General features: G+C 37.9%; 105 protein-coding genes, 1 tRNA gene and 1 other RNA gene (1 of these 107 running past the window's edge). 35 read left to right on the top strand and 72 right to left on the bottom strand.

Translation table 11 applies throughout. From position 1 onward, the window contains the following. Positions 1 to 787, top strand: the 3' portion of a protein-coding gene (locus FJR04_RS05930; RefSeq protein WP_168492910.1) for a tetratricopeptide repeat protein. 14 nt of this gene lie to the left of the window's left edge; only the last 787 of its 801 coding nucleotides appear in the window; its start codon lies off the left edge, out of view; its stop codon occupies positions 785 to 787. Positions 788 to 806: 19 nt separating this feature from the next. Here the strand turns inward: FJR04_RS05930 and FJR04_RS05925 are convergent, their stop codons facing one another. Beyond that, positions 807 to 1,340 carry a dihydrofolate reductase gene (locus FJR04_RS05925; protein ID WP_168492658.1) on the bottom strand — a complete coding sequence of 178 codons (534 nt, stop codon included), beginning with the start codon at positions 1,338 to 1,340 and terminating at the stop codon, positions 807 to 809. Between the two features lie 165 nt (positions 1,341 to 1,505). On the opposite strand from FJR04_RS05925, the gene FJR04_RS05920 reads away from it, so the two are divergent. Further along, positions 1,506 to 2,780, top strand: coding sequence for a glycosyltransferase (locus FJR04_RS05920; RefSeq protein ID WP_168492656.1), 1,275 nt, complete (start codon positions 1,506 to 1,508; stop codon positions 2,778 to 2,780). Positions 2,781 to 2,893: 113 nt separating this feature from the next. Then, entirely contained in the window at positions 2,894 to 3,640 is a 747-nt protein-coding gene (locus FJR04_RS05915) for an FkbM family methyltransferase (protein WP_168492654.1), read from the top strand. Positions 3,641 to 3,742: 102 nt separating this feature from the next. On the opposite strand, the gene FJR04_RS05910 is transcribed toward FJR04_RS05915, so the two are convergent. The 3 genes from FJR04_RS05910 to pyk form a co-directional block, all read right to left on the bottom strand. Beyond that, positions 3,743 to 5,146, bottom strand: coding sequence for a cytochrome P450 (locus FJR04_RS05910; protein WP_168492652.1), 1,404 nt, complete (start codon positions 5,144 to 5,146; stop codon positions 3,743 to 3,745). Positions 5,147 to 5,222: 76 nt separating this feature from the next. Next, positions 5,223 to 6,014: a TIGR01548 family HAD-type hydrolase gene (locus FJR04_RS05905; protein WP_168492650.1), complete on the bottom strand. Its 792-nt coding sequence runs from the start codon at positions 6,012 to 6,014 to the stop codon at positions 5,223 to 5,225. A 249-nt stretch (positions 6,015 to 6,263) separates the two neighbouring features. After that, a complete protein-coding gene (gene pyk / locus FJR04_RS05900) occupies positions 6,264 to 8,033 on the bottom strand; it encodes a pyruvate kinase (protein WP_168492648.1) in 1,770 nt (589 codons plus the stop codon). 425 nt (positions 8,034 to 8,458) lie between these two features. Here pyk and crtR point away from each other — a divergent pair, with 425 nt between their 5' ends. Then, entirely contained in the window at positions 8,459 to 9,349 is an 891-nt protein-coding gene (gene crtR / locus FJR04_RS05895) for a beta-carotene hydroxylase (protein ID WP_168492646.1), read from the top strand. Between the two features lie 301 nt (positions 9,350 to 9,650). On the opposite strand, the gene plsY is transcribed toward crtR, so the two are convergent. The 5 genes from plsY to FJR04_RS05870 form a co-directional block, all read right to left on the bottom strand. Continuing rightward, positions 9,651 to 10,331: a glycerol-3-phosphate 1-O-acyltransferase PlsY gene (gene plsY / locus FJR04_RS05890; RefSeq protein ID WP_168492644.1), complete on the bottom strand. Its 681-nt coding sequence runs from the start codon at positions 10,329 to 10,331 to the stop codon at positions 9,651 to 9,653. A 103-nt stretch (positions 10,332 to 10,434) separates the two neighbouring features. Next, positions 10,435 to 11,634 carry a DUF3086 domain-containing protein gene (locus FJR04_RS05885; RefSeq protein ID WP_168492642.1) on the bottom strand — a complete coding sequence of 400 codons (1,200 nt, stop codon included), beginning with the start codon at positions 11,632 to 11,634 and terminating at the stop codon, positions 10,435 to 10,437. A gap of 72 nt (positions 11,635 to 11,706) precedes the next feature. Next, positions 11,707 to 12,096 (bottom strand): DUF3119 family protein, encoded by a 390-nt coding sequence (locus FJR04_RS05880; RefSeq protein WP_168492641.1) that lies wholly within the window; start codon positions 12,094 to 12,096, stop codon positions 11,707 to 11,709. A 130-nt stretch (positions 12,097 to 12,226) separates the two neighbouring features. Further along, on the bottom strand, positions 12,227 to 13,006 hold the full coding sequence (locus tag FJR04_RS05875; RefSeq protein ID WP_168492639.1) for an MlaE family lipid ABC transporter permease subunit: 780 nt from the start codon (positions 13,004 to 13,006) through the stop codon (positions 12,227 to 12,229). A 227-nt stretch (positions 13,007 to 13,233) separates the two neighbouring features. Further along, on the bottom strand, positions 13,234 to 14,496 hold the full coding sequence (locus FJR04_RS05870; protein ID WP_254445209.1) for a glycosyltransferase family 4 protein: 1,263 nt from the start codon (positions 14,494 to 14,496) through the stop codon (positions 13,234 to 13,236). A gap of 340 nt (positions 14,497 to 14,836) precedes the next feature. Between FJR04_RS05870 and FJR04_RS05865 the strand changes: the two genes are divergently transcribed. The 4 genes from FJR04_RS05865 to FJR04_RS05850 all read left to right on the top strand — a co-directional run bounded on the left by FJR04_RS05865 (position 14,837) and on the right by FJR04_RS05850 (position 17,317). Further along, positions 14,837 to 15,133, top strand: coding sequence for a hypothetical protein (locus FJR04_RS05865; protein WP_168492637.1), 297 nt, complete (start codon positions 14,837 to 14,839; stop codon positions 15,131 to 15,133). Positions 15,134 to 15,693: 560 nt separating this feature from the next. Beyond that, positions 15,694 to 16,515, top strand: a complete 822-nt coding sequence (gene sppA / locus FJR04_RS05860) for a signal peptide peptidase SppA (RefSeq protein ID WP_168492635.1) — start codon at positions 15,694 to 15,696, stop codon at positions 16,513 to 16,515. Between the two features lie 60 nt (positions 16,516 to 16,575). Next, positions 16,576 to 16,989, top strand: a complete 414-nt coding sequence (gene aroH / locus FJR04_RS05855; protein ID WP_168492633.1) for a chorismate mutase — start codon at positions 16,576 to 16,578, stop codon at positions 16,987 to 16,989. A 40-nt stretch (positions 16,990 to 17,029) separates the two neighbouring features. Further along, positions 17,030 to 17,317 (top strand): hypothetical protein, encoded by a 288-nt coding sequence (locus tag FJR04_RS05850; protein WP_168492631.1) that lies wholly within the window; start codon positions 17,030 to 17,032, stop codon positions 17,315 to 17,317. A 131-nt stretch (positions 17,318 to 17,448) separates the two neighbouring features. Here the strand turns inward: FJR04_RS05850 and FJR04_RS05845 are convergent, their stop codons facing one another. Then, a complete protein-coding gene (locus FJR04_RS05845; RefSeq protein WP_168492629.1) occupies positions 17,449 to 18,204 on the bottom strand; it encodes a TspO/MBR family protein in 756 nt (251 codons plus the stop codon). A 160-nt stretch (positions 18,205 to 18,364) separates the two neighbouring features. Between FJR04_RS05845 and FJR04_RS05840 the strand changes: the two genes are divergently transcribed. The 3 genes from FJR04_RS05840 to FJR04_RS05830 all read left to right on the top strand — a co-directional run bounded on the left by FJR04_RS05840 (position 18,365) and on the right by FJR04_RS05830 (position 21,227). After that, positions 18,365 to 18,580 (top strand): hypothetical protein, encoded by a 216-nt coding sequence (locus FJR04_RS05840; RefSeq protein ID WP_371717246.1) that lies wholly within the window; start codon positions 18,365 to 18,367, stop codon positions 18,578 to 18,580. Between the two features lie 119 nt (positions 18,581 to 18,699). After that, positions 18,700 to 19,941 (top strand): pitrilysin family protein, encoded by a 1,242-nt coding sequence (locus FJR04_RS05835; RefSeq protein ID WP_168492906.1) that lies wholly within the window; start codon positions 18,700 to 18,702, stop codon positions 19,939 to 19,941. Between the two features lie 14 nt (positions 19,942 to 19,955). Beyond that, positions 19,956 to 21,227: a pitrilysin family protein gene (locus FJR04_RS05830; protein ID WP_168492628.1), complete on the top strand. Its 1,272-nt coding sequence runs from the start codon at positions 19,956 to 19,958 to the stop codon at positions 21,225 to 21,227. A gap of 350 nt (positions 21,228 to 21,577) precedes the next feature. Here FJR04_RS05830 and FJR04_RS05825 read toward each other — a convergent pair whose 3' ends face one another. From FJR04_RS05825 to FJR04_RS05815, 3 genes are all read right to left on the bottom strand, one after another. Beyond that, positions 21,578 to 21,982 carry a type II toxin-antitoxin system VapC family toxin gene (locus FJR04_RS05825; protein ID WP_168492627.1) on the bottom strand — a complete coding sequence of 135 codons (405 nt, stop codon included), beginning with the start codon at positions 21,980 to 21,982 and terminating at the stop codon, positions 21,578 to 21,580. Next, positions 21,972 to 22,187: a hypothetical protein gene (locus FJR04_RS05820; RefSeq protein ID WP_168492626.1), complete on the bottom strand. Its 216-nt coding sequence runs from the start codon at positions 22,185 to 22,187 to the stop codon at positions 21,972 to 21,974. The genes FJR04_RS05825 and FJR04_RS05820 overlap by 11 nt, the downstream gene beginning before the upstream one ends. Before the next feature lie 219 nt (positions 22,188 to 22,406). After that, entirely contained in the window at positions 22,407 to 24,200 is a 1,794-nt protein-coding gene (locus FJR04_RS05815; RefSeq protein WP_168492625.1) for a DUF262 domain-containing protein, read from the bottom strand. A gap of 125 nt (positions 24,201 to 24,325) precedes the next feature. Here FJR04_RS05815 and topA point away from each other — a divergent pair, with 125 nt between their 5' ends. Continuing rightward, a complete protein-coding gene (gene topA, locus FJR04_RS05810; RefSeq protein ID WP_168492624.1) occupies positions 24,326 to 26,500 on the top strand; it encodes a type I DNA topoisomerase in 2,175 nt (724 codons plus the stop codon). On the opposite strand, the gene FJR04_RS05805 is transcribed toward topA, so the two are convergent. The 7 genes from FJR04_RS05805 to FJR04_RS05775 all read right to left on the bottom strand — a co-directional run bounded on the left by FJR04_RS05805 (position 26,497) and on the right by FJR04_RS05775 (position 34,293). Continuing rightward, positions 26,497 to 26,874 carry a hypothetical protein gene (locus FJR04_RS05805; protein WP_168492623.1) on the bottom strand — a complete coding sequence of 126 codons (378 nt, stop codon included), beginning with the start codon at positions 26,872 to 26,874 and terminating at the stop codon, positions 26,497 to 26,499. The genes topA and FJR04_RS05805 overlap by 4 nt on opposite strands. Continuing rightward, entirely contained in the window at positions 26,867 to 27,370 is a 504-nt protein-coding gene (locus tag FJR04_RS05800; RefSeq protein WP_168492622.1) for a response regulator, read from the bottom strand. The genes FJR04_RS05805 and FJR04_RS05800 overlap by 8 nt, the downstream gene beginning before the upstream one ends. 153 nt (positions 27,371 to 27,523) lie before the next feature. Then, complete coding sequence (locus FJR04_RS05795; RefSeq protein WP_168492621.1) at positions 27,524 to 27,898, bottom strand: response regulator; 375 nt, start codon at positions 27,896 to 27,898, stop codon at positions 27,524 to 27,526. Further along, complete coding sequence (locus tag FJR04_RS05790) at positions 27,888 to 31,259, bottom strand: PAS domain-containing protein (RefSeq protein ID WP_168492619.1); 3,372 nt, start codon at positions 31,257 to 31,259, stop codon at positions 27,888 to 27,890. The genes FJR04_RS05795 and FJR04_RS05790 overlap by 11 nt, the downstream gene beginning before the upstream one ends. Before the next feature lie 12 nt (positions 31,260 to 31,271). Continuing rightward, the gene (locus tag FJR04_RS05785) at positions 31,272 to 33,653 is read right to left on the bottom strand and encodes a response regulator (protein ID WP_168492610.1); all 2,382 of its coding nucleotides are present in this window, start codon (positions 33,651 to 33,653) and stop codon (positions 31,272 to 31,274) included. A gap of 43 nt (positions 33,654 to 33,696) precedes the next feature. After that, on the bottom strand, positions 33,697 to 34,089 hold the full coding sequence (locus tag FJR04_RS05780; RefSeq protein ID WP_168492608.1) for a hypothetical protein: 393 nt from the start codon (positions 34,087 to 34,089) through the stop codon (positions 33,697 to 33,699). Positions 34,090 to 34,128: 39 nt separating this feature from the next. Next, positions 34,129 to 34,293 (bottom strand): hypothetical protein, encoded by a 165-nt coding sequence (locus FJR04_RS05775; protein ID WP_168492606.1) that lies wholly within the window; start codon positions 34,291 to 34,293, stop codon positions 34,129 to 34,131. 209 nt (positions 34,294 to 34,502) lie between these two features. Here FJR04_RS05775 and FJR04_RS05770 point away from each other — a divergent pair, with 209 nt between their 5' ends. Both FJR04_RS05770 and FJR04_RS05765 read left to right on the top strand, forming a co-directional pair. After that, positions 34,503 to 35,297, top strand: a complete 795-nt coding sequence (locus FJR04_RS05770) for a peptidoglycan-binding protein (RefSeq protein ID WP_168492604.1) — start codon at positions 34,503 to 34,505, stop codon at positions 35,295 to 35,297. A gap of 22 nt (positions 35,298 to 35,319) precedes the next feature. Continuing rightward, positions 35,320 to 35,673, top strand: a complete 354-nt coding sequence (locus FJR04_RS05765) for a phage holin family protein (protein ID WP_168492602.1) — start codon at positions 35,320 to 35,322, stop codon at positions 35,671 to 35,673. Here FJR04_RS05765 and FJR04_RS05760 read toward each other — a convergent pair. Both FJR04_RS05760 and FJR04_RS05755 read right to left on the bottom strand, forming a co-directional pair. Beyond that, positions 35,670 to 36,143, bottom strand: coding sequence for a cobalamin biosynthesis protein (locus tag FJR04_RS05760; protein ID WP_168492600.1), 474 nt, complete (start codon positions 36,141 to 36,143; stop codon positions 35,670 to 35,672). The genes FJR04_RS05765 and FJR04_RS05760 overlap by 4 nt on opposite strands. Before the next feature lie 305 nt (positions 36,144 to 36,448). Then, positions 36,449 to 37,732: an ankyrin repeat domain-containing protein gene (locus FJR04_RS05755; protein ID WP_168492598.1), complete on the bottom strand. Its 1,284-nt coding sequence runs from the start codon at positions 37,730 to 37,732 to the stop codon at positions 36,449 to 36,451. Between the two features lie 153 nt (positions 37,733 to 37,885). Here FJR04_RS05755 and FJR04_RS05750 point away from each other — a divergent pair, with 153 nt between their 5' ends. After that, the gene (locus FJR04_RS05750; RefSeq protein WP_168492596.1) at positions 37,886 to 38,356 is read left to right on the top strand and encodes a DUF4079 domain-containing protein; all 471 of its coding nucleotides are present in this window, start codon (positions 37,886 to 37,888) and stop codon (positions 38,354 to 38,356) included. Positions 38,357 to 38,444: 88 nt separating this feature from the next. On the opposite strand, the gene FJR04_RS05745 is transcribed toward FJR04_RS05750, so the two are convergent. After that, on the bottom strand, positions 38,445 to 39,080 hold the full coding sequence (locus FJR04_RS05745) for a DUF1997 domain-containing protein (RefSeq protein ID WP_168492594.1): 636 nt from the start codon (positions 39,078 to 39,080) through the stop codon (positions 38,445 to 38,447). Between the two features lie 275 nt (positions 39,081 to 39,355). On the opposite strand from FJR04_RS05745, the gene FJR04_RS05740 reads away from it, so the two are divergent. Next, the gene (locus tag FJR04_RS05740) at positions 39,356 to 40,033 is read left to right on the top strand and encodes a glycoside hydrolase family protein (protein ID WP_168492904.1); all 678 of its coding nucleotides are present in this window, start codon (positions 39,356 to 39,358) and stop codon (positions 40,031 to 40,033) included. A 9-nt stretch (positions 40,034 to 40,042) separates the two neighbouring features. Here the strand turns inward: FJR04_RS05740 and FJR04_RS05735 are convergent, their stop codons facing one another. Both FJR04_RS05735 and FJR04_RS05730 read right to left on the bottom strand, forming a co-directional pair. Then, positions 40,043 to 40,798, bottom strand: coding sequence for an armadillo-type fold-containing protein (locus tag FJR04_RS05735; RefSeq protein ID WP_168492592.1), 756 nt, complete (start codon positions 40,796 to 40,798; stop codon positions 40,043 to 40,045). A gap of 77 nt (positions 40,799 to 40,875) precedes the next feature. Then, complete coding sequence (locus FJR04_RS05730; RefSeq protein WP_168492590.1) at positions 40,876 to 41,409, bottom strand: DUF4330 domain-containing protein; 534 nt, start codon at positions 41,407 to 41,409, stop codon at positions 40,876 to 40,878. A 371-nt stretch (positions 41,410 to 41,780) separates the two neighbouring features. On the opposite strand from FJR04_RS05730, the gene FJR04_RS05725 reads away from it, so the two are divergent. Beyond that, positions 41,781 to 42,635: a M48 family metallopeptidase gene (locus FJR04_RS05725; protein ID WP_168492587.1), complete on the top strand. Its 855-nt coding sequence runs from the start codon at positions 41,781 to 41,783 to the stop codon at positions 42,633 to 42,635. Positions 42,636 to 42,653: 18 nt separating this feature from the next. Here FJR04_RS05725 and FJR04_RS05720 read toward each other — a convergent pair whose 3' ends face one another. After that, a complete protein-coding gene (locus FJR04_RS05720; protein WP_168492585.1) occupies positions 42,654 to 43,415 on the bottom strand; it encodes a metallophosphoesterase family protein in 762 nt (253 codons plus the stop codon). A gap of 255 nt (positions 43,416 to 43,670) precedes the next feature. On the opposite strand from FJR04_RS05720, the gene FJR04_RS05715 reads away from it, so the two are divergent. Then, positions 43,671 to 43,820 carry a hypothetical protein gene (locus FJR04_RS05715; protein WP_168492583.1) on the top strand — a complete coding sequence of 50 codons (150 nt, stop codon included), beginning with the start codon at positions 43,671 to 43,673 and terminating at the stop codon, positions 43,818 to 43,820. 50 nt (positions 43,821 to 43,870) lie between these two features. Here FJR04_RS05715 and FJR04_RS05710 read toward each other — a convergent pair whose 3' ends face one another. Then, positions 43,871 to 44,560: an alternative oxidase gene (locus tag FJR04_RS05710; RefSeq protein WP_168492581.1), complete on the bottom strand. Its 690-nt coding sequence runs from the start codon at positions 44,558 to 44,560 to the stop codon at positions 43,871 to 43,873. Between the two features lie 371 nt (positions 44,561 to 44,931). Between FJR04_RS05710 and hemJ the strand changes: the two genes are divergently transcribed. After that, on the top strand, positions 44,932 to 45,519 hold the full coding sequence (gene hemJ / locus FJR04_RS05705; protein WP_168492579.1) for a protoporphyrinogen oxidase HemJ: 588 nt from the start codon (positions 44,932 to 44,934) through the stop codon (positions 45,517 to 45,519). Positions 45,520 to 45,553: 34 nt separating this feature from the next. On the opposite strand, the gene FJR04_RS05700 is transcribed toward hemJ, so the two are convergent. The 3 genes from FJR04_RS05700 to tyrS all read right to left on the bottom strand — a co-directional run bounded on the left by FJR04_RS05700 (position 45,554) and on the right by tyrS (position 48,232). After that, positions 45,554 to 46,105 (bottom strand): hypothetical protein, encoded by a 552-nt coding sequence (locus FJR04_RS05700; protein ID WP_371418268.1) that lies wholly within the window; start codon positions 46,103 to 46,105, stop codon positions 45,554 to 45,556. 137 nt (positions 46,106 to 46,242) lie between these two features. Further along, positions 46,243 to 46,959, bottom strand: coding sequence for an orotidine-5'-phosphate decarboxylase (gene pyrF / locus FJR04_RS05695; protein WP_168492577.1), 717 nt, complete (start codon positions 46,957 to 46,959; stop codon positions 46,243 to 46,245). A 73-nt stretch (positions 46,960 to 47,032) separates the two neighbouring features. Next, a complete protein-coding gene (tyrS, locus tag FJR04_RS05690) occupies positions 47,033 to 48,232 on the bottom strand; it encodes a tyrosine--tRNA ligase (RefSeq protein WP_168492900.1) in 1,200 nt (399 codons plus the stop codon). Between the two features lie 174 nt (positions 48,233 to 48,406). Between tyrS and FJR04_RS05685 the strand changes: the two genes are divergently transcribed. Further along, positions 48,407 to 50,329 (top strand): transglycosylase domain-containing protein, encoded by a 1,923-nt coding sequence (locus tag FJR04_RS05685; RefSeq protein ID WP_168492576.1) that lies wholly within the window; start codon positions 48,407 to 48,409, stop codon positions 50,327 to 50,329. Between the two features lie 52 nt (positions 50,330 to 50,381). Here the strand turns inward: FJR04_RS05685 and FJR04_RS05680 are convergent, their stop codons facing one another. Continuing rightward, positions 50,382 to 50,705, bottom strand: coding sequence for a DUF1825 family protein (locus FJR04_RS05680; RefSeq protein ID WP_168492574.1), 324 nt, complete (start codon positions 50,703 to 50,705; stop codon positions 50,382 to 50,384). Between the two features lie 290 nt (positions 50,706 to 50,995). Beyond that, positions 50,996 to 51,910: a DnaJ domain-containing protein gene (locus tag FJR04_RS05675; RefSeq protein WP_168492572.1), complete on the bottom strand. Its 915-nt coding sequence runs from the start codon at positions 51,908 to 51,910 to the stop codon at positions 50,996 to 50,998. A 389-nt stretch (positions 51,911 to 52,299) separates the two neighbouring features. Here FJR04_RS05675 and FJR04_RS05670 point away from each other — a divergent pair, with 389 nt between their 5' ends. Further along, positions 52,300 to 52,671 carry an NINE protein gene (locus FJR04_RS05670; RefSeq protein ID WP_168492570.1) on the top strand — a complete coding sequence of 124 codons (372 nt, stop codon included), beginning with the start codon at positions 52,300 to 52,302 and terminating at the stop codon, positions 52,669 to 52,671. 153 nt (positions 52,672 to 52,824) lie between these two features. Then, positions 52,825 to 53,358 (top strand): ComEA family DNA-binding protein, encoded by a 534-nt coding sequence (locus tag FJR04_RS05665; protein WP_168492568.1) that lies wholly within the window; start codon positions 52,825 to 52,827, stop codon positions 53,356 to 53,358. 45 nt (positions 53,359 to 53,403) lie between these two features. Here the strand turns inward: FJR04_RS05665 and lepB are convergent, their stop codons facing one another. The 9 genes from lepB to FJR04_RS05620 form a co-directional block, all read right to left on the bottom strand. Then, on the bottom strand, positions 53,404 to 53,976 hold the full coding sequence (gene lepB / locus FJR04_RS05660; protein ID WP_168492566.1) for a signal peptidase I: 573 nt from the start codon (positions 53,974 to 53,976) through the stop codon (positions 53,404 to 53,406). A 187-nt stretch (positions 53,977 to 54,163) separates the two neighbouring features. Next, positions 54,164 to 54,655, bottom strand: a complete 492-nt coding sequence (locus tag FJR04_RS05655) for a nucleotide exchange factor GrpE (RefSeq protein ID WP_168492564.1) — start codon at positions 54,653 to 54,655, stop codon at positions 54,164 to 54,166. Beyond that, on the bottom strand, positions 54,648 to 55,265 hold the full coding sequence (locus FJR04_RS05650; RefSeq protein ID WP_254445207.1) for a molecular chaperone DnaJ: 618 nt from the start codon (positions 55,263 to 55,265) through the stop codon (positions 54,648 to 54,650). The genes FJR04_RS05655 and FJR04_RS05650 overlap by 8 nt, the downstream gene beginning before the upstream one ends. A 172-nt stretch (positions 55,266 to 55,437) precedes the next feature. After that, complete coding sequence (locus tag FJR04_RS05645; RefSeq protein ID WP_168492562.1) at positions 55,438 to 57,873, bottom strand: peptidase M, neutral zinc metallopeptidase site; 2,436 nt, start codon at positions 57,871 to 57,873, stop codon at positions 55,438 to 55,440. After that, positions 57,870 to 58,364 carry a LysM peptidoglycan-binding domain-containing protein gene (locus tag FJR04_RS05640; protein ID WP_168492559.1) on the bottom strand — a complete coding sequence of 165 codons (495 nt, stop codon included), beginning with the start codon at positions 58,362 to 58,364 and terminating at the stop codon, positions 57,870 to 57,872. The genes FJR04_RS05645 and FJR04_RS05640 overlap by 4 nt, the downstream gene beginning before the upstream one ends. Then, the gene (locus FJR04_RS05635) at positions 58,361 to 60,571 is read right to left on the bottom strand and encodes an Hsp70 family protein (RefSeq protein ID WP_168492557.1); all 2,211 of its coding nucleotides are present in this window, start codon (positions 60,569 to 60,571) and stop codon (positions 58,361 to 58,363) included. The genes FJR04_RS05640 and FJR04_RS05635 overlap by 4 nt, the downstream gene beginning before the upstream one ends. A gap of 405 nt (positions 60,572 to 60,976) precedes the next feature. Next, positions 60,977 to 61,687 (bottom strand): zinc-dependent metalloprotease family protein, encoded by a 711-nt coding sequence (locus FJR04_RS05630; protein WP_168492555.1) that lies wholly within the window; start codon positions 61,685 to 61,687, stop codon positions 60,977 to 60,979. A 3-nt stretch (positions 61,688 to 61,690) separates the two neighbouring features. After that, positions 61,691 to 62,296 (bottom strand): TerD family protein, encoded by a 606-nt coding sequence (locus FJR04_RS05625; protein WP_168492553.1) that lies wholly within the window; start codon positions 62,294 to 62,296, stop codon positions 61,691 to 61,693. A gap of 12 nt (positions 62,297 to 62,308) precedes the next feature. Then, on the bottom strand, positions 62,309 to 62,884 hold the full coding sequence (locus FJR04_RS05620; protein WP_168492551.1) for a TerD family protein: 576 nt from the start codon (positions 62,882 to 62,884) through the stop codon (positions 62,309 to 62,311). A gap of 771 nt (positions 62,885 to 63,655) precedes the next feature. Here FJR04_RS05620 and psbB point away from each other — a divergent pair. From psbB to FJR04_RS05600, 4 genes are all read left to right on the top strand, one after another. Continuing rightward, positions 63,656 to 65,182 carry a photosystem II chlorophyll-binding protein CP47 gene (psbB, locus tag FJR04_RS05615; protein ID WP_168492549.1) on the top strand — a complete coding sequence of 509 codons (1,527 nt, stop codon included), beginning with the start codon at positions 63,656 to 63,658 and terminating at the stop codon, positions 65,180 to 65,182. Positions 65,183 to 65,280: 98 nt separating this feature from the next. Continuing rightward, positions 65,281 to 65,394, top strand: a complete 114-nt coding sequence (locus FJR04_RS05610) for a photosystem II reaction center protein T (RefSeq protein WP_168492547.1) — start codon at positions 65,281 to 65,283, stop codon at positions 65,392 to 65,394. 441 nt (positions 65,395 to 65,835) lie between these two features. Then, positions 65,836 to 66,936, top strand: coding sequence for a 30S ribosomal protein S1 (locus FJR04_RS05605; protein WP_168492545.1), 1,101 nt, complete (start codon positions 65,836 to 65,838; stop codon positions 66,934 to 66,936). A gap of 128 nt (positions 66,937 to 67,064) precedes the next feature. After that, positions 67,065 to 67,799: an HAD family hydrolase gene (locus FJR04_RS05600; protein ID WP_168492543.1), complete on the top strand. Its 735-nt coding sequence runs from the start codon at positions 67,065 to 67,067 to the stop codon at positions 67,797 to 67,799. Positions 67,800 to 67,883: 84 nt separating this feature from the next. On the opposite strand, the gene FJR04_RS05595 is transcribed toward FJR04_RS05600, so the two are convergent. The 5 genes from FJR04_RS05595 to FJR04_RS05575 form a co-directional block, all read right to left on the bottom strand. Next, a complete protein-coding gene (locus FJR04_RS05595; protein WP_371717222.1) occupies positions 67,884 to 69,530 on the bottom strand; it encodes an ArnT family glycosyltransferase in 1,647 nt (548 codons plus the stop codon). Between the two features lie 217 nt (positions 69,531 to 69,747). Continuing rightward, the gene (locus tag FJR04_RS05590) at positions 69,748 to 70,902 is read right to left on the bottom strand and encodes an iron-containing alcohol dehydrogenase (RefSeq protein ID WP_168492541.1); all 1,155 of its coding nucleotides are present in this window, start codon (positions 70,900 to 70,902) and stop codon (positions 69,748 to 69,750) included. 219 nt (positions 70,903 to 71,121) lie between these two features. Then, a non-coding RNA gene (ssrS, locus tag FJR04_RS05585) (6S RNA) lies at positions 71,122 to 71,306 on the bottom strand. 39 nt (positions 71,307 to 71,345) lie between these two features. Then, positions 71,346 to 72,506, bottom strand: coding sequence for a 5-(carboxyamino)imidazole ribonucleotide synthase (locus FJR04_RS05580; protein WP_168492539.1), 1,161 nt, complete (start codon positions 72,504 to 72,506; stop codon positions 71,346 to 71,348). After that, positions 72,497 to 72,985: a pentapeptide repeat-containing protein gene (locus tag FJR04_RS05575; protein WP_168492538.1), complete on the bottom strand. Its 489-nt coding sequence runs from the start codon at positions 72,983 to 72,985 to the stop codon at positions 72,497 to 72,499. The genes FJR04_RS05580 and FJR04_RS05575 overlap by 10 nt, the downstream gene beginning before the upstream one ends. A 483-nt stretch (positions 72,986 to 73,468) precedes the next feature. On the opposite strand from FJR04_RS05575, the gene FJR04_RS05570 reads away from it, so the two are divergent. Further along, a complete protein-coding gene (locus FJR04_RS05570; RefSeq protein WP_168492537.1) occupies positions 73,469 to 73,792 on the top strand; it encodes a hypothetical protein in 324 nt (107 codons plus the stop codon). Positions 73,793 to 74,362: 570 nt separating this feature from the next. Then, the gene (locus FJR04_RS05565) at positions 74,363 to 76,024 is read left to right on the top strand and encodes a diguanylate cyclase domain-containing protein (RefSeq protein WP_371717218.1); all 1,662 of its coding nucleotides are present in this window, start codon (positions 74,363 to 74,365) and stop codon (positions 76,022 to 76,024) included. 92 nt (positions 76,025 to 76,116) lie between these two features. On the opposite strand, the gene mutS is transcribed toward FJR04_RS05565, so the two are convergent. Continuing rightward, entirely contained in the window at positions 76,117 to 78,708 is a 2,592-nt protein-coding gene (gene mutS / locus FJR04_RS05560; protein WP_168492535.1) for a DNA mismatch repair protein MutS, read from the bottom strand. A 77-nt stretch (positions 78,709 to 78,785) separates the two neighbouring features. Continuing rightward, on the bottom strand, positions 78,786 to 80,093 hold the full coding sequence (locus FJR04_RS05555; protein ID WP_168492534.1) for an aminopeptidase P N-terminal domain-containing protein: 1,308 nt from the start codon (positions 80,091 to 80,093) through the stop codon (positions 78,786 to 78,788). A gap of 386 nt (positions 80,094 to 80,479) precedes the next feature. Between FJR04_RS05555 and FJR04_RS05550 the strand changes: the two genes are divergently transcribed. Continuing rightward, positions 80,480 to 81,718 carry a VCBS repeat-containing protein gene (locus FJR04_RS05550; RefSeq protein ID WP_168492533.1) on the top strand — a complete coding sequence of 413 codons (1,239 nt, stop codon included), beginning with the start codon at positions 80,480 to 80,482 and terminating at the stop codon, positions 81,716 to 81,718. Between the two features lie 315 nt (positions 81,719 to 82,033). Here the strand turns inward: FJR04_RS05550 and FJR04_RS05545 are convergent, their stop codons facing one another. From FJR04_RS05545 to FJR04_RS05515, 7 genes are all read right to left on the bottom strand, one after another. Beyond that, complete coding sequence (locus FJR04_RS05545; protein ID WP_168492531.1) at positions 82,034 to 82,801, bottom strand: MBL fold metallo-hydrolase; 768 nt, start codon at positions 82,799 to 82,801, stop codon at positions 82,034 to 82,036. 13 nt (positions 82,802 to 82,814) lie between these two features. Beyond that, positions 82,815 to 83,402 (bottom strand): aminodeoxychorismate/anthranilate synthase component II, encoded by a 588-nt coding sequence (locus FJR04_RS05540; RefSeq protein ID WP_168492530.1) that lies wholly within the window; start codon positions 83,400 to 83,402, stop codon positions 82,815 to 82,817. A 130-nt stretch (positions 83,403 to 83,532) separates the two neighbouring features. Beyond that, entirely contained in the window at positions 83,533 to 83,988 is a 456-nt protein-coding gene (locus FJR04_RS05535) for a diacylglycerol kinase family protein (RefSeq protein WP_168492529.1), read from the bottom strand. Positions 83,989 to 84,131: 143 nt separating this feature from the next. Then, a complete protein-coding gene (gene ybeY, locus FJR04_RS05530; RefSeq protein WP_168492527.1) occupies positions 84,132 to 84,659 on the bottom strand; it encodes an rRNA maturation RNase YbeY in 528 nt (175 codons plus the stop codon). Positions 84,660 to 84,672: 13 nt separating this feature from the next. Next, complete coding sequence (locus FJR04_RS05525; RefSeq protein WP_168492525.1) at positions 84,673 to 84,828, bottom strand: DUF3285 domain-containing protein; 156 nt, start codon at positions 84,826 to 84,828, stop codon at positions 84,673 to 84,675. A 108-nt stretch (positions 84,829 to 84,936) separates the two neighbouring features. Further along, positions 84,937 to 86,050 (bottom strand): peptide chain release factor 2 gene (gene prfB / locus FJR04_RS05520; protein ID WP_168492524.1). Its coding sequence is split into 2 segments (ribosomal slippage): positions 84,937 to 85,977 and positions 85,979 to 86,050, totalling 1,113 coding nucleotides; the frame shifts between segments, so codons are not numbered across the junction. 66 nt (positions 86,051 to 86,116) lie between these two features. Further along, on the bottom strand, positions 86,117 to 88,213 hold the full coding sequence (locus tag FJR04_RS05515) for a serine/threonine-protein kinase (RefSeq protein ID WP_168492522.1): 2,097 nt from the start codon (positions 88,211 to 88,213) through the stop codon (positions 86,117 to 86,119). Positions 88,214 to 88,332: 119 nt separating this feature from the next. On the opposite strand from FJR04_RS05515, the gene FJR04_RS05510 reads away from it, so the two are divergent. Continuing rightward, on the top strand, positions 88,333 to 89,034 hold the full coding sequence (locus tag FJR04_RS05510; RefSeq protein ID WP_168492520.1) for a rhomboid family intramembrane serine protease: 702 nt from the start codon (positions 88,333 to 88,335) through the stop codon (positions 89,032 to 89,034). Positions 89,035 to 89,146: 112 nt separating this feature from the next. After that, entirely contained in the window at positions 89,147 to 90,115 is a 969-nt protein-coding gene (locus FJR04_RS05505; RefSeq protein WP_168492519.1) for a diguanylate cyclase, read from the top strand. Here the strand turns inward: FJR04_RS05505 and FJR04_RS05500 are convergent. The 12 genes from FJR04_RS05500 to FJR04_RS05445 all read right to left on the bottom strand — a co-directional run bounded on the left by FJR04_RS05500 (position 90,097) and on the right by FJR04_RS05445 (position 102,761). Further along, the gene (locus FJR04_RS05500) at positions 90,097 to 93,456 is read right to left on the bottom strand and encodes a PAS domain S-box protein (protein WP_168492514.1); all 3,360 of its coding nucleotides are present in this window, start codon (positions 93,454 to 93,456) and stop codon (positions 90,097 to 90,099) included. The genes FJR04_RS05505 and FJR04_RS05500 overlap by 19 nt on opposite strands. A gap of 184 nt (positions 93,457 to 93,640) precedes the next feature. Further along, positions 93,641 to 94,402 (bottom strand): phycobilisome rod-core linker polypeptide, encoded by a 762-nt coding sequence (locus FJR04_RS05495; RefSeq protein WP_168492512.1) that lies wholly within the window; start codon positions 94,400 to 94,402, stop codon positions 93,641 to 93,643. A 118-nt stretch (positions 94,403 to 94,520) separates the two neighbouring features. Beyond that, on the bottom strand, positions 94,521 to 95,249 hold the full coding sequence (locus FJR04_RS05490; protein WP_168492885.1) for a phycobilisome rod-core linker polypeptide: 729 nt from the start codon (positions 95,247 to 95,249) through the stop codon (positions 94,521 to 94,523). A 140-nt stretch (positions 95,250 to 95,389) separates the two neighbouring features. Beyond that, on the bottom strand, positions 95,390 to 96,130 hold the full coding sequence (locus FJR04_RS05485; protein WP_168492510.1) for a phycobilisome rod-core linker polypeptide: 741 nt from the start codon (positions 96,128 to 96,130) through the stop codon (positions 95,390 to 95,392). A 128-nt stretch (positions 96,131 to 96,258) separates the two neighbouring features. After that, entirely contained in the window at positions 96,259 to 97,095 is an 837-nt protein-coding gene (locus FJR04_RS05480) for a phycobilisome rod-core linker polypeptide (protein WP_168492508.1), read from the bottom strand. Between the two features lie 37 nt (positions 97,096 to 97,132). Continuing rightward, positions 97,133 to 97,732 (bottom strand): HEAT repeat domain-containing protein, encoded by a 600-nt coding sequence (locus FJR04_RS05475; RefSeq protein ID WP_168492506.1) that lies wholly within the window; start codon positions 97,730 to 97,732, stop codon positions 97,133 to 97,135. Between the two features lie 78 nt (positions 97,733 to 97,810). Then, positions 97,811 to 98,665 (bottom strand): HEAT repeat domain-containing protein, encoded by an 855-nt coding sequence (locus FJR04_RS05470; protein ID WP_168492504.1) that lies wholly within the window; start codon positions 98,663 to 98,665, stop codon positions 97,811 to 97,813. 16 nt (positions 98,666 to 98,681) lie between these two features. Next, the gene (locus tag FJR04_RS05465) at positions 98,682 to 98,921 is read right to left on the bottom strand and encodes a phycobilisome linker polypeptide (protein ID WP_168492502.1); all 240 of its coding nucleotides are present in this window, start codon (positions 98,919 to 98,921) and stop codon (positions 98,682 to 98,684) included. Positions 98,922 to 98,966: 45 nt separating this feature from the next. Then, positions 98,967 to 99,827 (bottom strand): phycobilisome linker polypeptide, encoded by an 861-nt coding sequence (locus FJR04_RS05460; protein WP_168492500.1) that lies wholly within the window; start codon positions 99,825 to 99,827, stop codon positions 98,967 to 98,969. 277 nt (positions 99,828 to 100,104) lie between these two features. Continuing rightward, positions 100,105 to 100,593, bottom strand: coding sequence for a phycocyanin subunit alpha (gene cpcA, locus FJR04_RS05455; protein ID WP_168492498.1), 489 nt, complete (start codon positions 100,591 to 100,593; stop codon positions 100,105 to 100,107). Between the two features lie 87 nt (positions 100,594 to 100,680). Next, positions 100,681 to 101,202 carry a phycocyanin subunit beta gene (locus tag FJR04_RS05450; RefSeq protein WP_168492497.1) on the bottom strand — a complete coding sequence of 174 codons (522 nt, stop codon included), beginning with the start codon at positions 101,200 to 101,202 and terminating at the stop codon, positions 100,681 to 100,683. Between the two features lie 626 nt (positions 101,203 to 101,828). Next, positions 101,829 to 102,761 carry an RluA family pseudouridine synthase gene (locus tag FJR04_RS05445; RefSeq protein ID WP_168492496.1) on the bottom strand — a complete coding sequence of 311 codons (933 nt, stop codon included), beginning with the start codon at positions 102,759 to 102,761 and terminating at the stop codon, positions 101,829 to 101,831. Positions 102,762 to 102,986: 225 nt separating this feature from the next. Between FJR04_RS05445 and FJR04_RS05440 the strand changes: the two genes are divergently transcribed. Then, complete coding sequence (locus FJR04_RS05440) at positions 102,987 to 104,027, top strand: response regulator (RefSeq protein ID WP_168492495.1); 1,041 nt, start codon at positions 102,987 to 102,989, stop codon at positions 104,025 to 104,027. A gap of 159 nt (positions 104,028 to 104,186) precedes the next feature. Here FJR04_RS05440 and FJR04_RS05435 read toward each other — a convergent pair whose 3' ends face one another. The 5 genes from FJR04_RS05435 to FJR04_RS05415 form a co-directional block, all read right to left on the bottom strand. After that, positions 104,187 to 108,380: an NACHT domain-containing NTPase gene (locus tag FJR04_RS05435; protein WP_168492494.1), complete on the bottom strand. Its 4,194-nt coding sequence runs from the start codon at positions 108,378 to 108,380 to the stop codon at positions 104,187 to 104,189. Positions 108,381 to 108,428: 48 nt separating this feature from the next. Further along, entirely contained in the window at positions 108,429 to 109,181 is a 753-nt protein-coding gene (gene cobA, locus FJR04_RS05430; RefSeq protein WP_174763505.1) for a uroporphyrinogen-III C-methyltransferase, read from the bottom strand. Further along, positions 109,174 to 109,911, bottom strand: a complete 738-nt coding sequence (locus tag FJR04_RS05425) for a sirohydrochlorin chelatase (RefSeq protein WP_168492493.1) — start codon at positions 109,909 to 109,911, stop codon at positions 109,174 to 109,176. Before FJR04_RS05425 ends, cobA begins: the two co-directional genes overlap by 8 nt. A gap of 119 nt (positions 109,912 to 110,030) precedes the next feature. Next, the gene (locus FJR04_RS05420) at positions 110,031 to 111,389 is read right to left on the bottom strand and encodes a serine/threonine-protein kinase (protein ID WP_168492492.1); all 1,359 of its coding nucleotides are present in this window, start codon (positions 111,387 to 111,389) and stop codon (positions 110,031 to 110,033) included. A 60-nt stretch (positions 111,390 to 111,449) separates the two neighbouring features. Then, positions 111,450 to 111,830 carry a DUF4359 domain-containing protein gene (locus FJR04_RS05415; RefSeq protein WP_168492491.1) on the bottom strand — a complete coding sequence of 127 codons (381 nt, stop codon included), beginning with the start codon at positions 111,828 to 111,830 and terminating at the stop codon, positions 111,450 to 111,452. Between the two features lie 120 nt (positions 111,831 to 111,950). On the opposite strand from FJR04_RS05415, the gene FJR04_RS05410 reads away from it, so the two are divergent. The 3 genes from FJR04_RS05410 (at position 111,951) to FJR04_RS05400 (ending at position 115,097) form a co-directional block, all read left to right on the top strand. After that, positions 111,951 to 112,023, top strand: a tRNA-His gene (locus tag FJR04_RS05410). A 799-nt stretch (positions 112,024 to 112,822) separates the two neighbouring features. Beyond that, on the top strand, positions 112,823 to 113,398 hold the full coding sequence (locus FJR04_RS05405; protein ID WP_168492489.1) for a DUF924 family protein: 576 nt from the start codon (positions 112,823 to 112,825) through the stop codon (positions 113,396 to 113,398). Positions 113,399 to 113,861: 463 nt separating this feature from the next. Continuing rightward, positions 113,862 to 115,097, top strand: a complete 1,236-nt coding sequence (locus FJR04_RS05400) for a nucleotidyltransferase family protein (RefSeq protein ID WP_168492488.1) — start codon at positions 113,862 to 113,864, stop codon at positions 115,095 to 115,097. The last annotated feature ends 246 nt before the right edge of the window (positions 115,098 to 115,343 follow it).

Raw genomic sequence — 115,343 nt, 5'->3', positions numbered from 1 at the left:
TAGTATTTTCCTGAGTCTGTTACTGGTTTTTGGCTGGACTACACCAGTTATGGCACAAACCCAAACTATTACTCCAGAAGAGTTACAAGCAGGGGATGAATTAGCTACTAAAGCCTTTGCAGCCACAAATCAAGGAGATTTTGTTACAGCGGAAGCGTATTGGACAGAAATTATTGAAAAATTTCCCACCAATGCAGGAGCATGGAGTAATAGAGGAAATTCTCGTGTCAGTCAAAATAAATTAGCAGCAGCATTAACCGATTATAACAAAGCTGTAGAGTTAGCGCCTAATGTGACAGATCCTTATTTGAATCGGGGGACAGCATTAGAAGGTTTAGGAAGATGGGAAGAAGCGATCGCTGATTATGATCATGTATTAGAATTAGATCCTAAAGATGCCATGGCCTATAATAATCGCGGTAATGCTAAATCAGGTTTAGGACAATGGCAAGAAGCGATTTTAGATTATCAAAAAGCCACAGAAATCGCCCCCAATTTTTCTTTTGCTAGAGCTAATTATGCTCTGGCTTTATATGAAACTAATCAAATAGACAAAGCCATCCGGGAAATGCGAAATATAGTCCGTAAATATCCCCGATTTGCTGATATGCGAGCCGCTTTAACAGCCGCTTATTGGGTAACAGGAAATAAAGGAGAAGCGGAAAGCAATTGGGTAGCAGCCTATGGATTAGATATCCGTTACAAAGATATGAACTGGGTAAAAAATATCCGCCGTTGGCCACCTAGTATGGTAGCAGCTTTGGATAAATTTTTGAATTTACAATAAGGGAATTTTCCAAAATAAATTATCCAATAATTGGAGGTGACGTTATCTCTTTAACGCACCTTTCAATCTCCACAAACTTAAATTTAAAACCATTTTCCTGGAACTTCTCTTCTTTGGTAATTTCTCCAAAATCTGCAAATTCAGGAAAGTATACATCTCCAACAAAATTACCTTCAACAATAGTTAAATAAAGCTTATTAGCAAATTTGATGGATTCAGCATAAATTTGTCCGCCACCAGCTATAAATATTTCTTCTGTTTCACTCATTTTCGTCCATTCAATTGCTTTTTGAAGTGAATTAAAAACAAGACAACCAAAAGCTTGAAAATTAGTGTCTCTAGTAACAATAATATTTGTACAATTGGGAATTGGTGTATTAAAAGTAGTATAAGTTTTGCGCCCCATAATTATAGGATGTCGCCGAGTAATGTCTTGAAACCGACGTTCATCACTGGGAATATTCCAAGGAATACCCACATGAATATGTTCTTTTGTAGAATCTGCTAAAATCCGATTTTCAGAAATGGCGGCTACCAGGCTAATTAGAGTCATAATTGATACTATTCTGATTCTTGAAGAAGAGAAATTTGAGATTTTTGGAGTTAAACATAAGTTTTTAAAATTAGAGTAAGCACTTTTAAACGGAAATACCTATGCTTTAAGTCTATGGGACGGTTTTCTGGTATACATCATTGTAATTAACCAGAAAATACGATTATGACTCATTATGGCTTAATGTGTCCTGAATCTACCGGACATTGGAATACAATCCTACCATTGGGGAAAGAATTACAACAGCGTGGACATCGTGTTACCTTAATTGGTGTTCTTGATGCTCAACCCAAAGCACAAGCAGCAGGTTTGGAATTTCGAGTTATTGGTGAATCAGAATTTCCCTTGGGTTCAGCAAAAGCATCTTTTGATAAATTAGGAGAATTAAGCGGACAGGAAGCACTAAAATATACCATCTCTATTTTTAGAGATATGACTAATGTTACCTTCAGAGATGCCCCAACAGTTATCAAAGACGCAGGTATAGAAGCACTATTAATAGATCAAACTATGTCATATGGAGGGACTATTGCAGATGTTTCTGGTCTTCCCTTAATTACTATTTGCAGTGCTGTTGTCTTAAATCGAGAACCCAGTATTCCCCCTTTCATGACAAATTGGTCTTATAGCCCAGCTTGGTGGGCAAAATTGCGTAACAAATTAGGTTATAAATTATTAAATAGGGCTACTCAACCTATCACAGAATTAATAGACAACTATCGTCGAGAGAAAAATTTACCTGCATACTCTAACCCAAATCAACGTTATTCTCAATTAGCTCAAATCAGTCAACAACCTGCGGAATTAGAATTTCCTCGGCAAAATTTACCTGATTGGTTTCATTTTACAGGACCATATCATAGTCCAATTGGTAGGGAAGTTCCCGATTTTCCTTTTGATAAATTAACAGGACAACCTTTAATTTATGCTTCAATGGGAACTTTGCAAAATCGGTTATTACCAGTTTTTCAACAAATTGCCGCAGCTTGTCAAGATTTGGATGCACAATTAGTAATTTCTTTGGGTGGTTCGGCTAATCCTGAAGTTCTCCAAGGAATAGTAGGAAATCCTTTAGTAGTTCGTTATGCACCACAATTACAATTATTAGAAAAATCAGATTTAACTATTACTCATGCAGGACTCAATACTACATTGGAATGTTTAACAAATGGTATCCCAATGGTAGCAATTCCTATTGCCAATGATCAACCAGGAGTAGCATCCCGAATAGTTTGGTCAGGATGTGGGGAAGCTGTACCTGTGAAGAAAGTTAATGTTGATAATTTGCGAACTGCTATTAACAAGGTGTTAACAGAAGATTCTTATAAAAAGAATGCTCTCAGATTGCAAGCAGCAATTCAGAAAGCAGGAGGAGTAAAGCGAGCGATTGATATTGTCGAACAGGCTGTATCTACTGGTAAACCTGTTTTAAATCAATAAACAGATCCTACTCTACTCACAAAATAAAATATTGTGAGCTATTACTCCAGATAAAAACGCGATTTGCAAGTGAAAATTTGAGATTTTGTGACAAAATACAGGAAAAAAAGATTATGAAAAAGATGATTTTACCCAACAATCTAGAGTTATTCTATCTGGGTCAAGAAGAAACAGAATTCATATATAAGGAGATTTTTATTGACAAAGAATATTTAAAACATGGCATAACTATAAATGATGAAGACTGCATTTTGGATGTTGGTGCTAACATTGGGTTATTTTCTATATTTTTGAATACATTGCAAAAGCAATTTAAAATATTTGCTTTTGAACCAGTAAAGCCAATATTTGAAGTTTTAACCGCTAATGTTAACCTTCATTCTGTCTCTAATATATCTTTATATAATCATGGCTTAGGCTCTGAAAATATTTCTGAAAAGACATTTACTTTTTATCCAAATATGGCTGGTAATTCAACAAGTAAACCTTGGGAAAAAGTCAATCAAAGAGCAGTTATGAATACGGTTCTACATCAAGATATGGTTGATTATTTTTTCCAGAGTCAGGAAGTAAAATGCGAAATAAAAACATTATCTTCTGTAATTAATTCATTAGATATTAAAACAATACATTTATTAAAAATAGATGTAGAAGGAGAAGAATATGAAGTTTTAAGTGGCATTAATCAAACTGATTGGCACAAAATTCAACAAATTGTTCTGGAAGTGCAAGATACAGAAGGAAGAATAAATAAAATACAAACTCTTCTTGAAAATCAAGGTTTTAGGATTATACTAGATCCCAATAATATGATCCCGTCTGCATTCAAGATGTTCAATATTTATGCTATTCGGGCTTGAGGAAGGATTCATAAGTACAAAAATAAAATTATGCCATACAATCTTATTCTGTACATTTAATTAAGGTGCATTAGCGTAGCTAACGCACCTTAAATTATTTAACTAACGCGCTTTTTCCAAAACAGGCTGATTTTGTAGACGTTTGCCCTTCACAATCATATTGACACCACCATCTGGACCCAACAATAAACCTTTGCGAATAGGCTTAACTGGTTCAGTTTCAGCTAATTCCAGATGCCAATTAGATAGCACATTTGCCAAGACAAGTTTCATTTCAAATAAAGCAAAAGCCATCCCAATACAGCGACGATTCCCACCACCAAAAGGTAAAAACTCATAAGGAGTAAATTGCCGTTCTAAAAAACGCTCTGGTTTAAACTGTTGAGGATCAGGATATAAATCTTCTCGATGATGAGTTAAATAAATACAGGGAATAACAATAGTTCCCGTCTCAAATTTGTACCCCGAAATTTCTAAAGGTGATTTAACTAAGCGATTTAATCCTACCATTGCTACTGGATAAAAACGCAGTGTTTCCGAACAAACGGCATTCAAATAAGGTAACTTAAAAATGGCATTTGGATCAGGATTTTCACCCAAGCTATCTAATTCTGCTAATAGCTTTTCATATATCCCTGGCTGAGAATGAATCCAATACAAAGCAAATGCTAAAGAACTTGCTGTAGTTTCATGACCTGCTACTAACAAAGTCATCAACTCATCACGCAATTCTATATCTGTCATTGGCTCACCAGCTTCATCACGAATAGCCATCATTAAAGACAGAATATCAGTTCGAGACGGATCTGGTTGCGATAGCTCCGCTCGCCGAAGGCATCGCCTTTCTTGAATCTCTGCATAGATAAGTTCATCTAATTGCTGACGTAATTGCAGATACCTTCCCCAAGGACTCCATGTGCCTAAATCTTTTCGCAAAAAGGGAAACATAATCATTGCTACCCTGAGCAAAGGTCTTTTAGGATTAAGGATACCAATCAAATTTTCTTTGAGTTTTTCGCAACGTTCCCCATCTTTAAGACCAAATACAGCCTTTAAAATTACCTGAAAAGAGATTTCTTGCATTGAGGATAAAACTGGAAAAACTTCCCCAATCTGCCATTGACTGGTTACTTCCTTCGTAATATCGTTAATTAACTCACCATAAGTTAACATCCGTTCCCCATGAAATTGAGGAGTTAATAATTTTCGTTGCCGTTGGTGGGTTTTGCCTTCTAAAGATAACAGCGAATTTGGTCCTAAAAGCGGCGCTCCTGCACCTGCTGGCGCACCAGAATCTAAATGTTTAGGGTCTGTGGTGAAAATCTGTTGAATCCCTTGGGGATGGCTAATTAACACTTGTGGTTTAAAAAGTGGACCCACCCTTAAAGTGAAAGTATCACCATATTTTTTAGCGCATTCTTCCATATATCCCAAAGGATTTTTCACCCATTGGTATGTCTGTATCCAAGGATGAGTTTGTGGTCCAGCAGGTAGTTTATTAGACATTTTGACTTATCTCCCCATAAATGGGCGCAAAATTGGTGACAATCTTGAACCTGTTGCTTGATTAATATTAGAACATTTATTCTCTTAATAATTCTTTGATTTGCTTGGCAGTCAATTCTTGTACATTACTAAATACTATATTTGCTCCTGCTTTCATTAACGTCTCAGTATAAGCATCTCGATGTGTTACCATTTCCTGGACATGGGGCGGTAAAACTCCCACACCTAACCAATTGCGCGAATTATCTAAACTTCTTGCTTTCTCTACGGTGTACATATCTGCCACTGTATCACCCACATATATTACTGTTTGTTTTTTATCAGTGCCATTTTCGAGTAACCGAATCGTCGCAAATAATCCCGTGGGATCAGGTTTACCCGGTGCGTCTTCCATTGCAATTAAGACAGGAGACTGTAAACCTAAACGTTTTTCTAAAACATAAGTAGCAGAACCGCGAGTAGCACCACTGAAAAATCCCCAAGCGATATCCGCTTGGGTTAGTTCTTGAAAATAACTAGGTTGTGCTAATAAAGGTTCATTACAAATATATCCATTCCAATTTTCAGGATCTGTACCCCGGTAACGAGTTTGAAAATAGGTAACAATATCTTGATAATTTAATTGCTGTTGTTCGCGGGTGATTCCTTGACTAACAAAATGACGGTAAATAAATTCTTGAGATGCTTCCCAATCATTATTCCAAATTCCCTCTGATTTGAGGTTGTCAATGTCTATAGGTGTGGGACGATAAGCTTTGGCGGTAAAATATTCTACAGTATCAGCTAAAGCGCGGCGATAAGAACCACCAACATCACGGATCACACCATCTATATCAAATACAGCGATCGCTTTTGTATTTTCAGTCATAAAAGAAATTAGGGTTTTTTCAAAAATCCAGTTCCCCTCCTTGACGGTAGGGAGGGGCTAGGAGTGGGTGTTATAGCTATGGAAAAACGGTAAAACCTAGATTTTTCAACGACTTCCAACTTGTGTATACACAGTAGTTTACTTACGAATACATACCGCTATATTTGATCACGAGAAAATTCAAAAAACAATTAAAAATTCCTAAAAAGCTGGTGTAATTTGCTTTTTTAATTGTTAATTTTTAATTGTTTAAGTTCCCACCGCACCAGAATAAATTAAACCTCGCTGCATATCCAAAGTCAAAATCGCACCATCTTTAATTACTTGTGTTGCATCCTTCACACCCACAATCACAGGTACACCAAGACGTAAACCAATCACAGCAGCGTGACTGGTGAGGCTTTCCTCTTCAGTAATAATCCCCCCGGCTTTGCGAATTGCTTCCACAAAATCAACACCAGTGCGGGATGCAACTAAAATATCTCCAGAGTTAAAATTACTGGCATCCATAGCATTATGAATTACCCTAGCACGACCACTCACAGAACCTTGGCCTAGTCCAATTCCCTGACCAAGTATAGCAGTGACTACTTCTACCTTAATCAAGTCTGTTGACCCAGAAACCCCCTGAAGTGTACCAGCAGTCATGACGACCAAATCACCTTCAGTGAGGAGATTTTTTTCTTGAGCAACGTTGATAGCGGCTTGGAATGTTTGACCAGTGGATGGTAGTTCTAGCACCAAGAGCGGTCTAACTCCCCATACCATCTGTAATTGTCGCGCCACGTTCACATGGGGTGTAATGGCTAAAATTGGCGTTTTGGGACGGAACTTAGAAACGTTACGGGCTGTAGCCCCAGTTTGTGTCAAAGTCATAATTGCCGCTGCGCCTAAATTTTCAGCAATTTGACCAACAGCTTGGCTAATAGCATTGGGAATAGAACGCCTGTTATCTCTTGACTGACGGGAATTGGTATTGAGGGTTTCTTCCTGTTCAATGCGTTCGGCTATTCTGGCCATTGTGGCTACAGCTTCCACCGGAAAACTACCAACGGCGGTTTCATTGGAAAGCATCACCGCGTCTGTACCGTCTAAAATCGCGTTGGCAACATCAGATACTTCCGCACGGGTGGGACGGGGGTTACTGACCATGCTATCTAGCATTTGTGTAGCTGTAATGATGGGAATACCCAAGCGGTTGGCTGTAGCAATTAGCCGTTTTTGTAGTATGGGTACGTCTTCCGCTGGTAGTTCCACCCCTAAGTCACCTCTAGCCACCATTACGCCGTCACACAAAGACAGAACTGCTTCCATTTGTTCAATTGCTTCGTGCTTTTCGATTTTGGCAACTACAGGAACATTTTTACCGGTACTGGAAATTAGCTCTTTAATTTCGATCATATCCTGGGGATTGCGAACAAAGGAAAGTGCTACCCAATCCACACCTTGATCTAAACCGAACATTAGATCCTCTCGGTCTTTGTCGGTCATGGCTTTGATAGATAAGTAAACTCCCGGAAAGTTAACACCTTTGTTGTTAGAAAGTTTACCAGGAACTGTAACCCGACAATGTAAATCTCCTTTTTCGTGGTTAATTTCCTCCACTACCATTTCGACTTTGCCATCATCGAGGAGAATTTTTGAACCAACGGGGACTTCATCTGCTAAATAATCGTAGGTAACGCAGCTTATATCCTGAGTTCCTTCTATGGGGCGATTTGTCAATGTGAAGCGATCGCCTTTCGCCAATATTATAGAACCATTTTCAAACCGTCCCAAGCGAATTTTTGGCCCCTGTAAGTCTTGCAGAATTGCTACTGGTCTATTGAGTTCAAAAGCAGTTTGCCGGATTAACCGAATACTTCGCTGATGGTCAGCATGAGTTCCGTGGGAGAAGTTTAGCCGTAGGGTTGTTGCACCTGCTTCAATAATCGCTTTTAGCATTTCTGGGCTGCTGGTGGCAGGTCCAATAGTAGCAACAATTTTAGTTCGGCGCTGAGAATCTCTTAATTGCGTCATGGGCTGGGTTCAAGATTTTTTGGATCTACCTGGGAATTAATCGTAAATGTTTTGTCATCCCATTTGAGATTTTAGATTTTGGATCATGAAGGACTGACTAGATCAGCAAATCATTTTTCCGCTTATCGCCATCATTTTACAAATAGGTATGAATTAAACGAACTCTCTTTTTTAGTTACTACTATATCAATGTTATAAGCAGTTAGAGAGGTGATTATTGTATAGATTTGATATCGTACACTAATCTGATTCGCAACCTTCCTCAAGGAAAAGTTTTTTTGTCTAAGCACCCGTTAAGCCAAAAATCATAGCCTCATTTATTGATTCTTCAGCAGGACTAGAGATAAATCTTGCTTCACATAACTTTACTCTTAACTCAGATTAATAGTATGATTTGTAAAGATTGATTATTAAAGGAGTTAATAATGCTCACGTCGGAGGCACAAAAGCCGCTGACAATTCCCCCCAAGGAACTTTTATCACCTCCTGGTGATTTTAACCCCACACTACTGATGTTTTTAGTAGTGGTAATAATGTTGGTTTTGTCTAACTTTGGGTATTGGCTTTGGGAATGGCCGCATTGGTTGTGTTTTAGTGTCAATACTCTGGCATTACATTGTTCAGGAACAGTGATTCATGATGCTTCTCACCAGTCTGCCCATCGTAATCGAATTGTTAACGCTATTTTAGGCCATTGTAGCGCCTTATTTTTGGCATTTGCTTTTCCAGTATTTACACGTGTACATTTACAGCATCATGGCAATGTTAATCACCCTCAAGATGACCCCGATCATTATGTTTCTACAGGTGGTCCTCTGTGGCTGATTGCGGTGAGGTTTTTGTACCATGAAGTATTTTTCTTTCAACGGCGGTTATGGCGCAACTATGAACTACTAGAATGGTTTATTAGTCGCTTAATTGTCATTAGTATTTTTTATATCTCTATCCAGTACCATTTTTTGGGCTATATTCTGAACTTTTGGTTTATTCCCGCTTTTTTGGTGGGAATCACCTTGGGGTTATTTTTTGATTATTTACCCCACCGTCCTTTTGTGGAACGCAATCGCTGGAAAAATGCTCGCGTCTATCCTGGTAAGGTTCTCAATATCCTGATTTTGGGGCAGAATTACCATTTAATTCATCATCTATGGCCTTCGATTCCTTGGTATAATTACCAACCTGCTTATTATTTAATGAAGCCATTATTAGATGAAAAGGGTAGTCCCCAAACTTCCGGGTTATTGCAGAAAAAGGACTTTTTTGAGTTTGTCTATGATATTTTCATCGGCATTCACTTTCATCACCACAAAGAATAGCGGTTTTTCGTAGGGGTGTATCCCTAACGGGGGCTGGAAGCATCAGCATTCGCTGTAAGGGCGTTCGCGAAGCGTGCTGGAAGCATCAGCATTCGGAAAATAAACTTGGGAAAAAACCGATAATTAATCGTCCGAATGCTTCGCCCCTACGTGGAAAAAACCGATAATTAATCGCCCGAATGCTTCGCCCTTACGGGAATCAGGAGGTAGGGGCGCGGGGACTGCGCCCAGTCCGGAAGGAAAAATTAGAAGGAGATTCAGAAAATAGTTGATACACCATGAGGGACTTTTAAAACATCCTCTAAGCGGTTTCTTCTATTTGCACTTCTACCTTCTGCCCAATTTTCGGTTCTATACCCGCAATTAATCGCTCGATATTAGTGCGGTGACGGATAATTACATATAAACCTCCAGCAATACCAAGAAGAATGTAAGCTAAAGGTTGCTGGAAAATTACCATTAAAATAGAAACAGCCACAGCCCCAGCAATAGAACTTAAAGATACAATTCGGGAAATAGCAATTACTACAGCAAAAACCCCTATTGTTGATAAGCCAACTTGCCAACTTAGTGCTAATAAAAGTCCTACACCAGTAGCAACAGATTTACCACCAGTGAAACCGAGAAAGATTGATTTACTATGTCCTAAAAGGGCGGCTAAACCCGTTAGAGTTGCTAAATAAGGTTGCCAAATTTCGATGTTTACAGTTGGTGGAATTAAATTCTGAGTAGCAGCAATATTAAATAAGGCATAAACTAGATTTATTGCTAATGCTCCTTTCAAAGCATCAATTAATAATACAAATGCCCCTGGGACTTTTCCTAAAGTTCTTAGAACATTTGTTGCACCGGTTGAACCAGAACCAACTTCTCGAATATCAATTCCTTTTAATAGCTTACCTGCCAGATATCCAGTAGGGAAAGAACCAAAGAGGTAAGCTAATAAAACAACTACTCCACACAAAGTTAACCAAATAAACATAAATTTGTCAGTTGTCAGTTGTCAGTTGTTCGTTGTCCGTTGTTTTGCCAATCACCAACCCTTCGGCTACGCTCAGGGCAAGTCACCAATTAAAAATTACCAATTAAAAATCATCGTCAAAATCCCGATCTTTCATGGTTTTTGGATCAGGGGCAAAAGCTAACCAGAGAGGGAATTGTAGTAAACCTAAACTGATTTTTTCTTCAGAATCATCAATGATAATTAAAGGCATTTCATTAGCTTTCACTAATCTCTCTGCTTTTTGGGCTAAAGCTGTCGGTGCTTCAAATAATATCACTCCTCTGTCGGGTCCAAAATCAGGACGGCCGATACCTAAGCAATCTTGTAAACCCCGTCGCCATTCACCTAAACGTTCTGGTGTATTTGCTAAAATCAGAGTTCGCACGCGATCGCCATATAGTTGATGTAAAATCGAAATTGCTGATGAAGCAATTAAAATATTCTGTAAGCGGCTACCCATTGTCCGCAAAGCACCTCTTCCACCTAAAGTAAATAACCAATTTGAGACTCTTTCCGCGTGAATTGGTTCAAAGGTACGGCGTAACTGCCAAGGTGGTCCATAATAATCTGGTTGGTTGCGGTATTGGTCAAGTAAGCGGCGGATTTTTTTAGTAGTATCCTGAAACTGCTGTTGGCCAAGTTGGGGCATTTCTGATAGCGTGGAATTAGCCATTTGCTCTTTAGCAGATTTTGCTTCTCTTGGTGCTGGCTTTTCCCGTTCTTTTGCAGGTTGGATAAGTTGCAGTTGTTCTGCTGCTGATGCCAAATCCTGTAAACTACCTGTAAGATAGTCTTTGAAACCCTGCACCCGAATTGCTAAATCCTGAGATGTCCCAGCAAAGGTAGTCCGCATTTCGTTGCGAACCCTTTCTTGACGACGTTCTAACTGTTCTACAGAGATTTGTAACGCTTGTTTACGTTGTTCTAACTGCGATAATGACTCTTGAACAACTTGCGAGAGTGCGGTTTGAGTTACAGTGACTTGTCTCTGAAGAGTTTTATATGTAATTTCCAATTGAGCAATTTCTGCTTTTATGTCAGCTTCCATCTGCTGCAACTGAGTGATTCGTTGCGCGGCTTGTATATCTAGTGAGTCTTCAGATTCTGGTGTTGTTGTGTCAATAATGGGTGAATTCAAAGAGGATTCCTGTGTTGATACTTCGTCCTCTAATTTTAAATCAGCAGATGGGGTTGCGGGTATTTCATCTGTAGGGGGTTGTACTTCTATTTGTTCCAACCATTCATCTATTGATTCTGGAGTTTGAGATTCCTCTGGGTTCATAAACAATAATCTAAATTTCCCATGATACAAAAATATCTTTCACAAAATATACAATCGAATAGCTCCAAAACTCTAATCAATTCGTGGACAACGTTCTTCTAAACATGATTTTAAGGTTTTAGGGTCAAATAAAATTGGCAAAAAGTGAATACTGTTAATTTCTTTAAAATAGAACAAAATGGGAACCCGATTCCAGAATATCCGCCAATTTTGCCATTCTTGGTAAGGAAAACGTTTAATTAACTTTTCTCCTCGGTAAAGATCAAAATCGGTAGGGGTAAACTGAAACCGCAATGTTACAGCTTGCAACATCAAAAATAAACCAAGTAGGGCGAATATTCCTCCTACCCAAGGTTGTATCAAAAATATGGGAATAGCCACAAGCACTAATACAACAGGAATATTGTAACTTGGCTTTAGTTCTACTGTTGAGGTGGTGTTAGGTGTCAATGAACTAGTCATAATTTTTTCTCCTACTGAGGATAATTCTTAATTACTCTGTATTGCTTCTGGACTGATTACTTCTAAATCATCGTTAAGTCTAAGTGAACTGGCTGAACCAAGAATTTCCGTGGCTTCCGTCTGGAGTGTATTAATTTGCTAATCCACTACCAGTTCCCTGAAACATCAACCAAGATAAAAAGAAGTTGCTAACAAATATAACTAATAAAGCAGTGACAACAGCAGTTGTAGTAGATTGTCCCACACCTTTAGCACCTCCAGTAGTGGTTAAGCCCCAACTACAACCAATAATGGCGATTAATACACCAAAACAACAGGCTTTAATCATGGCGCTGCAAATATCCCATATATCGAGAAAGTTACGCGCTGAGTCTAGAAATACTGTATCTGAAAGGTTGTAAATATTGGTAGCTATGAGCAATCCTCCAGACATTCCTGTTATTAAAGATAGCAAAGTTAAGATAGGCAGCATGATGAAGCAAGCCAACAGACGAGGAATGACTAGATAATCAATAGGATCTGTTTTGAGAATTAATAGAGCATCTATTTGTTCTGTAACTTTCATTGTGCCAATTTCCGCTGCAAAAGCCGAGCCTACCCGTCCTGCTAAAATTACTGCTGTTAATACAGGTGTCAGTTCTCTAGTTAATGCTACTGCTAAAACTCCACCAACGAGGTTTCCTGCTCCAAAGTTTATAAATTCCCGTGCTACCTGAATTGTAAATACTGCACCCACGAATATAGCTGTTAATAAAGCAATAAAGAGGGAGTCTGGTCCTACCATGACTAGTTGTTCTATGGTATTGCGGCGATGAATTTTACCTTTGAGAAGGTGAACTAAGGCTTGTCCACCTAAAAAAATTGCGGCCAGCAATCGCTGACTCCATGTTCCGAAACTGGATTTGCTCATTGGTTACTTACTGGTAGTTGGGAATAGAATCAACATTGACAAAAATAAATATTTAAACCTGCTAAGGGCATAGCATTGCTATTCCCCTACAATGATTTATTTTTAACACTAAGGGTATTGATTTATAAAATGGGTTATGGTGCATACCTAAATTCTACCAAGAAGCGATCGCTTCGGTCAGTATAGCTAATAGGTTTAATTTTCTTTGACTGCGCTGGTCAATTAAATTACTTTGAAAATCCATGAGATATAACGGCAGTTTTATTACCCAATAACCAATTTAAATGTTGTGGTAAAAGGATTTCTAAATTATAATTCTGAATAATTGTTTTTCTCGCTTTTATCCGAATAGAGAGCATATCTTTGGCATTATCTAAGGCTTCATCTACTCTTTGGGCAATTTCCTGGGGAGAAAAGAAATCTACTAGCAGTCCATTTTTCCCATCTTTAATTACCTCTAAGACAGGGGGAGTATTAGACGCTACTAACAAACATCCAGCGGCCATTGCTTCTAACATTGACCAGGATAAAACAAAGGGACGGGTTAAATAAATATGGGCTGAGGAAGCTTGTAATACTTGCAGATATTCATCGTAAGGCAATCTACCAGTAAAGTGCAATCTAGATAAATCCAAATCTAATTTTTCTAACATTAACTGTTTATAACTTTTGCCATCGGGGAGAGTTTTCCCATAAGCTACTCTATCTTCTCCCACAACTACAACATGAGCGTGAGGTCTTCGTTGTTGAATTAATGCTACTGCTTCCATAAACTGGGGAAAACCCCGATAAGGTTCCATCCCCCTGCCTACATAAGTTACTAATTCTTCTATGTGGGAAAGGTCAAGATGAATACGGGGTAAAACTAATTTAGCTCCTGGATTGGGTTTAAAAAAATTAGTATCAATACCATCATGACATACAGTAATTTTACTATGATATTCTAGAGGAAATTGTTGACGCTGCCAGTGAGTAGGAGCAAGTCCGCTATCACAACTGGATAGATCTAACAAAATTGGCGCATTTTTTACACGAATCCGACATTGATCATCTGCACTGAGGGGTTCGCTGGGGTCAAAATCGGCATCAGATCCACGAGCATGATAAAACCATTCAAAGAAACACAATAATTCGGCTTTGGGGAAAATTTCTTTGATAAATAATGTTGGACCCCAACCGGAATGACCATAAACTATGTCTGGGACAAAACCCTGTGCTTTCAGTTGTTCTGCCATCCTATATATAGCTTGTCCTGTGAGAACTGCATTTTCTAAATTGCGGACATAATGATGAGTTGGTGCAGTAGCTTGACGGGAAGGTTCATAAATAGCCTTAAATACACCGGGGATTGTTCCTTCCTGACGATTAGTACCAAATACAACTTGATAATTACTATTTTGGGCTAAAGCTGTAGCTAAATGCCGGAATTGAGCGGGAAAGTTAGGGTGTAAAAATAAAACCCGTTTAGGGTCCATAGAAGCAGTTTCCATACCTTTTGTATTAATAGCTTATATGCTCATAGCATATTTTTCTTTTGCTTTAAACATTAACTTAGTTTACGACTAGTCTCATAAAATTAAGCTAGGTTTTACAGTGCTGCTACTTATAGCTAAACTACACACTGAGGTGTAAATCCTAATTATCTCAGGGTTTTCTGGATATTGAACATAAAAAAAATCCCATTGTCTGGGGATAACTATTACCAGTGTAATTTAATGAAAACTTAAGATTCTTGACGAAATGGATGTTTAAGAGCGATCGCCAGTATTGTAGAAAGTAGCAGATAAATTTTTGGCTATTACTTGAGTTACCCATTAACCAGGTCTAACAATGACTATTTTTAGTAATTTTTTGCGATCTCTAGTCCTTACCACCATTTTTAGTTTTATTGCCCCTGTCTTCCTTGTTGGTGGGATTTTGTTGGTTTTATCCCTTTTTGGCTACATTCCAGGGCTACAAGGGATAATTTCGGATCTCTCTATGCCGATTCTACATTTTCTGGCCACTTTTGGTAGTGGAAGTTCCCTTAATGGTCTATTGATCATTAGTCTAACTTGTGGATTTGTCGGGGCGCTATTTGATGTCTATGCTCATTACCGCCATCAAATTCTGCGGACTGATTCTTGAAAGTCACCACTGCTCTCAAGTTGCTCTGATGAACTACGCAATGACAAAATAAATAATTGATATCTTTGCTAAAAGCTAGGCTCTGTGCTGGAGATTTCTATTTTGTTATTTCTGTTAATATTTTATTCTTCTGTGTTGTAGCAATATAATACAATGCTATTGTATGGATATTTGTTTCGTATAAGCTAATATTTTTCAATACTTGCTTCTTGTTCCTTAAAAATACCAAATAAAACTACATATAAAATCTAAAAATTTCCTTAAGCTTTTTTTTGGGACTTATAAAAACCGCCAATGTAGTGAGGACATCAATGAAAACTCCTTCCCTCACAGGGTTTTACTCCTGACTTTTGTACGGGCGTTCGCGGAGCGTGCTGGAAGCATCAGCATTCAGGCGATAAATTATCGGTTTTTTCCCAAGATTATTTTCCGAATGCTTCGCCCCTACGACTTCTGACTACAGTTTCTGGGAAACGAGAATTGATGATCACCGCTGACGCTGTGGCAAGAGAGTGTCAAATTAAATATATTCAGAATATTCAAAAGTTATTTAACTGCTCATGATTTGGCCCTTTAAGCCCAACTTTCGTAAACAAATTGCGCGGATTGAAGTTAGCGGTGCGATCGCTGGTGCAACCCGTAAGCACGTCCTAGAAGCCCTAAAAACCGTAGAAGAAAGTAAATTTCCCGCTTTACTGCTACGCATTGATAGTCCTGGGGGTACTGTGGGAGATTCCCAAGAAATATATAGCGCCCTGAAGAGATTGGGCAAGAAAACCAAGATTGTCGCCAGCTTCGGCAATATTTCCGCCTCTGGTGGCGTTTATATTGGTATGGGTGCAGAGCATATTATGGCGAACCCAGGCACGATTACAGGTAGTATTGGTGTGATTTTGCGGGGAAACAACATAGAAGTGCTACTGGAAAAAATTGGTGTTTCCTTTAAAGTGATTAAATCTGGACCCTACAAAGATATATTAGCTTTTGATAGGGAACTAACAGAACAAGAACAAATCATTCTGCAAGAATTGATTGATTGTAGTTATCAACAATTTGTGGAAACGGTAGCACAAGCGCGTTCACTCACGGTAGATAAGGTAAAAAGCTTCGCTGACGGCCGGATTTTTACCGGACAACAAGCCTTAGAATTGGGTGTTGTAGACCGCTTAGGGACAGAAGAAGACGCACGACGTTGGACAGCCGAATTGGTAGGACTTGATCCAGAGAAAACTCCTTGTTATACGCTAGAAGAACGGAAACCATTGTTGAGCCGTATTCTACCAGGAAGTCGTCTAGCCAAATCAGGTATTAGTGCTGGAATTGATTGGTTAGAGTTTGAAATGTCCACAAGTGGTTTACCCATGTGGTTATATCGCCCATAGAAATAACAATTGACAACGGACAACGGACAACTAACAACTAACAAAAGGAGGATTTTAGTAGTGGAATGGCAAATGCGAGCAATTCGTGGTGCAACAACCGTTGCAGAAAACAGCATCGAAGCAATTCGAGACTCAGTGACAGAATTATTGGATGAGTTGGAGCAAAGAAATCAACTTCAGCCAGACAATATGATTAGTGTGACTTTTTCAGTGACAAAAGATTTAGATGCTATTTTCCCAGCCGCGATCGCTCGCAGTCGTCCTCTATGGGATAGTGTAGCTATGTTAGATGTCCAACAAATGTACGTTGAAGGCAGTTTACCGCGCTGTATTCGCTTTTTAATTCACGCTAATTTACCAACTTCTACCCCAATTCACCACATTTATTTACGCCAAGCAGCTAAACTTCGTCCAGATTGGAGTTTACCCCAAACGTTACAAACTTCACAGCACGTAATGGAGACGAAAGTTTAAAATCAGCAGAGTCAATAACATAAGTAAAAATTAGCGCCAAATGAGCTATTACAGTGGTGACGCGGCTGCTCAACCTGCTGCTATTGGTGGGAGTATTTTCACTCATAGAGGAACTGGTATCTGTGTGAAGTTAGATAATTTTTTAAATATTCTCTCCAAAGGTGAAGAGCCGCTTGTCATTGTCACCAGTGAAGGTTATTTTACGAAAATATATAAATATGTCACAGCATATAAGGGTTTTGTCTTTTTCGCAGAATCTTTAGACAAAGTGGAATTTGGTAGCAATATTGAAGTTATTTATGCTCAGAGTTTAGGAACGGAAATTTAATACAGCAGGATGTAGGGGCGCAGTCCCTGCGCCCAGTCTGCACAACTTGACAGAAAAACGAGCGGCCTATATGCTCACTGGCGGCGCAGTCCCTGCGCCCAGTCTGCACCCAGTCTGCGCCCAGTCAGGATTTATTTCTCTACAAATGTAAGTTTTAAAGGATACAAAGGCTCAGATCCATTTAATTGCCAAATTCTCAATACCAATACAGCAGCAACCGTTAGCCATACACAAGAAAAAGATAAAATCATGCCCGCTAAAGGAACAGTTTGCCAATAAATTGCTGTGACTACTAGGGCAGATAACCAAGGACCTAAAATAACCACGGGAACAGCAGCACCTAATCTTCTTTCTACGGTAAAAATCGTATTCCAAGTATCACCGAAAGAAAGATGTATCACAAACAAAATTAAAGGCAATACTAAAAATTGGTGATTCATTTGCTGCCAAACTAACACAGAAGAAATTACCCGCAACACAGCAATGATCATCCAAACTATGGGAAATGCTAAAGGTGGTGGCGACCATTTTGGTCTAATTACTTGATCATAAGTTGTCCGAGAGCGGGTATTATCTAAAAGCGAAAAAATTCGGGAACGGATACTTAATAAAGCAAAAAATAATGCAGTCAGTAAAGTGCTAAACCAACTGGGAAAAGAAGAATTTTGATCAATGAACGTTACTAGTTTTTCCATTCCCAGTAATACAATAATCATCACTCCTATTTGTAGAATAGTTCCTAATTTATAAACTAAAACTGCCTTGATATCTAATTCTTTTGTGGTCGCGGCTGATGTATTAAGGAATTGTTGTTGATTTCCATTTTTCACCCCCATCACTGTGTTAACAATCTGTTCAAGTATTCCACTATCATTTGACTGATTCATGATTAAAAGATGGCGAGTAGTTAGTAATAATTTATTATTGCGTAAGTCCTATAAATCTGCATCGAATTATTAAGATAACAGCGATCGCTCTACCTATTACGGGCGAAGCATTCGGAAAATAAACTTGGGAAAAAACCGATAATTTATCGCCCGAATGCTGATGCTTCCAGCACGCTCCGCGAACGCCCCTACGACTCCTGCTGGAACTTCGGTTACAATAGCATGGCAAATAGCCCAAGCCGATGTTTCTGTAATTCTCCACGAGATGCACCCTCAGAGCTTCAGCCCTGCCTATCATACCGAAAATTTGGCAGAATTGACTTCTTTGGCGCTATGGCAAGCGATCGCACCACAGATTACTCAGAAGATAGGCTGAAAACTCTCAAATCCTGATTTCTGCTTTTCCTTGTGCATAAGACATGAAAATCAAGGTTAGAATAGAAAATTAGATTCTGGTTGAAGCTATAAAAATTGTCAAAACAACTAACTAACAGCGTGTTTCCCGGTTCAGTCATCAAATTAGATAATGGCTTAACATTCATTCACCAAGAGATATCCACTACACCTGTAGTGGTAACTGATGTTTGGGTGCGTGCGGGAACTAACCTAGAACCAGAGTCTTGGTTTGGAATGGCACATTTTTTAGAACACATGATTTTCAAAGGCACACCAAACCTGCTTCCTGGAGAATTTGATTATCACATCGAAAAAATCGGCGGGGTGAGTAATGCGGCAACCAGCCACGATTATGCCCATTATTCCATTACAACCGCTGCTAATCACCTAGAGCATACAGTCCCCCATTTAGGAGAATTACTCCTCAATGCAGCCATTCCTGACGATGAATTTATCAGAGAACGGGATGTGGTATTAGAAGAAATCCGTTCTTACAATGATGATCCTGATTGGCTGGGTTATCAATCTCTGGTGAAAAATGCTTACCAAAACCATCCTTACGGGCGTTCTGTATTGGGTACTGAGCCAGAATTGATGCAGCATTCCCCGGAAGCTATGCGCTGTTTTTATCGCAGTTATTACCAACCAGAAAATATGACTGTGGTTGTGGTGGGGGGAATTGACGAAAAAGCGGCGCGGGAATTGGTAAACAGTACATTTGCAAATTTTCCCCAGCGGGATAATTGTCCCCAATTTACCAAAGTTGCAGCACCGACAATTCCAGGAATTCGTCGTCATGAGTTAATATTACCAAGACTAGAACAAGCGCGGTTAATGATGGCTTGGAAAGTACCGGGAGTAGAAGAAATTCGGGCTGTTCATGGTTTAGAATTATTATCAGTGCTGCTAGGGGAAGGGAGAATTTCTCGGTTAGTATCTGATTTGCGGGAAGAAAAGCAACTTGTCCAAGAAATTTGCTGTAATTTTTCTCTACAACAAGAATCAAGTTTATTTACAATTACTGCTTGGTTAGAATCAGAATATTTGGAACGAGTTGAAAATTTGATTTGTTCCCATTTACAAGAATTGCAAAATCAAGAAATTAGCCAGCCAGAGCTAAATCGCATTCAGAGGTTTTTATGTAATGAATATGCTTTTTCTACAGAAACACCAAATCAGCTAACTAATTTTTATGGTTATTATCATACTATAGCCGATGCTGAATTAGCTATTACCTATCCCCAGGAAATCCAGTCTTTAGATACTCAAGAACTGCAAAAATTAGCTCAACAGTATCTTTCACCAGCTAATTATGCTGTGACAATTCTTAAACCTTGTTAGTTATTAAGTGAAAAATGCAAACTATTAATAATCGCGCTCTCATTCATCGCACTGTATTAAGTAATGGTATTGTTTTATTAGTATCAGAAAATCAAGCCGCTGATATTATTGCTGGACGGATTTTTATTCGGGCTGGTAGTTGTCATGAACAGCGAGAAAAAGCTGGTTTAGCACATTTGTTATCAGCAGTGATGACAAAGGGCTGTGATGGTTTATCGAGTTTAGAAATTGCTGAAAAAGTGGAATCTGTGGGTGCTAGTTTAGGCACAGATGCAGCTACAGATTATTTTTTGCTATCTTTGAAAACAGTAACGACTGATTTTGTAGAAATTTTAGCATTAGCTGGACAATTATTGCGATCGCCTACTTTTCCCGAAAATCAAGTAGAACTAGAAAAGCGGTTAGCAATCCAAGATATTCGTTCCCAAAAAGAGCAACCTTTTAGCCTGGCTTTTGAACAACTACGTCAGGTAATGTACCCAAATCATCCCTACTCTATGTCAGTTTTAGGTGATGAAACAACTATGAGCAGCATTACCCGTGATGATTTAATAGAATATCACCAAACTCATTTCCGCCCCGATAATATTGTCATTAGTATTGCTGGACGGATTACACCAGCACAAGCAGAGAAATTAGTAACAACGATTTTTGGTGATTGGGAAATACCAGATTCCGCCAAACCTACTCTTAATTTACCACCAATTGCCGGATCACCTAAACCTTGTCTTAAACCTTTAAATACTCAACAATCAATTGTCATGTTGGGTTATTTAGGACCATCAGTAACTAACCCAGAATATGCTGCTCTCAAGTTACTTGCTACCTATTTAGGTAATGGTCTTTCGAGTCGTTTGTTTGTAGAATTACGAGAAAAGCAAGGGTTAGCTTATGACGTATCTGCAATTTATTCTACCCGACTATTTCCAGCTTCTTTTGTAGTTTATATTGGCACTGCACCAGAAAATACTAAAATTGCTTTTAATGGACTTCGTCAGGAAGTAGAATTGTTATGTACCACCGAATTAACAGCAGAAGCATTACAAACTGCTAAAAACAAAATTATCGGTCAATATGCTTTGGGTAAACAAACTAATGGACATATTGCTCAAATATATGGTTGGTATGAAATTTTGGGTTTAGGAATTGAATTTGATCAAAAGTTTCCCGAATTAATTAATAATGTAACAGCAACTGAGGCAATTACAGCCGCTCGGAAATATTTACAAACACCATACTTATCTCTAGTGGGACCAGAAGAAGCAATTCAGACAGCTACTTTTTAATTATTTGTCTGATAGCGAAGCGTGGCGTAGCCATATCAGGATATCCAGGATTTAAGGATTTACAGGATGTTATTTTCAAATATCATGTTTTTTTTGAATCTTGATTTGATGATTAATTGTGATATTGAAGATGGAATTTTTTGTCTGAATCAGGATATCCAGGATTTAAGGATTTACAGGATGTTATTTTAAAGTATCATGTTTTGAATATTGATTTGATAATTAATTGTGAGATTTAAGATAGAATTACTTGATGATCATAATTTACCAAATATCTAAAAAATATAAACCTCAGAAAAATTCTCATATCTAAAAAAATTAGACTCAGTTAATATCCAAGCCAACCGACACTATTTTACTAACGAAAATCCAGCTTGCTGAAAATGATGATCAAAACTTAAAGCATGAGTAATATTCTGATTTCTCATAATTACAAAAGAAATACAGTCAACTAAACCCCATTCTTTATCTTGAAACTTCTTATACAAATCAAATCCTTGATGAAATAACTCTGGAGTGACATGGATAATTTCTACTGTTTCTGCATTTAATAAATATTCTATTAATTGAGTTGCTTCTTGTTTATAATTACGACTTAAACCATTAGCAATTTCTAATATAATTGCATCAGAAGTCACTAAAAATGAATCATCATAATAATTTGCTAAATCATTAGCTATTTGATGATATTGATCTCTTTGATTAATTAGAGCAATAATAAATGAAGTATCTAAAAAATAACGATTATTGCTCATCTAATTCTTGCTGGTATGAATATTTGTCAAAATTCACGGAAAAGTCTGTAGGACCTTGAATTTTTATCTGTTTTAATTGAGATAAAATTCCCTTTTTTGTACTATTCTTTTTATCTGTAAAATCTTTAATTAGTTGATAAACTTCATTAAGCTCTTGTTCTGGTATTTTGTCAATTTCTGCTTGAATAAGTTCTTTCATCGTCATAAATTTTACTCCTGCTGGCAATTTACTATATTATATCAGAATCAGGATATCCAGGATTTAAGTTAATAATAGGGTGTGTAAAGCCCTTACGGGAATGGCTGGCTTAGAGCAAAGCGTAACGCCCCAAATTTATTAAAAATAATCCCATAGATCAAGGCAAGGTGCGTTACGTTGCATATTTAATTTATTGTAAAATACAAGATATCCAAATTTTTAGATTTATTTGGAAAAACGTTTGAAAAGCTCCGCATATTCATCAATGTCAATTTCTTCAATGTTTGCACCAATACGTTGATAAAATTTTCCATCGTATTGTATAGGTTTTTCTCCAGCTTTCAAACAAAAAATAAGTACACTTTTATCGTGATAATCAATTATTTTAATCTCTCTACCTATGGTATCTTTAACTGTTTGAGGAATAGGTTCTGATTTAATTTGTTGAGTTATCCAGAGATAAAAATTATCAATATTCCCCTGTAATCTCTTTGCTTCGTGTTCTATTCCTGTTATCTTGAAATTTTTATATTCCACTGGTTCAATATTATATAATTTTTTTATCCTTTGTGCTGTCTGATCATTATCTGCTACTCCAACACAAACATAACCAGTTGCACCAGGTGAATGATTTGCCATTGCAGTTAAAGTTAGAATTATTTTACTAAAATTTCCTTGATCAAATTGTCCTCTTCCATCTAGTTGTGTAAAACCTTGTTTAAAATCATATAAAGATTGTTCTGTTTTTGATTGAGTTAGTAGAGTTTCAAATTCTGTTAACCATGAATCTTTAGCAGGATCGTTATTATCTCTTATTTTAAAAAACTCTCTAATAATCCCTTTAACTTTGTTAATATTACGCCTTTTATTTTGATAACTCCATGTTTGCCCACTAGTAATATCTATATCTTTATTAATGTTTTTTAAAGATTTTACTAATCCATCATAATTAGCTATTTCCATTTTTTCCCGAAAAACTAAATCGTAAAAACTGAAAAATATTACTTGAAAAGGACGAGGCATATATTTCAAATTGTTTAAACTAATTAATTCGCTAAAGTTTCTTTTTGATTCTTGTAATATCTCGCGAATATGATTATAGATAATTATAAATTCTTTTTTAATATGCTCAGGCTGCTTTAACACTAATGAAGTTTCTATTTTTTCCTGATTTTTACCATTTTTAAAGCCATAATATTCATCTGAGATAGAAGCACTACTTCTAGGTGTCTCAGGTAATAACATATATGCAATAATATCAGCAACAATTTGTTCATCTCTTGACTCTCTAAGCATTTCCTTTGTTAAAATTTTATTTTTTACCCAAAAAATATCATCAACTTTAATACCATATTCAAGTTCTTTATTAGTGATACTAATTTTTTTCATCTCATTAAGAAGAATAATATCTGAAGCTGATGCGTCTGATCTTATTTCACTTGAAATTATTCTTACTAAATTAGCAAATTTAGAAGTTGCACCTGCTGAACGTAATTCCTGTTTTGATAAATGTTTACCATTTGAGTTAATTCTTCTGAAAACTTCATCAACTTTATCATTATCATTGAAGGCATAAACAGATAGTGGAAGAATATAACTACCTATTATTTCACAGTATTCCCTTTCAAGAATAGGATTTTTTTGTATTAACTTTCCTTGATCTAACCTAGATTTTGATTCTACCATTGTTTGTAAATCGAAATATTTACCTTCAATATCAAATTCTCCTTCAATAAAGGCAGTAATGGCATTTAATCTTTGCATCCCATCTATAATCTCAAATACAGATTTCTTGTCTTTTTCTGTTTCTGCTAGTAAGATTATAGGAACTGGAAACCCTTGTAAAATGGAATCTATAAATGCTCTTTTTTCTTCTATAGTCCAAACTAATTTTCTTTGATATCTTCTATTAGCATAAAAAAGATTATTTACATAAAAATTATAAATCCTTTGTACACTTTCACTTCTAATTGAAAGTTCTATTTTAACAGGTGATGATTGAATGTTGCTTTTACTCATAATTATTGCCATTACTAAAAATTATTTATCCTGATTCAGACAGTTGAGAAATTCAGATCCCCGACTTCTTGTAAAAATCTTCTGATTTATTTTATCCTATATAAAGCATCTAAAACACAAGCGCCATGCCCAAACGTCTCCTAGTGGTGGAATCTCCCGGAAAAGTCAAAAAACTGAGTCAAATTCTCGGTGCAGATTGGATTGTTCGCGCTAGTTGTGGACATATCCGCGAACTCAGCAATGAGGGTGATGATTCACTAGGATTTACAATGGATGGTAATACTGTTCGCTGCAATTATGTACCCCGTGACCAACGGGCAAAAGAAACAATTCAACAATTAAAAGCGGCTGTTAGACAAGTTGATGAAGTTGTTTTAGCGACAGACCCGGACAGAGAAGGAGAAACCATTGCTTGGCATCTTAAAGAAACATTAGGATTAAGAGAACCCAAGCGAGTAGTTTATACTGAGATTACAGCATCTGCGGTCAAAAATGCGATCGCACATCCCCGAAAACTTGACACTAATTTAATCGGTGCAGGATTATGTCGTGATTGTCTTGACAAGCTGGTAGGATACAAAGGCAGTCCCCTAGTTTGGGCATTAAATAACGGTGCAAAAAGCGTAGGTAGAGTTCAAAGCGCCACATTACACCTCATTTGTCAGCGCGAAAGAGAAATTCTAGCTTTTGTCCCCCAAGATTACTGGAGTGTGTGGGTAGATTATCAAGAAGGATTTCGGGCTTTTTACAAAGGTACAGCCAATACTCCCACAGACACACCAGAAGCAGAAACGGAAACTCATGATGATGCAGCTAGTAATAACCCAGAGAAGCCCGAATCTAAGCGTGTTCTCTCGGAAGCAGAAGCAACAAGATTAGTTGAGGAAGCAAAGCGTCATCCTCATCAAATTATTCACGTAGAAGGGAAACTCGTTTATCGTCAACCCCCTCCACCATTTACCACCTCAACTCTTCAACAAGCAGCCGGTTCAAAGCTGAAATTTGCTCCCGACAAAACCATGCAGGTTGCCCAAAAGCTATATGAGGCAGGGTTAATTACATATATGCGAACAGATTCAGTCATGTTGAGTCCTGATTTCTGTGCCAGTGCGCGTCAGTGGTTGGAACAAAATGATCCCCAAAATGTCCCCCAGCAGGTAGCCAAGCACCGCAGTAGTAAAACAGCGCAGGAAGCACATGAAGCGATTCGTCCTACAGATGTTTTTCGTCCTTCAGTGCAATTGCGGGCAGAATTACCTGAAGATGAGTTTAACCTATATGTGATGATTTGGAAAAGAGCCGTTGCTTCTCAATGTCGTCCTGCTCAACTTCGTAAAACTCTGATAATTACGAAATCAGGTAATATTTTATGGCAAGCTAGAGGGCAAGTAATCGAATTTTACGGTTATGCAAAATATTGGCTGAATCTGAGCAAAGATGCAGTTTTACCTGCTTTGCAACAGGGACAAATACTAACTTTAGAAAAAGCCGGACATGACCAAAAACAAACCCAACCACCACCAAGATACAGTGAACCAAAACTTGTACAATTGATGGAAAGAAAAGGTATTGGTCGTCCTAGCACTTATGCCCCTACAGTTGCTACTTTAAAGAAGCGCAATTATGTGGAATTGAAAAAAGACAATCTTCAACCAACAACTTTGGGTTTAGAAGTTGATGAATTTTTACAAAAGGCTTTACCAGATTTATTAGAAGCAGAATTTACTGCTAAAATGGAAGATGCGCTAGATGCAATTTCTGAAGGAAAAAACTCTTGGCAACATTATTTAACTACTTGGAATCAAAATTATTTTGTCCCTGCGCTTTCCAAAGCTAAAACTGTCGTTGTCAATTCATCAACTTTAGCTAAAACTAATAATCTAGCTGAACGTAAATATGAAACTTCTAAAACTCGCTGTCCTGAGTGTAAAAACTTTTTAGCTAAAATTCCCAGCAGTAAAGTTAAAAAGAAATACTTTCTTAAATGTGTGAGTGGCTGTGAAAACATTGTGCTGTTTTGGAGCGATTTTAACAAAAAATGGGAAGCACCAAAAACTAAAACATCTCCAGATGAAAATGCTCCCAAACCTTCAGCAAAAATCACTGCATATCCCTGTCCAGTATGTCAGAAACCTTTGGAGGAATACAGCTATATTAAAGATGGGCAGAATAAAACTATGCTGCGGTGTTCTGGTCAGGAATCATGGAAAGATAAAAAACATAAAGATGTGGCTTATTTTCATACAGCCAAAGGATGGTGGAGTCCTAAATTTGGGAATTTAACCAAGCCAAAGCTTTAAATTAATTCAGTTAAAAAGAATTTAATTAAGGTTAGTATTGCACCATTATCTGAAGAATAATTTGCTGATAATAACCTGTCTTTAGTTGCTGCATTAAACTCTAAATTTCCATTTTCATTAAAGTAGATATCTTCCGGTGTAAATCCCCAAGTTATTAATTTCTCATACAATTTTTGAGTAACAATGAATTTAATATCAATTTCCGGTTGTAAATAAGTGGGATTTTTTAACAGCCAATATATTGTTTCTGGTTCTGTTTCCATAAGTTGGTAAATTGCTGCAATGAGAATTTGTTTAATTTTCTCTGGATTGGGAACAATAGTAAGAAAATCTTTTAAGCTATAAATAGCTTCTGGGTTATGGGTTTTAAGCAAGAAGATAGCTATAGTTGTAAGTTGTTTGGTTCTCTTTTGTGAAAAAGGCATTTTGATTAGTAAATTCTCTGGAATCAGATGATTGATGATTTTGGTTAGTTTTGGATTTTATTTGGTAAGAAGACAAATGAGCATGGATTTTTTCCAGCAAAACTTGTGAGTTAAATGGTTTTAGTAAAATATCTTGAAATCTCAGGTAATTCTGCCAGTTGGGAATTGTTTCTAACTCTGCTCCAGTCATTAATATAAAAGGAATATTTGCTGTTTCTAAATCTTGGCGAATTTTTTGCAGAAATGTCCAACAAGTTTCATCACTATTATTGATATTTTGACTTGAATAACCACACAAAATTAAATGCGGATTTTCGAGTTTAGTTAGCTCATATCCTTGCTTCAATGATGTGGTAGTAATTGGAATAAATCCATATAAATCAAGTAATTCTGCTAAAAGCCCCAATAGTACGGTTTCATTTTCAACCACTAAAATCTTGTTCATATTGCTACCAGGATTTCTCAGGTCTATTTATCCTGTAAGCTAAACAAAATTTGTGAACTATCTGTGAATGTAAATAAATTAATGATTAGTAATTGATAATTTAATTGGGAAAAGCAAAAGGAAAGATAATATTTCTCCTCTGCTCCCCTGCTTCTACCAGTTGAGGAGCGATCGCATTTGCTTGACTAAATCAGGGGCTTTGAAGGGTTTGGTAATGACTCCAGTAATAGGGAGTTCAGTAAATTGATGTTGTTCAGCAGTTTGAGCTTTAGCAGTCAGTAAAATAGTCGGTATAGATTGCAGCTTAGAATTCGTTTGCATTTGTTTAAATGTGGCTATTCCATCCATTTCTGGCATCATCACATCTAAGAGGATAGCATCAGGAAGTTCGGCCATAGCCATAGTTATTCCTTCCTTTCCAGAAGCCGCAAGCAACACTTCCCAACCAGCAATAGCTTTAAGCGCAATCTGCACAATCTGACGAATACCTGGCTCATCATCAATAATTAAAACCCGTTTATTCCCCATTGTTAACCTCCTCAATTGGCAGTGTAAAGTAAAAAGTGCTACCCTCTCCTAAAATACTTTCTGCCCAGATAGTACCACCGTGTTGTTCCACAATATTACGACAAATAGCTAATCCTAAACCAGTGCCACCTTTAGAGCGCGAGTCAGAAGCATCAACTTGGTGAAAACGCTCAAAAATACTTTCTAGGCTGTGACTAGGAATACCTCTTCCCTGATCTTTGACTGTAAAAAGGAGGTGGGGACTGGGGAGCAGGGGAGTGGGGGAGCGGGGGAGCAAGGGAGAAGAAGAAATTGCTTCTACTTTTAAATAGATATTTGCATTAGATGGAGAAAATTTAATTGCGTTACTGAGAAGATTAATAATAACTTGTAATAAGCGATCTGGATCAGCATCAACTTGGTAGGATGAGGGCGTAGTATTAAGGATGATACCAGCGAGAATTGCCATATCTTGCATTTGAGAAATGGCAGTATTGATTAAATCAATAGTGTTAAAAACAGATTTTTCGAGATTGATTTTGCCAGATTCTAACCGTTCTAAATCAAGAATATCATTAACGAGGCGGACTAAACGATCTACGCCTTCTGTAGCGATTTCAAGAGTAGCTTCACCTTCAGGAGAATTGGCATCTATAATTTTTTCATAGAGCAAACTTAACCCAGCTTGCATAGAAGTTAAAGGAGTTCGCAATTCATGGCTGACAATGGAAATAAACTCGGCTTTCATGCGTTCGAGTTTATAACGCTCGGTAATATCTTCACCAATGCTAATAGTACCAATGGGATTTCCTTCAACATCTCTCAATAAAGTGTTACTCCAGGAAATCATCCGTTCTTCACGTGATTTAGTTAAAATGGGATTTTGATAGTGAGGATAGAAATTATTTTCTATTACTTCTTGGAAAGTAGTTTCTATGAGATGATTTTGACTTTGAGGTAAGAAATTATTAAACCAATTTTTGCCTAAAGCCTCTATTTCGGTATAGTTAGTGAGTTGCAAAAAGAAGGGATTGGCATACTCGACATTACCACTTATATCTAAACCAATCACTACTAACTGCACATTATCTAGCAGTGATTTCCAGCGGCGATCTGATTCTTTCAGAGTGGCTTCAATTTGTTTTTGTTGGGTAATATCACGAGCAATAGTAGAAAGATATTGTGTGTGATTGCTACCAAAAGTTTGAGCAATCAGCACTTGAGAAATAGGAATTTCTTGCCCTTCATGGTTGATAAAGGCTGTTTCTCCCACCCAAACACCATGTCTAACTGCGGCGGGAATACCCTGTTTTTGAACAATTTCTAAAGCCCACTGAGGATGAACATCTGCAATAGAAATGTGATCAATTGGTGCATTATCAGCTAAACCGAAGAAACGACGGCCTGCTTTGTTAGCATATTCGGTTTTTTGGGTATCAAATCTAACTGTAGCAATCACATCAGAAGTAGCTTCGATAATCCCAATCAGCTTTTCTCGCTCTATTTCTAAATGTTTGCGTTTAGTGATTTCAATGATAATACTCCCCAGTGCAATTGCATTTCCTGTTTCTCCGAAAATGGGAAAGTAGGAAACGAGCCAATAACCTATCATTTCTGGCTGACTATTAATAATACCGCTAATTTCTAAGTTAGAAATTGGTTGTTTATGATCGAGAATATTTTGTAATAGGGGTAAAATTGTCGGCGCAATTTCTGGTATTAAATCCATTACCGATTTTCCCAAATGCGCCTCAATAGGATAGCCATTTATATCTGCTAATTTCTGATTAATCTTTAAAAAATGGAGGTTAGTATCAACTATTGATAAACCTACATTTGCTTGGCTGGCCGCATAGAAAAATCCATCTAATAATTTTTCCCGATTTTTTAATTCTCGTTCTAATTTCTCTCGCTGAAATAGTTCTCTTTGTAGGTGATCGTTAGCCTGAGATAGTTGTGCTGTGCGTTCTGTAACTCTTTGTTCTAATTGTATATTTAATTGTTGCAGTTCTCTTTCTACTCGTTTGCGTTGAGTAATATCTTCAGAGAAAATAATAATCCCACAAATCTCATTGTTGCTATTATACCAAGGGCGAACTTCCCAGCGTAACCATTGATTTAATCCATCTACTCTGACAAATAAATCTTCATCACATTTTTCTACTGCACCGGCAAGACAACGTTGATGAATTTGTCGCCATGTGTCTGTAATTTCCGGGAATAGCTCGTAATGAGATTTACCAATTATAGTTGTAATAGATTCAAGTTTATAATCATCAATCCATCGTTGACTAGCAATTACATAGTGCATATTTCTGTCAAACATGGCAATACCAGCAGGTGCATATTTGGCAAACAATTCTAGTTGTTTTTCCCTTTCCTTCAAGGCTATTTCTGTTAATTTGCGCCTAGAAATATCACGCATGATAGTAGAAGTGTATAACACTTTTCCATCCTCAGACTTGTGAGCAACAATTAATTGAGAAACAGGAATTTCTGAGCCATGTTGATGCAAAATTGCTGTTTCTCCTAACCAACTACCAGTTTCAATTGCTGTAGGTATGCCTTGATGATAAATAATATCTAATGCCCATTGAGGATGACTTTTAACAACTGTAAAATCATTAATATTCGCAATTCCCATCATTTTCTGAGCAGCAGGATTGAGCCAAATCACCTTTCCTTGGGGTGTGGCCATGCCCACAAAGTCAGGAGTAGCTTCTAATATAGAGGTTAATCTTTGCCGTTGTGCTAGTTCTGTTTGTAGCTTTTCTATTAATGATGCTTGTTGAATAGCAATACCTACCTGAATTGCCAATTGATTCATAAAATCTACATCGGCAGTTGTCCAATTACGAGGTGCTGTACACTCATGGGCAATAAGTAATCCCCAGAGGTGATTTTCTCGGATAATGGGAACAACCAGATTTGCTCGGATATCAAAATTTTGCAGAAATTGCTGATAACATTCATTGATATCAAGCTCAGTGTATATATCATTAATGCTTCTGGTTCGTCCTTGTTGATATAATTCCACCCAGCTTTCTTCAAAGCATTGATCTATAACAGTGCGATCTAAAATTGAAAATTTTGGATCTACGACAGCTTCTTTAACAACCAAGCCTGTACCATCGGGTTGAAATTGGTAGATAATTAGGCGATCGCTCTTAATAATACCTCTAATTTCTGTAACTGTAGTTTGCAGAATATCTTCAACATTTAGACAATCACGGATTAACAGCGCAGTGCGATTAATTAGTTGTCGTTTTTCCTTTCTCTGGGCTATTTTAATTTCCCTTATTTCTTGGTATGCAGCTATTTCTGCTCGTAAAGTTTGTAATTCAGCAATTAGTTGTGCTTTGGTTTTAAGGTCATCTTCCATAGTATTTTCCTCCTAACCTGAAGTTGCAGCACAAATACAATTTCGCCCCAATTTTTTAGCCTGGTAAAGTGCGGCATCTGCTTTTTGGTACAGTGTTTGTAAATCTTTGCCATCATCAGGAATTTGAGCAATTCCCGCACTAAATGTGACTTTAAATTTAGTTCCATCCAGGGCAGTAAATAAATACTGACTAAATTGCTGAAGCACTTGTGCTAATCGTCGTATTCCATCTTCTCTACTTGTTCCATACATTCCTACCACAAATTCCTCTCCACCCCAACGTCCAACGACATCTTCCTGTCTAAAGGATTGATTAAGGAGTTTACCAAAATAATTGAGGACGCGATCGCCCATTTCATGCCCATATTGATCATTGACAAACTTGAATTTGTCTAAATCCAATATTGCTAAACTAAAACTTTGTTGTTGTCGTTGTGCTAACTGTAGCAATCTTGTTAAGTCTTGTAATACTTTCCGACGCAGACTTAATCCTGTGAGCGCATCTATTTCTGCCACTTTCCAAAGTTGGCGTTGTTCTAAGCGGGTTCGCACACGGGTTAATAATTCCGTTGGTACAATTGGTTTAGTCAAAAAATCATCAGCACCAACTGTAAAACTACGTTGGATAGTTTCAATATCAGTATGGGAAGATAAAAACAAGATAGGTAAACGATTCCAACGAGCATCACTGCGGACTACTTGACACAAATCAAACCCACTCCAAATGCTGACTTTTTCACTGTTCTGATGAGATAGAGAAACTACACTAAATTCAACATCCAAAATCAACAAATCTGGAACTGTCTGCTCTAGTGTTTCCCAGAATTTATGAGGTTGATCTAGTAAAATCAGATGATAGCCACATGGTTCTAACAGAGTGCGGAGAAAATTTAATAAACCTGGATCATCATCAACAATTAATAACCTCGCTATGGGCTGATTATTTTGTTGAATTACTTGGGTGATAGTTGCTAATACTTGACTTGGAGGAATGGGTTTTTGTAAAAAGCATTGACTTCCTAAACGTGCTGCTTCTACCCTTTGAGCAAAGGAATCTTCAGCAGTCAGGATGATAACGGGAATTTCTGGGTATTGCTGACGGACTAATGCGAGAAAATCTAACCCATTTTCTGTGGAATCAGAAAAATTGATATCCAACAAAATTACATCAAAGTGATGAGTTAAAAATTCCTGTGCTTGCTTGAGGTTAATGGCAATTTCCGCTTGAAATCCCCAATTTTTTGCCTCTGTTACCATCTGGTTTGCTAAAGGCAAGTCATCATCTACGATTAGTAAAGATGCTGAAGGAATAACAGGAATTGAAGATAAACTTTCTGCTCGATTTTCACAGCCATATTCTGAAATCTCCTGCTGTAACTGCGTTATCAGTTTTCCCAGTTGTGCAATTTCCGTTGTTTCTAATCCTTGCTCTTGTTTGAGAAGTTGCTGAATCTGACGGGAAATTTGCGAAGCTGTATCTAAGCCAAAACAGCCTAAAGAACCAATCAGAGTATGTGCTTCTTTTTCTGCTTCCTGTTGTTGTGTGGGTGTAAGAGTGCCATTTTGTAAAGAAGTAATGGCTTGTTCTATGATAAAGATGCGATCGCTATAAGACTGACGATATTTTTCCCAAACAGCTTTTAATTCCGACGCAACACTAACAACGGGGGTAATTTCTTCTTGATAGTCTTTGCTGAAAAGTTCCGGCTGTTTGAGCCGATAACCTTGTTTATAAATCGTTTCTAATATATCTGCAACACCCGCTTTTTTAAGTTTTTGCCTCAATCCCTTAATATGTGCGCGAACTGCTCCTTCACTGGGAAATTCATCCGCTGTCCAGAGCCGATCTAGTAACCGACTAGGATTAAAAATCTGCTCAGGATGTCGCAGAAATAATTCTAGTATTTCATATTCTTTCGCAGCCAAATAAATCGGTTTTTCTCGATATGTGATTTCACAACTGTTCGGGTTTAGTGACAAATCCCCCCAAGTCAATAAAGGCGTTTTTTGTATTTGGTTTCTTCTGAATAATGCCCGAATTCGAGCTAATAATTCATCTAGATCAAAAGGTTTAGCAATGTAATCATCAGCACCAGCATCCAAGCCCATGACTTTATTTGTCACTGCGTCTAATGCTGTCATTAATATTACTGGGGTATCCCGATTAGGATTAAGGTTAGAAGACTCATTGGTGCGGAGTTTTTTACAGAAACTAATACCATCCATCTTCGGTAATATTACATCTAGAAGAATCAGATCATAAGTATAAACTTCCGCTAAATTCCATCCTGCTTGTCCATCTTGGGCTAAGTCAATTTGATAGCGTTGTTTGGCTAACGTTATTTGTAGCAGTTGGGCTATATTTCTATCATCTTCGACACACAAAATTTTCACATGGGCTTATCCTTGGTGATTTCATCTAATCACGATGTTTAATTCATACTGTTATGTACTCAAGATTAGCATTTTGTAACCAATCAATATACCAGTTTTCATGAATAGGAAGCCAGCGAGGATTAGTTGCTTGCCCATGATACCAGTCAAAAGTCACTAAACTGAAGGCAGCAGAGGATAAATGTTCGCACTGTGAGAAATCATGCTCAATCCAAACTACAAAATTCGGATTCAGTCTAAATTCCTTTACCACCAGAGTTCCTAGATTCTGAACCTGTTGGATTGTTAAGAAACCTGTTTTTACTCTGATCTTGGAAAAAATGACTATTTGTATTTGTGAGTAAGGTAAGTAGATACGTATTTGATACTGGTGTTTTTCTGTGCCAAAGACTTCTTGAATCAAACTGTTAGGTGAAATTTGGTGAATACAATTCATGATTTTTGACTTTTTGATGTATATTTTCTAATGGCACAGTTAAACTAAAACCAAAGGACGTTTTGGTAAGGGCTTAACCAGAGGATTATGAGTTTTTTCAGCCATTAACGGCATTTCTTGCCAGCAACTGCGACAAAACCAATAGATATGATGTTGGCGAAAGTTGCGCGTCATGGTGTTGGAGCAGCAAGGACAGGTATTCATAAAAGTTTAAAAAGTTGTTACAAAATTTGTTTTGGTTATAAATCGGGAGAAAATTGTAGTAATCTCATTAATTTTGAAGATAGAGCGAATTTGTGAAAGATTTGTGAATAGGGGTCAAATATTACAGGAAAATAGCAATTCAACCCATTCTGCAAACAAATATTGCTTTTTGTATATTAGAGTTACAAAAGAAGTTGTATAAAAGTTCTATGAAAAATAGTTTAATAGCCAGTATTCCCAACTACATGAGCCTAAATTCTTGGTATTGCTTCATTTTGTTAACCACCACACCCGTGTTGATTAGTTCTTCCGCCTTAATATCAACAGCCGCACCAGTCAAAATCGCTCAAATTAACCCAGAAGTTAAAATTAATCGTCCACCTCTAAACATAGGTAGTCAAGGTGAACGAGTTACAGAACTCCAAGCCGCTTTAAAACTTTTGGGTTTTTATTCGGGTGCTGTGGATGGTACATATCAACAAAATACAGCTATAGCTGTTTCCCAGTTTCAGCAAGCCGCAGGTTTAAGCCCCAAGGGTACGGTAGATAATATCACTTGGCAAAGACTGTTTCCCACCCCATCTACTATTAACTCTTTACCACCTAACGCTGTTAGTAGTTTTACTACTGTTCCCACCAAACCCAGCAGCAACACTAGGGTAATTACACCAAAACCACCCACTCCCAAAAAACCTACAATCCCCCCAAATCAACCGAATACTACCATTAAACCCACTCCTCCTAATCAACAAATACCTGGTATTCAATATACTTCCGAAGGATGGCCGATTTTGCGGAGAGGAATGAGTGGGATAGAAGTGATTAAGTTGCAAAAACAACTAAAAAACCTGGGATTTCTGAATGGTGCTATAGACGGAGATTTTGGAGTATCTACAGAAGCAGCAGTGAAAGCGGCTCAAATCCGTTATGGCTTAGAACCTGATGGTGTAGTCGGTGGTGGTACATGGAAAGTTTTCTTAAAACGCACTTCCCCACAACGTTGATCTTAATTCCCCTAATAAAACTATGAAACACTTTCTCTTGACTTGGCTTGGTACTGCGGTAGCATTATTAATTACGGCTAATATTGTTCCTGGTTTCATTCTCAGCGGCTTTGCGGCTGCTTTAATTGCTGCTGTGGTTATTGGTTTAGTAAATGCTATTATTCGGCCAATTTTACAGATTTTAACATTTCCCATTACTTTAATTACTTTGGGTTTATTTACTTTCGTGATCAATGCCTTAACTTTATGGTTAGCAAGTGCTATTACTCCCGGTTATGGTTTTGAAATTCGGGGTTTTGTTCCGGCTTTATTAGGTTCAATTGTCTTATCAATTGTTTCCAGTATCGTTAACTATTTTGTCAGTGCAGTTGATTAAAATATCGGGTTTTCACATTTAGCAACAGCTATTGTGATTGTTTCTTCTGTTAGTCGGAAAATCTGCTTAGGAACTAATAATGTTATTTCTTCAGATGTTATTTCTGAAGCTGCGAGAATTGCTGATGCTTCGGCTACACTGGCTGTTCCCATGAATTTAATAATATTATTATTAGGATTGGGAACAAATACATTATTTAAAACTTCGGCGCTAAAGGTTTTTAAAACTAATTTTTCTAAGTTACAAAATTCTACTAAACCGCTTTCTGATGCTTTCTTATCAATAGTTGCAATCCCAGCTATTTCATTAAATATAAGTTGATTTTCTTGAAAAACTTTGTTAATTGCTGTACTAATTAGTTGCTGGGAAATCCCTTTTTGACAACCAATTCCTACCCATAAAGTTTTTTTGTCGTCTACATTACTGATTTGATGATGAACGATTTTGTTACTGTCTGATAGTGAAGCCATATCAGGATTTATAGAATTGTGTTTAATAGTTTAACTTTTTCTTCATGATCACTTAAAACTGTTGCCCCTACTTGATAAAATCACACCTAAGAGAGATTTATTAGTAATGAAAGTAGTTTTTTTTACATAAAAAATGATAATTCCAATACTTCCAACCAAAATCAAACAATGTATATTGTTCACATCTAGCACAGTAGGAAACATCAAGGCAGAAACAAGGTAATGGTAAAAGGTAAATTTACTTCTTTCTACCTTTGTCGTGTAAGAATTTCATCTTGATGTTTCTCTTTTTTTAAGTTTCTAAATTATTCCTGCGCTCCACGTTGTCTTAATGTTTTAGCTATACCCCGATAATTATTAAATTCTGCAATCATTAAAGCAGTATAACCACCTTGATTTTTTAAGTTTATATCTGCTCCAGCTTGCAATAACATTTCTACAGCTTGACTATAACCCTCAGCTACAGCCCACATTAAAGCAGTTGCTCCTGAAGAGTTTTGCAGATTCACATTTGCCCCTTTTTCTAGTAATATTTGGAATATTTCGGGATAATTTGCCGCTATGGCTTTGACTAAAGCAGTTTTACCATCATCTGCTAAACTATTAATATCTGCACCATGATCTAGTAATGTTTTCACGGTTGTGAAATGTCCTTTGGATACTGCTAATGTGAGCGCAACTTCTCCAAAGTTTTTCTTTTCCATTTCTGCACCCGCACCCAACAAAATTTCTACTATCTCGCTATATCCTTGAAATGCTGCTATGAGTAGGGGTGTATCTCCCAGATGGTTTCTAATTTGGACATCTGCTCCTTGCTGAATTAATATTTTCACTACATCAATATATTCTTCCACAACAGCAAGATGTAAGGCTGTTTCACCTTCTTTATCTTGGTGATTAATTTCCGCACCTGCATCTAATAAAGTGGTGATTAGATCAATGTTTCCCGTTGCTGTAGCTGCTAATAGTGCTGTTCCATGATCAACATTTTTGATATTGACATCAGCCCCAGATGACAGCAATGCTTGTATTATTTCTAAATAACCTAAGTCTGCGGCAATCATTAATGCTGTCTCACCTTCTGGATCTTGGCTATTGACAATATTGTGATTTTGTGATATTGCTTTAACAACTGCGGGATGTTTGTGTTTTACTGCTAGTTTTAAAGCACTGTCATCATCTTTGTCAGTAATTTCTCTGTCAGCACCAGCCGCTAAGAGGATTTGCACTATCTCTAAATTACCTTTAAGTGCGGCTACCATTAAGGCTGTGCTACCATCTTCATTAGTAGCATTAATATTTGCACCTCTAGCGATTAATAGCTTAACAACATCTATTTGATTAGCACTCGCAGCAAGCATTAATGCTGTTAAACTATATGTTTGTCTGGTTAAATTGATATTAGCACCAGCATCCAAGAGCGATCGCACAATTTCTGTATAACCTAAATTCGCTGCAAACATCAATGCTGTGGTCCCATGGCGATCGCTTGTATCCACGTTAGCACCATGAGCCAGCAGTGTAGACAATCCTTTGATATCCCCACTTTTTACAGCCTTTAGCAAAGAGGTATCTTTATTTTCTATCATTGGTTATATCCTATTTGGGCAGATGTTACTGATTTCAATCAAAATTTAGACTTTGACAAGAATAGCTAATACCACGCTATCGGAAAATTGCTGAGTCAAGAAAATCAATGTATGCTAAGTTTTATGAAGATTTAATAATCGGGCGTAAGTAATATGGTTTTTGAACTCTCTCCAACAATAAAATTCTGGCTGAATTTCGGACATCCAGTCATCATGTGGGTACTATTAGCACTTACTTTATATGCTGCATACTTAGGTTTACAAGTACAGCGTACCAGAAATTCTCAAGGAGAAGAAAAGAAAGAACTGATTAAAGGACGGTATACCATCAAACACCACCAAATTGGTTCTATTATCTTAGCCTTGATGGTTGCAGGTTCAATTGGTGGTATGGCTGTTACCTATATTAATAATGGTAAATTGTTTGTCGGACCCCATCTACTAGCCGGATTAGGTATGACAGGCTTAATAGCTTTTTCTGCATCCCTATCTCCTTTTATGCAAAAAGGAGCAAATTGGGCGCGGATGACTCATATATTGTTGAATTTTGCTATTTTAGGGCTGTTTGCATGGCAAGCTTTCTCTGGTATCGAAATTATCCAAAGAATTCTCACTAAAGCATAAGTTGTCAGTGGTCAGTGGTCAGTTGTCAGTGGTTAGTTGTCAATTGTCAATTATCAATTGTCAATTGTCAATTATCAATTGTCAATTGTCAATTCTTACCTATATTTAGAGATTGATGAAAATCTTTCTGGACTTTGTGGGTGAGACGACGGGAAACTTGACGAACAATTTGATTAAGGACGCGATCGCCTGTAGATTGAATTAAAGAATGGGGTAATCGCTGAATAAAGCGGGGAAAGTGTAACTCAACTACCAAATCCAAATCCCATTCTACCCTTGTCACCCCATCCAAATCACCTATTAATCGAGTTGAAGATTTATAATCTACCTCATAACCAGGTGCTTGATAATCAGGTACAGGGATAGTCCGAATGTGGTATTCACGATCTGCGGGTGCTAATAACTCCAAACCAATTTTTGGTTCAACATCGTAACCAAAAGCACCAAATTTACCCACCACTAAAGCATAACTATTTTCGCCTAGAGGATGTACTTTCATGGGTTCTGCACAACGGCCAAACCATAAAGCATGAGCATTGAAATACTCCTCTACCTGTTCTACAGGTGCATACATTTCCATGCAGTCTTGATAATTTCCATAAAATTTAGTAGGGCTGAAATGGGACTCCTTAAATACAGGTTCATTCCTGGCTGCGCTTGTATCTAATTCTAAAGGAAATTCCTCTACTTCTAAAGATTGATATTCTCTATTGTTTGTAACCATAAGTTTGTTTTTTGTATATTTTAAAATTTGTCTATATTAATCATTCCCAATTTAGAGAAGTTTTTTCGCATTAAAATCCAACTTTTATCAAAATCTCAATAATTTGTCATTAACTTCACATAATCGGGATGATTAATGATTGTCATACAATAATTGATATTGTATCTAAACAATGGAATACCGTCATCATGGCAATATTACTGAAGTTATTATTTTTCCGAAATCAAAAGCTAGATTTTTGTTATTAGTGAAAAGAAAGAATTGAGAGGACAAGAATTCTGAAAAGCTTTGAACTTAAAGGTGTAGAAAAACTCATTGCGCCCATAGCCGCTGTTTTGGGCTTTGTATACCTATTTCAGTGGTATGTTTTTGGCAATATCCGATCATCTTCCGAACCTGTATTCACCCAAAGACAGCCACCTTTAGTTATGAAAGGGGGAGATCCTTATATTCGGGCATTAATGCGAACTATATCTGCCAGTGAGGCTAATGGGAATCGTCCCTACTCTCTGTTATATGGCGGAGAACAAGTTAATGATCTTAGTCGTCATCCTCAAAAATGTGTCACTATTCTCACAGGACCAAATACAGGTAATTGTTCTACAGCCGCCGGTCGTTATCAAATGATTAACACTACGTGGTATGAAATTGCTCCACGTTATCATCCACAACCTACACAAATGATGCTTTGGACTCATTATAGTTTTGAAGCAGAGTATCAAGACGTTGTAGTTTACAGTTGGTTAAATGATTCCCAAGTCTGGGGTGTGGAGATTCCTAAATTGTTACGTCAACAAAAATTAAATGATGTTTTACGAAAACTTTCTCCTACTTGGACAAGTTTAGGATATGGCATAGAAACTAATTCTATAAGTCGTTCCTTGCCAAAAATTTATCAGAAAATGTTACAAGAAGAGTTAACACAAAGTCCTGAAGTGAGAAGTCAACAATAGGGCTTGATATCAATCCACAAGGACTTTATTTTTGGCTTTGGCTGACACAGGAACAAAGACTTTTGTATTAATTGGTTTTAGTATTTGGAACTCATCCAAATTTTGCAGACAATCTAAAGCTACTTCCCGAATTCTTACTTCTTTTTCCTGACTCAGCAACAGTTGCAGGCATTCTACTACATCTTTTTGTAGCGTTGTATCAATGTGCTGACGGTTAATTAATTTATTGAGTTGGCGCATAGCAATGAAACGTTTCAAAGGATCTTTTTCTGTTAAATTGTTTAACAATTTATCAAGATAATCTTCCTCTCGATTTCCCTGAAAACTGAATATCTGCCACACTAATAAAATGAGAGTTAATAGTGTTCCCATTCCTTGGATAATAGTACCAGCAGCTAACCAAGGACTTTGGGAATCCACCCAAATTGCTGAAGCCAGATAAGTGATTACAGTCGCAATTCCACCAATTACAACAGAATAAGCTAAACGACTGTTAGTGCTACTAATCAATTTCCTGATTTCTACCCAGTGTAATTGGAAGTTCCATTTCTGCACTGAATAAGTAAATACCATGATGCCAATGCCAACAACAAGAGCTAACAGCAGTTGCCAACTCCAGAGTAGCATGGCCACAATAACTGTTAACAACCCAAGCAAAAAACCAGGTTCTGAGAATTGTTGAAAAATGCGTTGTTTTGGTCTTCCTGTTTTAATTTCCAAAATTTGATTAATGAGTTGTCGCCAAGAAGACGAAGCCTGTGCCACAGTATTTACCTATTTAATTACAAAATGATGAGTGTATAGTTTTCGGCTAATTGTGAGTGATGAACTCTAGTAAAATGCTATTTATCCTGTAACCTGATGTCAATTACAGACGCATTAAAGTTATAATTAAAACCTTCTAATTCAAAAGGCATCCCAATTTTTACTTTGCTATTACCTAGAACTGCACCATCTTTAGTTACTGTAGCTTTGTCTTCTAAAGTCAAGATAAAATCCGTACTAAAGTTGTTTGTTCTGGGATCTGGTAATTCTTTTACAGAACCATCTGGTTGACCAACTGTCAGCATTCTATCTAATTGCTGAATGGATTTAATCCCAATTTGACCATAAGGTTGATTGCGGATAATCACATTGGTTTTACCACCTTTGATTAATCCTTGTTTAAATAACTGTTCAGGATCACGAACATTGAGTCCACGGACTACTAAATCTACTTCAATCGGTACTGTTTTTGAACCCACTTGAGCAACAGAACCGGAAGTACCAGGGAAAATAAAAATACCTACTATTACTAGTAAAATTACTAATGCAGCACCTAAGTCTAGTAGGTTAATCTTACCGAATAAGCGACCTTTGGAATCTAAAATAGCCATAACCTGGGTTGCAAAAATTTAAGTTGAGTTTTCAGCTAGGTAATTAATGGGACTAAAGAGTTTTTACAGGAGTTTTCATGTATTTAGACCACACCTAAAATTAACCTCTTTTTTATTTAGCGCGAAATTTTGATTAAGATGTGGTTAATTTACAATCTTGACAATTGGGGTAAACCTGAGAACAGGTAGACATTACATTAATGTTATGCGACAGTTTATCATAATTGCAGTAATTTCGAGTTATGTATACGGCGGGCGGGTAGGCGATCGCATTTGACTATCTATATTAAGTGATTCAGTAGAAAATGCAACTTAGTCCGTTGAAAATTCGTCTTCTAATTTTAAGTTGTTACACAATATCTGGGTGAATTATGATTAACTGGCAAGGATTTTGGAAAAATTACCGTCTGTGGCAACGACGCGGTTTGTATCCCCTGATTTCTGTGGTTGTTGCCCTTAGTCTGTGCTTGAGTACACCTTTACCAAGTAAGGCTATAGATTTATTACCGCTTTTATTTCAAGGCGTGCAGGTATTTAACTTATCTAATATATCTGATCGTCAGGAATTTGAGCTTGGTAAACAGATGAATCAGCAGTTACAGCGAGAAGTCAGAATTTCTCGGAATTCACAGCTAAATCGTTATGTAGAAGAAGTGGGTAGACGTTTAGCAGCTAATAGCGATCGCTCTAATATTCCCTATACTTTTCAAGTAGTTGAAGATCCGGCTGTTAATGCTTTTGCTACTACTGGGGGTTTTATTTATGTGAATACAGGTTTGTTGACAACAGCCGACAATGAAGCAGAACTAGCTAGTGTATTAGCTCATGAAATGGGTCACATTGAGGGTAAACATCTCGTTAAACAAATGCGTCAACGAGCGATCGCTAGTGGTGTAGCTACCGCAACAGGTTTAAATAAAAATGCGGCTGTAGGTATAGGCGTAGATTTAGCACTGAATCGTCCTCGCAGTCGTCAAGATGAATATGATGCTGATACCAGAGGATTAAGAAATTTAACACGCACTGGTTATTCTCAGTCAGCAATGGTTTCTTTTATGAAAAAGCTACAAAGTAGCAGAACTGTACCTACATTTTTAAGTACACATCCGGGAACAAGCGATCGCGTTAACTCACTCCAAAACCAGATTAACGCTCAACCCAGTAATCAAAATAACGGTTTGGATAATACTATCTATCAAAATAGAATCAGAGCGTTTTTGCAGTAGAAAACTCATCTATTATCATTACCTACGCAGCCTCTGACGACGACTAACAGTGAATTCTTCTGGCGCAATCATCGTAATTGCCTCTTTCCAAGTTAAAGTTCTAACTGTACGATTAAAAACATTAGCTTGATAAACTAACTTATTGGTAATATCTAGCCCCGTCAACCAACCACTACGGGGATGATAAGCACCAGTATCAATATCAATCCATCCTTGTCCTTGTGCTAAATTACCAGGAGCAACACCAGGCAAGGTAAAAGTTATAGTATGACCAACTATAATCAACTTGTCTGGGAAATATGGTTGCTCGATCCGATGAAATTCTTCCCTAATCCAACACAGTTGCTCAGATGTTTGTTCCTCTACAGTTTTGTAGGGATCAACACCTGCATGAGTTAACCAAAAATCTCCCAAATCTAGATATGTCGGTAAACTATGAAACCAATCTAGATGTTCTTGAGGAATGGCCGCAGATTGGTAACTAGCAATTGTGGCCTGTCCTCCACTATACAACCACGCTTGCATATTTGCTGATGTAGTATCCCTACCAGTCAAGATGTTTAATAACATCTGTTCATGATTACCTAGCAAACAAGGGTAATTACTTTGTTTAACAAACTCTACTACTTGGGCGCTTTGTGGACCACGATCAATTAAATCTCCTAAAAAATAGACTTGATCTTCTGATGCAGGAGCTATTTCCTCCAACAGTAACATCAAAGCTTCATAGTGACCATGCACATCCCCAATCACAAACCTACGTTGACTAATTGCGCTCATTTGCTTTTAGTTGGAATGAATTAACTGAATATTTTGACTACACTTTTGTTTCGCTTCTTTCCGTTAAAAAAGGTTAAGAAAACTCGACTCAGTTATTATTTATTGGAAATTTCCTAGTAAAGATAAATAATATCACTCTTGGAGAAACCTTGATCAAATTTAACCAGGCTCAAAAATCGGACTAAAACCCGGTAAAAATTGAGTAGAGACTTTCCATGGAAAGTCTCTACAGGGGTTTTGATATGATCAAAAATTATGTTCATACTTCAAATCAGCAAAGCCAAAAAACCAGTTAAGCCAACTGATATAGAAGCTATCGGTAGAAAAAATGGTTATGCTAATGGTTTTTCAGGAATTTTCCAGATTTTACCATTTATTGGTGCTTTTATCATTAACCGACCATAAACTACATCTTAACCTATACCCGCATTTTTGTAGAGTGGTGAAGTCATTTTTTAATCGCTAGGTATATTTGCAAAACTATCCGTAATTTCCGAATTAGCTAAAGTATGAGGACTTTTGAAGGAGATTTGAGCGTTGGTTTCTTGACAAGCTACCATTGTTTTCACGTGTTCCATTTCATCATCACGAATCGCCACAAATACATCATAAAGATTATCAACTTGAGGACGACGTTTTTCTGAAGATGGAGCAGTTTGGAACTCATCAAACATATATAAATCACCATCACGATAGTAGCTAATAGCTATTGCTGGAGCAGGTTGTAACTTTAATTCTGCTGCTTGTTCTGTCAAAAATTTCTGATAGCTGCTATAAGCGTGTCCTTCCACCAATTCCATGAAATGATAAGCAGATTTAGGAGAAATAATATACAGGGTGACAATAATCCAATAATAAATTAAAGCAGTTGTTTTTGCTAATATGCGATCGCCCCAAAATGCTGAACCTCCTAAAGATTCCATAATCAATAAATGATGCAATTCATTCCAAGATTCGGCAAAATGCACTTTTAACCAATCAGCTTTCCGCCAAAATCCTAATGTTTCATAAAGATGCAAAACTGAAAGATAGGAAAAATAAGGAACTCTAGCAACAGTTTCTAGGACATAAAAACGAGGATAAGGACGATCTCGATAAACTGTATTAATCACAAAAACAAGAATCCCCACCAGCAATTTAATCATGGTAAATCTCCAAATAATATTAATTTTCTAGGCTTTGTTAAAATTTCTAGATTTTTTCTATCACCTTGCAACTGACTATAAACACAAAAGTTGAGGATCTTGTGAGGATTACTGAAGAAAATGTAAATAAATTGTATAAATACTTGCAAACTGCCGTAACGCTGCTGAAACTAACCTTAGATAGGGCTTGCTGATAGCGTCAGTAAACGTTCCTCTAGAACGTTTCTAGAGGAGTGATAAAGAAGCAATCAACTCTTACCTGCTATAGTTCACACTTCTTAACCTATCTGCATCCTTGCCAGAAATCACCGTAACCTGATAATGAGAATAGATGCAATCATTTGTAAATTCATTAAGGTAGGTGACAATTCATGGCTTATTCTTGGTTTAAAGCATTTCACATAATTGGCTTTGTAGTTTGGTTTGCGGGTTTATTTTACCTAGTACGGCTATTTATCTACCACGTTGAAGCCAACCAAGAACCAGAACCAGCGAAAACGATACTGAAAAACCAGTATCAAATCATGGAAAAGCGTCTTTATGACATCATTACCACTCCTGGGATGTTTGTAACCATAGCAATGGCTATTGGTATCTTATCTACCAACATGGAACTATTAAAAGAACCGTGGTTACATTTCAAATTAGGATTTGTAGCGATTTTAATCGGTTATCATCATTACTGCGGTAGATTAATGAAGCAGTTAGCAGCAGATGAATGTAAGTGGACTGGTCAAAGTTTACGCGCTTTTAATGAAGCACCGACGCTTTTATTAGTAGTAATTGTGATGTTGGCTACATTCAAGAATAACTTACCCACAGACCTCACCGCATGGCTAATTTTTGGTTTAGTGATTTTCATGGCTGTGAGTATTCAAATGTACGCCAAAATCCGCAGACGCAATAAAGAAAAACTGACAGCAGAATTAGAAGAGGAGTCAGGAGTCAAAGCCTTTTAGTGTTTGATAGTGGATCATTGTCAATTATCAATTATCAATTGTCAATTGCTTGACAATCCCGTAACCATAGTTTAACACCTTGAGCGATCGCCCCATTACTACTATCCCTGGGTGGTGCAATAGGTGGTTTAACGGGATACTCACCAGTTTGGGAAAACATCATTACTACAGCCCAGCCAATCTTAGTTTTTGTTAAAAATAGTCTGTGGAATTCTTGTAATTCTACAGGTTTTTTATTGATATATTTTCGCTCTAAGGTAGTAAAGAAAACCTGTTTTACTCCTTCTACTTCATAGTTATTCCCATTATCAATACCAGGATTTAATGGTAAAGGTTGAAACTCTGGTTTACCCGCAACTAATATATAGGAAAAAGTATCAACACTCCGTTTCATTCTACGCCCACGTTGGATAGCCCGGTTAGCATAGCTAGGTAAATCTAGCAATAGCTGAGTAGTTAAAGTTTCTAAACTTTGCTCAGAACAAGAATTGCTAATTTCTGGATTTACAGGTTTGGGAGTAATATTTTTAGCAAATACAGGGTAATGAAATCCAGGAGAGATAAATAGCCAGCTACAGGTTATCAACAACCAGAGCGAGGGAGCAGGGGAGCAGGGGAGCAGGGGAGCAGGGGAGAGGAGGAATTTCCTTCTTTCTTCTTCCTTCAGACTCCTGACTGGGCGCAGGACCTGCGCCCCTACCTCCTGACTCCTGATTCCTATTTTCATGACACTGTGTTTAACTCCTCTACAATCTGATTCCACGCTAACTCAGGTTCAGCCGCAGCAGTAATGGGGCGACCGATAACTAGATAATCTGCACCTGCTGTGATAGCTTGGGAAGGTGTGAGCGATCGCTTTTGATCTCCCTGATCAGCCCACGTCGGCCGCACTCCTGGACAAACCAGCACAAAGTCTTTTTCACAACTTGCTCTTAATTGTTGCACTTCTTGGGGAGAACAAACCGCCCCATTTAAACCAGAATTCTGTGCCAATAGTGCCATTTCTAAAGCAAATTCTGGCAATTCTAAAGGAATTTTTAAATCAAACGCCAACTGACGCGCCGAAATGCTGGTTAACAAAGTAATAGCGATTAACTTCGGTGGTTTTGTCCCGGCTTTTTCCGCCCCAATTTGCACAGCTTCCGCCGCCGCTTTGAGAGCATCTTTACCACAAGTTGCGTGAATTGTCAATAAATCCACCCCGTAACCAGCCGCAGCGCGACAAGCACCGGCGACAGTGTTGGGGATATCGTGAAACTTCAAATCTAGGAAAATGCGTTTTTCTTGAGATTTGAGAATTTCCAGAATTTTTGGACCAGTGCTAGTAAACAACTCCAAACCAACTTTCCAGAAAGTGACTTGGGGAAGTTTATCAATGAGAGCGATCGCACTGTCTAAATCTGGTACATCTAAAGGAACGATAATTTTGTCAGTTGTCATTGGTTAGTTGTCATTGGTCAGTTGTCAGTTGTTAGTTGTCATTGGGAAGCATCTTCTTTCTGTTCCCTGTTCCCTATCCTGCTACCAAACGCACAAACTTGTTTTTACCAACTTGTAAAACTTTACCGTGTAAATCGCTAGGTTCTGCAAAAGAGGTATCAACATCAGTAATTTTAGTCCCATCTAGGCGCACACCACCCTCTTGAATTTTCCGCTTCCCTTCTCCTGTACTTTTACACAAACCACAAGCACCGAGAATATAGGCTAATTTAGCGGGAAATTGAGGAATAGTATCTAGGTAAAATTCCGGTAGTGTTCCTTCCTTACCACCACTTTTTGCTGCTTCCTTCGCCTCATTAGCCGCTTGTTCGCCGTGATACTGACGGACAATTTCCCAGGCGAGATATTCTTGGCGATCGCGGGGGTTTTCTGGCAGACTATCCAAAGGTAAATCTGTCAGCAATTCAAAATACTGTGACAGTAAATTATCTGGCACACCTTGAAGTTTTTGATACTTTTGGGAAGGATGTTCTCCTAATCCTACATAATTACCTAAAGACTTAGACATTTTTTGTACACCATCAGTCCCAATTAAAATTGGTAACAGTAGCCCAAATTGAGGTTTTAGTTTAAAATGCCGTTGTAAATCTCTTCCCACCGCGATGTTAAATTTTTGATCAGTCCCCCCCAATTCCACATCAGCTTCCACAGCCACAGAATCATAACCTTGCATCAGTGGATACAGGAACTCATGGAGGAAAATAGGACTCTCTTGTTTATAACGTTCTGCAAAACCTTCCTTAGCTAACATTTGTCCTACAGTCATCGTGGAAAGTAACTCCAAAGTTTTCCCCAAATCCAAGCAGGAAAGCCATTCTGAGTTATATCGCACCTCTAACCTGCCAGGTGTGTCAAAATCTAAAATAGGACGCACTTGATCAAGATAAGTTTGAGCATTTTTTTCCACATCAGCTTCTGTAAGCTGACGACGTACCTCCGATTTACCAGTAGGATCACCAATCCGGGCTGTAAAATCGCCAATAATCAGTACCGCTGTATGACCAGCATCTTGAAATGCCCGCAATTTACGTACAGGTATACTATGTCCAAGATGAATATCTGCCCCCGTTGGGTCAATACCTAGCTTAATCCTTAACGGTCGGTCAGAATTGAGTAACCGCTTTTCCAGACTTTCCGTTTCATTATCACCATCATGGGGTTGCGGAAAAATTTCTGCCACACCGCGATGCAACCAAGAGAAATTTTGCGTCATACTAAGAAATTCGCTATTAGCTATACTTTCCACTTTAAAAGTTAAGTTTGTTATGTTCACAAACAAATTATCCGTTCTCTGTGTTGCCAGACTACTATAAATCGCCAAAAATTAACTGTCTTTTTTCATTTAATGAATTACATTTAAATTTACAAGTGAGGAAGTGAGATCGCCGTGTCGTCTAGGACTTTTGATAACAAACAACCACAAGAGCAGGCTTCATCTGGATTTGATTTTTTTAAAGGCGTAGGCCAGGTAACAGGTGGTACTCTGCTATCTGTAACACTCCTAACAAGCTCTATTGCTGCGGGAGCATTAGTTGGTTTAGCTATTAGCTTCCGTAATTTACCAGATGTTAGGCAAATAAAAAGCTTTTTTCCCTCGGAAACAACCTACATATATGATATCAAAGGCAAGCTTTTAACTAGTATTCACGGTGAAGCCAACCGAGAAGTAGTCCCCCTGAATAGAATTTCTCCCAACCTGAAACGCGCAGTTCTGGCCAGTGAAGATGGTCACTTTTATGGACATCACGGAATTAATCCCACTGGTGTAGGCCGAGCGATCGTTGTTAACATGGCAGCAGGTGGAGTCAAAGAAGGTGGTTCTACTATCACCATGCAATTGGTAAAAAACCTATTTTTGTCTCAAAAACGGGCTTTTACCCGCAAGTTAGCAGAGGGTGTCTTAGCAATTCGTTTAGAGCAAATTCTCAGTAAAGACGAAATCCTAGAAATGTACCTCAATCAAGTTTATTGGGGTCATAACAACTACGGTGTCCAAACAGCAGCACGCAGTTATTTTAATAAATCAGCAGAATTTTTAACCTTGGGTGAATCAGCTATGATGGCGGGTTTAATCCAAGCGCCAGAACAGTTTAGCCCTTTTGCCAGCATGAGACTAGCCAAGCAGAAACAAAAGGAAGTTCTGGGGCGGATGGTAGAGTTGAATTGGATCACCCAAAAAGAATATGATGATGCCCTCAAGCAAGAAATTAAACTTGGCAGAATCAGGTCTTTTCAGGGTAGCGCCTCACCTTATATTACTAATACTGTAGCCCAAGAGTTGGCGAAAAAATTTGGACGTGATGTCCTGTTAAAAGGTGGAATGCGCGTACAAACTACTGTTGACGCTAAATTCCAAGCTATGGCCGAAGATACTGTCAAAACTTGGCATAAAAGACTTCAGTCTCAAGGGTTATATAAAAACCAAATGGCCTTGGTGGCAGTTGATCCCCGTACACATTTTGTTAAAGCTCTAGTTGGTGGTGTAGATTCTAAAAGCAGCGAATTTAACCGAGCTATCCAATCTCAACGCCAACCTGGTTCTTCATTTAAACCCTTTGTTTACTATGCTGCCTTTGCTACTGGTAAATATGCACCAAATAGCACCGTGTTAGATACTCCAGTTAGCTACCAAGATGGCAATAGTCGGTACTATCCAAGAAACTATGATGGTGGCTTTTCCGGAGCAATGTCAATTCGCACAGCTTTAGCACAGTCTCGCAACATCCCCGTGATTAAACTTGGTAAAGCGGTGGGGATGAATAAGGTAATTGAAACCTGCCGGACTTTGGGGATTATGAGTCCCATGGAACCCGTTACCTCTCTACCTTTGGGCGCTATTGGTGTCACTCCCCTAGAAATGGCTAGTGCCTATGCTACCTTTGCTAATTATGGTTGGCAATCACCAGCTACCGTAATTGTGCGAATTACAGATAGTGCTGGTAATGTGATCCTCGATAATACACCTAAACCAAAACAAGTTTTAGATCCTTGGGCTTCAGCAGCTATTATTGATGTTATGACTTCAGTAATGACTGAAGGTACAGGTAAAGGTGCTTCTATAAATCGCCCCAGTGCTGGTAAAACTGGAACTACATCTTCAGAAAAAGATATTTGGTTTGTCGGTACTGTACCACAACTAACTACTGCTGTTTGGGTAGGTAGGGATGACAATAGACAGTTGGCTAGTGGAGCAACTGGTGGTGGAATGGTAGCCCCCGTTTGGCGCGATTTTATGACAAAAGCACTCAAAAATGTTCCTGTAGAAAAGTTTAAGTCCCCTTCTCAGTTTCCACGTCCTAAATCAAACTAAGAGGTAATTGATAATTGTCAATTGTCAATTGTCAATTATCAATTGTTCCCAGTCATTGTGTTTTTTCCAATTCAGATTTCATCCTCTCTAAGGTGACGTTCATTTGCTCAAACATTTGTTGTGGAGTTACACCAAACTGACCTAGCTGAGTTTTTAGTTGCTGTATGGTCATTTGCGCCATGAAATCCTCTGATAGTTCAAAACGCTTCATAAAGACGCGATATCTATCCATCAGGGTTTCCATTTGCTCAATAAACAGTTTTTTGCCCTCGCGGTCAAATTTGCCGTAGCTGTTGCCAAGCTGAATCAGTGCTTGATAATCTTCAAACAACTGTTTAGCTTCTTGCTGCACTATTTCAGAGTCGAAGAATCCCATTTTACTTCTCTTTAACTGAGTGCTATTACTTCAGTAACTTCAAGTTTTGTCTCTATTTCTATTTTACTCTAGAGTATTCGTCTAGGGAAACTACTTCGGTTAAAGTAGGGTTTTTTACCGAAATTTCACCACTTGACCTTTTTTGAACTGTTTAAATTTGTTCACTTAAGTAGGGTTTGCTGAAAAAGTTGTCTGTGAGGATAGGGAACAGGGAACAGGGAACAGGAAACAGGAAGAGAGTTTTGGACGATTTTACTTTTCTTCACACATTTTGGTTATCTCACGTCTACCTACTTAGATAAAAATTTATTTAATAAAGAAGCTATACCCAAAGCTTTGACTATTGATTGGGGAGTGCTTGTTTCAGTTGCCTGAATTTGCAAAAGTTCAGCGTATTTTAAAGCCAGTGGTTGTTTAGGATTAATTTTTAATGCTTGACGAATATAGACTTTAGCCATGCCTACAAATTTCTGTTGAAAATGTACTACCCCTAGTAGGGCATAGTAGTCACTGTTAGCTGGTTCTAGCTTAATTGCATCTCGTAGTTCTTGTACTGCTAGATTCCATTGTTCTTGATTAGAATACTCTACTGCTCGTTCATAGTGACGTATGGCATAGTCTTTTAGGTCTGGTTTGAGAATTGTGTTTGGAGATAAGGTTTTTGGAACTGACTTAGTTTCTGGTTGGGGAATGATAGGCTGAGATTCATTACTTGGTGAACGGTTTGGTTTTTGGCATGACAAGTAAACTATATTTAATGCACTTAATTGCTGTGTGACTTGATATGCTTGACGGAGTGAGTGATATTGAGCCGTTGCATAGGATTTAACTGCATCTTCATAAAATAATTCTGCTTCTTGAGCAGACATTGTTGCTATGGCCTGAATTATAGAAACTTGGATACCAACGGCTTTTTGTTTATCTAAGATTTTTGCTTCTGAACGTAATATTGCTATGGTGTTCAGGCGTTTTTTGCTTTGTTTGAGTTGTTCATAAGCTGGGTTAATTAATTGTGTAAATACTGCTTGGGCTAATTTCTGATCTGGTTTATTGTTATTAATATAGTTATCAGGATGTAGCTGCTTTGCCAGAACATAATACCTTTTACTAATCTGACGTTCGTCAGCATTCACAGAAACGCCTAAGATAGCATAAGGATCAATAAGCAGGTTTAGCCATTCCGTTGTTAGGGTGTTCTGTGACATTTTAGTATTGTTCGCAAATAAAACCTTTATTGGTACTGGATATAAAAGTTGAATTGATAATTACAGATGGGTTTATCTAGTATTAGATTATTTTTAATTATTGTTAAGTTACGTAAATACACTTAGTGTATCACTGATATCAAGATGTTTCCATTAATTTCATGGTCTTAGTTAAGATATACATTTTCATATTTGTGTTGTAGTGTGTGGAATTTGATTAAGTTGGTATGATTGATGTTTGATATTAGCAATTATGAGATCACAAATAGAAATCATATTTTATTTTTAGAAGCATATTGTGTGTATCTACCTCCGTTATTTGTTTTTGCCCGTTAAGATAGCTTTACGAGTCAGTTTACAAATCAAAGATGATGGGTATAAATAAAATTATGTTAATTAAACGAAAAAGCCGGAACATTGCTGCTATTTTAGCTTTTTCTGGGACACTTACCATTTCAGGTTTACATAAATTTTACTTGGGACAGCCAATTTGGGGAATAATATATGTTTTGTTATCTTGGACACCTATTCCTAAAGTAGCTAGTGCTATTGAAGGGGTGTGGTATTTGACTCAAGATGAGGAGACTTTTGATCGGTATTTTAATTTGGGTGAGTCTGTAGTTAAAGTATCCTCCCAGACAGGTAATCATGTAGAATCATTAGCTAATGCTTTGCGTGAGTTAGAAGCACTGCGTCAAGATGGATTAATTTCTGAATATGAGTTTGAGCAAAAACGCCGCCAGATGTTAGATCAGATTTAGGTGACAGGGAACAGGTGACAGGTGACAGGTGACAGGTGACAGGTGACAGGTGACGGTGACAGGTGACAGGTGACAGGTGACAGGTGACGGTGACAGGTGACAGTAAGAAGAAGGGAATAGGAAAGAGTTTTTTTGATCAAGCAAGATTGATTTATGAATAAATGGCTACCTTTGAATCTGAAGTTGCAAAAGCTGCGAGCCAAGTTGCTGAGTGACCCTTATTATCGTTTACAGTCAGGTGAAGAAGTGCAAATGGCCGCTGAATTGGGTTTGGGTATTGACGCTAATCAAGCGACTGTGGATGATTGGCTGCGTTTACCTGGGTTATCAATTCACCAAGGGCGATCGCTTGTGGAACTTTCCCGTGCTGGTGTAGTATTCTACTGTATTGAAGATGTGGCTGCGGCTTTGGGTTTGCCTGTACAGCGATTAGAACCCCTCAAACCGCTGTTAAATTTTAATTATTATGACAATAATTCCCTAGATCAACCCCCTCTTGTTAACCCTAATACAGCTTCGGTAGAAAGTTTGTCTAAAATTCCTTTTATAGATTCATCCCTAGCGCAGAAAGTTGTAGAAAACCGCCTGGCTGCTGGTCCTTACCGAAGTTTAGCAGATTTTCAACGACGGTTAGAATTACCAGGGGATGCGATCGCTCAGTTAATGTATTATTTGCGGTTCTCGTAGGGGCGCAGGGCCTGCGCCCAGTCTTTTTCTGCGCCCAGTCTTTTCCTAAATTAAGCCAATGCGGTCAAGTGGCCAGAAGCGAAATGTAGCACGACCGATGACGTTTTGGCTGGGTACAAAACCCCAGTAGCGAGAGTCATTACTATCATTGCGATTGTCTCCCATAACAAAAAATGCGCCTTCTGGGACTTGGATTTGGGGAAATGGACGATTAGGGGGTTCGGCAATGTAGTCTTCTGTTAAGGCTTGACCGTTGAGGTAAACTTTACCTTGAGAGATACTAATTACTGATCCTGGTTCACCAATTACCCGTTTAATAAAGGCTTGGTTTTCCGGATATCCCCGTCTTTGTAATTCTGGTGGTGACTGAAAAACGACGATATCGCCTGTTTTGGGAGGGTGTAAACGGTATGATACTTTTTCAACTACCAAGCGATCGCCTGTGTGTAAGGTAGGATACATTGATTCAGATGGAATCAAGCGTGGTTCAGCGATAAATGTCCGAATTAGGAGAGCTAAACACAGGGCAATAGTTATTAAAACTAAATTTTCCTGCCAACCACTCCATATTTTTGTTTGTGGAGAAGTTTCTTTAATATCACTTTCGTGAGGAGTCATAGTTAACAGTGTATGTAGGATTTTAAAGGAGCAGGGGGGCAGGGGAGCAGGGGAGCAGGGGAGTAGGGGAGCAGGGGAGTAGGGGAGCAGAGGAGCAGGGGGGCAGGGAGTAGGGGAGCAGGGGAGTAGGGGAGCAGAGGAGCAGGAAAAACTTCTTAACAACTGACAACGAACAACTGACTACTGACTACTGACCATTATCTGATTTAGCGGTAATGACTTCTGTGGGACGAAGAACTTTTTCACCCCAATGAAATCCGCGACGGACGATTTTAGTAATAGTTTGGTCTGGGATATCGGTTCTTTCTTCCCGATCAATGACGCGACATAAGTTAAAATCTGGTTCTGTTCCTTCCTGTAATTCTATAGGTAAAAGTTGACGTTTTCCTAATACACTGAGAAACTTCCGATTAACTGCACCAATGGATCTGGGTAAGCGTTCTATAAATTCTGGACTAGGATTAGGATTATTTTCTAGGTATTCTAATAAAGCTTCTAGGGCATCAGCTACTTCTAAAAGTTCTAAGAATAAATCTTCTGTTTGGGCTGTGGTTTGGGTTTGCTGTTCTCGTAAAGACTGCTGTAATACCATATTGTCTTTTTGGAGAACGCCGAGTTTTTGTACGAGTAATTCTCGTAATTCTAAGCTGATAAGATAGTTTGGGGATAAGTCAGGCACGGGAAATCTCTTTAGATAGCATCGCTAAAATTTTTTTAGCCCAAGTGTTGACTTGGGAATGAGAATGATTACTCAAAAGTTGACAGAGGGCGATCGCTCTTTGTAATTGTCCACCCATTTGATAAGCTTTAATTAGCCACATTTGGGCTTGAATATAATTTGGGCTATTGCGCTCTTTACACTCTTGACAGTAATCTTCTAAATATTTTATAGCTTTAGGGTAGCGTCCCTCTTTACAAGCTGTCATCCCTTCGCTGAAAAGTTCTGCTAATGGTATGGGTAGAGGTTCTCTTTCTAAATTTTCTTGTTGGTTAGCATGAGCGATCGCTTGCTCTAATCCATCAAATTCTGATAATAAAGCTAAGGTAGGTGCAGGTTTATCCAAAGCTGATAAATCACTATACTTGAATCGCTTGATCGTTGGCAAGATCGGGCGCAAATAATCAGCAATAATCCTTTCTTCTGACTTCATTAAGCTTTTTTGCGCTTTAGCAATAACATCAACAGGATACTGTTTTCGCTTCATTGCTAAGGCTACAGCTTTGGTAATTTCGGCTTTTGATGCTGCTTGAGATACACCTAAAATATCGTAAGGGTTATTTTCCATCATATACAGCGGTATGCACTCTTTGTGAGATACAGTCATTAAATCGCAAAACCTGTAGGGGTGGGGTTTCCCCGCCCTCGATTGTATTTCATCCGACTGATAACCGCTATATCAGGGAACAGAGTTAAATTATATCCCCGACTTCTTAAAGAAGTTGAAAATCTGGTTATTGAGATTAACATAATCCTAATCCAGTATAAATTTCTTGAAATGACGATTCATAAGGACAAAGTTCATAAGCCCAACTTCCTAATTGATGAACTATTTCTGGATCATTTAATTTACCATTTTTAATCCCATTCACTAATATATCAATAAAAATATCAGCGACAATATAACGAATTCTTTCATGTCGTGAAAATTGAGCTTTTCGCTTCACTTCTTCTAATTGGTTATTTTTAAATAATCTGTCAATTTCTTCTAATTCTTGATTAATTTCTACTTTTTCAATTAAGGTAATTACAACTGGATTATCTTCATCAATTCTCCTAATTACTTGTAAATGTTGTAAAGCTTGTTCTGTAGAAATTTGCTGACTAAAAAGTTTTTCTTGCAGTTCCTCGGCTTTATATTCGGCTAAATAACTGCGTGCAGATTTAGTGGCAATTAGATCATACCAAAATTGAGCAAATTCTAAATGTTCATTAAATTCTGATATAGCTTGACGTTGTAAACTACAAAGCCTATCTATTTCTTGTTGCCAATCTTGATTATTTTGAATTTCTGATTTAGCTTGTTTAAGAGGAATTATTGCTTGTTGCCAATTTTGCTTTTGTAGATAGAAATATCCTTCATGGTAATCAACGAATTTACTTGCAAATTCTTCACTTTCAATAATAGCTTTTTTTGATGGTTTTAGAATAATTGCTCTTTGAATATCTGCTTCCAAACAAGCCGCTACTGCTAATCCCCAACAGCTATAAAGAGAATGGAGAATTTTTTGGTGAAAAGATATTTTTTCTACTGGTTTGATATTCTGTAATTCGTAATAATTACGATAATATTCATAACATCCAGGTGTAATAAATAAATTATTAATTACCATTCCTGAATTTACAGGTTCACCCATAAATTTTAAAGCCACTAATTCTAATCTACAATAATCACGTAAATTCAAATATACTTGAATATCTATATCTTTAACTCTATCAATTGCTGATTCTAAACGGCGTTTTAGCTCTAAGGATAAAGAATTAAAATCAACATTTTTATTTCCCAACCAAGGAACATCCTGGAGATGAATATTTATGGTAATATTAGCAATAGCAGTAGCGAAAGAAATAATAAATTCTAATAAATTATCATCGCTATTTTGAGCCAGATAATAATTAGCCACTGCCCAATTGTGTAATGTGGTAATATTTGATTGAGTTATCCATTCATTTTTAGCTACTTGAGCAGTAAATTGCCAGTTGTGATTTTGCCAAGCTGCTGCTGCTAAACGGGGTTGAATATGTTCATTAATATTTTTTTCTACTATTGGTTCAAATCCAAATTTGCTAATATATTCTTGACTGACTGTTTTAGCTAATTCTAAATCTTCAGACTTGACTAATTCTTCAATATTTTGTAAAGATAGTAAACGTTGTCTTTGGGCAATTTCTTTGATAATTTCTTGTTGTTGGCTAATTTGAGAACTTGATATATTTTGCCATTCCCGATAGGCTGATTGTAAAATTCCTTGTTGAGCAAAAGCAAATCCACGCAGATAAGCAGCTTGTGTGCCGGGGACATTTTCTAAATGAGATATGGCATTAGTCCAATCTTGGGTTTTAATAGCAATTAAGCCTAAACGAATTTGGCAATCTTGGAAATCAGGTAAAAGTAATTTAGCATTGGTATAGAAGGTTTTAGCTGCATGGAAATCACCTATTTTTTCGGCTCTCAACCCTTGTCGAAATTGTTCTCTCGCTTGAAATGTGGATTTTAGTTTTTGTAATAAATTTACACCATCAATGCGAGGAAAGTTAGTAATAACAGTTTCTAGAATATTAATAGCACTGCGTAATTTTCCTTGAGTTTCTGCTTGTTGGGCTTTTTCCAGAGCAGAGTTATATATTTGTTCTTGAGTAACTTGGGTTTGAGCATCAATAATAGCTTGTTGAACTGAATCAAGAGGATATAATTTTAATGCTTCTTGATAAAGAGAGATTCCCTTTTCATAAAAAAGATTTACTACCTGTAATTTTCCTTGATTTGCTAATTTTTGAAATTGCTGTCTTTGTTGCAATTCCTGTTGGCATTTTTGAATTATCTGTAATATTGTTGGATCATAAATAATTTGGCAATAACGCTGATAAAGAGAAATAACACCCGCTAAAATTTGAGTTTCCCAAGGATTGCCAGTATCATTCTTAATCATCCCTTGGGCTTGCATGGCCAATTTATCAGCAGCTTCTATATATTTCCGCCATGTAATTAATTGTTTTTCTAATTTTTCTACCAGATTACCAATTAATACTTTTGCTAATAAACGTTCCCAAAAACTGGGTTTTTCCGCCCAATCACTGAGGGCTGTTTCCGCAGTAATTACCGCTGCCCGCAGTTGTTTTTTTTGGGCGAAATTTTCAGCTTTCTGACTAGCTTGCTTGAAGCTGTCAACTCTACTCATAGAGTTTTCCCTTTACAGCTACTAGGAATTTTCAACACCTGATCTATGTCTAATTGATTTTCCCGCTTTTGTAATTCCGGATTAGCTGTAACTATTAATTGCCAATCAGTAGATTTACTACAAAACTTACCTGCAATACTACTAAGAGTATCACCAGATTTAACAGTATAAGTAGCTAATGGTGGGGCTGGTTTGGGGACAACTGGGGTAATTACCTGTGGTGTAGGGTTGGGATTAGTAGAAACTGTAGGATTAGGGACAGTTGCGGTATACATAGCAGTTTGCAGTGCAAAAAAACTACCACCTGCACCGATAGTAATTCCAATCACCAACATTAAAATGGCCATTCCTGTTGTCCAAGATTTTGGCCGCTGGGGTAATTCTTCCAAGGAACGAATTAGAGAAACATCCGTGTCACAATTAGGACAAATATTTCCCTCAATTCCTTGATACCCGCAAACAGGACAATCAATTTTGGTTTTAGTGTTCATCGTGTAAGTCCCGTGATAATGCTATTACTGGGTAATTCTTGATTTAACCAATGTTGCACATCTGGCTGTAATTCTCGCCATAAACGATCTGCTTCGTTGCTATCACCACCTGTCGCTGCACTCAACATTCGAGATAGTTTATCAGACATAGCATTAGCTTGGGTAGGTGCAACAACTTTGGCTTGTTGGATAGCGAGAATACAACCTTGAATTAACTGTACTTCATCAGGTAAGTTACGAAGTTCGCGTCTAGTTTCTTCATTGTGATACTCCATGGAGGAGCTATTGTTAGTATTAATAGCAAATTGTAATTCTTGACTCAACTTTTGTAATCGTTCTTGTTGGAGTTGGGGAATCATAAAACCGCAGAATTTGATCACGCGATCGCACTCATTCACCAAAGACTCTGATTCTAAGCGGACGGGAGACATAGATACTTGGAACTGATTCAAACTTTCCCCAGCCCGTTTTTGTAAATCACTATATTCTTCTCCAGTCGTAGGATTAATAATCCCATTGGCTAACTGAACAACTGGTACAGCTAACTTCAAAGCTTCTTCAACACCATAAGCAGTTAAATCTTGGTGATTAAGTTCTTCTATCGCTTCCTCTAATTCTTTGTATATTTTCTCATCCACACGCCCCCGTGAAAAATTACAACTCACTTTTACAGATGGATTATTTTTTAAAGTCGCAGTCATTTTTAAATCACTGTTCTTTTCATCCAACTCTAAATAAGCAATAATTTCTGTTCCCGCTGGATATTTTTCATCTAAACCCAACCACATATCCCCAATCCGTTCATCATTTTTCACCCCATCTAAATCTTCTTTGACATCATCAGGGCTAAAAAATTGAAAGTGAATCAAGCGTTGTCCTTCCGCTACTGTTTTAAAAGTATGAGATACCGTTACAGGTAAGATATCACCACGATTAATAACTTTATCCTGACGATCTATTAATTGAATAAAATAATCACGAGAAACAGTGGTGACTTTATCTGTTTGTCCAGCCGCAACAATGGCTGCACCTTCAGCAACTGCATACATAGGACGGGGATGTAAAACAACTTTATTCGCTCCAAAAGCTGCTTGTAATTGACGTTGAACTAAGGGAATTTGGGAAGAACCTCCAACTAAAAGCACCACATCCACCATATCCATTTGATATTCTGCATATTCTAAGGCTTGGTGGCAAATTTGTAATGTTCGTTCTACTAATTCCCCAATCATATTTTCAAATTGCTCGCGGGTGATTTCCACTTCAATAGGAATCCCAATTCCTAACTCATCTAATAATTGGGTAGCGGGGTTAATTTGAGCCGATGTTTTATTACTTAATTCTACCTTTGCCCGTTCTACAGATATTTTTAAATCAGCGTTAAATCGCCCTCTTTGATAATATGGCATTTTAGAAATTAAGCTATCAATATCACTAATTCTTTCTTGTTTAGCAACTTGCTCTTTCACAAACTTGATTAACCGGGAATCAATATCATCACCACCCAACCATAAATCACCCGCTTTCCCCTGTTCAATAAAAGAAGTTCCGGCTGCGGTAATTACTGAAGCATCAAATGTCCCACCGCCAAAATCATAAACCAAAATTGTCTTGACATCATCGCTATTAGGTGAAAAACCGTAGGATATAGCCGCTGCTGTAGGTTCTGGGAGCAATTCTAAGGGAGTAAGTCCAGCTTTTAGGGCTGCGGTGCGGGTAGCGTGACGCTGTTGATCATTAAAATAAGCAGGAATCGTAATTACAGCTTGATCAATATTTTCTTCTTTACCTATACTTCGTTGATAAGTTTGAGCATTTTGCACCACTTTTTTGAGAATTTCCGCCGAAATATCCTCTGGTTGGTATTCTTTACCTCCTACCCACACAGCAATGCTGTTATCTGTTCCCTGACTGGGTTGGGCGATTTTATACGCTAGTTCGGATTGTTGTTTTTGAACTGCTACATCCCCGAAACCCCTACCCATTAACCGTTTGATGGAAATTACTACATTTTCTGGATCATGGCGAATTTGGTTATAAGCTTGTTCTCCTACCAAAAATTTACCTTGTTCAGCAGCTACTACTGAGCGGGTAAGTTTTCTATCTGGGGGTGTGTTGTCATTCGCTGTGACTACTTCCACACCTGCTAACTTAAATGCAGCGACGGAGTTAGTTGTTCCTAAGTCTATACCAATTGCTTTACCCATGATTAATTCTCACCCTGGTTATGAATAACTTAACTGATTTTAAGCATAGATACTGATTTTTACTTTTCCTGATAAAAATTAAGTTAGGTAAAGTAATTAAATTTTATTTTATACCAAGTTTTATTGTGGGATCTAAATTCTCATCTAAAACTGTCTTTAATTTTGAATTGTTAAAAATATTTAGGCGTTGCTGATAGCCATATTGAGGTATGAAATTCCTAAATTGAACCTTTAAAACTCTTACCTTTGCGTCTTTGCGCCTTTGCGTGAGACTAAAATTCATACCGTTAATCAGCAACGCCAATATTTATAGCGATTCCTATCTAAGTGAGTTAAAACAAGAAAGAATTAACCGCAGATAGAAGATGATGGACACGGATAAACGCAGATAAATTTGTATCTCATTTACCTAAAATTTGCTGTATGTTGACGAATAGCTTTATTCATGGAAATGATCTGTCCTACATGGAAAGAAGGAGGCATTAAACTATGAATTCGATGATCCAATCCATCGTGCATAACGTCTGTAGGTAATAATGAATGATCTAATCCCAAGGTATGACCAATTTCATGAGCGATAGTATTAGCAATTAAGTTAGATAATTGACCTAAATTCAGATTAGCTTGATTGGAACTATTAATAATTTGGTCAATACGAACAGCAGCAATATCTGTAACTTGATGATGACGGAAACTAGCTATTCCTAAATAATCTACTGGTTGTTGATCTGCAAATACATATACATGAGTGAAATTACGCCCCCATTCTTTGTCCTCTGGTTCTTCTGAAGTCAAAAATACATGAACACTTCTAAAGGCACTAAAAACTTTAGCCAAAGCATCTGCAATTATTTCTAGCATGATGCTATTGTTGTCAGTTGTCTTGATGATTCCAGAAATATCTACCCAGATACAATGGCGCTTTTCTTGATCTTTACGAATTAGAAATGAACCGCATGATGGACACACACGCCAATCAGGTTGAATCCGAGAACGGCAACTTTGACAACGTGGTTTTGCTGGTCTGTCAAGGTTAATCCGTTCCCAGATGGGAACTTGCAATTTACGATTGATCTTGGTTTTTTTGGTTAAATTCAGGCGATCGTAAAGTGACATTATTTAACAATAAGATGCAACAAGTTCCGCTAAACCATTAACACTGACACCGTTGCCAATAGCTGCCATTTTCCACTCATTATTATGGCGATAAACTTCAGCTAAAACCATTCCTGTCATCCCGCTGTATTCTTTACCAGAAAGGTTATATCGAGCTAATTCTTTATTATTAGCTGCATTTACCAATCTGACAAAGGCATTGTCAACTTGGGTAAAATCTTGTTTACGTGCAATGCAATCGTAAATATTGATGACGAAGACTAATTTAGCAATATCAGCAGGAATGCGAGGTAAATCAATAATGATTACTTCGTCATCACCATCGCCAGCACCAGTTAAATTGTCTCCTGTATGGACGATTGATCCTGATAAATGTTGAAGATTCCCAAAATAGATTATGTTTTCTTTTGCTATTAATTTACCATTAGCATCCAAGCAAACTACAGAGGCATCTAGATCATAGTCATGACCACCTCCACCAAAATTCCTAAAAAATCCGCCACCAGAGCGTTTAACCACATCCCAACCTAGTCCACACATCAATTTGGTTAGACCAGGAGCTTCTTTAGAAAGGGAAATTCTCTGTCCTTTCTGGAGATTAATTGCCATTTTAAATTTCTCCTAGCTAAACCGATCTAATAAAGCTTTTAATCCCCCTTGATAACCTGAACCAACGGCATTTAACCGCCAATCTCCGTCTTTACGGTAAAGTTCAGCCATAATTAATGCGGTTTCAATGGAGTAGTCTTCAACTAAGTCATAGCGAATAACTTCTTGTTCGTTTTGAGCATTGACAACTCGAATAAAGGCATTCTGCACTTGACCAAAGTTTTGATGCCTTTCTGCTGCTTCATGAATAGTTACAGTGATAACGATTTTGTGGACATCCGCAGGGACTTTTTGCAAATGAATCTTAATGACTTCATCATCACCATCACCTAAACCTGTCAGGTTATCTCCAGTGTGTTGAACTGATTTGGCAGGATCTGGACTGGTGAGATTATTGTAAAAAATGAAGTGTTGATCAGAAATTAGTTTTTCGTTACTTCCTAAGATAAAAACGGAGGCATCCAAATCAAAATCCAAGCCAGTATCTACAACTTTAACATCCCACCCCAAACCTACAAATACTTCGGTTAGTCCTGGGGAAACTTTTTCCAGTGATATCCGTTGTCCTTTAGTTAGTGAAACTGCCATTGCTTGGTATACTCCTCAAGTTTTTGCTTGTTTTTACTCATAGCCAAGTCTCAGACTGATATCTAAAATTAAGATTTAGTCTTGTTTAGTATTAATAGGGAATAGGGAAAATCGAGGCACACTAAAAATAATTGCATTTAAATTCTGTCTACTGTCATGAAAGACATGAGAGTTAATACTTATTTCAGCATATAGACATCAAAAAGGCAAGTCACGATTTTGTAAAAAAAACTTAACTTAGTCGCAAGTAAACTTTTAACTCCGTATTTTGTCTATTCCTCACCGATAGCCAGAACTTATATGCGTAAATTCAGTCTAAAATAAAACTGGTAGTTTCTCTAGAAGCGATCGCGAAGAGATGCTGCAAGTAGTTCGCTCGGTAAAACCCCAATTTAGTTTTATGCTGGAATAGTGGACTTAAAAAAAAACTTCAGCTTTCCCGATAGATCAGGTTATAACCAGCATTTCTGGAGACTAGTAACGATATTTAAGCCACAAGCTACGTAACTCCAGCTATAGAAACCCTTGCAAAGCGTTCCATCAATAGTTACACTTTTTAAAATATTCTCATTTTTGTTTAGCGATCGCCCAAACACTCAAATAGCTAGTTCTTGACAAAAGAACTCAAACTATGGTAGTGCGTCGGTATTGCCAAATTCAAAATCAGCAATAAAAAAACTCAGAGATTTTTCTGATAGGCGGCTTCCGTCCCTCAGAAACTCGGTAAGAAAATTGCTTTGTAAACATAACTATCCAGGAGGCTTGTAGTCAATGGGACTACCTTGGTACCGAGTACATACAGTTGTTCTGAACGATCCAGGTCGGCTGATTTCTGTACACTTAATGCACACAGCTTTAGTAGCTGGCTGGGCAGGTTCAATGGCACTGTACGAACTGGCTGTTTACGATCCCAGTGATCCAGTTCTCAACCCCATGTGGCGACAAGGGATGTTCGTACTTCCCTTCATGGCACGTTTAGGCGTAACCGAATCTTGGGGCGGTTGGAGCGTAACTGGTGGTACAGCAGTAGACCCCGGTTTTTGGTCCTTTGAAGGCGTTGCTGCTGCTCACATTGTTCTCTCTGGTTTATTATTCCTCGCTGCCGTTTGGCATTGGGTTTTCTGGGATTTGGAACTCTTTAGAGATCCTCGGACTGGTGAACCTGCTTTAGACTTACCAAAAATGTTTGGTATTCACCTGTTCTTATCCGGTTTACTTTGTTTTGGTTTTGGTGCTTTCCACCAGACCGGACTATTTGGTCCGGGAATGTGGGTATCTGATGCCTATGGCATCACTGGTAGTATTCAGCCAGTAGCACCAGAATGGGGTCCGGCTGGGTTTAACCCCTATAACCCCGGTGGCGTTGTTGCTCACCACATTGCGGCTGGTGTAGTCGGTATTATCGCTGGTTTATTCCACCTCACAGTTAGACCTCCCGAAAGGCTATACAAAGCCCTCCGGATGGGTAATATTGAAACCGTACTTTCCAGTAGTATTGCTGCTGTGTTCTTCGCTGCTTTCGTAGTAGCTGGAACTATGTGGTACGGTAACGCGACTACCCCAATTGAATTGTTTGGACCTACCCGCTATCAGTGGGATCAAGGCTATTTCCGTCAAGAAATTCAGCGTCGTGTGCAAACTAGTGTTGCTGAAGGTGCAACTCTAACTGAAGCTTGGGCAAAGATTCCTGAAAAACTGGCTTTCTACGATTACGTCGGCAATAGCCCCGCTAAAGGTGGTCTATTCCGGACAGGCGCAATGGTGAAAGGTGATGGTATTGCTCAATCTTGGCAAGGTCACGCTGTCTTCACAGATGCTGAAGGACGGGAATTAACAGTTCGTCGTCTACCTAACTTCTTTGAAACCTTCCCAGTAATTTTGACCGATAAAGATGGTGTTGTCCGCGCTGACATCCCCTTCCGTCGGGCAGAATCTAAATACAGCTTTGAACAAACTGGCGTAACTGTCAGCTTCTACGGTGGTAATCTGAATGGTCAAACCTTTACAGATCCTGCTGATGTGAAGAAGTATGCCCGCAAAGCTCAAGGTGGAGAAATCTTTGAATTTGACCGGGAAACCTTGAATTCTGACGGTGTATTCCGGACTTCTCCCAGAGGTTGGTTTACCTTTGGTCATGCTGTATTCGCTCTACTATTCTTCTTTGGCCATCTCTGGCACGGTTCACGGACAATCTACCGTGATGTATTTGCCGGTGTGGAAATTGAAGAAGAACAAGTTGAATGGGGTCTTTTCCAGAAGCTGGGTGACAAGACAACTCGTACCCGTAAGGAAGCTTAAAACTTGGATTAAGTGTGAAGTGGAGAATATCTACTTCATGCTTTTTACTAGGCTTGGTAAACTAAAATTACTGGCTCAACAGGCAGGATCTGAAGAATATGGAAAGTGTTGCTTACATCTTGATTTTAAGCCTAGCAATAGGTGTACTCTTTTTTGCGATCGCCTTCCGCGAACCCCCTCGCTTTGAGAAAAAAGAAGAAAAGAAAAGTTAGGTTGTTAAAACCAAATTTTTAAAGGGATATCACCCTTGTATCCGTTGTTACTATTTTTAGTGGCAACGGATAATTTTTATGTATGCCTTGCTTAATGAAGTGAAAACCTAGATAAATCAATAACAATTGACAGGTGACAGGTGATAGGCGGAGAAGATAAAAATGTTCTTCATTCTTCATTCCGATAGCGTACCGTGGCGTAAGCCATATTCCTGAACTCTTGATTGGATAAATAATTGTGACTACTTATAGCCGATGACAGATGAATAATGGCAAGATATTTGATATAATTTTCTATCTGGAAGTTGATATGTGTTAAGACTAGCTATTCTAAGCTAGGATAAGACAGGACTGTAAGTAAAAACGGTTATCCGACTGCTTACAAACACACAGAATATATGACAAAACCTTTACGGAGACTAGAACCAGGAACACATTAGCATGGTCAATCAGAACTTAACCGCTACAGAAATTGGATTTACTCTCGAAGATTTCGCTGCTCTACTTGATAAGTACGATTATCACTTCAGCCCTGGTGATGTCGTACCGGGTACAGTTTTCAGTATAGAGCCGCGCGGCGCTCTGATTGACATAGGTGCGAAAACCGCAGCATATATACCCATACAAGAAATGTCTATTAACCGGGTCGATGCCCCGGAAGAAGTCTTACAATCAAACGAAACACGGGAATTTTTCATCCTTACCGATGAAAATGAAGATGGTCAGCTTACCCTTTCGATCCGTCGAATTGAGTATATGCGGGCTTGGGAACGAGTACGGCAGTTACAGGCAGAAGATGCTACTGTCCGCTCTGGTGTTTTTGCTACCAACCGTGGTGGTGCATTAGTGCGAATTGAAGGACTGCGCGGCTTTATCCCCGGTTCTCATATCAGCACTCGCAAACCCAAGGAAGATTTGGTAGGTGAAGAACTGCCTTTGAAATTCCTAGAAGTAGATGAAGAGCGTAACCGCTTAGTTCTCTCCCATCGTCGGGCGCTAGTTGAGCGCAAGATGAACCGCCTGGAAGTCGGAGAAGTGGTCATTGGTACTGTTCGCGGTATCAAACCTTATGGTGCTTTCATTGATATCGGTGGAGTGAGCGGACTACTACATATTTCTGAGATATCCCACGAGCATATTGACACTCCTCATAGCGTCTTTAATGTCAATGATGAAGTGAAAGTAATGATCATTGACTTGGATGCAGAAAGGGGACGGATTTCTCTGTCTACTAAACAGTTAGAACCCGAACCTGGTGACATGATCAAGAACCGTGATTTGGTTTATGATAAGGCCGAAGAAATGGCAGCTAAGTATCGGGAACAATTGCTTGCCAAACAGCAAGGTATTACTGCACCTGTGGACGCAGCACCTGTGGATGCAGCGCCTGTAGACGCAACACCTGTGGATGCAGCACCTGTGGACGCTACATCAGTGGAAGCTGTAACTGAAGAAGTTGCACCAGTAGATGCTGTAGCCGAGGAAGAAATTCCCGCAGCTACAGATATTGAAGAAGAAATCCCCGCAGCTATTGAAGAATAGTAGATTTATTGTTGTAAGTAATTACAACTCAGATCATTCAAGTATATAACAAAGAGGGATTTCCCTCTTTTTTTTTAACTTAGCGTTTAATCTAAAATCTGCAATTAATCTAAGTGGGGTGCAATATTTTGACAAGTATTAAATGTAGAAACATGACGTTTTCTAATATTGAAGCGATTTTATTTGATAAAAACGGTACTTTAGAAGACTCGGAAGCATATTTAAGAACACTAGGACAAAAAGGGGCGCGGATGATAGACGCACAAGTTCCTGGTATTGGTGAACCCTTATTAATGGCTTTTGGTATTGATGGCGATCGCTTAGATCCAGCAGGTTTAATATCAGTAGCAAGTCGCAAAGAAACAGAAATTGCAGCAGCAGCCTATATTGCAGAAACTGGTAGGGGATGGTTTGAGTCTTTGAAAATTGCTCGTCAAGCTTTAGCAGAAGCTGATCAATATGTGGGAAAAACCCCTTCACCTTTATTTGTGGGTAGCTTAGAAGTTTTAAAGTCTCTGTCAATAGCAGGGTTAAAATTAGGGATTCTGTCAGCAGCAACTACTGAAGATGTGAAACAATTTGTGACTACTCACCAGTTAGGCGATTATTTACAACTGAAAAAGGGAGTTGATGATGGTCCGAGTAAACCAGATCCCACCCTATTTTTAGAAGCTTGTCAAGCTTTAGGAGTATCTCCAAACGCAACTTTAATGGTAGGTGATTCTGTCGGTGATATGCAAATGGCGCGTGACGCTAAAGCCGCTGGTTGCATTGGGATTACTTGGATTGGTAAAGCAAATAATGTTAAAGGTGCAGATGTGGTTATTAATCAACTTGATGAAATTCAAATTATTGAAGATTAATTAGGGCTAGGAGTCAAGAGTTTAGAATGAAGAACATTTTCATCTTCTCCTCCCTATCACCTATTACCTCTTCACTGTCACCTGTCACCTGTCACCTTCTTCACCCACTACCTGAATCAACTTCCACTTTCGGAAAGTGCCAATTTGACGTTCATTCTTTGATTCACCCACTTCTGGCTCAGGACTAACCCAAGCATAATTATTGATAGGAACATCTGCAACTTGTTGAAATCTTTTTCCCCAATGAGGAGTATCAAAAGTTAGTAATAACAGAGCCTTATCTCCACCTGTAGTCATTGTTTCTGTTTTTTGAACAACAAAATTAATAGAATTATCTTTGAGTACAGAAGCAATTTCTGGTTGCTGTAAAAACAATTTTATATCAGGACTATAGTTACTTAATAACCCATTAGCACCAGCCACAGCTACAGCTAACCAAGCAGGTACTAACCAACTTGCCAACCAATAATTAGCAGTTAGAAATTTTTGTCCAAACCGATGACGAGCAACCCAAATTATTGGTAAAAATAACCAACCAAATCCTAACACTAACCCTATTAATGAATAACTTTTAATATCTGTTCCCCCATTAATAGGCAAAATCTCCGTATTTAGGATTATTCCTGCTATTAAAACAACTCCACCTAAAATGCCAAATACATAACTTAAATTTCGGGGTAGGTAAAAATATTTTGTCTTCTGAAAATTATTATAAATATCTCCTAACCAATCTAATGCTACTGCTGCTAGAATTGCCATCCAAGGACAAAGCATCAGAGCATAATGAGGTAAACGAGTGGAAATTATACTAATTTCTAGAAATATAATCAGAGGACACACAACTAATATCCAGAAATTGCGACTCAAGTAACGACGACAAATGAGCAACAGTCCCAAAATACTAAATAAAGGCCAAGGAAACCCCTTCAGAGGCAGATTCCATAAATAATAAAAAGGTGAATGTCCATTTCGTTGTTCTGTACTTATCTTGGTGACAAAACCAAAGAAATGTTCAAAAACAATTGCACCGTAATGTTGCCAACTTAACCAAAACCAAGTAATTACTGGCATAAAACCGACAACAAAACCCACATACAACAGAGGATTATTAAAATGCCGATGATGACGATTTTGCCAAATTAAATAAGGCAATAAACCAATAAATGGGACAAATATTAATTGACCTTTAATTAAAAATCCTAACCCTAAACTTAAACCCGTACCAAAACCCCAATAATAACGATATTTGGGCTGTAATTCTGATTTAATTAAGCAGAAAATACCGAAAAGAGCAATACAAATAGTAATAATATCTGGAGCAACTAATCTACTAACTTGTAACCAAATAAAAGATACTGATAAAATTGCCCCAGCTAACCAAGCTATCCGTTTATTTAACAACATTGTTGTTATTTGATAAACCAGGAAAATACTCATCACAGAAGCAACTTGGGAAGGTATGCGAGATGTTACCTCATTAATCCCAAACATTGTGTAAATAGATGCTAGAATCCAATAAAAACCAGGCGTTTTTTCGTAAGCAAGTTCTGACCAAGATTGGGGAGTTAACCAATCTCCAGACTCTAGCATCCATCGAGAGCGTACTGCATAGGTGGTTTCATCGTGAGCAATAAGACTATCTTGCCCATGATTCAATAATAATAATGGCACTACCCAAACAATTAATCCCAAAAAATACCCTGTTTTTGGCAAGTTAAGTAATTTTATCACAGTGAATTTGATCTTCCTACTATCAGATTATTTGTTCATACTTTAGGGTAATTATGCACCGTTTTTCTATATATAAGTTATTTGTATAAAAAAATAAATATCTATTGTTTCTATAAAATGATCTTGCTGTAGAGTGGGCATTACTCATCATACTTGTATTTAAAAAATCAAATAGGATTAATAGGTCAGACAAAAGCCTGACCTATGGTTTTAATTTCTAAGCGCAAAGAGCTAAAATCTGTTCAACAACTTGCGGGTTAATATCTTTATTTTCACCCAAAGCTATCATCCCATGCTTTTCTAAATTCTTGATCACCACTGGAATTGTTTCTATTCCCACACCATAATCCGATAAGTGAGTGCGAACACCAACTGATTCAAAGAAATAACGAGTTTTAGTAATTGCTGTATCTACCCGTTCTTCTTCAGAACCACTGACAATATTCCAAACTCTATCTGCATATTGTAGAAGTTTTTGCCATTTGCGATCGCGTCTAATTGTTAAAGTGCTAGGTAACACAACCGCCAAAGTTTGAGCATGATCCATACCATGCAACGCTGTCAACTCATGGCCAATCATGTGAGTCGTCCAATCTTGAGGAACACCCGCAGCAATTAACCCATTTAACGCCATTGTAGCCGACCAAACTAAATTTGCCCGTGCATCATAATCTGTAGGATTTTCTAAAGTTTTTGGTCCTTCGGAAATCAGAGTTTTTAAAATTGATTCAGCCATGCGGTCTTGTAATGGTGCATTTACCGGATAGGTTAAATACTGTTCCATGACATGAGTAAAAGCATCAACTATCCCATTACTAATTTGTCTAGGAGGGAGGGAAAAAGTCGTTTCTGGGTCAAGAACTGAAAATTTAGGAAACACCAAGGGACTAGCGAAAAATAACTTTTCTTGCGTTTCCCACTTAGTAACAACTGAGTTTGTATTCATTTCCGAACCAGTTGCGGGTAAAGTCAAAACTACCCCCATTGGTAAAGCCGCAGTCACTGGTGCGCCTTTTGCTAAAATATCCCAGGGGTCGCCCACAAAGGGAACAGCAGCAGCTATAAATTTAGTCCCGTCTGCAACTGAACCACCACCCACCGCTAATAGAAAATCAATACCTTCTTTGCGGATTAATTCAACGGCTTTCATCAAAGTTTCTAAATGGGGGTTGGGTTCAATCCCACCAAATTCAAATACATTCCGTCCAGTTAAGGCTAATTTTACTTGATCATAAACGCCATTGGCTTTAATGCTACCGCCGCCGTAGGTAATGAGAATTTTAGCATCTGCGGGGATTTCTGGGGCAATGTTGGCAATTTGACCTTTACCAAATAAGATTTTAACTGGATTATAAAAAACAAAATTTTCCATGATTAGTTACGCAAGAGAATTATATTTCATCTTGAGTATTGTAATCAGTTTCGAGATTTCTGCGACTTTATTTAGGGAATTCTCGTACACAACGGCGGAAATCAATCAACCATTAAAAATTCTCAGGTAGCTTGTATCATCTGCTTTTTTAATTTTCAATTCCGCCCTGCGATACTATTAAAGCTCCCCAGTTGAATAAACCAGGAAGCTAAAATTTTTTAGTTCACCGCAACGCCGTTTTACCTAAGTTTATGACCTGGGTAAACCAGGTGGGAACAGAGGATTCTCATTTAAAGTTTCCGGGTACAAGCCCGGTATACTGCCATGAGAACTATTTAGCTCCCTTGTTGTTAAAGACATAGATCAAAAAACTTGATGGCAGTCACCAATCGTCGTAGTGCAACTAATTCATTATAGCTTTGAAAAATAGTTTGTGTGCTAATTTAGGGAAAATTTTGGGAAATTTTTTCTGGGGGATACCAGATAGATTCAATTTGGTGTATAATGTGTTTTACCGCATCGCGGTTATCTTGCTCTAGTAAAACAGTGATATGTCCCAGTTTCCGTCCTGGACGAGCTTCTGTTTTGCCATACCAATGAACAGTAGATTGGGGAATATCTGCTAGTTGTTGACGTTGTTTTTGGTAGTCACTTTGGCAGTTTTCATAGCCTAAGAGATTAACCATTACAGCACTACTACAATGTAATATGGAATTGTTTAACGGTAAACTAGACACGGCTCGCAGGTGTTGTTCAAATTGGGAAGTTTCACAAGCATCAAGGGAAAAATGCCCAGAGTTGTGAGTGCGGGGTGCTATTTCATTAACTAGGATTTTACCATCAGCAGTGAGAAATAATTCAATGCCCAAGACTCCTATATATTGGAGGCTATTTAATAGTTTATGAGCGATCGCTTCAATTTCTAAATTTTGTTCTTTGGTAATTATAGCTGGTGCAATTACCCATCTACATACCTGTTCTTCTTGGAAAGTTTCTACCGCTGGATAGATGACAATTTCCCCATTCACAGAACGGGCTGCAATTATCGCTAATTCTTTAGTAAAAGGAACAAATTCTTCTACTAAAAACTGGGTATTGCTGTGATTAATGATTTTGGATAAAGCTGAAAAATCGGGAATGATAAAAGTTCCTTGACCATCATATCCATGTCTTCGCGCTTTGAGAACAACAGGAAAACCCAAATCTGCAATTTTAGATTCTATATCTTTTTCCCCTGGTAATGCAAAAAACTGGGGAACTGGTAAACCTAAATCTCGTAAATAGCAACGTTGCTCATATTTATCTAACAGAGGTGCTAAAGCTGCTAATTGAGGACGAAAACAAACACCTTTTTTTTCGAGTTGAGATAATGCCGCCAGGTTGACAAACTCATTTTCAAAGGTAATAATATCACACTTTGTCGCTAAAATTTCCGTAGCAGCAGCATCATCAACTGCGGCAAAAATGCTATCTTTGGCAATAGATACAGCCGGATCATTTTGACTAGGAGTTTGGACTATTAATTCTACTCCCAGCTTTTTTGCTGCATCTCCCATCATCCAAGCCAGTTGTCCACCACCAATTATACCAAGTTTTATTGACATCCTAACGACTCACGAGTTTCTACACCAGTTTGGGAATTTACACCACTGGCTTTTTGACATAGTTCTTTAATTTGCGCTTTATCTAGAATTGCATCTGAAAAATCTGCACCTGCAATATTAACATCTGTAAAGATAGTGCGGAATAAAATAGCTTCTACTAAAACAGCATTACTTAAATCAGCGCCTATTAATTTTACCTCATTCACCATTGCATTTGTTAAATCTGCTCCATGTAAATTGGCTTTAGTCATGACTGAAGCACTTAAAACTGCTCCTCGCAAGTCCGCACCCTCAAAATTGGCCATTTCCAGATTAGCATTAGAAAATTCTGCTGCTTGTAAACTTTGTCCTGAAAAATCTTGTCTTGACAACTCTGCATTACTAAATGATAAAGGATGAGTCCAGTCTGATAATGCTGGTTGTGCTATGCACCAAACCATAATTCCTAAAATCAATCCTACGGCTTTTTGCCAAAACATAGCTGATAAGTCCAAGTTACTAATTATCTAGTTTAATCTGGGCGTGGCTGATTAAATATATGAATATTTCTCACGCAAAGGCGAGGCAGCGCGGTCTTGGGGGTTTCCCCCATGAGTGACTGCCGTCGCAGAGGCGCAAATAATCAAGGTTGTAAAGGTTGAATTTCCCGATTTTATATTTTAATCAAGTTGTTGGTGATCAAATTTTCATTGATTCAGGATCTGTGTATTTACAATTATTCATTAAGTTTGATTACAAGTAAAGTTTATTATCTTTTGAAGTTCACTGTTAAAAACTACTGTTAATCTGTTAATTATGGTCATAGCTGTGAAAGCAAGATTTCTAATATGGATAAAATGTTTAATCAATATCCAGAATCATGACTTTAAAGTTAATGTTATTGCTAACAGTGATCTGACTAAAAATTTTTAAGTTATTGAAATTGACGAAAGGCACACACAAAAGGCAAAATTGGTATTTCTATGATGAATCATTACTCTATTCAATGGATTGAAGCATGGTGCTTAGAAAACGGCTGGACAGATTTATTTATGGAGAGACGTGACAACTATTGGGCGTTTCCTCCTGGTGGAGTTATGCCAGAACCAATCCCCATGAATGTGTTGAGAGTAATTAAAGAAGAAAATGGATTCACCAATCAAGAAATGTATTGGGCTTGTGCGGCCATATCTACTACTATCTTAGCAGTGATTTACACCTTTTGGTTTAAATGTCCGATTCCTTTAGTTTTATCTTTTGCGTTTAATGCTGTCACAGTGGCACAATTTGAACCTGATGATGCCTAGTACCACAGTGCAGAATTAAAAATTAATAATTAAAAATTAAAAAAGCAGATTACATAAGCTTTGAATCAATTTTTAATTGTTAGTTGTTTGCGCCAAATTGAAAATATTCTTGATTTGTAAGTTGGGTTTTTTATGTCAATCCAATTTACAAAAAATGGCGCTAGTATTGCTAAAAAATTAATTTTAACTGCTTTTGTTGAGACTTTTCACAAGAGCAGTTTTTGTCTGGAAGGGGAGATTCTCAAAACTGATAATTTCATTATAAGTAACTAGTACCGCAGGGCGGAATTAAAAATTAAAAATTAAAAATTAAAAAAGCAGATGACACAAGCTTTTTGAGAATTCTTAATGGTTGGTTTACTTACGCCGTTGTGTACTAGACAAAAATAAATCAACTTAGATTAAGTGTAGTAAGGGCTGAAGCCCTTAAATGAGGACTAAAGTCCTCACTACAAACCTGCGTTTTTTTCCCATGATTGTTAGCCTATTAGTGATTGTATAAAAGTTGCAAAGGTGCAGGCGATCGCTTAAATTAGATACAAGAGTAATCTAATTTTTACAGAAACATCAGTGACCAAAAAATATTGGCTATTACAATACCTGCGGCGTAATCCTGCGGGAAAGGAAGCTATACTTAGCCTCTTCAAGAGAATAAAGTTATCTATTCCTGGTTGGATAGCTATGTTCATAGTTACTTGTTTGCTAAAATTAGGAATTTTCCAACCTTTGGAATGGATGACATACAACAACCTATTTCGACTACGGGGAAATACTAACTGGAATCAGCAGGTAGTAGTAGTGACAATAGATGAAAAAAGTTTGGCAGAGTTTAAACATTTTCCCTGGAAAAGAACCAGATATATAGAGTTATTAAATGTACTGAATACAGCCCAGCCAAATGTAGTTGTTTTTGATATTATTTTTTCTGATTCTAGCCTCAATGATGCCGCCTTAGCAAAAGCCATGCAGCAACATGGAAATGTAGTTCTAGCACAAGCTTGGGATACCCAAGGAGAACCTTGGTTTCCTGTAGCTGAATTGGAAGCAGCCGCTATTACCACAGGGCATATATTGGGAGCAAAAGATGGAGATGGTATGATCCGGAAAATACAGCCTTTAATTAATGGTATTCCCGCATTAGGAATTGCCGCTATCCAAGCTTATGGAATTTTTACGGAAATACCTCCATTTCCTAATTTACAACAGCCATTGTTGATTAACTGGCCAAGTCAGGTAAATCAAATGCCTCATTACTCATTTGTTGATGTAGTGCAGGGAAAAGTATCAGCCAATATATTTAAAAATAAAATTGTCTTAGTAGGAGTTACTGCTCCGGGTATTGATGTTTTAGTCACACCCTTTAATTATGATCCACCGACAGGAGGAGTTTACTTACACGCAGCTTTTATTAGTAATTTATTTGAGGATAATTTTTTACATATCTTTCCGGCTGGGGCATGGATCATCTTATTCCTATTAGCAGGTCCTCTATGGAGTTTAGTAATTGTTCGTTGGTATTCTCGGAAAAAATTAGGATTTTGTATAGGGCTATATGTAATCTGGCAACTGTTCAGTTTGCTCATGTTAAAAATAAATTATTGGCTACCTGTTGCTGCACCAATAACTTTATTAGTAATGACTACAGGAATTGTTATTTGGCAAGATGATCTCAAACTCAAAGCAGAAAATCAAACTCTCCAACATCTTGTTAATTATGACGGACTCACGCAAATTCCTAACCGTCGCCGATTTGATGAATATTTTCAGCAGGAATGGAGACGTATGGCTAGGGAAAATTCCTCAATTTCTCTAATTTTATGTGACGTAGATTTTTTTAAACTATATAACGACACTTACGGACATCAAGCCGGAGATAGTTGTTTACAAAAAGTGGCTCAAGCTATGACTAAAGCTATTAAAAAACCTAGTTATTTAGTAGCACGATATGGAGGAGAAGAGTTTGCGGTAATTTTGCCGAATACAAACATGGAAGAGGCGATACTTGTAGCTAAAGAAATTCGTTCTCAAGTTCAAAAATTGGCAATTTCCCATACAGCTTCTCAGATAAGTCATCAAATTACAGTCAGTTTAGGAGTGGCTATTATGATTCCTGCTGCTGATATTCCGGCTGCATTTCTGATTAAAACAGCAGATGATGCACTTTATCAAGCAAAAAGAGCAGGACGCGATCGCTTTAGCATCATTACTTCTCAAGATTTAGGTTTAAACTAGTACCGCAGGCCGGAATGAAGAATGAAGAACATTTTATCTTCTCCTTCCTATTCCCTGTCACCTGTAACCTGTCACCTGTCACCTTCTTCTAACTACTCTAAATTCTGTAAACCCATAGCTATTTTACTGTGTTTTTCGATTTGTCCCATTACCTGTTTTGCTCTTTTAATTACCACCGCCGGTAAACCCGCTAACCTTCCAGCTTCTATCCCATAGGATTTATCAGCACCACCGGGTTGAACTTGATGTAAAAAGATAATTTGATCAGGTAATTCTTTAACAGTAACTTGATAATTTGCCACATTAGAAATAATAGTAGCCAATTCATTTAACTCATGATAATGAGTTGCAAAAATCGTTCGAGATTTAATATCAACTGCTAAATATTCCGCCACAGCCCAAGCAATTGATAAACCGTCAAAAGTTGCAGTTCCTCGACCAATTTCATCTAACAGAACCAAAGATTTCGCAGTTGCATGATTGAGGATATTTGCAGTTTCATTCATTTCCACCATAAACGTAGATTGACCAGTAGCCAAATCATCTACAGCCCCAACACGAGTAAAAATGCGATCGCACACAGCCAACCTAGCCGACCTAGCAGGAACAAAACTACCCACCTGTGCCATCAACTGAATTAAACCCACCTGCCTTAAATAACAACTCTTCCCACTCGCATTTGGACCCGTCAAAATCACCAAATCAGGATAGGATGTCTTCTTCCCTTCTTCCTTCGTGTCCTTCGCTCCTTCGTGGTTCATTCCTCCTAATCCAGTAGAATTAGGCACAAAAAACCCAGCAGGTAAAGACTGTTCCACCACCGGGTGACGACCATCAATCACGTTAATCTCCCGTCCTGTCAGCATTTCCGGGCGACAGTAACCTTGATGAACAGCCAATTCCGCCAAACCACATAATACATCACAGGCAGCTACCGCACGGGCAATATTCCGAATAATTTCGGCGTGAGAACCCACCTCATCCCGTAATGCGTCAAAAATCTCATATTCCAACTGATTTAAATCATCTCGCGCTGTAAGAATTCGCGCTTCTCGTTCTTTCAAATCAGGAGTAATGTAACGTTCCTCATTTGTCAGAGTTTGTTTACGAATGTAATTATCAGGAACTTGGTCAGATTTACTGCGGGAAATACTGATATAATAACCAAAAGTTTTATTAAATCCTACCTTCAAAGTCGGGATTCCCGTTCTCGTTCTTTCATCAACTTCTAAGTTTGCAATCCATTGTTGATCACTTTCTACAGTAGCCTTTCTTTCATCCAAAAGCGGATTAATTCCCGCGCGAATTAAACCACCTTCCTTTAACTGGATGGGTGGTGATTCTACGATATGAGCGTGTAATTTTTCTGCTATTTCTTCTAGGATCGGTGGGACTTTTTGCAAAGCTTTTAAAAACGGAGAATGAGCATCTGCAACCAAGCGCGATAATTCTGGTAAACGGGAGAAAGAATCAGCTAAAGCCATTAAATCCCGTGCATTAGCTCTACCAGAAGCGGCTCTGACTGTTAAACGCTCTAAATCGTAAATTTGCCTTAATAACTGCCGTAAATCTTGACGCAAAGGCGTATTTTCAACTAATTCTTCAATGGTATCTTGGCGTGATTTAATCCCTTTAATTTCTAGTAGCGGTTGTAACAACCATCTTCTTAAAGCCCTGCTTCCCATGGCGGTGCTAGTTCTATCTAAAGCCCATAATAGAGAACCGTGAAATGTACCATCGCGGACGGTTTGGGTGATTTCTAGGTTACGGCGGGTTTGATGATCGACAATTAAATAATCAGTTAATGTATAGGTGCGTAATAATTGGATCGAGACTGGATTGGCTTTTTGTGTATCTTCAATGTAGTCTAAAAGACCACCAGCGGCGCGAACTGCCAGAGGAAGATGTTCACAACCGATACCTTCAAGCGATCGCAGTTTGAATTTCTGTAATAATTTACTTCTAGCTTCGGCTTGGGAAAAGGGAACTTGCGATCGCAAACTATAACAGAATGAAGGTGGTAAACATTGGGGCAGAGATGGCGAAGTTTCCCCAGGACGTAGTAAACTACCTAAATCGGGGGCGTTCGTGGGAAACAGCACTTCCGAAGGTTGCAATCGCATTAACTCTTGCGTCAAGTGTTCTAAATCACTCCCTTGAGATGTGAGAAATTCTCCAGTTGATATATCTGCGTAAGCTAAACCCCAATGATTAACAGCAATTACCACAGCCGCTATGTAATTATTGCGACTCGCTTTGAGCATTCCCTCTTCTAACAAAGTTCCTGGGGTGAGAATGCGCGTTACTTCCCGTTTAACTAAACCAATCGCATCAGCCGAGTCTTCTACTTGGTCACAAATCACCACAGCGTAACCTTTTTCTACCAGCATGGTTGTGTATCGCTCCCAAGCGTGATGGGGTACACCTGTCATGGCTACACGACCAACTTCACCACCATGTTTACTGGTTAAAACTAATTCTAATTCTCTGGATACGGTTACAGCATCTTGGAAAAAAGTTTCAAAAAAGTCACCTACCCTGTACAACAGCAAAGCATGAGGATGTTTATCTTTTACCTCTACATAGTGCTGGTACATTTTACTCAGCTTGCTACGATCTTCTACCAGATTTGTATCGGTAATAGGTGTATTTGGTGGCTGGGGTTCTGGTGTGGAAGTCGTCATGGTAGATGCGGAGAATTTAGGCACTAATTAGGCACTCTATCCGATCATAGCGTGATGTGAGAAATCCGGGCTAAAGTTTATTTTTCTAAATCTTTGACTTCCTTGGGAACTCCCGCAGTTAGTACCTCATTTCCTGCTGGGGTAACTAATACATCATCTTCAATGCGAATTCCAATCCCTACCCAACGGGGGTCAATTTCGGGTTGGTCTTCTGCGGGTTTGGTGTCGGGTACTATATAAAGTCCGGGTTCTATGGTTAGCACTTGGCCTGGTTGTAAAATCTGCGGGTTTTCTCCATGTTGATAAACTCCTACATCATGCACATCTAAACCTAACCAATGACTGGTACGGTGCATATAAAAGGGTTTATATTTTTCCTCAGCGATTAATTTATCAATTTCCCCTTTCAGCAAACCCAGTTCTACTAATCCTTCTGTCAATATCCGCACGGCTGTATTATGAGGTGCATGGAAGGAATTACCTGGTTTTACTGCTGCTATTGCTTGTTTTTGTGCTTCTAATACAATTTCATATAATGCTTTTTGTTCGGGTGTGAATTTACCACTAATGGGAAATGTCCGTGTTATATCGGAGTTGTAATAACCATAAGCGCAACCAGCATCAATCAATAGCAAGTCATTTTCTTGCATTTGACAATTATTTTCGATGTAATGCAAAACGCAAGCATTCTTACCAGAGGCGACAATGGAAGGATAAGCAGGTCCCATTCCACCACGGATTCGGAAAATATGTTCTATTTCTGCTTGGATTTCGTATTCATAACGTCCAGGTGCAGTATTTTGTAAAGCATGATTATGAGCTTCTACAGCAATTTCTACAGCTTGACGCATCAAGTCTAATTCTGTTTTACTTTTATGTAATCTCAAACTGTGGAGGACAATACTAGGATCAGCGATCGCAGTTGGACCTGTACCGCGCTTGGGATAGGTTCGCAGTAAATTTTGGTAATGTTTGAGGATTTTGTCATTAAAAGAGCGATCGCGCCCTAAATGATAGTATATGCGATCGGCTTTTTCTAAATATTGTGGTAACTTCTCATCTAGTTCGGCTATGGGGTAAGCTGCATCAGCACCATAAAATTCCTTCGCTGCATCTATTCCACAGCGATAACCACTCCAAACTTCTTTTTCTCGATCTTTGGGTTGGACAAATAATATAAACCGATGTTCTGCGTGATGGGGTGCTAATACTGCTACTGCGTGGGCTTCATTAAAGCCAGTTAAGTAAAAGAAATCACTATCTTGACGGTAAACATACTCGACATCGTTGTGCATTACTGCTGTTGGCGCACTTCTAAAAATCGCTGTACCGCTGCCTATTTTCGCCATTAACTGCTCACGACGTTGCCGATATTCTGTTTGCATAGCTAATTTATTGATAGTATTGTTTTTTGCTTTAACAATTATAGACTACAGAGAAATGTGCCAGGAAAATTGCTAATTTCAGTTATTTTAGCCAATTTTTAATTTAGTGGACTATGGCAATTTTCGCAAATCTTTGAGAACTTCTCTAAATGAAATTGTCATTAAAACAGGATTTCATCATTAAATAATGACATGAATAGAAAATAAAATATTTTTAGATTGCTCAAATATTACTTTTAATTTTAAATGTTAGTGTGCATGAACATTATGAAAATATCTACAAATAATGACATTCAACAAAAATAATTAAACAAATGTTTTCTGTTTACAGAATCTTCATAGAAATCAAATTAAAAATGGATATTAATTACTAATAAAAACACATCATGCCTGATCAATCACCCTTATCTTTAAATACAAGCAATTGGGGTTTACAATCCCTTGAAAAATCAAAATCTTTGACAACCTCTCTTGATCAATCATCTCCTATAAGTTCTGCACCTCAAGCACAAGAAGACCCATTCTTACCAATAAATCCATTAGATCAATTACCTCCTATTGGCGGCAGTGCTAACCCCAATCCTAATCCTTATTTAACCAGTGCAGCCGTTGTTCCTGATTTCAACGGTGATGGTAAAACCGATAAACTTTGGGTAAATGTCCAAACTGGTGAAATTTTGGTTCGCCTAATGGACGGAACAAAAGTTATGGAACAGGCTTCTTTAGGTCAATATGATTTAAATGTCTGGACTTATAACATTGCTGATTTTAACAGCGATAATAAGACTGATTTTTTATTACGTAATCAACAAACTGGTGAGAATGTAGTTGTGCTAATGGATGGCGCAAGAGTCTCTAGTTTCCTAGCTTTAGATCGAGTTGATCCAGGTTGGAGTGCGAATATTGGCGATTTCAATGGCGATCGCAAAACTGACATCTTCTGGCATAATGCAACTACTGGCCAAAATGCTATTTGGGAAATGGATGGAACAACAGTAGTTAGTGCAACCGTTCTCGACACCACAGAGCTAGGTTTGACTGCAAGCATTGTTGATTTCGACGCAAATGGCAAGAGTGACATTTTCTGGCGTAACGACACAACCGGCACAAATAGTGTTTGGTTTATGGATGGTAGCCAAGCCACCAAGTATGATTTACAATCACAAGATTCTTCTTGGACTTATAGCTTAGGCGATTTCAACGGCGACTGGAGAACAGACCTTCTGTGGCGCAATACCGCCACCGGTGAGAACAAAATTTGGACAATGAATGGCATTTTTGTGACTGAGGGTGTTGTCAGCACACTAGATGCAGCTTGGAGTGCTAATATTGGCGATTTTAATGGCGATGGTAAAACTGACATCTTCTGGCATAATGCGACTACTGGCGCAAATACCGCTTGGTTGATGGATGGTACAGCAGTCAGTTCTGAAGCTTTCCTACCCAGCAATACCCCCGGTTTGACAGCATCTTTGGGTGATTTCAACGGTGATGGTAAGACCGATATTTACTGGCGTGATCAACAAACATCCGCAGATTTCATCTGGACTATGGATGGAACTCTAGCAACAGAAACTCCTGTTGCTGATACAGAGAAGCTGACTCCAGAATGGTATACAGCTTGATCTAGTAATTGACAATTGACAATTGACAATTGACAATTGGTAATTGGTGATTGGTGATTGGTGATTGGTGATTGGTGATTGGTCATTGGTCATTGGGAAAACCTACCAATATTTTTTGAACTGTTCAGCGTAGGTTGGGTTGACGCAAGGAAACCCAACTTTTTTGGTGCAAAATGTTCGCGTTTATTAAAAAGAAACCCATTGACAAGCACGGCTGGATATGATATGCTAAAATTGATAAGGAAGAACTATCATGCAACAAATAAGTAATTGATAGTCTGGTTGGGTTTTCTGCTGTCAACCCAACCAACAATTTTAAAATTTATAACTCAGAACCTGTATTTCGGTATTTTCTGGCAAACTCTTAGCACTAATTACCAGAGAGTCATTATTACTCCGGCGGATATTAACACCCTGCATCAAAGCCAGAAAATCATCTACTGGGGTAATATCACACTGGTTAGCATCAGCAGCTTGGGTGCGGTAATGGGTGGGAATGACTAACTTAGGATTTAAGACCTCGATCGCTTGTTTTGCCTCTTGGGCATTGTAAGCTTTAGCACTGCCTCCCACGGGAATAAATAACACATCGGGGCGACCCATCAGAATTTTTTGTTCTAGGGTAATTGGTGAAGCAGATCCCCCTAAATGAAGCATATTAATTCCCCCTTTGGTCAGTTTCCAAACCACATTTTTTCCAAATCGTCTGCCTCCATTGCGATCGTGATCTGTGGTAATTCCCTGAAACTTCAAACCCCTAAAATCATAAACTCCAGCTTGATAAACTAATTTAGGATTTCCTGGTAGTTGATCTACTGCACCTTCATCCAAAAGTTGACTGCTAATTAATACCAAATCAGCCGCTACTTTTGGGGGACGATACTTAGCAGTACACCCCAAAGTCCGAAAGGGATTAATGAGTGTTTTTATATTCCCAGCAGTTAATAAAAAGCAAGTATGACCTAACCACTGAATTGATACACCGCTAGATTGGGCATTTACTGGCACGTGAGAACTTAAATTAGTAACTACAGCCGTTACTAAACCCGCCCCAGCATAGCCTATCAATTGTCGTCGTTTCATTTACACTCTCGCTTTACAAAGTTCGCAGAAAATTTCGCAGCAATTCCTTACCTAAAGAAGTAAGAACACTCTCTGGATGAAACTGGACTCCTTGAATGTGAGGATAGTTCCTGTGTCTCACGCCCATAATTGTGCCATCTTCTACCCAAGCAGTGATTTCCAATACTTCTGGGCAAGTTTCGCGCTCAATGACTAAACTATGATATCTGGTAGCGGTCAAAGGATTTTCTAATCCTTGAAAAATTCCTATGCCTGTGTGAGATACCAAAGAGGTTTTACCGTGCATTAATTCTGGGGCAGAAACGATTTTACCACCGAAAACCTGACCTATACTTTGATGTCCTAAACACACCCCTAAAATCGGTAGTTTATCTCCCAATTGAGCGATCGCATTTAAGGAAATTCCCGCATCGTCTGGACGACCAGGACCAGGAGAAATCACCACTGCATCAGGGTTTAATGTCCTAATTTCATCAATAGTAATTTTATCATTCCGCACCACTTGGAGATCATTGGCAACTGGAAAATCTGCTGCTAATTCTCCCAAATACTGCACTAAATTATACGTAAAGCTATCGTAATTATCAATGACTAATATCACAATTTTTACCTAATCTTTTTAAACATATCAAAGACGTTCCCTCGGAACGTCTCTATTATTCACAATCTCAACAGTAATCATCGAACTCATCCAACAGAAAAAAGACTCAACAGCCTATTTCCTCATTTATCTAAAAACTAGATAGGATTAAAGTCGCTAAAGGAGGCAATAATAATGTAGCTGCGACCAATAATGCTACTAAAGCTGAAACAAGTACAGCACCAGCAGCGCAGTCTTTAGCGATTTTTGCCAACTCATGGTAAGACTGTTTTACCGTTAAGTCTACAATTGACTCAATGGCAGTATTTACTAACTCTAATGTCAAAACTAACCCGCTAGTAATAGCAATTATGGCTATTTCTACTGTTTCTAGACGTAAAAATACACTTAACCCAATAGCCAAGGCGCAGACGGCTACATGAATACGAAAATTACGTTGAGTCTGAAAACCATAGGTAATTCCAGCCCAAGCATACTTAAAACTAACAAATAAATTAGAGGCAATTTGCCAAGAAAGTTCCCTATCTTTGGACACAAGCGTTGGTAAGCTGTTATTGGTTGGTGATGACGAAACTTTTGGGGACATAGACAAAAAAATACGATATATGAAGGAGTGAGGATTTACCGATTTTCATAGCCAAATCAACTTTCAGGTAATTGTAGGCTATTTTTCATAGCCACACTATAAAGTAATTACCAAGATTTACAGTTATGAATATACATCTATTGCTACTCTAAGTTAATAATAATACCTATGTCTTTGAGTAAGATAACTTGTTGGTGTAGCATTTGCATCAAACTCTCTTCATCGGGATGATCCCAACCTAACAAATGCAATAAACCATGGGCTGTTAACCAAGCTAATTCTGTAGATAAGCTATGTTCTTGCTGTTGTGCCTGACGCTGTGCTGTATCTAGAGAGACAATAATATCACCTAGATACAAAGGCATGGAAGCAAGCATTTCTTCACTTTGTGGAAAATCAGCTTCTAGAGATGCAAAAGCTAATACATCTGTAGGTTTATCCTGTTGACGATATTGGGAATTTAGGGTTTGAATTTCTGTGTCGGTTGTCAAACGCAAGCTAATTTCATAACTAGGTGCAGTTGGCAGATAAGTATGAAGAATTTCCAACCATTGCTGAAACCAGTTTTCCCAAGTTTCGGGAGAAATTGGGTAATTATCACTAATATTGACGGCTATGGGCGAAGAGTCGTCAACACAATTTTCTAAATATAATTCCACTTGTAGAGGCACAAGTTTTCCTCTCTTAGCGGGTAAGATATGCCAAACCCACGAGGACAGATAATAGTCCTACAGCAGTCAGGGCAAAGTGTTTGAGGGAAGTTCCACCTTTTCTCACCATGTTCCGCATGGCAAGTTTGACGTAGCTGGGTTGGGGGTCTGTGGCAGGAGATTTGTCCATAATTAATTCGTAATAATCTCTTTTATCACTGTAACAGGTTGTGGGGAAATGGGAAGAAGGATTGACCGTAGGGGCGGGGTCTCCCCGCCCATTTAGGAATCTCCCCTATTACACATCAACTAGCTGATTTTCTTGTCTAAGATAGGCTTGAATGAACAGATCAAGTTCACCATTCATGACATCGGTAACGGCTGTTGTTTCGATGTTTGTCCGTAAGTCTTTGACCATTTGGTAGGGGTGAAATACATAGTTACGGATTTGATTACCCCAAGAGGCTTCAACCATATCACCGCGGATTTCGGCAATTTCTTGAGCGCGTTGTTCTTTAGCAATAACTAAGAGTTTGGCTTTAAGACGAGCAAGGGCTTTTTCTTTGTTTTGCAATTGAGAACGTTCTTCTGTACAACGAACTGCTAAACCGGTGGGTAGGTGAACAATGCGGACTGCGGTTTCTACTTTGTTCACGTTTTGTCCTCCTTTACCACCAGAACGGGTGGTGGTAATTTCTAAATCCTTCTCTGGAATGTCTAATTTGACGGTGTTATCTATTTGCGGCATGACTTCGACTCCAGCAAAGCTGGTTTGCCGTTTTCCGTTCGCATTGAAGGGAGAAATTCGCACTAACCTATGAGTACCCATTTCGGAACGCAAATAACCATAGGCATAGCGTCCGGTAATTTCTAAGGTAGCAGATTTAATTCCGGCTTCATCACCTTCTGATTCTTCTGCTAAGGTGACTTTATAACCATGATCTTCTGCCCAACGGGTATACATCCGCATCAACATAAATGCCCAGTCTTGCGCGTCTGTTCCACCTGCACCGGCGTTAATTGTCAGAACTGCGCCTTGATCATCATAAAGCCCGGAAAGTAGTTGTTGTAATTCCCATTGGTCAAGCTCATGATTGAGTTTGGTAATGGTAGTTTCCGCTTCTTGCAATAGTGCTGTGTCGGTTTCTAATTCTAATAACTCAACGACTGCCCTGGTATCGTCTAAATGGGAATGCCACTGATAATACTGATCTAAATGGGATTTTAGATCATTGAGTTCTTGCAGGGTATTCTGTGCCTGGGTTTGATCTTCCCAAAATTCTGTTTGGGCTGAAATTTGTTCTAAGTCGTGAATTTTGGCTTTGAGTGCGGGTACGTCAAAGATAGTCCTGGGTTTTACCCAGGCGGCTAGACAATGTTTCAATTTCGCGTTTTAGTTCTAATACGTCCATAATTTTGGCTCAAGTGGAAATGACTTGAGATTTTTCTCAGATAACTGGTGATTTGTATTTTAGATTTTATCTGGATTTTGGTAAAGTCTCCGGTTTTTGTGGCCAGAGTTGGGGGACAAATCCAGGTATATTTTGGGCTTTTGTGCGGGCTTCTATAGCTTGTTGGTAGTCTGGTTTGTATTCTATGGCTTTGTCGTAGGAAGCGATCGCCTGTTGGTATTGTTGCAAATTTAACAAAGCATTACCTCTACTGTACCAACTTTCCGCATGATTTGGTTTATAGCGGATTGCTTTATTGTAGGCGGCGATCGCCTCTTGATATTTTAATAACTTGTATTGGGTATTTCCTAAATTATACCATACTAAATAATCATTTCCTTTGATCGCGATCGCTTTATTATAAGATTCTATTGCCTCTGGATAACGTTTAACTTGATGTAATGCCCAGCCCCGATTATACCAAGCTTGATACTGTTGGGGATTATATTTAATTACTTGAGTAAAAGAATCAACTGCCTCTGGATATCTGCGTAATGTCATTAATACATGACTTCTTGATAACCAAGCTGCGGAGTTATTTGGGTTATGCTGCACGGCTTGATCGTAAGCTTGTAAAGCATATTCATAACGATTTAAATTAACTGAACAATTACCCAAGTTATACCAAGCTAATTCATGATCTGGTTTTAATTCTACTGTTTTTTTATAGGCGGCGATCGCTTCTTCATACTGTTTAATATTTTGTAAAGCTGACCCTTTTTTGTACCATAATTCAAAATTTTCTGATTCTAAATTAATTGCTTGTTCATAAGCTTGAATGGCATTATTATATTGATTAATTTTTATAAAAATATCACCTTTTACTTGCCAAACTTGGGGGTTATCATTTTTTAGTTGTAAAGATTTATCAAAAGCGGCAAGTGCTTCTGAATAACGCTTGAGGCTGACTAAAACAAAACCACGATTAGTCCAAGCTTCTAAATAATTGGGTTGAATTTGAATAGCTTTCTCATAGGCTATTAAAGATTCTTGATATTTCTGTAACTGAAATAATGCTTTGCCTTTACCATACCAACCTTGATGATAATTCGGTTTAATATCTACAGCTTTTTCATAATTTGCTAAAGCTTCTTCATAACGTTGTAATTGAATCAATGTATTTCCCTGATTATATAATTCTGTAGCATTCTTATTATTAATACGATTGATGATATAAATTGATCCTATACTACCAATACCTAGCACAAACATTCCTAATACTAACTTCCAGAATATTCCTTTTTTGATTTTTATCTGCTTTGGTAAATGGGAAGGGGCAAAAACTATTGTTCCCGATGTGTTTTTATTTAATTTATGTAAATCTTGTAATGCTAATGTAGCTGAAGCATAACGTTGGCGAAAATCATAACATACCATTTGATTTAAAAATTGGGCAAATTCTGGAGATACATTGGCGTGATTTTGCCAAATAATTTCATTAGTTTCTGCATCTTTCTCTAATTGTTCGGGAGACAATCCGGTTAAAGATTGAATAGCAATAATTCCCAAAGCATAGATATCACTACTAAATTTTGGTGTGCCTTGTGCTTGTTCTCCAGGAGTATAACCTGGTGTGCCAATCGCAACCGTAGATTTAGTAATATCTGTAGAATTTACTAATTGAGTCGTGATTTGTTTGACTGCACCAAAATCAATTAAAATTAACTTACCATCTTGTTCACGTCTGAGAATATTCCGAGGATTGACATCACGATGAATTACCTTTTGTTGATGTACAAAGTCCAAAATTTCTAAAATTTCTTGTAACAAAGAAATTACCTGATCTTGAGTAAAAATTGTCCCAGGTTTTAATTCTTGACTGAGATCCTTACCAACAATAAGTTCCTGAACCAGATAGAATTCGGCATTTTCTTCAAAGTAAGCTAAAAGTTGAGGAATGCGATCGTGAATCCCTAACTTGTATAAAACTTGCGCTTCTGTGTCAAATAACCTTCTAGCTATTTCTAAAGTAGCAATATCCGTAGACTGAGGCTTGAGTTTCTTAACTACACACTGGGGTGAACCAGGTAGTTGAGTATCATTAGCAACATAAGTTTCTCCAAATCCTCCACCTCCCAGATAACTGGTAATTTGGTATCTGCCTACAAGTGTGTTTCCTAGCATCTCATTAGCCTATCTGACTATTATGTTACATTATGACAATCTTGCCACATAAAAATGAGGAGATGGGGAAAAATATTCATCAGTAGCTAAAAATCGAAAACCCAAATGTTAAAATTAAGATGATTCCTGTAGATGACAATATTCGCAGTTGGCAAAAGCCAATTATTAATTATTGGTTAATTGGGATTAACCTAGTGATATTTATCTGGGAAATTAAATTAGATACAACTAATGAATTAGGGTATTTAATTAATAATTTGGGTATCATCCCTGCTCAAATCAATCAAGCGATCGCTAACGCTTTTTTGGACAATTCTGCGGCTTGGGTAGTTGTATTTTGGCGCTTGCTTTCTCTTCCTGTCTCGCTGTTTCTCCATGGCAGTTTTAGTCAATTTTTAGGTAATTTGCTTTTTCTATGGGTATTTGGAAAAACAGTAGAAGGCATTTTAGGACATAAACAATATTTACTACTTTACTTAACTGCTGGCTTTTTTTGTGGGATAGTCCAAATTGTCTTATTATCAGATTTAACAACCCCTATAATTGGTGCAAATGGAGCTATTACATCTATTTTAGGTGCATATATCATCAAGTTTCCCCAAGCAAAAATATATTCTGTTCTGGCTTTATTAATTTTGTACATACCTGTTGAATTACCAGTTATTTTTTACTTATTTTGGTGGTTTATACAGCAGTTATTTTATGGAATAGGAAGTTTAAATATTTCAGGCAGTTTTTCTTTTTCTAATGTCAGTTACTGGGGACAATTTGCGGCTTTAGTTACGGGTGCAACTTTTATGGGATTGAGACAAAAACATTAAGGTTATAAATTATTTTTAAATGTTATATATAAATATATCATTTTTATTTATTCTGTGAAAATTCATTTTTTAAACAACGATAGCAACAAGCAAGGAAAAGGTTAAAAATTTTATGACACAACTTAATCCTGGGAATTGTTTGATTTTAGTGGTAGATGATGTATCACTAAATTTACAAATTATGTCAGAAGCATTAGAATCAGCAGGTTATGAAATTACTTTAGCTTCTAGTGGCAAACAAGCATTAGAACGAATGGAATTAGTTCGCCCAGATTTAGTATTATTGGATTTAATGATGCCAGATATGAATGGTTTCGAGGTCTGTGATCAAATTAAATCTAACTTAACTTTAGCAGATATTCCTATTATTTTCATTACTGCTAGTAACGAACAAGAGCATATTTTACAAGCTTTTGATAAAGGTGCAGTTGATTATATAGTCAAGCCATTTAATACTTATGAACTTCTAGCTCGTGTTAGGACTCATTTAGAGTTGAGATATACACAAAATCAACTCAAGAAAATGCTAGAAGAGCAAAAAGAATTAGTTAAAAATTTAGAAAGATTGGCTAATACAGATTCATTAACAGGAGTTTGGAATCGTCGTTATCTTTTAAATTTAGCAGAACAAGAAACTCAACGTTGTCGAAGATATAATCGTCCTTTATCTGTACTAATGATTGATATCGATCATTTCAAAACTGTTAATGATACTTATGGACACGCTATAGGAGATGAAGTGCTAATTGTGATGACAGAAACTGTTATGAATTACTTACGTAATGTGGATGTTTTAGGAAGATTTGGAGGGGAGGAATTTGTGGCTTTGTTACCAGAAACTGATAGTAAAGCAGCAGTAATTACAGCGGAACGGATTCGAGAAAATATAGAACAAATAACTATTCCTGTGGATGGAAAATTAGTAGCAATAACAGTTAGTATTGGTGTGGGTAGCTATCAAAAAGGTGATGCAAATATTGATGTCCTGATTCAACGGGCTGACGAAGCACTTTATCAAGCTAAAAATCAGGGACGTAATCGAGTAATTGCCCATCATTTTCCTCAAGAAGTATATTCTTGAATAAGGGTTTTCTGCACACAGGGAAAATCATCAAGTATCTGCATAATTTTTTCTATATCAAAAGTATTTAAATTAGTTTTGAGATGCTCAACATAATCTGATAAAATTTGACAATCATAATGTTTCCCTAATTCTTGTAAGCGGTGAATAAATTGCCTTAATTCACGAATTTTCAGGGTTCTATGTAATGTGAACCAAACTTTTTCTTCTTCCTCTAATTTCAGCAGTAAATCTGGTAAATTAATTGGGCAGGTTAATGATATTTGGGCGATATTATTAGGAATAAAAGATTCTTGATTTGTTTGTTGCTGGACTACATGAGTTAATTTTAAATGTTTTTTTAGTTCAGTAAATAGTTGTTGACGATTAATGGGTTTACGTAAAAAGCCTTGACAGCTTTGCTCAAGTTCAAATTTCTCTTCTGATTGAGATGAAGCAGTCAAAATAACGATAGGAATATTTTGGGTATTTTGATCCTGTTTTAGATATTTTAATGCTTGTTTTCCATCCATTTTGGGCATTCTAATATCGAGTAAAATTACATCAGGATGATGTAGTTTAGTTAAATTAATTGCTTCCTCTCCATTCTCTGCAAATAAAAGAAAATGGTCAGTTCCTTGGAAGTATCCCTTCATTAATTCTCGATTTGATTCTATATCATCAACAACTAAAATTTTACTAGGTGAAAATTTGTTAAAATTATCGTCTTGACAAGAGGATGTAATTTTCTCGACCCCAGGATGAGGTTTGAGTTGAGGAAAAACAAACGTAAAAATACTACCTTCACCTAATTTACTTTGAATTGTGACTATTCCCGCCATCATGTTAATTAATTTGCGTGTAATTGTGAGTCCTAAACCTGTTCCCCCATATTTGCGATTACTTTGTCCATCACTTTGGATAAAGGCTTCAAAAATACTTTGTTGTTGTTTTCGATCAATGCCGATTCCTGTATCCTCAACAGTAATTTCTAGCCAGATATTTTCTTGATTATCTATATAATAGATTTGAGCCGATAGAGATATTTTTACATATCCATTGTCTGTAAATTTCAACGCATTACCAACAACATTAAACAAAATTTGGCGCAATCTGATTTCATCAACATAAATAGCTGTAGGGACTGTTTCTGCAATGTGGGAACAAAGGTTTATTCTTTTTTCAGTTGCTGTGGCTTGAAAAATATGGAGAATTTCTTGAATGAGCGATCGCAAATTCACTGGTTCATAATATAGTTCCAGTTTACCAGCTTCAATTTTAGAAAGATCAAGAATATCATTAATTAATCTCAGTAAAGTTCTGCCACTAGCAGCGATCGCTTCAACATAAAAACGGGAACGATCTTCCATGACTACCAATTGCAATAAGTCTGCAAAACCGAGAATAGCATTCATCGGTGTGCGAATTTCATGACTCATATTGGCTAGAAATTCACTCTTAGCTCGGTTAGCAGTTTCTGCTTGTTGTTTTGCTTGCTCTAAAGCTGAATTTTTTAGTGTTAATTCTTCTCTTCTAGAAGTTTCTATTTCCAAGAAAGTAGCTTGAGCGATCGCAATTCCTACTTGAGCAGCTACAGCTTCTAACAATTCAATTTCCTCAGATGTCCATTCCCGAATTTTTGGCTTGATATCCCCTTGTTTCCAGCAATAATGTAAGCCTATGATCCCATTAGGTTTTCCTTGATAAGAAGTTTGAATAATTAGTAAAGACTGAATTTGGACTTGGTGACACAGAGAAATAACATTTTGCAATAATGGTTCATGATCAACATCAGGTGTAGCGATCGCCCGATCTGTTTTTAAAACTGCTTTCACATAAGGATTATCTCTGACAGGAATTGCTATTCCTTTTACTGATTTGTAATTACCACTTAAATATTCAGCCACCAAAGGTAAATTAGGTTCTGGTTCTACAATATAATTATGAATCAGACAGCGATTCACTGCAAAAGCCTGGCCAATTTGTAAAGCAGCAGTGTCGAAAATTTCCTGTGTTTTCAAGTTCTGGCGAATTTCATCGGTAATTTGCTTCAGTAGCAACATCTTTTGAAATTGTTGTTGTAAAGTCGCTTCTGCTTTTCTGCGTTCACTAATATCTCGAATCACACTTAGTAATCCAATTTTATTACTCTGTTTGTCTTTGAGAATAGTTACCGATGATTCAACAAATATATCTTCTCCATTTTGCTTGCGGTGAATATTTTCACCTTGCCAATAACCTATAGTATTTAAAGTTGTCAAAGCATCTGCTTCATCTGTTGATTTTATCCAACGATATTCATAACATTCATTTATTAATTTACCCAGTGCTGTCGTAGCCTTAATCCCATACTGTTTTTCCGCAGCACTATTCCAATGAATGATGCGGTTGTTGCTATCAATTGCCACTACTGCATCACTCACTTCGGCTAATAACTGAGCTTGAAATTTGACTTGTTTTTCGGTTTCTTGACGCTGGGTAATATCCAAAATGACAGCTAAAAATACTTCTTTACCCAAATTTTTCATCAATTGTAGATGAACTTCCACAGGATATAAACTACCATTTGCACGTTGATGAATAGTCTGAAATTGGATAATTTTTTGTTCACCAATTATTAAAGGAGTAATTAAAGATTGAAATTTCTCCATTGTCATCTCTGTTTTTAGATCCAGAGGAGTCATTTGTTGGATTTCTACCAAAGAGTAACCTAAGTTTTGCAGCGCCCCTTGATTAACATACCGAAAAACTAATGTTTTGGCATCAAAAACGTAAATTTCATTTAAACTAGCTTCCAGAAGATTTGACAGATAAACTCGCTCTGCTTCCACCACCAAACGGGCGCTCACATCCTTAACAAAATATGTAAATCTGGGTAAATTATAATTACCGCTGCCAATATAATTAACTGTAGCCGATAAATATTTAGGAATACTATTAACAGTTAGCTGATACTCAAAGCGAACATATTTACCAGTCCGTTGACTCTCTTGATAATGTTCTATCCATTTGCGAATATCTTCTTGATCGCTACCTGCTTGACTGCAAGATTTATTGAGGATATTCTCTGAAGTCGTTTCTAAAAATCTAGCCGTAGTTGAGTTATTAGATAAATGGCGGATATCATTATTTAGTAATTCCACCACACCCATCATCATTGGTGCAGAATCATAAAAACTACGCAATATAGCGTCCTTTTCTTCTATTGCTGCTTCCGCTTGTTGTAAACGTTGATTAACAGCCTCTAATTCCGCAGTTTGTTGTGCTACTTTAGCTTCAAGTTCAACATTGGTATTGAAGACTTGCACTAATGCAGAATATAAACAGTGTAGCAACTGCTGATAAAATTTATGTAAGTGCATTTTTTCAGCAAAATTATACAATAACCAATAAATATAGGGTGCGTCAAGAATTATCTTCCTAACACACCCTAAAAACTGGAAATTTTTTCAAAATTGTCAACCAACAATTAAAAATTCCTAAACAGCTTGTACAATCTGCTTTTTTAATTTTTAATTATTAATTTTTAATTCCCAAAAAGCGGTACTAGCGTTTGCCACGGTAAGGAACGGCGTTGAGGTAATCAATGTCAAAAGAAGATAGCTTTTGAGCATAGTTACCTTTACCAGATACAGAAGCCGCCATAGCTGCAAACTTCCGAGGATCTCCTTCTACCATCCGCTTCTCTTTCGCTTTAGCAGTGTAGAAGTTCTCCAAGGTAAAGCGCCAGTCGGTTCTGACTGTACCTGCTGTTTCTTGGAAGTCTGCACCGTAACGGGGAGTTACTAAGTTAAAGGGACGATCTACGAAACGCTTACGTTGGTAAGGTACAGTATTTTCACCGAAGTTTTCGGTGTATTCTGCGCTGTCTACTAAAGCATCAACAAAACCGCTAAAACCTTTTGTACCAATGACAATTGACCAAGCAATTTCTTCTTTTTTATTGTAAGCACAACGACCCAATAAGCGTTTGAGGGTGATGTCTACTAAACGGTAGTTGTTGTTAACGGAGACAACTAAACGATAGAAAGCTTCAGATTTAGCTAAACCACGGATAAAGTCACGAACTGACAAAGAACCGTTTTTCAGTTGAGATTCTAAAGTACCTTGACGGTTAAACTTAAGAATTTCATGTTCGCTAAAAACTTGGCGATAAGCAGCCCAAATGATGCTGCTAATGTCAGTGTAAGAACTAACGTCTTCTAAACGATAGATATAAGGTGTATCTTCATTTTTGTCAGCAGCGCCAAAGCTACCCACACGGTGATTTTGACTGCTTGGATTGTATTGAAGTAATGGCAATGCCATGTTGTTTTTTTCCTTTTATTATCAAATTAAACAAAAATTTAGCGGTGAAAGATGAATAAGGGTTGATTACTCAAATTCCTCATTCATCTTTATTTCCTAGTTATTTTCCCCTATTTGGTTAATAGATAGAACTAATTCCTAACCAATTGAGGATAAATAAGAAGGTAATGCCTGCGGTTATTACTAGTAATACAGCAGACAGGGCCCCCCAATCAACATTTTGACTAAATTCGGGTGACAAAGACCCACTCCACTGAGGAATATACCGCCTTTTTTGGACAATACCTGCTCGGTCACGATAATCAGCACCATAACGAGGGGTAAAGCTAATAGGGCGGTCTGTGGTCATTCTTTTGCGTTGATAGGGTACGGTGTACTCGCCAAAGGCTTCTTCGTACTCGCTACTATCAATCAGCACATCCACAAATTTTCCCCAACCCAGAGTAGCAATTTGTATTGACCAAGCAATTTTTTCTTGATCATTGTAGGGAGAACGACCCAAGATCCTTTTCAGGAACATTTCTACTAGCCGATAGTTGTTATTTGGTGTCACAACTAGCTGATAAAATCGTTCTGATTTCGCCAAACCGCGAATGAAGTCTTTAACCGTAATTGACCTATTTTTGAGTTGGGTTTCTAAGGTAATTTGGCGGTTAAATTTGAGGATCTCCTGTTCGTTGAAGATTTGGCGATAGGCGGACCAAATTAGTTGTTCAATTTCGCCGGGTGAGTTAGCATCTTCAATTCGGTAGATATAAGGAGTGTCTTCGTTAATATCTGCTGTACCGAAGCTGCTAACTCTTTGGTTTTGAGTTGTCGGTTTGTATTGAAGTAAAGGAATTGCCATTTTCAAGAACCTGCCTTTTGGTAAAGTTGGCATCTTAAAATGTCGTTATTTTTAGTAAACTAACTAAAATCAAAATCCTTAAAAAAATACAAACTTAAGATTTTCAACCGAGATTCCCCAGCTAGTTAAAAAACTATTTATTACAAGGGAAAACTAGCACTAGGACTGATGGAAACGGGAATACCTGCTGGTGTTGTTTCCTTGGTCGTGTTAGGAATTTGGATATTGGCAGTGCTAACTGGTGTGTAGGTCACTGTTCTAATATTAATGGAATTTGCCATATCCAAAAAGTTTTTGATGTCGCCCCATTTATAACGAGCATCTTCTAGTTGGTCGCGCCAGTAATCACTGTATCGTGGTGTTACCAAATTAAAGGGACGATCTTTATAACGCCGTCTTTGGTAAGGAACGATATTTTCGCCAAAGTTGCTTTGATATTCTTCAGAATCTAACAAAGCATCAACAAAACCACCCCAACCTTTGGTAGCAATGACAATTGACCAAGCAATTTCTTCTTCTTTGTTGTAAGGTGCGCGACCTAATAACCGTTTTAGTCCAATTTCTACTAATCTGTAGTTGGAATTACTTTGAATTACTAAACTTTGGAAAGCTTCAGATTTAGCTAAACCCCGGATAAAATCGCGGACGGTAATGGCTTTATTTTTTACTTGGGATTCTAAATTACCTTGGCGGTAGAATTTGAGAATCACGTGTTCGCTAAAAAGTTGCCGATAAGCAGCCCAAATTAGTTCTTCTACTTCTCCACCAAAGGCATAGTCTTCGATGCGGTAAATTGTGGGTGTATCTTCGTTGGGGACTTCATAACCAGAAACGCGCTGGTTTTGAGAACTGGGTTTGTATTCTAGTAGAGGTATTGTCATGTTTGTTAATTGTTAGGGAACAGGGAACAGGGAACAGGGAACAGGGAACAGGGAATAGGGAACAGGGAACAGGGAATAGGTGTTTCCCAATCACCAATCACCAATCACCAATCACCCATTACCAATAACTAATTTTTGGCGATCGCCGGAATGTAACGATAAGGTAAGGAAACTGCTACAGGTTTAACGGTGGGTTGTTCTTGGTTATCTCTGCTGGTATCAGGGATGTCGCCGCTACTAACGTAAGATTGGGCGGTGGCCAAACTGCGTTGGTAGTTGCATTCGTCAGTAATAATAGACCCAGCCATGATGAAGAAGTTGGCGGGAATGGCACGACGGATATCTGCTGTAGTCAGTTCTCCGCTGGTACGGATGCTGTAGTAGGAACGACCTGCCAATCCACGGATGTTTTGAGTATCGCGCCAGTCAGCACCATAACGGGGGTTAGCTAGGTTAAAGGGGCGATCGCCAAAACGACGACGTTGGAAAGGTACAATGTCATCACCAAAGTTATCTATATACTCAACGGATTCCAACAAAGCATCTATAAAACCGTGTAACCCTTTGGTAGCAATGACAATTGACCAAGCGATTTCTTCGGCTTTGTTATAAGCAGCCCGGCCTAAGAAGCGTTTTAAGGTGATATCAACTAAACGATAGTTGGTGTTTGTCTCTGCTACTTGGGTGCGGTAAACGTCTGATTTTCCCAAACCCCGGATAAAATCACGCAGGGTAATCGCCCGATTTCGCAGTTGTGATTCTAAAAAGTTTTGCCGATAGCTGGCTAAAATCAGGTGTTCGCTGAAAATTTGCCGATATGCAGCCCAGATGATGGCATCAATATCTTGATCTGAGGTGGCACGATCTAAACGATAAATGGTTGGGGTGTCTTCGTTGGGGACTTCGTAGCCGTCTACTCGCTGGTTTTGCGTTTTGGGCGAATATTCTAGTAATGGTATTGACATCTTTACTTTTACCTTGTTATATGGTATATAAATCTGTTTACTGGCTATAGGCCAACTGAACGCGAGCGCGAACGGCTTTTTCAGTTTCGTTAGTCAGCATTAATTGAAATTTAGCCAAAATAGGCGGTTGTACTATGGCTACTTTTGCTAAAGCTTGTAAACCAACAACAGCAGCATAACGAATTGACCAGTCTGTATCTTCGCAGATTAACAGAAGTGCCTCTAGGACTCGGTTGATGGCTGTTTCTGCTTCAGAAATTTCTAACTGATGCCAATGTAAGTTTCCTAGTCCTTTAATCGCAGCCCGGCGGACACTGGGGGCAAAGTCAGTTTTTGCTGTAGAGATGAGAATATCCAAAGCACGGGGATCTGCGATCGCAGCTATTGTGCGAATCGAATAAGCCCGTGCGCCATAGTTATAATCATCAATTTGTTCTAGCAGTTGTGGAACTGCTATTTGTCCCAACTCTGTCAATGCTGCTGCTGCAACTATTGCCGCCTCTGGATTGTTATAACCAAAGACGGCAATTAAGGCGGGAATTGCCGATGGATCTTTGGCTGCTGCCAGATTTTTAACCGCTGTCACCAGTTGAGATGGTGTTTCTGCTACGGTGACAGCCCGAATTAGTTCATCCATTTTTCAGTTGTCAGTGGTCAGTTGTCAGTTGTCAGTGGTCAGTAGTTTTGCAACTGACAATTGACAATTGACTACTGACTATAATAGTGAATCCATCAAATTCATGACTTGGATAGCTTGCTCAGAAATACCAAAAGTATCAGACTGTTCTGGCAGTTGATACTCTAATAATCCTTTTAAAGCAATAAGTTTGAAGCTATTTTCCACTTGAGCAGAGGCGATCGCTGCTGCTGCTGGCAAATACCCGATTGCCCCCAAGTCCCCTAACACAACGCGACGCATCTTTAAATCACCTGTTACCAAGGTTTTCACTAATAACTCGCCATAAGCAGAGTCTTGTGTCAGTTGGTACATGGCTCTAGCTGCGGAGCATTGCAATCGGGGAACTGGATGATTGAGAAAAGGCTGAACAAGGGAAATAGCCTCAGTTGCACCCATAGCTCCCAAGGCTTCTAATACTGCTGTATAGGGTTGGGTAAGGTGGGGTAGTCCTGGTACTTGTACAGCCTGGTCAACTCCCCCATCTAGCAGTTTTATCAGTGCTGGTAATGCTGTTTGAGCGCGAAGCATTGCCAAAGATTGGGCTGCGGCTTCGCGGACATAAAAATCAGCACATTCTAAGCACTTAATCAAACCTGGTACGGCTTTTAAGTTGCCTAGTTTACCAAGCGCCCTCGCGGCATTCCGCCGTAAGGGATAACCTCCTAGTTCTGTTCTGTCGGCTTCGTCCTCTAACGCTGTAATGAGTGCGTCTATGGCTTCTGGCTGACTGACTCGGAACTTACCCAACCACCAAGCAGCATAATAGCGGAGACTTAAATCTGATGATTGCAGGTTAGCGATTGCGTTCCGCACGCTTTCGGCGAACGCTATCTCTGGTGTCAGAGGTGGTGCATTCTGGGCAGAATATTCTTCTCCACTGGTTTCTATCATTGCCAGGGCTTTCTGCTTATTCTGCTACGGTCAAAGATTCAATTTTGACGATTCTGCCACCGAGACGGCTAATCCGCTGCATTTCTTCATTCATGCGGTTATAGGGTACGGTAATAAATACGCTACCACTGCGGCGAATGTCGAATTTATTTTTGTCGGTTTCTTGGTTTTGCTTTAAGCCAACAACTTCGTAACGAAATACGCGGCTTGCAGATGAAGAAACGCTACCAGCGCCAAGTGTGGTTTGACCGAACATTCTCTATCTCCTGTGATGTGTTTTGTCGGTGAACAGCACCGGATCTTACGTGGAAATTACGCTGACAATTTTGCCGCCAACTTTATGAATTTGCTGCATTTTGTCTAAAAGGCGCTCGTAAGGTACAATGAATACTGTGCTGCTGCGGCGCACGCTGGGGTATCCTGGATTGCGAATGCCTGTAACTTCAACTCGGTAAGTGCGATCTGATTGTCCTACGGCATTACCTAAGTTTTGCTTAGGAGCGTCATCCGCAGATACACGGAAACCCCAATTATTGTTACTACCAGAGGGTCCAACAACTGAGGAAGTCTTATTACTCGCTAATTCCCGCGCTAAACGAGATTTATCACCTTCGACTTGAGCAGTGTCGCTGTTGGCATAACCACGGTATAAACGGAACATCCGCGTAAAACCGGCTGCACTTTGTCCTGATTGAAAATCAAAACCGCGATAGTAGGGAACTACACTTTCCCCAAAGCTGTTTTGATATTCTTCAGAATCAATGTAGGAGTCAATTTCCGCGTCGTAACCTTGGTTAATATATAAGTCTAAGTGGTAAGTTACTTCTGACTCATTGTATGGTGCGCGACCCAACAAGTGTTTATAGTTGAGTTCAATTAACCGAGTTTGGAAACTGTTGTAAAAGAATTTAGCTTTGTAGAGTTCCGATTTAGCAACGCTGCGAACAAACTCGCGCACGCTTAAGTTACCATCGCGTAAAAGTGACTCTGCACCAATCAAGCGATCTGATGCCAATATATAGTCATTTCCTAAAACGTGCCGATAAACAGCACGAATTACTGATTCGACTTCTTCTCGGCTGGCGTTGGGGCGCAGTTCAACTCGGCGTGCGTCGCTAAAAGGCTCTGTCCCCAGTCTTGATGCTGCTGCTGTAATTGCCATGTTTTTTCTCCTTTATTGTTTTCATTTCAATCCAAAACCACCTGAAAAAGTGATTTTCACGCTCTGATTAACAACTTCAGTTATCTGGAGATAAAACGATGCCCGGAGCTAGATCCAATTGCTAGGTGAACCAGAATGATCTTGGAGATTTTAACGCCACTTAATTTATAGTTAGAATATTTTCCAACTTACGCAGTGACTCCCCATGAACGACTGGCGAACCCCCTTAGGGGTAACTCCATCTAACAATTATATCCCTCTCCGGGCATGACGCTATCTAGCTGAGAGCGTTGATTGCATAGTCAATATAGGTGTTAGCTTCGTTAGCAGCTTGACCGCTTAGACCGTGGCTGGCTTTGATTGATTTCAAAGCTTCTACGTACCAGCTAGGAGATAAATCAAACGCGCCGTTGATTTCAGACAAACCAGCAATTAAGAACTCATCCAAAGGACCTGTTCCACCAGCAACTAGGCTATAGGTGATGATGCGTAGGTAGTGACCAACGTCACGAGCGCATTTAGCTTTACCACGGCTGTCAGATGCAAATTGAGCGCCTGGTGTAGAGGTGGTGTAAGGGAATTTGCTGTATACGGCGCTGGTAGCACCATCAATTAATTTTTGAGCGTTAGCTGTCAAACCACGAGCAGCTTCCATGCTGGCAGCAGCACGAACAAAACGGCCGTTAACTGCTTGTAATTCGGTGTTGCTTAAAAAGCGTCCTTGGGTATCAGCAGATGCGATTGCTTCGGTAATTGGTGTTTTCATTGGTGAAAATCTCCTAGATTGTTTCTTGCTTGTTTTGTTGGGAAAAGCTCAATTTAGGTTCGAGCTAATTTGATTTGTAAGAAATTGTTAGGCAACAGCAGCCGCAGCGCGGTCAAAGTAGCTAGCAACTTCAGAAACCAAAGAACTGCAATCACCTTTGGTGATCCCGTTAGGATCATTAATTTTAGCGATCGCTGCTTCTTTCATTTTGCCAACACCAACTGCTACAGAAGCACCAGGAGTACCCAAAGCTTGGTATGTTTCACGTAAACCGTTTAAGCAACGGTCATCAAGAACACTAGCATCACCTGCTAATGCTGCATAGGTTACATAGCGTAAGATGATTTCCATGTCGCGTAGGCAAGCAGCCATACGACGGTTGGTGTAAGCGTTGCCGCCAGGAGCAATCAAGTTGGGCTGTTCTTCAAACAAGGCACGAGCAGCGTCAGTAACAATGTCTTTAGCGTTGCTTGTAATCCGGTTAACGGTATCTAAACGCTTGCTACCAGAAGCTACAACTGCTGTTAAAGCATCTAGTTGTTCGGTGCTGAGGAATTCGCCTCTAGCGTCAGCTTGGGAAACAACCTTGGAAAATACATCTAATGTCATGGACTCTAATCTCCTAAATTACTTAGTTGAGAGATCTCTAAATTAAAACTAATTCGGATTGGTTGGCAACAGAATCAAATCAAAGCGCTTCTCAATCTATCTTCTCATATACTAGACCATATTTATATTTTATGAACTAGAAATTATGAGAGTCATGAGGGATTTTATGAGAAACTGGCAAACTTCGTCAATTGCCTGCTTTGTTTAACTTTTTTCTGTTGTTTAACCCCTACAGTTTATGTTTATACAATGCCATAGAGTCTTTATTTGTTACAAATTATGAATAAATAAGATGATCGCCTAAGAAAAGCCTCAAATCCTTTACATACAAGGTGTGTAAGTGAGAAAAAATCAATATTTACGTTACATAAGTTTACAATTCTCGAAAAGAATCGCAATATTTTGTTTGTTAATATTGTTTAAATTTTCTATAAATCCCTTGCTATAAATAGATTACAGCCCTTTTTGGTTGTTTTGGGATGTTACTGAATTGGATTAAGGATTGTAAATTTACATTGTTAAATAATTGAAAGAAGTTTCTTCTCTTTTTCCCCCAGGGGGGGATTTTAAGGTAAAAAAGGTTATATGCACAAAATGGGACTAAGGCTTCATAATTTTATTAAATTTTAAGAAACTCCACTGCGACGGCGTAATACTTCCAATAAAGTCGTAAAGCTGCGGGGAGGAGGCGCTGTGACTGCGACTAAATTTCCAGAAACGGGATGTTGTAACTGGAGTTTCCAAGCGTGTAAGGCTTGTCCTGGTAGATTGACACCAATGGAATGACCAGAACTATAAATAGGATCACCAACGATAGGATGACCGATTTTGGCGCTATGGACGCGAATTTGATGGGTGCGTCCTGTTTCTAGTTGGAAGTGAATTAGTGTGTAGTTGCCAAATCGCTCTTGTACTTGCCAATGAGTGATAGCATTCCGTCCACCATCTTCTACAGAGACAATGGCCATTTTTTTGCGGTCTTGAGGATTGCGGCCAATGGGTAAGTCTATGCTTCCGGTTGACGTTTTGGGGACACCGTAAACTAAACCTAGATATTCTCTGCGAGCGGTTTTTGCTTGTAGTTGTGCTTGCAGGTGCTGATAAGCTAGGTCTGTTTTAGCGATCGCGATCGCTCCAGTAGTATCCTTGTCTAAACGGTGGACTATGCCCGGACGTTGAACACCGCCGATTCCTGGTAAATTAGGGCAGTGTGCCAATATAGCATTAACTAAAGTGCCATCAGGATGTCCTGGTGCGGGGTGAACAACCAAACCAGCAGGTTTATTGAGAATGATGATCTCTTCATCTTCATAGAGAATATCGAGGGGAATATCTGCTGCTACTAGTTCTAACGGTTGGATTGCCGGAATTTCTAGTGTAATGCGATCGCCACTTTTTAGATGAATTTTCTTAGATTTGCAAACTGTATCATTAACTTGCACATGACCCTGTTCGATTAACTGCTGGATGCGTGAACGGGATAAATCTGATAACTCTTGAGATAAATAGACATCTAGGCGCTGACAATTTTCTGGGACTTGGATATTAATTACGGACACGATTGGTAGGGGGTAATTTAAAAAACATTGAGATTAAAAATTATAAGCGTTCTGCTGGAACATCTCTACTTCATTTTTTCATCATAGGTTTAACATACTTTTTTATTTCTCCAAAAAATATATAGTAACCTAAAGGGAAGAATTCAAAAGACAGGATTCAGAATGTTTATAAAATACATTAATTAACTGATCATGAGAGAAAAATTTAATGATCAATTTCCGACCATGAATACAATACCTATTAGTAGATATAGATTTTTCCAAAAGTTACAACCAATTACTCTATTAAAGAAGATTACTAATAATTCGTTTACTGGTTGTTTACAAGTATTTAGTGAATCTGGTGCATGGTCAATATATATGGATAAGGGTAAACTAATTTACGCTAGTTACTCTGAAGAAATGTTTGAACCTCTTTACCGAAATTTACAGAAATTGAGTCAGCAAATTTCTACTCTTCCTAGAGGTATTAATGAACAGGTACGGATGATTTTTGAAAAAGATATTGAGAATCAGTCAATACCAAATCCCGATTATTTAGCCATTTGTTGGTTAGTTAATCAAAAATATATTAGTCACTTTCAAGCTGCTTTATTAATTGAGCAATTGGCATTAGAGGTTTTACAATCATTACTAGATTTAGAAAATGGTAGTTATGAGTTTGTTCCTAATACTTTTTTAGATGATCTCCCTAAGTTTTGTCATTTGAATTTAAGAACTTTAGTAGAAAAATGTCAATCAGGAGTAAAAATTGATGTTGAAGAAAATTTGAATTTTGAAAATTATCATCAGTCACATCCAGTTAACAAATTTCCAGAACAATTACCCAAAAGCAATACATATCAAGTTGATTATGAGCCTAATATAAATCAGCCGATTAATTCCCAAGTTACTGAGAGGAAAAAATACAGTATTTTGGGTGTAGACAATGATTATAACATATTAAATGCTGTAGCAGATTTTTTAGATGAGCAAATATTTTCTGTAATTAAATTTATGGATTCTTCCCAAGCTTTAATGGAAATTTTGCGCGTACAGCCGGATATTATTTTACTAAATATAGAAATGCCTCATTTAGATGGCTATGAAATCTGTTCTTTGTTACGAAAACACACACATTATCAAAATATTCCTGTAATTTTAATGACTGAAAGAATGGGATTAAGAGATAGAGCAAAAGCCAAATTTGTGAAAGCTAATGGTTATTTAGAAAAGCCTTTTTCTCAAGGGGATTTACTGAAAATCATTTTTCACCATATTGTGTAAGAACTATAATTATGTTGGTATCAAGCAAGACTTTCACGGGTTATGTTTCTCCTTTAAATATTCCCATTTAGCTTGATCTGGATCAAAGTCTACTAGAACGGGTGGGGCATTTTCAAATAATCAAGTAAATTATACCTTTGGAGAATATTGATAAATCATTTACCTAAGTGCTGTATTGAGGACAAAGGATTTAACTTTAATACCTGCTTGTGATAACTGTTTAGCTTGGTTGTTAAAGTTTTCTCTGGCTTGATCAATACTAATTTTTGGTGCTTTACCTTTTCTATAATCACTCTTATCCCACTGTTGGCAGTTAAACCAAGCAACTAAGTAAATACCATGTTCACAAGTATTATTTTTTAAATAGCGATCAACAAGCTGTATCTCCATTGCAGTATCTAGCTCATCATTCCAACAGCCTTTTACTTCGATAATAACTGTTATGCAATCAAATATCTGTCCATTTTGTTTTTTAATAACAGCATCTACATGAATATCTGTTCTTTCACCAGGATTTCCTCCTTTATTTGGTCTTAGTTCTACTTCTCTATTGAGAATAATACCTCTGGATTTTAAATCCCTTTCAAGGTGAAGTTTCACGTAGTCAGAAAATGTATTTTCATCACATGGTCTATATACTTTATCGGTTATTTTATTCCAGATGAATATAGCAGAAGGTGTTTCTCCTTGTAACTCATTCTCCAATCTTTTAAGTGATTCAACTAGTACATCTAAAAGTTCATTAGCATCTTTCACAAAACGATTTTCTGTATTGCTGAGAAGTTCAAAAGTTTCAGATGGTGTGGGAGGATGCCATGTGTTACGTCGTCTTTTAGTTTGAGCTTGTAGTAATACTCTGTTCATCCATGTAAGTTCAGGAAATTCTTGAGCAATGTGCTGAATTTCTACACAAGCTTCAGATGTTCCTCTTTCTTTGAGGTGAGTTAAAATATTATCTCTAAAATTCCCTAGTGTTTCTCTAGTTCCTATAAAATGAACACCTTGATAAACTGGATCTTCATGAGGAGGATATTGTTTAGTCATCCAAATATATAAATCAGCTAGTTGTTTTTCCGTAATGTTTAAGTTAATGCCAAAGTAACCATTAGCAACTGATTCAAAGAGTTTACGACCGAATTCTATATCTTGTTGAACAACTGACCAAATTAAAGACCAATCATCATAATCAGCATTTTCAACTAAAACTTTAGTAGTTAATAATATCCTTTCATATTCTTCCTCTTCTGAAGGTAGTGGATGAAAAATTAGACTCTTAGCAAATTCTTTAGCTTTGTTATATCCATGCTTTAAAAGTTCTTCAAGCAATCTTTGGGTAACTTTTGGTTTAAGTGCCTTGTCTTTTATTTTTTCTAAAATTACAGAATTAAACCGTTCATCACAGCATTTATCAAATTTATTCATAATGAAGATAGTACTATGTTCTTCATTTTCTTTATCAATTATTAAAATTAGTGTGTTAATAGTTTCAGTAGGTGCTTTTATATATGATCGCCTAACTAATTCAAGGTAATTATCTTCTCTGCCACTATTTGGATATCCCACTATAATAGGTGTCCATCTCTGCCAGATTTCATCTGTAATGGTATCTAAAAATTCTGGTGATTCTTTCAAGAGTAAAAATAATGCTCTACAACCAGCTAAAGCCAATCTATCAAAAGTGTTTGTACCTATCCAACTGTAAGGTAATTGATTTTGTTCTAAAACGTATTTCTTAGCACCATCTATGATTTTTCTTTGAGTGGCTGTATCGGCTTCTTTCCAACCAGGAAGTTTAGTCAAATCATATTCTAGTTCATCAGTATAATATCTACTATTTGGTCTTAAAGTCATTTCCATATTTAGCTGATACCAAGCTGATAGATTACCCGTATCTAACTGTTCTAAAAGTAGAATAACTCTCTCTTTTAGTGGCGGTTCTAATAGTTGAGATTTTGGTTTGCGATTCTCCAAATTTTGTACCCAAATATAATCAGCTTCCATTTTTTTTGCTAGGGATGAATTTAACTCAACGGCTTCAAAGTAAGAGGCAAAATGATTACGCAAAATTTCATTAGTTTGAGTGGCAGTAATAATAGTATCTATCTGTTTTGCATCTTGACGGTTAAAACTCCATTCAATTAATTGAACCCAAATTTTTTGTTGTTCATTAAATTCTGTGTTTTGCAACTTATCCAACATCCAAAATATATCTTGATTTAAGAGAATATTTTCTGTAACCGAGCTTAATAAAAATTTAGGATCTTTTTCTTCATAAACAATATTTAAAACTATTTTTTCAAGTAATGTGCGTCTTTTTTCATCATACTGCAAAATTTGTGACTCAAAATTATGCCCAGTGGAATCACTTTGAGTGACTAAACTTTGATATTCTTTCCACTGAATTATGGCTATTCTAGCAAAAATTTCTACTACTTCAGGAATATCAAATTGTTCCCATGCTTTTAAAATAATTTCATCTGCTAGTCTTTCAAATGGATCTTCAAAACATCTTAAACCTTGCTTTTCAACCCAGTTAAGAGCTATCACTAAATCATCAGATTGAAGTTTGGCAACAAGTTCATTTTTAAGAAAACTCTGATAACCACCAAATAAATTTCTCCTTTTAGCTGGAGTAATAGCGTTAAATAATTCTTCGGCTGTTAAGTGTTCTGGCCAAACTGCTTCTAAACTATATCCTTTAAGTCTGTCATCCTCATCTTCTTCAATATTACTAATAGCTAAAGGCTTTAACTTTAATTTTGTTTCTAAATTGCCAACTGAACAAATAGTCATTGCAGCGTTAGCTCTCAGGTGTATAGATTGAGATGAATCTAGTGCTAAATCAACTAAATCTTCTTGAATCTCATATAATTCACAACTTTTAGCAATATCTATTGCTTCATCTCTTGCTTCTAGTGATTTACTAGAATCATGAATATATGGACGCAGTTGTTTAGCTAATCCAGGATGTTTAAGTTTTTTGTAATTAAAATAGCTACCTAAATCTCTATTTAGCAGTTTTCCATCATTGTAATAATTCAGTAAGTTAGCAACTATTTTCTCTTGAATTTCTCTATCTGTAGGAATATCACTTCTTAAAAGTACATCTGGATCTGTTTTAAGAATTTCTTCTAGAATATCCTTCCTCATACTTGCTAACCAAGCAGCAGTTTCATGTAGTTGAGGAATTAATTTACATTCTGGATCTCCTTGTGAAACAATTAAGCTCATTACCTGAACCAAGGGTATATTACGTTTAATTAAATACCATGCAGCTAAAAATTCAGCGTAGGTTTGATGAGCAAATCCCATGCGATTACTTCCACGAGAAGAAAATAATCCTGTAATAGATAAAACTTCATCTCTAATATTATTTTCTGTAACCTGAAATTCTTGCTCATTAATTATTTCTTTACCTACACATAAATCTCGAATAGCTATATCTGAATTAGGTATATCTGCCATTTCTCGGCTTGTCCATATAGCACTTCTGTTAGCAAAAAGTATAATAGTTGCAATACGTGCTGCTATTATTAAACGTTGATAAGAATTTAATTTAGACTTACCTAACTGTAAGCGATATGGGTTAACTTCTTCACATAATTGTAAACAACCCTGTTTATATAATTCTTTTTTAGAATCAGGGAATTGCCCATTTTGTAGGTAAGTACCCATCAAAAATTTTAATGTAACTGGTTTAATAGCAAGTGGGGTTGCTTCTCTATTTAAAATCTCCTGCATGAACAATTCAGAATTTATATTCTTTGCGTTAGCTACTTCAATAATATCTATTCTACGTAAAGGAGCAAGTTCATATATTTTTGTATTAGCTTCTCCCCATTTTTCTTTTAACTTTTGCTCTAGAGTGGAATTTTCTAACCAAACAGATGTTCTACAGGTAATCCGAAAATAAAGGCATTCAGTAGGAAGATGCTCTATTTTATTTTCTAAACTTCTAATAATTGTCTTAACTGAAAGTAAACCTTCATCTAAACTATCTAAAAAAAGATGTAGTTTATGAGTTCCATGAATCCATGTAATAAATTTTTCGTCTTTGAATATCCCATTAGATAAATCTTGATTTGAGTCAAAATCACCAAGATTAAAAAATAAACAATCGTCTTCAGATTCGTCTAATTCTTCTTTTAATTCATCAAATGCTTGGTCGACTGCTGTGGTTTTACCAATACCTGGTTCACCCAACAATATTAAACACGGAATATGGGATATAGAGCTAAAGGTTACTACGTCAGGATTATGTCCATATTCTGATTCTGGATCTTCTAAAAATCCACCATAGTCGAGCCTAATATTTCCTGTATTCGGACACCAGAATCGTTTCCAATTATACATAGTTTTAAGGATTTTTAAAGATGACTAAACTTCAGTTTAGCTTTTCCTCTATTTTTTCTCCTGCACAGAACCAGATAATATACTGTGTAATTTTACAACTGCACCAATTACAGCGATCGCAGGTGCAAGAAATCCTTTTGCTTCCACTTCTTCGACAATTGTCCCCAATTCACCGATTAATTCTTCCTGTTCGGGCCGAGTTCCCCACCGGACTAAGGCAATGGGTGTATCTAAACTCAACCCAGCGAGAGTAAACTGCTCAACTATGTAGGGTAAATTGTGAATACCCATATAAATGACTATAGTTTCTGAACCGTGGGCGATCGCTTGCCAATTTACCTGGGGTTTATACTTACCAGCAGATTCATGTCCAGTCACAAAAGTAACTGAAGAACTATAAAGACGATGGGTTAAAGGAATACCTGCATAGGCTGGTGCGGCAATTCCTGATGTAATCCCTGGTACAACTTCTACGGGAATACCTGCGGCTACCAATTCCGCCATTTCTTCCCCACCCCGACCGAAGATAAAAGGATCACCACCTTTGAGCCGGATAACTATCCCATGATTCTCAGCTTTCTCAATCAGTAATTGGGTAGTGACTTCCTGTAACAGCGAATGTCTACCCATGCGTTTACCAGCGTTGATTTGTTCGGCTTCGGGATTTATCATTTCCAGAACTTCTGGACTCACCAAAGCATCATAAATAACGACATCTGCACAAGCCAACAACCCTTTTCCTTTGAGTGTCATAAGTCCAGGATCTCCAGGACCAGCACCAACTAAATAGACTTTACCCAAAAACTTTGTCCTCTTCTTTAATGAAATCCCAGATTAAATCAGCAAATTCTCGACTTGTTCCTAAAGGTGGTGCGAGTTGAAAACTTACTGATGGAAATTGTAATTTTAGCGTTTCTACTGCCAGAGCGATCGCATCAGTTATCCCACCTGTAAATAAAAAATATGGGAAAATCGCAATTTCTTGATCACCAGCAGCTATCAATTCCTGTACTCTTATTTCTAAACTCGGAGGTACAGACCAATAAGCCGTAACTGCGCCCACACTAGCCGCTATACTTTCCACAGGAGCATGAGAACCAGCCCGTCTGCTACCATGAGCTAAAATAATTGATACATCTGCTTTTACCGTCATCATCATCCTAGCGACAAACTTGCCTAACCCAGGATAACTACCAATATAGGGACGCAATTCCATGATCATTCCTGCACCTATCACCTCTTGTGCGATCGCAATTTCTGCGGGAATATCAGTCATAACATGAAAACCCGGTAACAAAAATAGAGGGATAATTTGCACCCTTTTACAGCCAAAAGCCTGAACACGATCAGTAAAATCTTTTATTTGCAGATGTAAAGGTTGAATATTTGCTTCCAAGGTAGCGACACCTACGAAATTTTCACCTTGAGGTAATATCTCACTTAACAGCCTAGCTAATTGCTCCATAGCCATATCTGGACGAGGATCACGACTGCCATGAGATACTAAAAGATAAGCTGTATTACTTTGCATAATTAGGGCTGGGAGAAGGAGTCAGGAGTCAGGAGAGAAGAAGGAGTCAATTGTTATTGATTTATCTAAGTTTTCACTTTATTAAGCATTGTCAATTGTCAATTGTCAATTATCAATTGTCAATTGTTCCTAATATAACAGCTTGCCACCTTTGCAGTTAAAGCTTTCATGTGTCTTCCTAACTGATTACCACTAACCCAAAAGTGAGAAGGTAAATGACCTGTTGGTGCAGATAATTTAAAAGTTAATTGTTGACGGACAGAAGTAGCATTGGGCAAATACCAACCTACTGTACTGCAAAATTCTGCATAGTCGCGATCGCAGGTATTATAAATTTGGGTTTGGATACTAAAACCAAAATGCCCTTGACTATATTTTGTCCACAATTGGTCAATTATTTGTAAATCCTGACAAGGTAAAGTTTCTAAATCACTATTAGATAAATAACTACCTTTCCGTTTAGATAAAGCTTGACACATTAACGCCCAAGTTTCTGCATCTGCTTTTTGCCACTGTTTCCATGCGAGGAAATCACGTAACTGCTGGTAATTAATACCTGTATCCGAACGGAGAGTAGTAAGTTGCTGTTTCTTGGCTGGTTGGGTATTTATTGCCATTGCTGCTAGGACTTCCTGAGCAGATTTGTAGCGTTGAGCCAAGGCATTATGAATAAGTTTATCCAGAATTTCACTTAGATGAGATGTAACATGATTGTCTGGAGGTAAATAATCTCGCCAAATCCAGCGATCGCTTGTATCATCAAATAAATCAAAGGGAGAAATCCCCGTTAATAGCTGAATACAACTTACACCCAAACTATAAAGATCACTCGCTGGTAACACTTTACCCCGCATTTGTTCAGGGGCCATGTATTCAGGACTCCCAATAGTTGTTCCTGTTTTCATTACCCCAGTTGCAGAAATATATTTAGCAACACCAAAATCAATTAATACTAAATCCCCTCCTAGAGATTTTCGCATTATATTTTCCGGCTTAATATCCCTGTGAATAACATGATGACCATGCACAAATTCCAACACAGGTAATAAATCTTGCAGTAATTTCTGGATTTTCCCCTGATTAAAAACTCCTTGCTGCTCTAATTCCTGGGCTAATGTTTGTCCGGAAATTAATTCTTGTACCAAATACAAGCGATTTTCCTGTTCAAAATGTGCTAATAATTGGGGAATTTGGGGATGGCGCAAATCATCTAAGCGCACTGCTTCTTGACGAAATAATTCTACAGCTTTGCGAAAGCTGGCTAGATTCTCTTCTGGGAAACAGAGTTGTTTAATTACGCATTGAGGTTGAGAAGGGATATGTTCATCCACACCTAAAAGTGTTCTCCCGAACCCACCCTTACCTAAAGGATAAAGAGGACGGTAGCGATCTTTAAGTAAAAGCGGTTTACCACATTTAAGACAAAACAGAGCATTATCTGGATTTTGCGGATACAGACAGTTAGTACAGAAACTCATCACAGAGTAGTTTTTTCCGGGACTACTTGTATCTTAAGTCTTCATCTGATTTCTGCTGATTTATTTTTCTTGGGCATTGTAAGTGTAAAATTGATTCAACGCGCCTACTGTTTCAAATTTGTACCCTGGTATCCAAGAATCAAGCTTGATTTCGGTCCGATAAATACTAAAGATCATATAATCTTGTCGCTTGGTTGTGCTAGTAATTAGTTCTTTGATGTGCGGTGTTGCTGACTCCAGCACTTGCTCACAATTAGTTTTGATTAATCTTTCTAAAAAACTTGGTGTTTTTTGACATACATCAGTTTTTAGATATGTTGTCAGTTTTTGGACTGCATACTTTTCATATTCAACCTGATTGGGATTTGTCTTCGACATCATTGCCCCTAGAATGCCAATACCCGCTGCGCCTACACATATAAGCATAGTTAAAGGTTTCATATTCCTACTTGATCTAGTCCGATTGTTAGTCTTTTAAAGACTACCAAGAAAATTCTCTAATTTCTGGCAAAAAAAACTTGATCATTTTCTGGAGGTTGTGCTATACTCAAGTAGTGAATGGCGAGCGTAGCCAAGTGGTTAAGGCAGTGGTTTGTGGTACCACCATTCGTGGGTTCGATCCCCATCGTTCGCCCTGATAAATATATTTTTACAGATATAGAGACGTTCCATGGAACGTCTCTACAGGATTTAAGGCGTGTGTTGTAATCTACCGCTACCACGGCCTTCTTTTTTAGTATTCATAAACAATTCGATTTCCTCAAATACAAAAACGTTGATTTCTGACACCCTGTGTATTTTTAACAAGCCTTGAATTTGGCTAGTACCGCAATGCAGCATCAAAAATTAACACTGAAAAATCTAACAATTAGCTTCCTACAAGCTTTTGAGTTGAATTTTGCTCAGGAATTGTTGCCTTACTGTACTTTCTGAAGTGTTAAAGCCAAAAATCGTCTAAACAACCAATACCTACAAAAAAATGGCGCAGGTATTGAACAAGAGGACATAATTGCTATATGCCATTACAAAGCATAATTTGTGCAGGTTAACAGGTAGCACAATTTCTATTATAAAATATTTGGCAAAATAATAAATCTATCGAAAGTAGGATTCTGTAAAATCATGAAGAAATGAACCGCAGAGGACGCAGAGGACGCGGAGAAATAAGAGTTTCAGAGAGTTATTGCGTAAGTCCGATAGGAGTATTCCAAGTAAAAAAATGCCCAATTGTCATTGCGTTCGCGGAGCGTGGCGTTAGCCATATGGAGCGGAGCGGAATGAAGCAATCTCTGGTTTTGGATCATTTATTGTTTGGAACACTCTAGAAGATGAAAATGTGATGACATTATGGTAATCATCTCAAATTAAATTACCAAAAATACCAGATATATGTGTAAAATGCGACAGGTGCTTTGTAATAATCAATAACAGCAATGTCACAGGCAACAGCTATTTTGGATTTTTGGTTTGGTTATCCAGATGACCCAAATTACGGTAAAGTGCAGCCATTTTGGTTTGACAAACAACCAGATTTTGATGTTAAAGTCCGCGATCTTTTTTTTGAAGTTTACCGAGAAGCAGTAGCGGGACACTTACATGATTGGATGAATGCACCCGAAACCTGTCTAGCTTTAATTCTCTTGCTAGATCAATTTCCCCGAAATATGTTTCGTGATACTCCAGAAGCCTTTGCAACGGACTGGGAAGCAATTTCATTAGCGCAACACGCGACAAGTAAAGGCTATGATCGGCAATTATTATCTGTGAAACGCTGGTTTATTTATTTACCATTTGAACACAGTGAAAACCTAGCTGATCAGCGCAAGTGTATTAAGCTATTTCAACAACTTAGCCATGATCCTGATAGTGCTAAAGCGATTGAATCAGCGTTTCGACACAAGGAAATAATTGCTCGATTTGGTCGTTTTCCCCATCGTAATGAAATTTTAGGACGCATCTCTACCCCAGAAGAAGAGGAATTTTTACAACAACCTGATTCTTCATTTTAATCTCTTGGTGATGGGTGATAGGATATTGAGAAATATCTTTACCTCAAATTTCTTGAATAATTGTCACCCTTCGGGTGAATGCCTCCGGCACGCTACGCGAACACTAGTCGCTCATGGGGGTTTCCCCATGACCGCGCTGGTTCACCTGTCACCTGCTATATTGCTCAATTTTATGGCATTGCTGATTAAGAGTATGATTTTATTTCACGCAGAGGCGCTCCAGTCTCAGAGAGTAAGAGTTTCATTTTTTTGATTTTCCAATTTCATACCTCAATATGGCTATCGCCACGCAGGCTATCAGCAACGCCCTAAATTTTATAAACTAATGCAGTTATGCCATGGTTGCAAAACTAAGGATCACTTTGCTTATCACCCTCGTGATTAATTTTGGTGAAGCAACACCTAAAAAATAAAAATTATTTGTAATAATTGAAATTCTGATTTTTTTTAATGGAGACTGAAATTGGATCATTCAACTGTTGAGACTATATTATCACAGACTAATTCTGAAATTGAATTGCTACTTTGCTGTGCCAGAACTAAGATAGAACCAGAAAAAGCTGATCATATTAGAGAACTTCTAGCAAAAAATATAAATTGGGGTAAATTGATAGAAATGGCGCAACAGCAACGAGTGTTGCCTCTATTATATTCCAGTCTTTCCAGAAATTTTTCAGATGTAGTTCCCAAAGAGATTTTGAGCAAATTACGACTTGATTTTCTGGCTCAAACTAGGCGTAGTTTACTTTTAAGTGGGGAATTGGTAAGGCTGCTAAATTTATTTGCAGAAGCAAAAATATCAGTTCTCCCCTTTAAAGGACCAGTTTTGGCTGCGAGTGCTTATGGAAATTTATCACTGCGACAGTTTAGCGATTTAGACATTTTAGTTCACCCGCAGGATGTAGAAAAGGCCAAACAAGTATTCGTGTCTCAGGGATATAGCCAGAAGATTGAGCGCATCGAAGTTACAGAGGCTCAAAAAGCTGCGTTTGTGCGATCGCAAAGCATCTATAAATTAGTTCGTGAAGCTGCTTATCCTTTTATCCACCCGGAAACAGAACTGGTAGTAGAACTTCACTGGGGAGTAATGCCAAACTATTTTTCTTTTCCTATTGATTGTGAGGCATTATGGCAAGACTTAGAACCAGTTACGATTGCTGGTAAAAGTGTCCCTAATCTTTCTCCAGAAAATACGCTGTTGATGTTAGCTGGACATGGGACAAAAGACTGTTGGACAAATTTGGCTCGCATTTGTGATGTGGCTGAATTAATTCGCAGTTATCCCCAGTTAAATTGGAAAAAATTGCTCGAACAAGCAAGAATTAAAGGTGGTCAAAGAATCTTATTTTTGGCTTTGACACTAGCACGAAATATTTTTGGAACTGCTTTACCTGATGAAGTTTGGCAAAAAATTCAGACAGATCCAAAAGTTAGTTTACTTGCAGTTGAAGTCAATCAAAATCTTTTCCAAAATGTTGATGGTTCATTTCAAGATGGGAAAGTCACTCGCTTTCATTTAAGTGTGCGGGAACGTTTACAAGATAAAATACGTTATTCTTTGCGTTTGGCCACAACGCCGACTACTTCCGACTGGTTAGTTTTACCTTTAGCAGAATTTCCCGCTTTTATTTACTATTTATTACGACCAATAAGGTTAGTGACAGAGCAAGTATTAAAAAAAATTAACCAGAATTTCTAATTTTTCTATAGCAATTTTGAACCACAATATCCCTGACTTCTCTAAGAATTAGGGCATTTTCGCATGAGTGATTTATGCCGATAGCTTCCTTTAGGAATACACAAATCAAATTGCTATATTATCTATCTTTAAGAAAATAGAAATTTCTTTATTAAATCTTTAAAAAAGATGTGATCAAATTTACATTATAATTAAATTTGGGTTAAGCAAACAATCTCATTCAGTTTAAAAGCACAATGAATTGGG

The organism is Anabaena sp. UHCC 0204, assembly GCF_009711975.1.
GTDB lineage: Bacteria > Cyanobacteriota > Cyanobacteriia > Cyanobacteriales > Nostocaceae > Dolichospermum.
The sequence above is the reverse complement of the archived record's forward strand: the minus strand, read 5'-3'. Positions and strand labels throughout refer to the sequence as shown.

What these genes read in the sequence shown, in the direction of transcription:
- FJR04_RS05630 (WP_168492555.1), bottom strand. Translation starts at nt 61,687, where the DNA reads ATGTCACTTTACGATCGCCTGAATTTAACCAAAAAAACCAAGATCAAT.
- psbB (WP_168492549.1), top strand. Translation starts at nt 63,656, where the DNA reads ATGGGACTACCTTGGTACCGAGTACATACAGTTGTTCTGAACGATCCA.
- FJR04_RS05825 (WP_168492627.1), bottom strand. Translation starts at nt 21,982, where the DNA reads ATGAGCAATAATCGTTATTTTTTAGATACTTCATTTATTATTGCTCTA.
- FJR04_RS05470 (WP_168492504.1), bottom strand. Translation starts at nt 98,665, where the DNA reads ATGATAGAAACCAGTGGAGAAGAATATTCTGCCCAGAATGCACCACCT.
- pyk (WP_168492648.1), bottom strand. Translation starts at nt 8,033, where the DNA reads ATGACGCAATTAAGAGATTCTCAGCGCCGAACTAAAATTGTTGCTACT.
- FJR04_RS05545 (WP_168492531.1), bottom strand. Translation starts at nt 82,801, where the DNA reads ATGAAACGACGACAATTGATAGGCTATGCTGGGGCGGGTTTAGTAACG.
- FJR04_RS05770 (WP_168492604.1), top strand. Translation starts at nt 34,503, where the DNA reads ATGAAAAATAGTTTAATAGCCAGTATTCCCAACTACATGAGCCTAAAT.
- FJR04_RS05730 (WP_168492590.1), bottom strand. Translation starts at nt 41,409, where the DNA reads ATGGCTATTTTAGATTCCAAAGGTCGCTTATTCGGTAAGATTAACCTA.
- FJR04_RS05925 (WP_168492658.1), bottom strand. Translation starts at nt 1,340, where the DNA reads ATGACTCTAATTAGCCTGGTAGCCGCCATTTCTGAAAATCGGATTTTA.
- FJR04_RS05625 (WP_168492553.1), bottom strand. Translation starts at nt 62,296, where the DNA reads ATGGCAATTAATCTCCAGAAAGGACAGAGAATTTCCCTTTCTAAAGAA.
- FJR04_RS05485 (WP_168492510.1), bottom strand. Translation starts at nt 96,130, where the DNA reads ATGACAATACCTCTACTAGAATACAAACCCAGTTCTCAAAACCAGCGC.
- FJR04_RS05460 (WP_168492500.1), bottom strand. Translation starts at nt 99,827, where the DNA reads ATGGCAATTACAGCAGCAGCATCAAGACTGGGGACAGAGCCTTTTAGC.
- FJR04_RS05820 (WP_168492626.1), bottom strand. Translation starts at nt 22,187, where the DNA reads ATGACGATGAAAGAACTTATTCAAGCAGAAATTGACAAAATACCAGAA.
- FJR04_RS05435 (WP_168492494.1), bottom strand. Translation starts at nt 108,380, where the DNA reads ATGTATAATTGGAAACGATTCTGGTGTCCGAATACAGGAAATATTAGG.
- FJR04_RS05510 (WP_168492520.1), top strand. Translation starts at nt 88,333, where the DNA reads ATGATTCCTGTAGATGACAATATTCGCAGTTGGCAAAAGCCAATTATT.
- FJR04_RS05635 (WP_168492557.1), bottom strand. Translation starts at nt 60,571, where the DNA reads ATGGGTAAAGCAATTGGTATAGACTTAGGAACAACTAACTCCGTCGCT.
- FJR04_RS05515 (WP_168492522.1), bottom strand. Translation starts at nt 88,213, where the DNA reads ATGCTAGGAAACACACTTGTAGGCAGATACCAAATTACCAGTTATCTG.
- FJR04_RS05795 (WP_168492621.1), bottom strand. Translation starts at nt 27,898, where the DNA reads ATGGGGAATAAACGGGTTTTAATTATTGATGATGAGCCAGGTATTCGT.
- FJR04_RS05715 (WP_168492583.1), top strand. Translation starts at nt 43,671, where the DNA reads ATGTTCATACTTCAAATCAGCAAAGCCAAAAAACCAGTTAAGCCAACT.
- topA (WP_168492624.1), top strand. Translation starts at nt 24,326, where the DNA reads ATGCCCAAACGTCTCCTAGTGGTGGAATCTCCCGGAAAAGTCAAAAAA.
- sppA (WP_168492635.1), top strand. Translation starts at nt 15,694, where the DNA reads ATGATTTGGCCCTTTAAGCCCAACTTTCGTAAACAAATTGCGCGGATT.
- FJR04_RS05870 (WP_254445209.1), bottom strand. Translation starts at nt 14,496, where the DNA reads ATGGAAACTGCTTCTATGGACCCTAAACGGGTTTTATTTTTACACCCT.
- lepB (WP_168492566.1), bottom strand. Translation starts at nt 53,976, where the DNA reads ATGACTCCTCACGAAAGTGATATTAAAGAAACTTCTCCACAAACAAAA.
- FJR04_RS05580 (WP_168492539.1), bottom strand. Translation starts at nt 72,506, where the DNA reads ATGTCAATAAAACTTGGTATAATTGGTGGTGGACAACTGGCTTGGATG.
- FJR04_RS05575 (WP_168492538.1), bottom strand. Translation starts at nt 72,985, where the DNA reads ATGTTTTGGCAAAAAGCCGTAGGATTGATTTTAGGAATTATGGTTTGG.
- hemJ (WP_168492579.1), top strand. Translation starts at nt 44,932, where the DNA reads ATGGCTTATTCTTGGTTTAAAGCATTTCACATAATTGGCTTTGTAGTT.
- FJR04_RS05910 (WP_168492652.1), bottom strand. Translation starts at nt 5,146, where the DNA reads ATGTCTAATAAACTACCTGCTGGACCACAAACTCATCCTTGGATACAG.
- FJR04_RS05420 (WP_168492492.1), bottom strand. Translation starts at nt 111,389, where the DNA reads ATGAGTTTCTGTACTAACTGTCTGTATCCGCAAAATCCAGATAATGCT.
- FJR04_RS05845 (WP_168492629.1), bottom strand. Translation starts at nt 18,204, where the DNA reads ATGAATCAGTCAAATGATAGTGGAATACTTGAACAGATTGTTAACACA.
- FJR04_RS05775 (WP_168492606.1), bottom strand. Translation starts at nt 34,293, where the DNA reads ATGAATACCTGTCCTTGCTGCTCCAACACCATGACGCGCAACTTTCGC.
- FJR04_RS05865 (WP_168492637.1), top strand. Translation starts at nt 14,837, where the DNA reads ATGACTATTTTTAGTAATTTTTTGCGATCTCTAGTCCTTACCACCATT.
- FJR04_RS05720 (WP_168492585.1), bottom strand. Translation starts at nt 43,415, where the DNA reads ATGAGCGCAATTAGTCAACGTAGGTTTGTGATTGGGGATGTGCATGGT.
- FJR04_RS05605 (WP_168492545.1), top strand. Translation starts at nt 65,836, where the DNA reads ATGGTCAATCAGAACTTAACCGCTACAGAAATTGGATTTACTCTCGAA.
- FJR04_RS05620 (WP_168492551.1), bottom strand. Translation starts at nt 62,884, where the DNA reads ATGGCAGTTTCACTAACTAAAGGACAACGGATATCACTGGAAAAAGTT.
- FJR04_RS05500 (WP_168492514.1), bottom strand. Translation starts at nt 93,456, where the DNA reads ATGCACTTACATAAATTTTATCAGCAGTTGCTACACTGTTTATATTCT.
- FJR04_RS05675 (WP_168492572.1), bottom strand. Translation starts at nt 51,910, where the DNA reads ATGTCACAGAACACCCTAACAACGGAATGGCTAAACCTGCTTATTGAT.
- FJR04_RS05670 (WP_168492570.1), top strand. Translation starts at nt 52,300, where the DNA reads ATGTTAATTAAACGAAAAAGCCGGAACATTGCTGCTATTTTAGCTTTT.
- FJR04_RS05405 (WP_168492489.1), top strand. Translation starts at nt 112,823, where the DNA reads ATGTCACAGGCAACAGCTATTTTGGATTTTTGGTTTGGTTATCCAGAT.
- FJR04_RS05920 (WP_168492656.1), top strand. Translation starts at nt 1,506, where the DNA reads ATGACTCATTATGGCTTAATGTGTCCTGAATCTACCGGACATTGGAAT.
- FJR04_RS05535 (WP_168492529.1), bottom strand. Translation starts at nt 83,988, where the DNA reads ATGTCCCCAAAAGTTTCGTCATCACCAACCAATAACAGCTTACCAACG.
- FJR04_RS05480 (WP_168492508.1), bottom strand. Translation starts at nt 97,095, where the DNA reads ATGTCAATACCATTACTAGAATATTCGCCCAAAACGCAAAACCAGCGA.
- FJR04_RS05570 (WP_168492537.1), top strand. Translation starts at nt 73,469, where the DNA reads ATGATGAATCATTACTCTATTCAATGGATTGAAGCATGGTGCTTAGAA.
- FJR04_RS05650 (WP_254445207.1), bottom strand. Translation starts at nt 55,265, where the DNA reads ATGATGGAAAATAACCCTTACGATATTTTAGGTGTATCTCAAGCAGCA.
- tyrS (WP_168492900.1), bottom strand. Translation starts at nt 48,232, where the DNA reads ATGACGCAAAATTTCTCTTGGTTGCATCGCGGTGTGGCAGAAATTTTT.
- FJR04_RS05745 (WP_168492594.1), bottom strand. Translation starts at nt 39,080, where the DNA reads ATGGTTACAAACAATAGAGAATATCAATCTTTAGAAGTAGAGGAATTT.
- FJR04_RS05590 (WP_168492541.1), bottom strand. Translation starts at nt 70,902, where the DNA reads ATGGAAAATTTTGTTTTTTATAATCCAGTTAAAATCTTATTTGGTAAA.
- FJR04_RS05425 (WP_168492493.1), bottom strand. Translation starts at nt 109,911, where the DNA reads ATGCAAAGTAATACAGCTTATCTTTTAGTATCTCATGGCAGTCGTGAT.
- crtR (WP_168492646.1), top strand. Translation starts at nt 8,459, where the DNA reads ATGCTCACGTCGGAGGCACAAAAGCCGCTGACAATTCCCCCCAAGGAA.
- plsY (WP_168492644.1), bottom strand. Translation starts at nt 10,331, where the DNA reads ATGTTTATTTGGTTAACTTTGTGTGGAGTAGTTGTTTTATTAGCTTAC.
- FJR04_RS05525 (WP_168492525.1), bottom strand. Translation starts at nt 84,828, where the DNA reads ATGGACAAATCTCCTGCCACAGACCCCCAACCCAGCTACGTCAAACTT.
- FJR04_RS05550 (WP_168492533.1), top strand. Translation starts at nt 80,480, where the DNA reads ATGCCTGATCAATCACCCTTATCTTTAAATACAAGCAATTGGGGTTTA.
- FJR04_RS05875 (WP_168492639.1), bottom strand. Translation starts at nt 13,006, where the DNA reads ATGAGCAAATCCAGTTTCGGAACATGGAGTCAGCGATTGCTGGCCGCA.
- FJR04_RS05555 (WP_168492534.1), bottom strand. Translation starts at nt 80,093, where the DNA reads ATGCAAACAGAATATCGGCAACGTCGTGAGCAGTTAATGGCGAAAATA.
- FJR04_RS05780 (WP_168492608.1), bottom strand. Translation starts at nt 34,089, where the DNA reads ATGAATTGTATTCACCAAATTTCACCTAACAGTTTGATTCAAGAAGTC.
- FJR04_RS05450 (WP_168492497.1), bottom strand. Translation starts at nt 101,202, where the DNA reads ATGACATTAGATGTATTTTCCAAGGTTGTTTCCCAAGCTGACGCTAGA.
- FJR04_RS05680 (WP_168492574.1), bottom strand. Translation starts at nt 50,705, where the DNA reads ATGGGATTCTTCGACTCTGAAATAGTGCAGCAAGAAGCTAAACAGTTG.
- FJR04_RS05750 (WP_168492596.1), top strand. Translation starts at nt 37,886, where the DNA reads ATGGTTTTTGAACTCTCTCCAACAATAAAATTCTGGCTGAATTTCGGA.
- FJR04_RS05725 (WP_168492587.1), top strand. Translation starts at nt 41,781, where the DNA reads ATGATTAACTGGCAAGGATTTTGGAAAAATTACCGTCTGTGGCAACGA.
- FJR04_RS05815 (WP_168492625.1), bottom strand. Translation starts at nt 24,200, where the DNA reads ATGAGTAAAAGCAACATTCAATCATCACCTGTTAAAATAGAACTTTCA.
- FJR04_RS05610 (WP_168492547.1), top strand. Translation starts at nt 65,281, where the DNA reads ATGGAAAGTGTTGCTTACATCTTGATTTTAAGCCTAGCAATAGGTGTA.
- FJR04_RS05440 (WP_168492495.1), top strand. Translation starts at nt 102,987, where the DNA reads ATGAATACAATACCTATTAGTAGATATAGATTTTTCCAAAAGTTACAA.
- FJR04_RS05880 (WP_168492641.1), bottom strand. Translation starts at nt 12,096, where the DNA reads ATGACTAGTTCATTGACACCTAACACCACCTCAACAGTAGAACTAAAG.
- FJR04_RS05665 (WP_168492568.1), top strand. Translation starts at nt 52,825, where the DNA reads ATGAATAAATGGCTACCTTTGAATCTGAAGTTGCAAAAGCTGCGAGCC.
- FJR04_RS05755 (WP_168492598.1), bottom strand. Translation starts at nt 37,732, where the DNA reads ATGATAGAAAATAAAGATACCTCTTTGCTAAAGGCTGTAAAAAGTGGG.
- FJR04_RS05645 (WP_168492562.1), bottom strand. Translation starts at nt 57,873, where the DNA reads ATGAGTAGAGTTGACAGCTTCAAGCAAGCTAGTCAGAAAGCTGAAAAT.
- FJR04_RS05790 (WP_168492619.1), bottom strand. Translation starts at nt 31,259, where the DNA reads ATGGAAGATGACCTTAAAACCAAAGCACAACTAATTGCTGAATTACAA.
- FJR04_RS05905 (WP_168492650.1), bottom strand. Translation starts at nt 6,014, where the DNA reads ATGACTGAAAATACAAAAGCGATCGCTGTATTTGATATAGATGGTGTG.
- FJR04_RS05840 (WP_371717246.1), top strand. Translation starts at nt 18,365, where the DNA reads ATGCTTCCAGCACGCTCCGCGAACGCCCCTACGACTCCTGCTGGAACT.
- cpcA (WP_168492498.1), bottom strand. Translation starts at nt 100,593, where the DNA reads ATGAAAACACCAATTACCGAAGCAATCGCATCTGCTGATACCCAAGGA.
- FJR04_RS05710 (WP_168492581.1), bottom strand. Translation starts at nt 44,560, where the DNA reads ATGATTAAATTGCTGGTGGGGATTCTTGTTTTTGTGATTAATACAGTT.
- FJR04_RS05800 (WP_168492622.1), bottom strand. Translation starts at nt 27,370, where the DNA reads ATGAACAAGATTTTAGTGGTTGAAAATGAAACCGTACTATTGGGGCTT.
- FJR04_RS05640 (WP_168492559.1), bottom strand. Translation starts at nt 58,364, where the DNA reads ATGAACACTAAAACCAAAATTGATTGTCCTGTTTGCGGGTATCAAGGA.
- FJR04_RS05465 (WP_168492502.1), bottom strand. Translation starts at nt 98,921, where the DNA reads ATGTTCGGTCAAACCACACTTGGCGCTGGTAGCGTTTCTTCATCTGCA.
- mutS (WP_168492535.1), bottom strand. Translation starts at nt 78,708, where the DNA reads ATGACGACTTCCACACCAGAACCCCAGCCACCAAATACACCTATTACC.
- FJR04_RS05490 (WP_168492885.1), bottom strand. Translation starts at nt 95,249, where the DNA reads ATGGCAATTCCTTTACTTCAATACAAACCGACAACTCAAAACCAAAGA.
- FJR04_RS05765 (WP_168492602.1), top strand. Translation starts at nt 35,320, where the DNA reads ATGAAACACTTTCTCTTGACTTGGCTTGGTACTGCGGTAGCATTATTA.
- FJR04_RS05475 (WP_168492506.1), bottom strand. Translation starts at nt 97,732, where the DNA reads ATGGATGAACTAATTCGGGCTGTCACCGTAGCAGAAACACCATCTCAA.
- FJR04_RS05915 (WP_168492654.1), top strand. Translation starts at nt 2,894, where the DNA reads ATGAAAAAGATGATTTTACCCAACAATCTAGAGTTATTCTATCTGGGT.
- FJR04_RS05760 (WP_168492600.1), bottom strand. Translation starts at nt 36,143, where the DNA reads ATGGCTTCACTATCAGACAGTAACAAAATCGTTCATCATCAAATCAGT.
- FJR04_RS05850 (WP_168492631.1), top strand. Translation starts at nt 17,030, where the DNA reads ATGAGCTATTACAGTGGTGACGCGGCTGCTCAACCTGCTGCTATTGGT.
- pyrF (WP_168492577.1), bottom strand. Translation starts at nt 46,959, where the DNA reads ATGACAACTGACAAAATTATCGTTCCTTTAGATGTACCAGATTTAGAC.
- FJR04_RS05885 (WP_168492642.1), bottom strand. Translation starts at nt 11,634, where the DNA reads ATGAACCCAGAGGAATCTCAAACTCCAGAATCAATAGATGAATGGTTG.
- FJR04_RS05495 (WP_168492512.1), bottom strand. Translation starts at nt 94,402, where the DNA reads ATGGCATTGCCATTACTTCAATACAATCCAAGCAGTCAAAATCACCGT.
- FJR04_RS05505 (WP_168492519.1), top strand. Translation starts at nt 89,147, where the DNA reads ATGACACAACTTAATCCTGGGAATTGTTTGATTTTAGTGGTAGATGAT.
- FJR04_RS05415 (WP_168492491.1), bottom strand. Translation starts at nt 111,830, where the DNA reads ATGAAACCTTTAACTATGCTTATATGTGTAGGCGCAGCGGGTATTGGC.
- FJR04_RS05830 (WP_168492628.1), top strand. Translation starts at nt 19,956, where the DNA reads ATGCAAACTATTAATAATCGCGCTCTCATTCATCGCACTGTATTAAGT.